This window comes from Streptomyces sp. Y20 (genome assembly GCF_043195475.1).
Taxonomy (GTDB): Bacteria; Actinomycetota; Actinomycetes; order Streptomycetales; family Streptomycetaceae; genus Streptomyces.
This window is the reverse complement of record NZ_JBIDDP010000016.1, coordinates 112,944-208,473: the sequence shown is the minus strand read 5'-3', so window position 1 is coordinate 208,473 and position 95,530 is coordinate 112,944. Positions and strand designations below refer to the sequence as shown.

The following is a 95,530-nucleotide window of genomic DNA, read 5'->3' as shown; positions in this document are numbered from 1 at the left end:
ACTGCCCCTCTCGCCAGCGTCTCCAGACCTCATCCTGTTGAGCTGGCGAAAACCCGTAGTCACGCACCTGTGCCTCCACGATCACATGATCATCCGTGGGTGGTGCGTTGATCACTTGAGGGTGCCATCGTTTGCGAACACCATTCAGCCGGGCGAGGAGGCCGGAGACCGGCGGAACACGGTGGGGCGCGAAAGTTCGTGGGCGCCGGTCAAGTCCCCAGTGCGGCAGACCCGGCGGGCGGCACGCTGGTCGACATGGCGACACCGGCTGACGGCCTCGCGACGCTGGGGGACCGACCTGACCGGCAGTCAGCGCCGAAAGCCGACCACCCCAGCGTGCTGAACGGCAGCGATCGGCCGGGGATGAGTTCTGCTCTCCGTTTCGGCTTCGGCTGTGTCTCCGCTGACCCTCTACGTACATGCCCGGCCGGGCCGCCCCGGGACGCGGGGCCCCTGAGTGCCCTCGCTCAGCCAGCGTTGAACGCCTCGGCGACGGTCAGCGTGTCCTCGTACAGGTGCATGCGAACGATCCGGCTGCCCTCGACCGCCAGGTGCATGGCCACCGGTGTGGTGAACTCCTTGCCATTGGCCGCGACGGTGTGCGTGAAGACCGCCAGCAGCACCACGTCACCACCGTCGACGATGACGCGCTCCAGCACGACCTTGCTCCTGCCGTGCGCGAAGTGCGGCCACATCGTGGTGAAGTACGGCGCGACCTCCTCCCGGCGGGTACGGCGCCCGGTCCAGGGCAGCGCGTCACTGCCGGGGACGTGCCAGTCGATCTCCTCGGCGAACAGTTCCTGGATGCCGTCGGGGTCCTGCCTGCCGAGGCGCTCCAGGAACTTCTCGGCCACGGTCCGCGAGGTCTGAGTATCTGTTGCCATCGTCCTTGTCCTTTGTCTCTTCGTCTGCTTGAGGTGTCGGTCGGGCCTCAGCCCTGGAACAGGAAGTACTGGCCGCTCAGCGGCCCGCCGAGCCGCATGCGCGCCCCGCCTTCACGCAGCGCGCCAAGGTCGACCGGCGCGAACCCGAATGCGGCTCTTCATGACTCACTCCCTGCTGTGTCGTTGTGTCGAAACCGTTGCCCTGGCGACGGTCGCAAGTACGCGGCTCAGACGCCCTGGAGCGTCGGATGCGTCCCGCGTCGCCGATTTGGCGCCTAGAGCTGTGTGGCGCCGCCGTCGACGAGCAGTTCCGCGCCGGTGGTGAAACTGCTTTGGTCGCCGGCCAGGTAGAGGGCGGTGGCGGCGACCTCGTCGGGGTGGCCTGCGCGGCCGAGCGGGGTCGGTGGGGCGGGCTCGGCCGCGGTGGGCCGATCGCCGTGCGGGAAGGCGGCGAGAAGCTCGTCCAGGCCCGGGGTCTCGACGGGGCCGGGGGTGAGGGTGTTGACGCGGATTCCGCGGCCGACCAGTTCCGCGGCCCAGGTGCGGGCGAGGCTGCGGATCGCGGCCTTGGTCGCGGCGTAGATGCCCAGGCCCGGGGCGGCCCGCAGGGCCGAGCTGGAGGAGAGCAGCATCACCGAGGCGCCGGCCGTCAGCAGCGGCAGCGCCTTTTGGACGGTGAAGACCGTGCCCTTGATATTGATCGAGGTAGTGCGGTCGTACTCCTCCTCGGTGATCGCGCCGAGCGGGCCGTAGTCCCCGACCCCGGCGTTGGCCACCACAATGTCCAGGCGGCCGCTGCGGTTCGCGATCTCGGCGAAGAGCCGGTCGAGGTCGCCGAGGTCCGAGGCATCGCCCTGGATGGCGATGCCTCGGGCGCCGACCTGCGCGACGGCGGCGTCCAGCGCGGCCTTGCGGCGCCCGGTCAGGTAGACGGTGGCGCCCTCGGCGGCGAAACGGCGGGCGATCGCCAGGCCGATGCCGCTGGAGGCGCCGGTGACGAGGGCGGTCTTGTCGTCCAGTTGTCCCATGAGACTCTGCAATTCCTTAATGTAACTATTTTAGTTACATCGATGTGTGCGGAATGCAATCCCCCTCGATCAGGGGAAATCGACGGTTCGAGGTCAGGCGGCGTTCAAGACGTCCCGCAGCACGTCCTCCAGCGTGGTCTTGGCCAGCTCCCTGCGCAGGGCGGCCTCCACATCGTCGTACACGGCGGTCATTGCCGGCCCGATGCCGTGGCCCACGACGCACTCGGGGTCCGGTGTCGCGCGATGCAGGGCGAAGACCGGTCCCGGTTCGATCGCCTGGTAAACGTCGAGCAGGGTGATCGCCGTCAGGTCCCGCGCGAGCATCCAGCCCGCCCCCGCCCCCCGCCGTGAATCGGCCAGGCCTGCCTTGCGCAGCTCGCCCAGCAGGCGGCGGATCACCACCGGGTTGGTGTTGACGCTCGTCGCGATCTGCTCGGAGGTGGCGACCTCGTGGCCACGCCGCTGATACAGCCCGATCCATGTCAGGGCGTGCGCCGCGATGGTCAGTCTGCTGTTGGCACTCACGTCGGACTCCACCTCCCTCGCCCCTCGGTTCTAGTCGTAACGATAGTTGTTACAACTGTATGAGGCAAGTCCTGCGGGGCTGGCTAGACCGGCCTCGTCAAGGAGCACGCCACCCGCGACACACAATCGCCGACTTCTTCTCCGTAAGCCGGGCCACCGTCAATCGAGTCCTGGAACGCACCCAGGGCCACCACCCGAACAGAAGCCGAACGGCGGTAGGGCCCCGCCAACCTACGGGCGGGTCAGGTGTCCCCTGTCTGAGTTAGTAGGACTCCAGGGCCGACTTCTCCTGATCATGCCGCCTGGCCGTAGCCGTCCGGGGCGGGCGAGCACGTCAACACCGAAGGCCAGCACACCAGTGCCCGCCTCCCGAAAGGGAGGCGGGCACCTTGTGAAATCCCCGGACCCGCGTGCCGGTCTCCCAGCACGCTGCTCGCCCCAAGGGTGGCACCGCCGAGGACGGCCCCGCTACCGCTTTGCCGTCATGGGCTGCCCAACGTCGTCGGCCGCGCGGCGCGGGCCGGGCATGGTGGCGAACAGCGGGAGTTCCAGCCGGGAGTCCATGTCGAGGCGGAAGGTGCCATACGGGTTGATGTTCGACCAGAACAAGGCGGTCAGCCCGCGCCGGTCCTCGTCGGTGAGCTTCTTCGCCCAGGCCGGTTCGGCGAGGACCTGCTGAAGCAGCAAGGTGTTGACGTGCACAAGCGCGGACTGGAGCAGATGCAGGGCGAGCATCGACGTCTCGGCATGCTCCTTGTCCGGGCCGGTCAGGGCGCCGTCCTTGCCGTAGTGCAGCACGGTGTTCGCCGAGTTCCAGTTCTCCACGACCTGGAGCCCGCCGTGGATCTCCCGGCGCAGGCCGGGGCTGGCCAGATAGTCGCAGGCGAAGATCGTACGGACCGCACGCCCGAGCTCTTCGAGCGCGGCGTAGGTGGGGTGCTTCGGTCCGCCGCGGGTGAAGCGCGCAGCACCTGCTCCGCCTCCGCAGTCCCCAGCCGCAGCGCGGTGGCGTACTTGACCATCTGGTCGTACTGCTGGGCGATCAGGTCCCACTTGATGGCCCGGGTCGTCAGCGAGCCGCCGAGCGCTGGCCAGCCGGGCGGGGTGTCGTCCGGCCGGTACAGGCGGATGCTCCCGATGTTCTTCAGCCGGGGCAGCAGGCGGAAGTTGAGCAGCTCGGTGAAGGCGAACCCGACCACGGAGGCGCCGTGCGTGTCGACGTAGTTCGACTCGATCTCGGCGTCCGTGCAGTGCCGCAAAAGTCCCTCGATCATCGCCGCGACCTCGGACGATGAACAGGACTTCATCTGGGAGTAGATGCAGACGTTCTTCTTCTCGACATGCCAGTACACCATTACGCCGTTGCCGCCGTAGCGGGCGTGGTACTCGGTCATGAAGTTGCTGGACCAGGACCCGAACTTCTTCGAGTCCGACGCACACGCGGTGCCGCGCCCCCACCAGTCGGTATCCCGGGCGGCGAAGGTGGAGTTCACCAGCTTCCGCACGGCCGCCCGCAGGTTGTCGACGGTGACGAAGTGCCGACGCACGTGCCGCAGCGCCGCCTCGCTCTCGCCGTGCTCGCCGGTCGCCACGATGGCACGGATCCCCATGTTCGTGCCCAGCGCGAACAAGGCGCGCAACAGGCGGCGCTGGAGGACGGCCCGGTCGATGCGCTCGTACGCGGCGACCGAGGCGAACTCGTCGGTGAAGCCGGTGAGGAAGTCGGCGTTCTTCAGCACGTCCAGCAGATCGAGCACGCCCCAGCGGCGTACGACCTCCTCCTTCAGCGCCGTCAGGCCGGTGGGCTCGTCCAGCTTCTCCAGCTTCGGAACCTTGATCCACGGCTCCCCGTGCCGGGTGGTGACCTTCACCCCGCCCGCCGAGCCGTCCGCGAGCGCCCCGGACAGCCGGTCGAGGGCCTCGGTCATCCGCCGCTTCAGGTCGGTGATGAACGCCGCGGGGTCCGTGGGCTGGCGGATCGCCGCGTAGTGCACGGTGCGGGTGGCCTCGAAGTCGCCGGGCAGGTCGTCCTCCGGGTCGCCCCACCGCCTCCCGCCCTCGATGTAGATCTCGCGGCGGCGGATCGCGTCCCGCAGCGCCACCAGGACGCACAGCTCGTACGGGATCCGCTCGACCTTGCCCTTGTCGTCCACGACAGCCTCGCGCCAATCCTTGCGCACAACGCCGTCCATCGGCACCACGTCGCCGGCGTCGTAGAAGCGCGTCTTGCCGTCGACGCCGGCGTACTTCTCCAGCAGCGCGAACGCGTCCATCACCGGCCGGTAGGCGGTGTTGTTGCACCTGAAGTCCAGCGTCCGCAACAGCGGCGGCAGCATCTGCCGGTAGTAGTTGCTGTACGAGGAGCGCAGCGTGGTGCGGACCTTGGCCTCGAAGACCTTCTGGTTCGCCTTCGCCTCGGCGACCAGGTCGCGCAGCGTCTTCTCCCCGACCACCGGATACAGGGCCGTGCGCACGATCTCGTCCGGCTTACCGATCGCCGCGTCCGCGAGCTTGAAGAGGATGCCCTCCTTGCCGCGGACCTTCTTCAGCTCGGCGGTGAGCTGCCTCTCCACCCGCCGCTCGGCACGGGCGTTGATCTTCTGCACCAGGGCGATCAGCAGGTCCCCCAGGGCATCGGTGATCTCCGCCTGCCGGGACGAACACAGCGCCGCGAGCAGGGTGATCCGTACGTCCTCGGCGGTGTCCCGGAAGTCCGAGGGGTACATCTTGATCGCCCGCGCCCGCCACGCGGCCAGCAGCTTCTCCGAGCAGTCCGCGAACAGCCCCTCGGGCAAACCGAGTCTGCGCACGTCGTTCAGCTTGGTGATCTCCGTCAGCAGCGAGTCCAGGCCGACCGCGCCCGGGTCGCGCTTGAGCGTGGCCAGCAGGGCGGCGCCGTCCTCGTTGCCGTCGGCCACCAGCGCCAGCAGCCGGGCCACCCCGACGTCGCCCAGGCGCTCGATGGTCCGTGCGCAGAACGTCTTCTCCGCCCGGGTCTGGGCCGCGGTGACAATGCGGTGCGCCCGGGCGGCTCGATCGTCCTGGCCCGGCACTCCACCAGCAGGGCCTCGCGCAGCCGGTCCTCCACCAGCTCGACCGGGCACACCTCCACGGCCAGCCACGCGATCAGCTTCTCCTCGTCGGCCCGGGTGGCGGGCCGGAACTTCAGCGCCTCGCGGATCTGCTTGCGGTGGTTTTTCGCCGACCGGCTGGTCAGGTCGTACTTCGCGAACTCGGCCGCCGGCACCTTCACCAGCCCGGCGACGTACTCCGTCGCGGCCTGCGGAACCTCCTCCAGCAGATCCGGGAACCGGCCCTCCAGCTCGAAGAACTTCAGCAGCAGACTGAAGCCCAGCCGCGTCGCCCCGGTCTTGTTCGCCACCAGGTCCCAGTCGCCGTCCACCAGCGTCCAGCTCGCCAACAGCTCTTCGGGCGACCACTCTTGCCGCACACCCGCCCCTTCCCTCGCCTGCCCCGGGCTTCATCCGGACGGCCCAACGAGGCCCCCAAGAGCGAGGAAACGGGTCATCTGACTATCCGAACGCTACCCGCCGGTTACTTTGCCCCTGGGGACAGAGCTGGGAGTCCGGGGCCGGCACTGCCGCAGCAAATGCGTACACCTCGCCCCGGCGGCCGGATTGCCCCGCCGCAGGTCGCGGTGATCACGGTAGGGGGCCTGCCGCAGTAAATCCGGTATTTACTGCGGAACCATCCTGCCGGACCACCGGCGAGCGGAAGTCCGATCAGCCGACCTCAAGGTGGAACGATTGCCGCCGATCTCGGCTGCGCCGACGGCCCTCGCACTGACCGTAGACCCGAGCATTACGCAGTCCTGCACGCCACCTGGCCGGAGCTACACGAGAACAGACCCGGTTCGACGACGTCCAGGGCAGCATCACGCCCAGCGCGTTCCCGGCTCCTGTACTCACACGGGTACGGGAGGCGATTCCTCACGAGTGGCGTACGCGCGGATGAACGCATGGACTCCGTCGACCATGGTCTGGCGGACCTTTTCCGGGTCGGCGGTGGCGGGTACCGGTTGACGTTCGTAGGCCAGCAGGACGGTCAGAGCGCTGAAGTGGTCGGCGGCCAGGCGTGGGTTGTCCGTGTCCAGGAGCCCGACGTCGACGAAATGGGCGATGCGCTCCGTCAGGTCCTGCGACGCCGCGTCCGTCGCGACATCGTCCTTGGTCGTCGGCGTCTGTAGGCGCTGTTGGGCGACGAGGGCGAAGGCGGCGGCGTAGTCGGCGGAGCCGACGATCGACGTGCCGAGGTCGATCGCCAACGCCGTGAGTGCCTGCTCCAGTTGCGGCACCGTCGTGATCTGCGTGTCTGCGGGAAGATGTTCGTCGAGCGCCCGGCGGGTCGTGGCCAGCATCGACTCGGACGCGGCGGAGAGGATGGCCAGGAACAGCCGCCGTTTGTCGCCGAAGTAGTCGTACACGGTGCGCTTCGACACCTCGGCCCGGGCCGCGATGGCATCCATGCTGACGCGGTCCACTCCTTGGCGCACGAATAGGTCCCGTGCGGCGGCGAGAATCGCCGTCCGTTTCTCCAGGGCCCCCTCGCGCACCGTCTTCTCCGTACCAACAGCGCTCATCCGTACCTCCGAAAGGCCACTCTACACCGTGCAGTTTACTACTACACTGCACGGTGTAGTGTGCTCGTTATGACTTCAACAGTTACGGCCGCACGGGCCGCGACGCCCGTGCCCGATCGCCGGCTGAACCTGATCAGCCTCGTCCTGGCCCTCGGAGTGTTCATCACGCTCCTGGACACGACGATCGTCAACATCGCTCTCGACCATCTGCGCACGGTGTTCGACGCCTCGGTCGCCCAGACGCAATGGGTTGCGACGGGCTACCTGCTGGCCTTCGTGTCGGTGATCCCGGTGAGCGGGTGGCTCTCCGAACGGTTCGGGGCGCGCAACGCCTGGATGCTCGCCGTGGGCGTCTTCCTCGTCGGCTCGCTCCTCTGCGGCCTCGCGGGATCCCTGCCCGAACTCATCACCTTCCGGGTGCTCCAGGGAATCGGCGGCGGCATGGTGATGCCGATCACGCTCTCCATCGTCACGCGGGCAGCCGGCCCGGACCGCATCCACAAGGCCACAGCCGCGGTCGCGCTTCCCGGCCTGCTCGGCCCCATCCTCGGATCCGTGCTCGGCGGCGCCATCGTGCAGTCGCTGAGCTGGCACTGGATGTTCCTCGTGAACGTGCCGGTCTGCCTCGCCGCGCTCGTACTCGGCCGGTCCCTGCTGCCCGCCACCGCCGGAGCGCGCGGCCACCGACTCGATGTTTCCGGCCTTCTCCTGCTCACACCCGGCGTCGTCGCGGTCGCCTACGGCATCGATGAGGTATCCGGAAAGGACGGCTTCGCGGCTGCTGGTGCCTGGCTCCCTCTCGTCATCGGTGCCGTACTGCTCACGGCCTTCACCCTCCACTCGCTGCGCGCCCGTCGTCCTGCCCTCATCGACGTGCGCATGTTCGCGCGGCGCAGCTTCGGCCTGAGCAGCGTCATCACCTTCGCGGGCGGATTCTCGACCTACGCCCTGTCGTTCCTGCTTCCCCTCTTCTACCAGCAGGTCCGCGGCGAGACGGTGCTGCATACGGGCCTGCTGCTCATCACGCAGGGACTCGGCACGATGTTCTTCGTCGTGGCCCTGCGTGACCTTGCGGCACGGCTCGACAGCCGCTTCGTCATCGCCGACGGCATGGCAATCACCATGATCGGGATCGTGCCGTTCGCTCTCGCGGACGCACACGGCGGAACCGCACTGCTGCTGACCGGGCAGTTCGCCCAAGGGCTCGGCTTCGCCGCCACCACGTTCCCGGTCATGACACTCGCCCTGGCCAACCTGAGTCACGACGAGACTCCCCGGGCCAGCGCGGCGTTCAGCGTCGTACAGCGCGTGGGTGCGCCCTTCGGCGTCGCGGTCATCGCCGTGATCCTGCAGAACCGGCTCGACGACGCAACCACCGCGGCAGACGGACTCGCAGCGTTCTCCGGAACGTTCTGGTGGATCTTCGGCCTCAGCGCCGTCCCGCTCGTCCTGGCCTTCCTCGTTCCGTCGCAGAGGCGCACCGGTGCCGCACCGGAGCCCGCTGAGCCCACAAGGCCCACGAAGCCGGCAGAGCCCACCGCCCCGGCCCAGTAGACGGAGGCGGCTGGCCCGAAACGCGCTGGCCGCGTCCCCCGCCAGTGCACGACCCACCGTCGGTCAGGTCCGCAGGCCCCACCCTGGAAGAGGAATCGTCCGTGCCCCAAGCGCCCGCCCTCATCGGCAGTCTCGTCGCGTCCGCTCTCGGGCGCCGAGCCCACGTGCTTCACCTTCGCGAGCCCGCCCCCGGCTTCCTCGAACTGGAAATGCACGCCGTGCCGCCGCCCGGCGGCTGGCACCCCGGTCACGAGATCCAGTTCCGCGTCGCCCCCACCCTGGGCCGCCGTTACACGGTGCGGACGGTGAACGGCGAGGATCCCGAGCACATCTGCATCCTCGCGGCCACCGACGCCGCTGGTCCTGGCACCGCGTGCATCCGCGGCCTGCGCGCCGGCAAACGGCTGACGGTGCTGGCCGGCCGGCACCGACCGCCACGTGAGAGCGGAACCCGCCGCCTCTACCTCGGCGACGGCTGCGCCCTCGGCGCCCTCGATGCCTACGCCCAGAGCGGCGAAACACCGATCGTGGCCGTCGAGGTGCCGGCGGACGCCGTCGAAATCTTCGCCGGCCGCTGGCCCCGCTACCACTTCCTGCCCGCAGCTCAAACGCCAGGGGAAGCACTGCAGTCCTGGCTCGAACGAGGCATCGGCAAGGGCGAGTTGAAGGATCTCGACGGTGCTCTGCTGCTGGGCCACGCCCAGTCCATCCAGCGCCAGCGGCGTGTGCTCATCGACAGCCAGGTCCTGGAGCGCCGCGCCATCACCACAAGGCCGTACTGGGCCGACGGCAGGGAGGGGCTGTAGTGCGAGCGGACACCGAGAACTTTCCAGCACCTCACGGAATGTCCCTAGCCCGGTACGTGCGGAGCAACACTCCACGAGGCCCGCCCGCCAGCGGCGTAGCGGAGATCGACTGCGCACCTTCGGGGCGCCGCTCCGCACAGTGGCCCACCACGCCCCGAGAAAAGAAACCCCACATTCGATATCTGGCTGCCCGGCACATCAACGCGGCGCGGCCAGGAAGGATCGACCATGACCGAGACACACAACCACAACCGCAACCGCTCCGTTCTCGTCTCCGGCGCCAGTATCGCCGGCCCCGCGATCGCCTACTGGCTCCACCGCTACGGCTTCGACGTCACCATCGTGGAGAAGGCGGGCACTGTGCGCGGCGGCGGCTACCCCATCGACATCCGCGGCACCGCGGTCGAGGCGGTGCGGCGCATGGGCCTCCTGCCCCAGTTGCAGAAGGTCCACGTCAACACTCAGCGCATCACCTTCCTGAAGGCCGGAGGCGGCACCGTCGCCGCGCTGCGCCCCGAAAGCATGGCCATCGGCGCCGACGGCGACCTCGAAGTACGACGCGGCGACCTGACCGAGATTCTCTACGACGCCGTCCGTGACTCCGTCGAATTCATGTTCAACGACTCCATTGCCGCCCTCGACGACCGCCCCGACGGCATCGAGGTGACCTTCCGCAGTGGTGCCCGCCGCACGTTCGACGTCGTCATCGGGGCCGACGGACTCCACTCCAACACCCGTCGGCTGATCCTCGGCCCCGAGGAGCGCTTCCACCACTACCTCGGTGCCTGCTTCGCGGGCTTCACCCTGCCCAACCACCTCGGGCTCTCCTCCGAGGGACTGCTGTGGAACACCCCTGGCCGGTCCGCCGCCCTCTACGCCGTCGGCTCCCGCCAGGACGTGTTCGGGCTGCTCACCTTCAGGCGCTCCGACCCCCCCTTCGACGCCTTCCGCAACCCCGACGCTCAGCGCGAACTGCTCGCCTCCACCTTCCCGGACGACAGCTGGGAGATTCCGCGGGTGGTCGCCGAGATGCGCACCGCCGAGGACCTGTTCTTCGATATCGTCAGCCAGATTCGGATGCCACGCTGGTCCGTAAACCGGGTCGCGCTGGTCGGCGATGCCGCCTATGCGCCGTCCTTCCTCACGGGGCAGGGCACCAGCCTCGCCCTTGTCGGCGCCTACGTGCTGGCCGGTGAACTGGCCGCGGATGCCGACCACGCCAAGGCGTTCGACGCCTATGAGGAAGTGATGAGGCCGTTTGTGACCCTTAACCAGGCGCTTGCCAACGAGGGCGACACGGAGCTCTTCCCCGCCACCGAGCAGGCCCTCCAGCAGCGCAACGCCGCCCTGCGCGCTCTTTCCGCCCTCCCCACCGAACGGCCGCACGCCGAGTACAGCGCTCTCGCCCTTCCCTCCTACGGCTGACGGCTTCCGGTTCACCTTCTTCACCTCCCGGGGCCGGGCGAGGCTTTCGGCGATGAGTTCCTGCCCAGGCCGGCGGGCGGGGCGGCGCCCGCCTCCGCCCGCCGGCGATGCGGTCGGGGCCGCGCACCCGGCCCAGGCCACTCGGCTGTGGCCTCGTCCGGTTCATTCAGTGTCCACAGTGGATCGCGCGGCCCGGTCAGCCGGGGCCCTGGGCCCCGGTAGGGAAGCCGCGGCGAGGTTGAGACGGGCGCCCATGTCGAGGTTCACCTCACCGTAGGGCCGGACGTGGGACCAGAAGAGCGGGGTCAGGCCGCGCCGGTCGGCGGACGTCAGCAGGTCCGCCCACTCCGGTTCGACGAGGATGTCCTGGAGCATCAGGGTGTTCACGTAGACCAGGGCCGATTGCAGAATCCGCAGGCACAGCACGAACATCTCCTGCTCGTCGCGCCGGTTCGAGGAGATCTCCCCGCCCTTGCCGTAGGCGATCACGGAGTTCGCGCCGTTGGAGGACTCCATCACGTTCAGGCCCTCCTCGATCTCCCGCTGGAGGTCCCGAAGCCGCAGGTAGCGGGCCACGAAAATGGTCTTCTGGGCGCGGCCGACCTCCAGCATCGCCGCGTAGGTGGGGTGGGAGGCGTTGCGGGTGAAGCGGCGCAGGATCGCCTCCGTGGACGCGGTCCGAGTCCGGATCGCGGTCGCGTACTTGATCATCTGGTCGTACTGCTGGGCGATGAGTTCCCAGCGGATCGGACGGGTCAGCGCCGGGGGCAGCTGCGGGTAGGCGTCCGGCTCGCCGGCCACCGGCCGGTACAGCTTCACCTTGTTGATCCGCTTGATCCTGGGCAGCAGGTCGAAGTTCAGTAGCCGCGTGACGCCGAACCCGATTTCCGACTGGCCGTGTGAGTCCGTGTAGTTGGCCTCGACGTCCATGGTGGTGCCGTGCCGCATCGCGCCCTCGATCATCGCGGCGACCTCGGAAGCGGTGCAGTTGATCAGCTGGGAGTGGATGGCCAGCGACTTCTTCTCCACATGCCAGTAGATGAGCACCCCACGGCCGCCGTAGCGCGAGTGCCACTCGGTGAACAGGTTCTGGTCGTAGGCGCGCACATGGGTGGAGTCGGAGGCGACCGCCGTTGATCCCTGGCCCCACAGCTCGGCGCTGCGGGCGGCGAAGGTGGCGTTCGCGATCTGGACGGCGATGGCGCGGGCGGCCTCCGCCGACAGATACCGGCGCCGCACGTACCGCAGCTCGTCCTCGGTGTGCCCGTGGCCGCCGGACGCCACGGCCTTGATTCCGGTGTTCGTCCCGTACGCGTAGATGACCAGCAGCAGGCGTTCGGCCAGCACCTCCGCCGAGAGGCTGCCGCCGCCGGAGACGGAGGTGACCGCGTCCAGGCAGCCCGTACGCAACACGGCTTCCTTGAGCATGTCGACGAGCGGCACGATGCCCCAGCGCCTGTGTACCTCGCCCTTGATCCTGCGCAGGTTGCGCGGCTCGGGCTGGGCCTCGGCCGCCGTGAGCCGGATCGCCCCGGACTTCGGCTCGGCGATGTCCAGCCAGGACAGCTTCGGCATTCCGTCGTTGAGCAGGGTCAGTTCGGCCGTCATCTGCTCGCGCAGCTCGTCGACGAACACTGCGGCGTCCAGCGGCTTGCGCAGCTCCCGGTAGTTCTCCGCCCGCCTCGCCTCGAAGTCGCGGGGCAGGTCCTCGTCCGGGTTGCGCCACTTGTCGGCGCCGACCACCCAGATCTCCTTGCACTTGAGCTGATCGCGCAGGGCCTGGAAGGCGGCAACCTCGTAGACCATGCGCACCACCCGGCGCCGGCCGCGCTTGTCGGTGCGGTGCACGACCTCCGCCCAGTCCCCACCCATCGCCTTGTGCACCGGCATCGTCTCGCCCAGCGGGTAGTACGTCGTGTTCCCCGCGTTTGCGTAGCGCGCCACCAGCGCCAAGGCCTCGATCACGGGCCGATGGGCATGGTTGGAGGAGCGGAACTCCAGCACGTCCAGCAGCTTGATCAGCCCGCGCCGGTAATGGTTGGTGTACGACGCCTTCAGCGTGGTCTGCACCGTGCGCCGGTAGACCGGCCCGCGGGTCTTGAACTCGTGCACCAGCTCCCGCAGCGTCGCCTCACCTCCGGACACCGCCGGGAACACGACCTGGCGGACTGTCCCCTCCGGGGTGCCGAGCGACGCCTCGGCGAGTCTGAAGAGGATGTTCTCCTTGCCCGATACCTTCTTGAACGCGTTGATGAGCTGCTCGGTGACCTTCTTCTCCGCCCGCGCCCCGATCCGGTGCACCGTGGAGATCAGCAGCTCCACCAGCGTGTCGGTGATCTCCCGCTCCCGCTCGTGCAGCAGCGCGGCCAGCAAGGTCACCCGCAGCGCCACCGGGTGCGTCCGCAGGTGGGAAGGCGACTCCACCGCGGCCCGCGCCCGCCAGCCGGCCACGACCTGCGCGACATCGAAGAAGAGATCCGGCGGCAGGCCGATCGCCCGCACCGCCAGGAGCTTGTCGATCTCGGTGAGCATCGTCTCCAGGCTCACGTTGCCCGGCGCTTCCTTGACCTTCCCCAGGACCGGCGGGGCGTCCTCGCCCTCCGTGCCGGCATTGCCAGGCTCCGCGTCGTCGTCCTGGTCGGCGCCACCGGCCACCAGAGCCACGATCCGCTCCACGCTCTCCTCGGTCAGCTGCGAGAAGATCAGGGCCGTCAGCGACTCCTCGGCCGCCCGCAGAGCGGCCCCCACGATCCGGTCGCACCGGCCCGGCGTGGGCGGCTCGATGCTCTCGGTGCGACAACGCGCCAGCAGTTCCACCTGGACCTGCTCGGGCCTGCGTTCCTTGTGCGCGACATGCTCGGCCAGATAAGCCGTCAGCTTCTCCGCATCCGCGACGCTGCACTCGCGAAAACCGAGGTGCTCCCGGATCTGCGCGCGGTGGTACTCGACCGTGCGGCCCGTCCAGTCGTAGGACTCCAGCTCCGAGGCGGGAACCTGTACCTGGCGGGCGACGAACTCCACGGCCTCACCTGGCAGCTCTGCCCGGTTCCGGGGAAACCGGCCGTACTGCGTATAGAACTTCAGCAGCACGGCGAAGCCCAGTCGCGTCGCACCACGCTTGCCGGACACAAGCGTCTGCTCGTCCTTGAACAGCGTCCAGTGCTCGACCAGCTCATCCAGGTCCAACGGAATACGGGCCACCATCGAAATCGTCCTCGCAGAGCTTCACTCACCGCAGCCGTACGGGCCCGGACTCACCCACACGGGTGACGCCCTCGGAAGATCATCACCGTTTGCGGCTGGTGACAGTGTTCTTACCGGCACCCCAACCTGGAGGACTCGGCCGGGGGCGTCCTGAAGGACCCGCGTGCGCACGCCGAGTGGCTGGCCGAGGTGTGCGCCGCGGCCGGCGACGAGCTGTTCGTCAACGCTCGCGTCGACACCTTCGTCCGCGGGGTCACCGGCCCCGGACGGGCCATCGAACGGGCGGCGTTGCACGTCGCCGCGGGCGCCGACTGCGTGTATCCGATCGGCGCCCCGGTGGACGTCCTGCCGCTGCTGCGGTTCGGCATCCAGGGCCCGATCAACGTGTTCGGCCGGCCACGGAGGGGCCCGTCCCCTCCGGACTCGGCGAACGGGGCGCCGCCCGCGTCGCGTTCGGGCCGGGGCTGCGGCGGCTTGCGACGGCGGCCCTGAAGGAGATCGCCACCGACCTGGCGCCCCGCGGGACCGGGAGCTGACCCGGGCGGTTCAGCGGGGCTCCGGCCGGACGGCCGACCAGGCCCGCACCAGGTCGCGTACGGTCGCGCGCAGCCAGGCGTGGGCCGGGTCGGCCTCGTGGCGGGGGTGCCAGGCCAGGCCCAGGCGCAACGGGGGCAGGGGCAGCGGGATCTCGAAGGGGACCAGGCCGAGGGTGTCGGCCAGCGGCAGGCCCCAGGAGTGGACCAGGCCCACGAGGTCGGTCTCCCGGATGACGAACAGCGAGGCCGGGAGGGTGCCGACGGTGCCGGTCACCCGGCGGCGCAGCCCCAGCTCGGCGAGCGCGGCGTCGACGGGGCCGTGCAGCCGGCCGCGCCGGGAGACGATCAGGTGATCGGCCGCCGCGAACCGCTCGGCCGTCATCTCGCCCTGCAGCAGCGGATGTCCGGACCGCGCCATCCCGAGCATCCGGTCCTCGTGCAGGATCTCCACGTGCAGCTCGGGCGCGGTGGAGTCGACCACGCCGACCTCCAGATCGGCGGTGCCGTCGCGCAGGAACGGCGCGTCCACGTGGCTCTCGCTCAGGAAGCGCAGCCGGATGCCGGGCGCCTCCTCGGCCGCGCGGGCGAAGAGCACCGCCCCGTGCGCGGCGGGCACGGCGTCGTGGCACAGGACCGTGAACGTCCGGCTGACGGTGCGCAGATCGGCGTCCGCGGCCGGCGCGAACAGCGCCCGCGCCCGCTCCACGACCGCGCTCACCTCGGCGCGCACCGCGAGGGCGCGGGGGGTCGGCACCATGCGCCGCCCGGCCCGCACCAGCACCGGATCGCCGAGCGCGCGGCGGATCCGGCCGAGCGTGCGGCTCATGGCCGGCTCGGACAGGTGCAGCCGGCGGGCGGCGCCCTGCACGCTCTGCTCCTCCAGCAGCACGTCCAGGGCGAGCAGCAGGTTGAGGTCGATCCCGGTGGATTGCGTCATGTGCATGTATCTCCTGCAAAGGTTGCACTGGAGTGCAGACCAGTGCTGCGCCTACGGTGACAGGGCATCCCACCCCTCGTCCAGCTCCCGGGAGGAGCCGTGCCCGCGCACGCCCTGAAACGCTCGACCCTGCTCACCCTGTGCGCCTGCGTGCTCGTCGCGCAGAGCATGGTGGCCGCCATCAACCTCCTCATCCCGCAACTGGGTTCGTCGTCCTTGCACCCCTCGCACACCGAGGTCCTGTGGACCGTCGACGCCTACGTCATCGTCTTCGCCGGCCTGCTCGTCCCGGCGGGCGCGCTCGGCGACCGGTACGGCCGCAAGGGCGCCCTGCTCGCCGGGCTGGCCCTGTTCGCCGCGGGCGCCGCGACCAGCGCGCTCGCCCCCGCCCCGGCCCTGCTGATCGCGGGCCGGGGCCTGTCCGGCGCGGGGGCGGCCCTGATCACCCCGGCGACGATGTCGATCCTGGTCCGGCTGGCCGGCCCCGAGCGCCGTGCGCAGGCGATGGCGTCCTGGACGCTGGCCCTGGGCGTGGGCGGCCTCGCGGGCAACCTGGGTGGCGGCCTGGTCGGCCAGTTCCTGTCCTGGCGGGCCCTGTTCTGGGCGATGGTGCCGCTGGCGGCCGTGCTCGCCCTCGCCGTAGCGGTGACGACCCCGCGCACCGCCCGCTCCGCGCAGGGCAGCCCGGACCCGGTCGGCACCCTGCTGCTGACGGCCGGCCTGGTCGCCGTGCTGTTCGGCATCATCGAGGGCCCGGGCCACGGCTGGACCTCGGCGCGCATCCTGACGGCGTTCACCGCGGGCGCCCTGCTGCTGGCGGCCTTCACGCTGCACGCCCTGCGCTCGCCCGCCCCCCTCTTCGACCCGCGGGTGTTCCGCTCCCGCGGCCTGCGCACGGCGACGCTGGGTCTCGCCACGGGATTCTTCGGCCTGTTCGCGCTGTTCTTCGTCAACTCCCAGTATCTGCAGGAGGTGAAGGGCTTCCCGCCGGCCGTGACGGGCCTGGCGATCGTGCCGCTGATCGTCGGCATGGCCCTGGTGCCCCGGTTCGCGGCCCGCTGGGCGGCGCACCCACGTCCGGTGGTCGGCACGGGTCTCGCTCTGATCGGCCTGGGCCTGCTGGCGGCCTCCACGGCCGACGCGCACACGCCGTACCCGCTGTACGCATGCTGGCTGCTGGTCCTGTCGGCCGGCACGGGTCTGGCCATGCCGGCGCTGACGCTGGGCGTGGTGGTGTCCCTGCCGGACCACCAGACCGGGCTCGGCTCCGGCCTCGGCACCTCGGCCCGGGAGGTCGGCGCCGCCCTCGGGGTCGCCGTCGCCGGCACCGCGCTCGCGGGCCACGCCGACTTCGCGTCCGGGATGGGCCCGGCGCTGCGTGCGGTGGGCACGGTGGTGCTGGTGGCGACGGCGGCGGTGGTGGCCGGCTACCGCGGCACGGGCCGCGTGGCCCCGGTGGCGTCCGGCACGGCTCCCGCGAAGGAGCCGGTGGCCTGAAACGCGACGAGTCCCGCCCCGCGCGATGCGGGACGGGACTCGTTCGTCGGAGCGCCGGGCAGGCCTTGCACCTGCATCTCCCCGCAGGAAGCGGGGCGTCTTTCCTTGGACCACCAACGCACAGTCGGCTTCCGGGAGTTCCGGCGGCCAGTGTGTGATCAACTATAGCGCGTCCCCGGGCTGACGATCACACACCGGCCGGGTACGGGCTGTCGGCCGTACCCGGTGATCCCCGGCGGGCCGACGTGGCTCAGATGAGGTCGAGGGAGAGGACCGCCTCGCGCTCCTTGACGGAGGCGTCGATCCGGGCGCGGGAGAACTCGTTGATCTCCAGGCCCTGGACGATCTCGTCAACGGCGAGCGGAAGTACCTGTGGCGGGCCGTCGACCAGAAGGGCAACGTGCTCGACATCCTGGTCCGGAACCGGCGGGACACCGCTGTCGCCAAGCGCTTCTTCCGTTAACTGCTCAAGAGGACTCGCTCGGTGCCGCAGGTGGTGGTCACCGACTAGCTCCGTTCCTACGGCGCGGCCCACGGCGAGGCCATGCCTTCCGTCGAGCACCGCTCGCACAAGGACCTGAACACCCGGGCGGAGAAGAGTCATCAGCCCACCCGGCAGTGTGAACGCGCGATGAAAGGCTTCCGCAGCGTGGGCGGGCACAGCGATTCCTGTCCGGGTTCAGCGGCATCTCACCCCACTTCCGACCCCGCCGCCACCTGATGGCCGCCGCCCACCACCGCGCCGAAATGACCATTCCCTTTGCAATCCGGCATCAGGCCGCCGGCGCCGCCGGCCAACCCGCCGGAGCCGGAGCACGGAGCCAGAACCCGTCACACCATTCCCCGACGCGCCGTCAGGTGCGATGTTCCGGGTTCGTGTCAGTGGAGTGGTCGGCAGTGGCTGGCGGCTGCTTCTTGTCGTCTTTTCGCTGGTCATGGAGGGGCGGGCGGCTGTGTGCTACCGACATGGTTGAGGCACGGACAAGACGTCTCACTGTCACGGCGCGGTATGTCCCATGGTGGGTCACTGACACGAGGCCGAGATATCGCAGCCGCCCTGTCCCACCTGGCCATCCACGCCGTCGCGACCCGCTGGCGCTACCCCCAGCCGGACCGGTTCTCCCGCGCCTTCCGGACGGCGCTGGTGATGTCGTCGAGCGAGTACCGGGTGGCCATGCAGACGGCTCCGGCGCCGGGTGAGGCGGCGGGTGCCGGATGAGTGCCGCATCGGTGCTCCATGAGCGCCACGTTCAGAGCTGGGGCCGGGCGGCACCGAACCGGGTGTCCTCGCCCAGCGCGGTCTCCTGGGCGAACGCGGCGTACGAACTCGGGTTGACCAGGGCGTCTGCGGTCGGGATGGTGCTGTAGCGGGGCATGGTGACGCCGTTGATCACGGCCGGGCCCTGCTGCACTCCGGCGACCACCTCGCCCGACCACTCCGGTACGTCGACGCCGGCGTCGAAGCGGAAGTGGCTCGCCTCGTGGATCAGCGCCGCCGCCCGGCCGTTCGGCCCGTGGAAGGTCGAGAACTCGTTCCCGATCTCGGTCAGTGTGCCCGGCGTGGTCGTTGCCGCGAACCCCAGGTCCGCCGTCCACTTGAACTGGTCCGGAAGTGCGGTGAGCCGTTCGCGGATTTGCCCGAGCCGATCGCGGACCGTGTTGACCACGGTCGTGTCCGGGGACCTGGTCATGAAGTGATGCGCGAACGCCGTCAGGGTGGCGGGATCGAGCGGTGTCGCGGCGGCCGCCGTTTCGGCCCCGCCGATCCAGCCCAGCGCGAGCTCGATGGCGGGTCCGGCGTCGAGCAGCGGAAAGAGGCCGTTCCACTGCCCGACGACGTCAGCCGGATCGGTGACGGTGTTGTCGACGACCTCGCCGTTGAAGTCGTAACGGCAGTAGACCGGCGCATTCACGACCAAGCCACCGCTCGAGGTCCGTCGGCCGTCCCGGTTCACCATGGTGGTGACGGTCCGGAACAAGTACGCCTTGGCGCCGAAGGCCCGCAGGCCGGTGATCTCGCCGTCCAGGTCGTGGGTGAAGTCGCCGCTGGTGTGCCAGTTCGGGCCGATCGGCTTCGGGTAGCCGGCCGAGGCGGCGTTGGCCGGCCAGTCAAAGCGCATGTAGTCCGGGCCGCGGAAGAAGTAGGCGAAGCCGCTCTTCGCGCCACCGCCGGGGAAGACGGCGTCGAGCGTGGTCCAGTCGGACGGCAGGAACCAGTTGTCCGCCGTCGAGGCGGGGTCGCCGTCCGGCTGCAGCCCGGCCAGCTTGATCCGCTGGTAGTTGCCGCCCTGGAAGACGTACTCGAAGTCACTGAAGGCCTGTTGGCCGAGCAGCGCGCCGTCCAGATCACGGTCGAACGGCGCGGGGAAGAGCGGCTGGGTCGGCGCACCCGCGGTGACCACGTGGTCCGCCGCCCAGTCATAACCCACCGACCAGCCGCCGGCGAAGACGACGCTCAGGCTCGGGTCGGTGTCCGGCGTGGGCAGCGCGCCGGCGATGCGAACGGTGGAGGACATAGCGATCCGCCTGGGGGAGAGGGCAGGGTGGGGGCCGGGACGTCGTCCAGGGTCAGGTGCGGCACGGCGGCTCCCTTTCCACGCTAGACCCCTGGGTGCGGGCCCGCACCCGATCGCCGTCGGCCGCGCTCACCGGCAACTCGACGGGGCATCAACGTGGTTGGAGAGGCCGCAGGCGGGCCCGGACGCCGTCGGGCGTGCGCCGGTACCGGGACCCCACGGGCACCAACGGAGCCGATGCCACCTCGCGAGAAGGTCCCACCGCGGTCGCGGGGCACCTCTTCGGGCTCTTCACGGTCGTCCGGGAGCCGGCACCTGCCCTACGGTCTCAACGGCGCCTGTCGCCCCCCCCCCATCCTGGCGGCCGACGAGGTCCCGGGCGAGACCTCGCCGCTGATCGGGGACGCGTACCCGGCCGCCCTCGCCGATGCGGCGACGGAGCTGTCCGGCCTGGTCGTCGAGGAGGGGTGACGGCGGTCAGGGCCGGGTGTCGTCGCGTCGACGGCTGTCGCTCCCCAGTGGCGGGCGTCCGCCACCGGAGTGAGCATGGAAGAGAGCGTGGAAGAGAGGTGAAGGTGCCTTCGTCGCACCTCACCGCACGCACGACTTCTTCTTCACCTTCACGTGAGCCCGGGTGAGGCGTTCCTCATGTCATTCCGTACCCGCCGTCCTGTGTCCCTCAGGCTGGGGGAGGAGCTGCGCAACCATCCCGGTGAGGAGGGAGAACACCACGACGACCACGGCGGCGACCGCGGCGACGGCGGAGGGTTCGGGGGTGGCTTCGGGGGCGGCAGGTTCGGTGGGGATGGTGGCGGCCCGGGCGGCGGGTTCGGTCCGCCGCACGGCCCGCACCCTGGCCCCCCGCACGGTCCTGGTCCGCACCCTGGTCCTGGTCCGCATCCCGGCCCCGGTCCTGGTCCCCACCCTGGGGGTGGGCCCCCGGAACCCCCGCCGCCGCACGAGGTGGACGTCGCGGAGGGGCCGTTCCGGGTGGTGCGGCCGACGGACATGCTTGTCGTCGACATCGCACTGATGGGCCTGCACTTCGACGGCACCCGCCACCGTCTCGTGCGAGCCCCCGACGCACTGAACGCCTTCATCCTCGTCGGTCTGCCGCCGCAGCATGTGGTGGAAGAGGTCCCCGACGATCTGAGCAAGGTCACTGCTCCCATGCAGGCAGTCACCGCCGGCTCCACCCGGCTGGCCTTCTCGGTGCCGGCCGACATCAAGGAGCTGGAGCTGTCGCTGGACGGGTTGCTCGACTGGGAGCGCCTGGTGCCGCTCAGGGTGCCCGATGGCCAACAAATCCCGGACACGCCGGGGACGACGGTCTTCCAGGGCATCCCCAGAAGCGTCATCGAGTTCCCCACCCGGCTGTTGATCAGCTACGACGAGCCCGTGGACTGGTTGGGCGGACCGCGACCCCAACAAGTCGACGGCCGCACCGCGTTGTGGCATGTCCGGCTGCACCCTGCATCGGACGGCGCCGGGCTCGGTGCGTCTGACGGCAGCGTGAAGTTGCGGGCCTTCGCGATGGTCACGAACGGCGGGACGCTGCCACCCGGTGCTCCGTACGTAGCGCCTGTCCTGCAGGACCTCGTGACCCTCACCAGTCGCATCCCGTTGCCAGGAATAGGTGGGCCGCTCGAAGTCCACAGTGATCCCCTGCGCGCGGAGCAGTTCCTCATCACCCCCATGGGCACCTCGGCCCATCTGCACGGTGCCTGGACTCCGTTGTCGGATCCTGCCCTCGCCCGCTACGAGGAGGTCGATCGGCGTGCCCCGGCTCTGGTGGCCTACGACCACATCACAGGGCTGGGGCGCGACCAGTACGTCCGCATCGTCCGACACGGCCACTTGTCCACGGGCCATGAGGCCCTGCACATGCAGGAGTACAAGCGACTCTTCATCGCGCGTCCGGACGACGGAATCGTCGCCTACCTACAGCGTGAGGACCACATCATCGTCAAGCAGCCGGAGATGACGTACGGAGCAGCCAACGGCTTCCAGCACGAGGGACGCGAGATGCCGTTCCAGGTGCTGCGCATCACCGACCGCGTCACTCCGCTGATCATTCCGCCCAAGCCTGCTCCTGACCCCCCACTGCCCCCCGAACAGGACGAGCCGGAGCTCGCGGCCTTCTGGGTGCGTCTCAAAGAATCCGGAAAGGACCATGAATTCACCCTGATCGGTACGGATTCAGAGGCCCGCAAGGTGAGCTTCACCATGCCGATGGTGTTCGTTCCCGACGGACTGAGGGATGAACAGCAGCAGTTGAAGGACCTTTACGATCCGGAGAAGGAAAACACACGGGCCGAGCCCGACAAGATGGAGCGGCGCCAGAAGCGGGAGCTGCATGGCCAGGTGATGGCGATGGCGCAGCCCCCACACCGTGCTCCCGGCAGCACCAGTCACGCGGTCGGCTCCCTGACCTTCCGGCTCGGGCCGAACGGCGCGCCGGTAGTGGGCCAACCCTGTGTTGCGGCCGCTGAGGTCCGCGTCCCCGCCGTGGAGCAGTTCACCCCGAACGCCGGCGACCTCAAGGTCGAGTTCAACGACACGTATCTGCGGCAGAGCATGGACGGGCATCCGGCGGGGGCGTACCTGGATCTGACGGACTCGCTCAAGCTCGTCTTCGGCGCGGAGCAGGCGGGCGGACTCTCCAGCCCCAATGCCGTGGTGAAGACGATCACCAGCCAGGCGGGCGTCATCCCCGATGTCTTCAAGCCCCCCGCCACCGGAGCGGTGATTGATGCGAAGGACATCAAAAAAGCTTTCGGCGGGGCACAGCTGCTCGGCATCGACCTCAGTAGTTACCTGAAGGGCCTTGTCAAGGACCAACTCGGCGCACTGCGGCAGCTGAGCGACGAGCAGATCGAGAACATACTCACGGATCCGAACGGTCTGCTGCCCGCGCCCGTGCTGCGTGTGCGCGACTTGGCCGACGGACAGGGCAAGGAACTGCGGTACGTGTGGAAGCCGCCGTTGGCCCCGCCCCCGGCCGCCCTGATCGACGTGTCCAAGGCGTCGCTGATCCTGGACGCCCGGACCGTCCGTTCGATGGACGCCGTCGACAAGTCAACGGTGCAGGGCAGCCTGAGCCACTTCGCGCTGGACTTCCTGGGCATGGCCCGAGTGGAGTTCGAGGGGCTGAACTTCAAGACCGGCCCGGGTCAGAAGCCCGACGTGACGGCCTCCGGTGTGGAGCTGAAATTCCGGGGTGCCATGGAGTTCGTCAACACCCTCCGCAGCGCCCTGCCCGCTGATGTCTTCGGCGCCGGCGCGTTCATCGACGTCCAGCCCACCGGCATTCGTGCCGGATACACACTCGCCCTTCCCACCCTCTCCCTCGGCGTCTTCAACCTGGCCAATCTCTCCCTGTCGGCCGAGCTCGCAATCCCCTTCGATGGCAAGCCGGTCTCTTTCCGCTTCTCGGTCTGCGAGCAGAAGCATCCCTTCAACCTCACGGTCTCCCTGTTCGGCGGAGGCGGCTACTTCTCCTTGCTGGTCGACGCCAGTGGCGTGCAGGAGGTCGAGGGCGCCATCGAGTTCGGCGGCGCCGCGGCGCTGGACCTCGGGGTCGCGAGCGGCGGGGTCTCCATCATGGCGGGCATCCGCTTCATGCTCGCCAAGGTCGACGGCAAGGACGACGTCAAACTGACCGGCTACCTGCGGTGCAACGGCTTCCTGACGGTGCTGGGCATCGTCACAGTGTCCGTCGAATTCTATCTGGAGCTCACGTACGAGAAGAAGGGCAAGCAGTCGACGGTCCGTGGCAGGGGCACCCTCACGGTCAGCGTACGGATCGCCTTCTTCAGCAAGTCCGTTTCGCTCGAACTGGAGCGGACCTTCGCCGGCGCGCCGGTCGACCCGACCTTCGCGCAGTGCTTCTCGAAGGAGCATGACTGGCCGAAGTACTGCGCGGCGTTCGCCGCGTGAGCGAGCCGCGTGGAGACCACCATGGACTTCGAACAGCAGATCAGCTGGACCGTTCTCCCCGCCGGGCTGACGGCCGACGGTACGCAGGTCAAGGTGTCGGTGTTCATCGCGCCGCGGCTGCTGGGGCCCGCCCCGCCCGGGCCCCCCGACCCGACGAAACGCCTCACGCTGGACCCGCACTTCCCCGATTTCCTCCGCTGGCCGGAAAAGATCGCACTCGCCACTTTTGATTTCGCCGCCGGCGAGGGCACCGTCGAGCCCTCCACATCCACCGAGGCGGACGAGGAACCCGACGCCACGCCCGCACCCTCGACGCCCTTCGTCACCGGGCTGAAGCCGCAGGGCCCGCTGCCCGACGTGCACTTGTGGCAGGCCCTCTTCGGTGCCGGAACGCCGCTCGATCCCTACACCTTCGAAAGGCATACGGACCGGATCTGCCAGACCTACTCCACCAAGGAGGTCGGCACCTTCATCAAGGGCAAATACGCCGAAGCGGCCATGACCTCACCCGAGGCACCACCCCCCACCAGAGACCTGGTGATGCCACCGAGCGACGGCCCTACGGACGGCGGGGCAACCAACGGCAGCTCCACCGGGAGCGGTTCAACGGATGGCGGTGCTCCGAGCGACGGGTCCGGGAGCGCCGCGGGTCCCGGCGCCGTGGGCCCCGGGGACGTGCCCACGGCGGTCCGCGACATCACCGCGGACGAGGATCCACCGATGCCTTCGGAGCTCCAGCGCCTGCACAGCTTCCACACGATCGCCATGCCGCCGCGGCCACCCACCCTCGCCGGCGAAGAACCGCCGCCACCACCGCGACCCGCGAAGCACGACCCCGACTTCCACCAGATGCTCACCTGGCTCGGCGATCACCCCACCCTGCTGCGGCACCTCGGACTCGTTCTGGACTTCCGCCTTCCGGCCGACCTGCTCCCCGTCTCGTCAGGGCAGCTGTTCCTGAAGGTCATCCCCCACTGGAAGTCCGGACTGGGAGAGAAGGCGTCGCACGACGTGTCGCCTCGCACGCGATACGTCTTCCTTCCGGACCACCGCGCCTTCGCCCCCCGGGCCGGGGTACCGACCGACGGCCCGCTGACGCCACCCGCCCGCGGCCTGGTGGAACTGAAGGGGAACTTCACTCTCGAACCGGCCGACATCGACGCCGCCGCAGGCAAAATGGTCGGGCCCGCCGAGGGCGCCACCGGGCTCGCCACGGTGCGGACCCATGGGATCGCGCTGGTCCGGCACGAGCGCATGGAAAGCCTCCGGCAGGAGTTCGCCCGGGCAGCCGAGCACGACGCGGCGTTCACCCGGGTGGTCGAGCAGCAGAAGGCGCAAGGTGCGACACCCGACCCGCAGAATCCGGGGGCTGTCCCCCACACCTCGGCCGACCAAGCGGCCGCCCCCGAACTCTTCGCCGAGAACCTGGTGCGCGGCCACCGGCTGGACATCTGGGACAAGACCCGGGGGCAGTGGTTCTCGCTGCACGAGCGCGAGGTGGAATACCGGAAGCCGCGCGGCGGCCCGCTCCTGCTCACGGCCTCCGACGAGGGCTTCTTCCAGGCCCACCTGCTGAGACCGCCCCCTGAGGCGATGCACCCCGACCACCTCTATGTGCCCGAGCAACTGGTCACCTGGGACGGCTGGTCACTGTCCGCGCCCCGGCCGGGCCTGGTACTGGACACCGATGCGGGCTCGCTCGACGAGGACCGCCACCCCAACGAGCCGGTGCCACTCGACAACGAGGCGCAGACGAAACTGCCGTTGGAAATCACGCCGAATGTGCGAGCCGGCACGCTGCCCAGGCTGCGGTTCGGCAACGAGTACCGGGTACGCATGCGCACCGTCGACCTGGCGGGCAACGGGCTCGACAAGTCGGAGGCCGACGCTCTGGTCGACCTGGCGGACAACGGAACGGACGGGGACGGGGCGGCCGCCGAAAGGCTGGAGGACCGGAAGGCCCTGTTGCTCCCCGACGACGCGGGGCTGCTGACCTTCCAGAGGTTCGAGCCCGTTCTGGCGCCCACCGTGGTGGCCAGGTTCCCGTTCGGGGAAGGCGCCTCGGACTTCCGGCTGGTGATCCGCAGCAGCCCGGGATCCGGCCCGCCGCCGGCCACTTCGGGGACGACGCCGGTGGTCACCGTCCACCGGGCCAATGTCCAGCCCGGCATGACCAATGACGAGGTACGCATCGTCCAGCAGGCCCTCATCGACCAGGGACATCCCCTCCCGGCCGGCCCGACCGGATTCTTCGGCGACCAGACCAGGGCCGCCTACGCCGCCGAGCAACGCGCCCAGGGCTTCACGGGCAGCGACGCCGACGGCACACCCGGCTGTACGACTCTCATCGCACTCGGCCGCAAGAGCGGCTTCGCCGTCGTGGACTGCGGCAGCGACGGCACCAGCACCGGCACGGGAACCGGTACTGCGGCCGGCACCGGAGGCGGTATGACGGCGGAGCAGTACGCCGCGGACTTCAACCGGTCGTCACCGGTCACGTCGGGAGCCCACGACCCCTACCGGGGAACCGACGAACGCCATGTGGTGGCACCGAAGGCGTCGCTGCGCTGCATCGAGTGGCACGGGCTGCTGGACGAGGCCATCGGATCCACGGACGCGAACGTACAGAACGCGGTCTACGACCTGGCCGTTCGGGAGAGCGGCTCGCTGAGCGACCCGTCCCAGCCGGACGTCGAAGTGAAGACGATCAAGTCGCCGGCGGCGGACCCCGAGCATCCGGCGAACACCGTGCTGCACACGGGCCAGCAGGTCGAACTCCCTTACCTCCCCGATCCGTTGTCCACGGGCGCCGTCTTCCTGGACCTGCCGGGCATGCCCGATGGGCAGCCCTTCCCGGTCCCCTGGGACGGCGACGTCTGGCATCGCCCGCGCTCCCTCAGGCTGCGGCTGGCCGAGGGCACCGCGCCGCCGCGCTTCGACGAGGCGTCCCGGGTACTGACCGTCTCGCTGCCGAAGGGCGCCGTGGCGACCGTCCGGGTGTGTTCCAGAATCGACTTCGACGAGCACATCATGGGCGTGGCCGGCTGGTGCCGGAAGCAGCAGGAACCGGCACCGGGGCTCGCGGGGGAGGATGAGGGGGAAGGTGCGGCGAGGAGGGCGGCGGCAGCGCGGCGCACCGACGACGTGCTGACACTGGCCGCCGCCAGTCGGCACTGGATGTTCACCCCCTGGCAGGAACTGACATTGGTCCACGCGGTGCAACAACCCCTGAAAACACCGGTGTTGAGCCTCGTGCAGCCAGTGCCGCCGACGGCCCTGCGTCCCCTCGGAGCGACCGCGGAACACCTCTCCGGGGCCATCGCACTGGACGAGGCCAGTACGGACCGGGTCGACCTGGTAGCCGAGTGGACCGAGGTGCGGGACGCCGGCCGCGAGGGCCGCGACACCCGCGAGATGACCGCCCCGGTCTTCGACCTGTTGACGGCGTGGGCGGCGAGCCAGACGGGCGACCCGGGCGCCGAACCCGCCCTCCTCCGGGCCGACGTCCTGACCTTCAATACCGAGGCGGCGGAGAAGAAGGCGAAGGCTGACGCCGCGGATGCGGTGGCGGACCCGAACAAGCACCCCGGCCCACCCCACCCCGGTAAGCACGAGTTCGGCGACACCAAACACCGGGCGGTGCGCTACCACCCGATGGCCAGCAGCAAGTTCGCCGACTACTTCCCGGCGGAGTTCGCCGCGCCGGGCAAGAACGTGCTGACCGTGGCGGGGCGGCCGCAGGAACACTCCGTACCGAGCAGTGAACGCCCCACGGCGCCGCGACTGCAGTACTGCGTGCCCACCCTCACCCTGGAGGAGGTCCAAGGACCGCCCGGCGTCATCGTCCACCGTCGGCACGGTCGCGGGATCCGGGTCTACCTGGACCGCCCCTGGTACTCCTCCGGAGACGGCGAACTGCTCGGCGTGGTTCTCGGCGAACCGCCGGGAGGCGACCCCACGTCCGTACGGGATGCCTGGGTCACCCTGATGGGTCGCGACCCCATCCACCGTTCCGCACCGGTTGTGTCCCCGACCCCGGAGATGTTCACCAACGCGGTGCAGCCGACCCCGAAGCCGCTCCCTCTCGATTCCCCCTCGATCGACCTCCCCGTACTGGTCGTCGGCTTCGCCCCACAGTTCGAGAAGGCCGTTGCGAAGCCCGGCGACGACCCGGACAAGGCCGGCCGCTGGTTCTGTGACCTGGATCTGGACACCGGGGACGCGTGCCTTCCCTTCGTGCGGCTCGCCCTCGTCCGCTACCAGCCGGAATCCGTTCCCGGCGCCGAGATCTCCAAGACCGTCCTCGCCGACCTGGTGCGCACCCTGCCCGACCGCGAGTTGCGGGTCACGCTCGGCGACCCGTTGACGGTCAGCGTCAGCGGACCTTCCTGGGACCCCACCGGCTCCCTGTCGCCACGCATCACCGCCACGCTGCAACGCCGCAACCGTCTGGTCGACGACGACGACCTCGGCTGGGTGACCCTCGACGACACCACCACCCAACTCACCTCGGTGGACGCGGAGTCCTCCCACACGCCCTTCTACACGGGCCAGATCCCGCTACCGCCCGAACGGCGTGGGCCGCTGCGGGTGCTGGTCCTCGAAACCGAGGGCATCCGCCCCGACGTCCCCATGTCGCTCACGACGCCTGGGCCGGTGATCTACTGCGATACCGCCGAACTCCCGCCGAGGCCGGGCGGCCCGGGTGGCGACCACGACCACGACCGCGGCGACGGTCACGATCACGGTGGGCCGGGTGACCACGATCACGGTGGGCCGGGTGACCACGGTGGCGGATTCGGCGGGTTCCGTCACGACTGACCCGCGGTGGTCTCGCCTGGTGAGGGCGAGGAGCTGGGGGCACCTGCCGACAGGAGCCGGGGCCGTCCTGAGCCCGCCCAGCGTCCGGTGAGGAAGGTCAGGGCGAAGACCGTGGTCAGCGGGGTGGCAAGGGCGGTGACCGAGGACGACGTCGCGTGGGTGGACGAGCATGTGGGACACGGCAACTTCCGGACCTGGGCGAAGCTCACCTCGCACCTGACCGCCGAGACCTAAGGCGAGAGCCGGGCGGTGGTGGACCGCCGGATGCTGGAGCGGGCCTGCGCACGGCTCATGGGGCCGCTGCGACCGGCGCGGCCGGGCCGGGAGAGGGCGCTTCCCGCTCCGGCATGCACGGGCAGGACAGGGGTGTGCGGGGAGGCCTGACTTCTTCCTCTCTTTCGGCGCTGCGCGGTCCGGCCGTGCGCAGGCTGCGCGGCCGGCCCGGAACCGCCCCGTTCCTCGAGGGGTTCCTGGACGACTGGCTCGATCCGCTCGCGGCCGCCGAGGTGGCCGCGGGGGAGGACCCCGCCGTGGCCCGCGTCCGCGCCAGGCTGGGCGTCGCCACCGTGCGCGGTCTTTTGCTGGACCTGCTGGCCACGGGTGACCGTGCCGGTGTCGACGCGGCGATGGAGGAGTTCCTCCGGCTGTACTACGGCGCGGAGTGAGACGGCCACCGCCCGAAGAGGGCGGTGAGCAGGAGGCCGAGCCGACCCGCCGCCCACCGCCGCGGGTCCGGCAGCACGGGCCGGGCCCGGCACCGCGGATCGGCCCGCCTGGCAGCACGTCGCCGCGGGCTCCCGCCGGCCGGCCGAGGACGAGCTCCTCCCCGGGCGCACGCAGGCGCGCTCCCGCGGGGCGGGGCTCGGGACCGGCGGCGCCCGGCGGTTGGCCACTATGCGCGAACCCGTCGCCGCGACCCCGGCGGCCGCGGGGTGTCGCGGTGACGGGCCACGACGGTACGGCGACGGCCCTTCGCGATCACCGCTTCGTGGTTCAAGATAGTCGGATGGTGACACTCGACACCCCCCGTCTGATCCTGCGTCGCTGGCGCGAGGAGGACGTGGCGCCCATGGCCGCCGTCAACGCCGACCCCGCGGTCATGCGGTGGATCCGTGACGGCAGCGTCCGGGACGAACAGGAGACCCGCCGGGGCATCCGGGCGTGGGAGAGCGAGTGGGAGGCACAGGGCTTCGGCCTGTTCGCCGTGGAGATCCGGTCCACCGGTGAACTGGCCGGGTTCACCGGCCTCTCGGTGCCCCACTACCTGCCGCAGGTACTGCCGGCGGTCGAGGTCGGCTGGCGGCTGGGACGCTCCCACTGGGGCCGGGGCCTGGCCACCGAGGCCGCCGTGGCCGCCGTACGGTTCGCGTTCGAGGAACGACGGCTGGAGCGGATCCTCAGTATCGCTCAAGTGGGCAACGACGCCTCCGAGCGGATCATGACCAAACTGGGGATGCGCCCGGTACGGGAGACCGTCCACCCGGCCTTCGGCCGGCGGGTACGGGTGTACGGGTTGACGTCGGCGCAGTACGTCCGGGACCGGGGCGTGGCCTTCATGAGCACCCCGCACCGCTGCGAAAGGCACTGAGGGCGACACCGGACGACACCGCCTCGTCGGAGTGCCCGCTGCATGGATCACGTCCCCGGCACTGTCTGCTTCCTCCCTGCGGCGGTGGCCTCGGTCGCGCGTGCGGGCACGGCGCTTCCTCCCGCCGCCCCACGGCACGCTCTCCCGCACGGCGAGCCGGAGCCCCGGGTGATCAGCGGCAGTCGGGGCACGTTCGTCGACCGGTTCACCGGCAGGCGGACGCGGCCGAGCCTCGCACGCGCCGGGACTTCTCCGAACTCACCGCCGCCCACGAGCTGGACATCGTGGAAGTCAGCCCGGAAGCACGCGCCCGCCACGGAACCGACCCGCTCGACGTGTTCACCCGGTGGCGGCCACTGCTGTCGGAGCCGGCCCGGGTGCACTGCGCAGGGTGCCGGGGCCGGCCGACGACTCACCTCACGCTCGGGAGGCACGGTCGTCGAACACGGCCGGCAACGTCGTACGGCGGTCCGCCAGCACGGGCTTGAGGGCGCACAGCATGACGACGGCGGTCAGGGCGAAGGCCCAGGGGTAACCGGTGCCGGCCGCGAGCCAGCCGAACGCGACGGCTCCGGCACCCATCCCCGCGTCGTAGGCACAGTTCCACAGCGCGCTGACGGTGCCGTACCCGGCGGCGGGAACCCGCGCGTACATCAGGGTCGACGTGGCGTTCTGCGTGATTCCGAAGCCGAGCCCGAACAGGGCGGCCGAGACGATGACGGCCGCCGGACTGCCCGTCAGCGCCATCAGCGGTGTGCCGGCGGCCGACAGCAGCAGACCGGGGAGCAGCAGGGCGTCGGCACCGCGCCGGTCCGCGTACCGTCCGGCGAGCCAGCAGGCCAGTGTGGCCGCCGCGGGCTGGACGAACAGGGCCACCGCGAGCAGGCCCCTGTCCCGCGCGGGCACGGCGAGCGGCAAAAAGGTGACGACGACACCGGCGGCGACCGCCGTGACCGTGAACACCACTGCCGGACGCAGCAGTTCGGGCCGGCGCAACCCCTCCACCATCCCGACGGGCCGCCCCGACGTACGCAGACGCTCCGGCAGGCCGGGCACCGACGGGAGGGCGGCGAGCGCGGCCACGGCGGCGGCCGTGAACACCACGCCCGGCCCCGCGTGCGCGGCCAGCCATACGCCCAGCGGCAGCGCCGCCAGCGAGGGCACACCCCCGACGACGCCGACCAGCGCCAGCCCCTCACCCCGCCGTTCGGCCGGGATGAGCGACGCCGTCAGCGCGCCGCCCGCCACCACGGTGAACGCGAAACCCAAACCCCGCAGCAGGCAGACGGCGACGACGCACCACAGGTTCCGCGAGAACGCCAGCGCCAACGCCGGCGCACCCAGCAGCCCCAGGCCGACCGCCAGGACCACCCGGTAGCCGTAGCGGTTGACCAGCGCGGCAGTGGCCAGCTCACCCACCACCGTGGCCAGCATCAACGCGCCGGTGGCCAGGCCCGCCCGCCCACCGCCCCCGCCGCCGCTCGCGGCGTAACCGGGGACGACGGACAGCAGGAGGTAGAAGCTGGTCGAGGCGCCCAGCACGGACACGAAGCGCAGCAGCAGCGGGCGGGTCACCAGCGGTGGACGGGACGCGGAACCTGGAGCGGCCGGATCGAAGGTATCGGTCATGGCAGGACGCTAAGATCGCCGACCGGCCCCCGGTAAGCTCCAGTTCCATGCCCCTGGAGTGGTCCAGTTCCTCGCCCGACCTGCTGCTCGCGGTCGACCGGACCGCCGGCCGCCCCCTGCGCACCCAGCTGGAACAGGCCCTGCGGGACGCCATCCGCACCGGCCGCGTGACGGTCGGCGAACGGCTGCCGTCGTCCCGGGAACTCGCCCGCACCCTCGGCCTGTCCCGCGGCCTGGTGCAGGAGTGCTACGCCCAGCTCCTCGCCGAGGGCTACCTGGTGACCCGCCCCGGCTCGGCCACCCGGGTGGCCGCCGGTACCACCGCGACGTCCGTGCCCGCCCCGCCCCGGACCACCGCCGCCCGTCCGGTCGCGGACTTCCGGTGCGGCGTGCCGGACCTGCGCTCCTTCCCGGTCCAGGACTGGGTGAGGGCCGTGCGGGAGGCAGGGGCGACGATGCCCACCGAGGAATTCGACTACGGCGACCCGCGCGGCACCACCGCCTTGCGCGAGGTCCTGGCGGGCTACGTGCGCAGGGTGCGCGCTGCCGCGGCCGACCCCGAGCACATCGTCATCTGCAACGGCTACGCCCAGGGCCTCGGCCTCGCCCTGCGCACCCTCGCGGACGCCGGTGTGCGCACCGTGGCGTTCGAGGACCCCGGCTCACCCGCGACCGTCACCGCGGCCGCCGGCGCGGCGGGTCTGCGGGCGGTCCCCGTGCCGGTCGACGAACACGGCATCGATGTCCGTGCGCTGGCCGCCACCGACGCCCGAGCCGTGCTGGTCACCCCCGCCCACCAGTGGCCGACCGGCGTCGCGCTCGCCCCGGAACGCCGTCTCGCGCTGATCGAATGGGCCCGGCACCGCGACGCCTTCGTCCTCGAGGACGACTACGACGCCGAGTTCCGCTACGACCGTGAACCCGTCGGTCTGCTCCAGGGCCTCGAACCGCACCGGGTCATCGCGCCGGGCACCGTCAGCAAGTCCCTCGCCCCCGCGTTGCGCATCGGATGGATGGTCTGCCCGCCCGGGCTGGTCGAACCGCTGGCCGAGCACAAGCACCGCAGTGACCGCGGCGCGCCGGGACTGGATCAGCACGCCCTGGCCGGGTTCATCCGGTCCGGGCGCTTCGACCGCCACCTGCGCCGCATGCGCGCCACCTACGCGGCCCGCCGCACCGCCCTGCTCGCGGCACTCGCCGAACACGCCCCCGAGCTGCCGGTCACCGGCCTCGCGGCAGGCTTCCACGCGGTCGCCCACCTGCCCGCGGGCGCCGACGAACGCCACGTCGTCACCGCCGCCCGCGCCCGCGCGGTGGGCCTGTACGGAATGAGCGCCATGCGCGCCTCGCACGCCGCCACGCCCGCGCAACTCGTCCTGGGCTTCGGCGACGTCACCGAGCGGGACATCACCGCGGGCATCGCGGCCATCGGTGATCTGCTTCGCGGGGAGGCGCGTCCCTCCGCCTGAGCGCACCTGCCCGTCCGGGCGGGTCCGAGGGCGGACGGACGGCGAACCAGCTCAGGCGCCGCCGACCCTGACCAAGGCGGGCGACACGACACGCGCCTGGTCTGTCCCACCTGAGCACCACGCAGATCGCGCGGTTCCAGGCGCACCCCGACTCCCACCCGCCCCGCCCCCGCCGATCGCGGCTGGGCAGGCATCAGGGGGGAAGTGTGACCCATTCCATAGCCGGGGAATCGTGGCGCGCGTCGGTATGGTCGTCCGCGCAGGCTGATCAGTCACACTTACCGGCAGGAACGGGAACGAAATGAAGATTCTGGTGACCGGTGCGTCCGGCGGTGTCGGACGCGAACTGGCAGGGCAACTCGCCGCCCGAGGACACCAGGTACGCGCCATGAGCCGCCGTCCGCTGAGCGGTGCCGGCGCGGGTGTGGAGTCGTTCGTCGGTGACCCCACCGACGAATCGGCGTTCAGGGAAGCGCTGTCGGACGTCGACGGAGTCTTCGTCAACTCCGTCTTCCTGGACGACGTGGAGACCGCCGGCCGGATAGCGCGGACCCTCTCCGAGAAGGCGACCCCCCGCATCGCGCTGCTGTCGTCGCTCTGCACGTTCACACGGGACGACCTCGTGTACGCCAACCATCTCCGCGGCATCGTCGAGGAGTTCCGCTCCCTCAACCCGCGCACCGTCAGCGTGCACCCCGGACAGTTCACCACCAATGTCCTGGGCTGGCAGGACATGCTCAACAGCGGGAAGGTCGTGCACCCGTTCGGTGACGTGCGGATCCCGGTGATCGACCCCTACGACATCGCGGCCGTCGCCACGGTCGGGTTGACGGAGGACGGACACCAGGGGAAGAGCTTCGCCATCACCGGTGTCGACTCCCTCGGCCCCAGGGACAAAGTCGCCGTCATCGCTGAGGCCACCGGTCGTTCCATCGAGTTCGTGGAATGCTCCGAGGCCGAGGCCCGGGAACGGATGAGCGCCTTCATGGCGCCGGACCTGCTGGACTACTACATGGCCATGAACGGATATCCGAAGCCCGCCGAGGTGGAGACGCTGCCCACGGTGGAGAACCTCACCGGGGAGCGGCCGCGCTCTTTCCGGCAGTGGCTCACGAACAACCTCGCGGCCTTCCTGTGACGTCCGGCGTCCGCCTCACACCCGGTCCGTGAGCCGGCCACCACGAGTGGCTGGCCGCCCTTCGGGCGATGTCCTCACCTCGGGTGCGGCCCCGGGCAGACGACGCACCGCGCCGCACTCCGGGCGCCCGGCGGCCACGTCGTGGGCCGCGACCTGTTGGGATCGACGGTCCTCCCGATCGGCGGGGGCGCGCGCCCCGGCCGGCATGGGGGGGCGAGGCCGCCCTCCTCACAGATCCGCCGGGCGACCTCGCGCAGCTTGACGTTGCTCTCCTGGGAGTAGCTGCCCAGCACGCCGAACGCCTCCTCCGCGGTGAGGTGGTGGCCGGCCATGAGGATGCCCATGGCGTCGCCGATCTGGTGGCGGGTGGCGATGGCCTGTTCCATCTGCGCGTACGTGCGGGCGCCGGAGAAGGCGACCGCGGCGTGGGAGGCGAGCACCACCCCCGCGGCTTCACTGATCTCGGGCGCGCATCCGCACTCGGCCGGGGACACGGAAGAAGTCGTCACCCCGGTCGGCGGTGCCGCTCCGTCCCCGTCAGCCCCGCTCACGGCGACCACGTCCGGACGGCAGCCCCTTCCACAGTGCGCGGGCCGCGGTGTGGTCCGCGCTCGCCGCCTCCCCGTGCCGGTCCAGACAGTCGTAGGCGTCTTCGCCGACGGGGATCCGCAACGGCAGGGGGCCCTCGGTGGCGACCAGGTCGAGGACCACGTCAGCGAAGTCTTCCGGCCGGCCGGCATCGGGGGAGTCGGCCAGGCCCCGGGTGCCCTGGAGCATCTCGCGGTTCGTGCCGTCGTAGGCGGGGACGCGGCGGCGTGCCTCGGTCAATGAGCTGCCGTACCGGGTGGCGAACATACCTGGTTCCAGCACGGTGACGCGGACGTGGTGCGCGGCGGCCTCCATGGCCAGGGTCTGGCTCATGCCTTCGAGGGCGTGTTTGCCGGCGGTGTACGCCGCGAGGCCCGGGAAGGCCGTCCTGCCCACGACCGAGGAGACGTTGACGATGTGGCCGTGCCCCTGGGCCCGCATCAGGGGCAGGACGAGGCGGATCAGCCGCCAGGGGCCGACGAGGAGGGTCTCCAGCTGGTCGCGCACCTCGGCGTCGGACACCTCCTCGACGGCGCCGAACAGTCCGGCGGCAGCGTTGTTCACGAGGACGTCGATGCCGCCCAGTCGGTCGACCGCGGTTCCCACGGCCTCCTCGCAGGACGCGGCGTCCCGCAGTTCGAGGGGGACTGGGATGAGGTGATCGGGCCGGACGGCCACCAGTTCCGCCAGGTCGGCGGTACGGCGGGCGGTGACCGCCACCCGATGGCCGGCCTGCGCCGCAGCCGTGGCCAGCGCGCGTCCGAGGCCGGAGGAGCATCCTGTGACGAGCCAGCGTCTCCCCATCGTCCCCCCCGTGGTGATGTCGTTCCGTCAAGACGGCGTTGCCCGCGGTGACGCCCGCGACAACCGGCCGGCCGCTGCGGGAGCAGTTCATGGTGGCGGGATCTCGGCCACGCGGCCATCCCGTGCGCAGGGGCACGCGGCGGCGCGTCGGCGCAACGTCCGGGCGCACGAACAGTTCGATCTCGGCCACGGGGTGCGGAACCTGCCAGGTCGCGGACGCACGGCGGACCACTCCGTGGCCCGTCACGTGCCCGCCGCCGGTCCGGAGCCGCCGCGCAGGTCCGGGCGGCGTGGCCCCTGCACCAGGGTCCGCACGTGCTGGGCATTGAGCAGCCGTGGCAGCCGGTGCGCTGCGGCTCCCGGCGAGGGGAGTGCGACCTGCGGGGGCCTGAGCGCATCGCCCGCTCGTCGGGACGGCGGGGCCTACCGTGACCTGGCGCCCTCCGGAGCGGCAGGCCTGCCCGGGCTCCCTGCTGCGTGCCGCTGTGCCGCCGCGTCGGGCCCCCGTCTGCCGGGGCGCCCCCTCTGACACCACCGTCCCAGGTGGCCGGCGGGGACCTCGCCGCCCGGCACCGGCTCCTCGTCGGCGCGAGAGCCGCCTGCTCCGCCGGGGGAGAGAAGCGACGCTGTCACGGGGCACCTTCACCGCGCGGTCGAAGGCCGCCGTTTCACCGATCCGGCCGCAGGGGGCGGCGGCGTGGTCCTGCTTGCCGATCGAGGCGCCCTCGATCGGGAGGAAGACTCTGCTTCGCGCGCGCCGCCTTCTGCTTGCCCTCCGGCAGCTGCATCGCCTTCGCGGCGCAGCCGACGAGGCTCCGGGTGCCGGCCGGACGGTTCGGGCGGGAGGTGACGCACCGCTGCGGGACCGTGGCGCCCACAGCCGCCGTCCCGCCGGTCCACTCGGCGGGCACGTCGCCCGACGCGAAGCGGGCCGAGGACCGGCCGGCCCGGCTTGGCCGCCTTCACCACGTGTCGTCGGAACGTGATCACCCTGCTACCGCGGCACAAGGTCAGTCGGGCCGATGGGCGCGGCGACGGCGCTGGACGAGGAGCACGCCGGCTCCCATCGCCACCGCCCCGGCAGCTACGCCGGCGGCTGGCAGCGTCGAGGAGCCGGTCTCCGCGAGGTCGCCACCGCTCGTCGTCCCGCCGGTGACCGTGGAGGACGATCCGCCGCCCGAGCCGTTGGTCGTGGTGCCCGTCGAACCGTTCGAGCCGTTGGTCGATCCGCCCGTCGAGCCGTTCGAACCGCCTGTCGATCCGTCCGTGCCGCTGGTCGAGCCGCCCACTGTCCCGTCGGAGCCACCCGACACGTCCGAGCCGCCTGCCGAGCCGGAGGAGCCATCGCCCGCGACGTCCAGGGTGATGTCGGCCTGGTCGTTGGCCTTGTCGGGATCGAACGGCCGGGCTTCGGTGGTCAGGGCTATGGACCCCTTGGCGCCGAGCACCCGCTTGTCGATGCGCAGGTCGAAGGTGTAGGTCTCCCCGCTGCCTTCGTAGAGCGACCGCATGCCGCAGACGTACGCTCCATGCTCGGGTCGGCAGAAGGTGCCGCGCTTGACGACCGACGTTCCGGTGGGAGGAATGATCACCACGTGGACGGCCTTGTCCCCTTCCCTGGGCCATACCCAGGCGGGGCCGGCGTTGGTGAACTTCACCTTCATCGTGACCGTGTCTCCGACGCTCCCTTTGAGTGCGGCACCCGTGACCTGGTAGTCGGCCGTGTTCACGGTGGTGACGGGCACGTCGACGATGCGCGCCGACCCTGTGCCGCCGGCTTCCGCCTCGACGAGCCGCACAGGCGGTGCGGTTCCGGCCACCGGGTCGCTGCCGTTGTCATCTGCTCCCGGATCGGTACTCTCGACACGCAGGCGCAGTTCTTCGTTGAGCGCCCGGTCAAGAGCCGTGACGCGTAGGGGCCTGTCGGTCGTGTAGGCGGCGCCGGCTTTCACCGCCTGGTCGAACGCGCACACCGCAGTCCACCGCTCGGGCATCTCATCGTAGGGCCGCACGTGCTGCAGCTGGCAGTTGGAGGGCACCTGGGCGAAGTCGAGCCCTCGGGTGACGGAATAGGCGACCCACACCTTCTCGGCTGTCACCGTGCCCTTGTTCGTCACGGTGGCCGCAACGTCGAAGCCGTCTCCCGGTCTCAGCCCGCTGACGGGCGAGATGCCCCCGACGACCAGTTCGGGGGTGTTCTCTTCGCCGTAGGCCGCAGGTGTGGTGGCCAGCGCCATAAGACCTGCTGTGCCGAGGGCGGCGACAGAGGTCCGCAGGGCGCGACGGGCTGGTGAGGGGGTCGGCACGGCGAAATCCTTTGCTGGGGGCACGAGTGGACGGACGGTGTCCCAGGGGACAGTCCCCGCTCGCTAGACTCCTGCCGATCGCGAACGGTTGCCCATCGGCACGAAGAAGGCGGCCGCCGCGCTCGACGAGGACCAGGAGCCCGAGGCCGACGCCCCCTTGGCGGACCGTGGCGGGCCAGGACCCGGTGGACGGTGGAGGCGGGCAGGCCCAGGATCGGTCCGATGCGGGCCGGTCCGAGCCTGCGCTCCTGCCGCAGGCGGCAGATGCGGACCGCCACCGCTGCCGCCGTGCGGTGCGGCGTCCTGTGGGGGCCGGCTGGACCGGTCGTGCAGGCCGGCCCAGCCCTCCGCTCACCAGCGGCGCAGCCACTTGTGGGCCGTGGCCAGGGAGATGCCCGTCTCGGCGGCGACACGCGCGACGGGGCGGCCGGAACGGACACGCGCGGCCGGCAGCCGCCTGACGTGAACGGTCAGCCGGGCCTTACGGTGGGCCACGAAGACCTCCGTGCGGTGCGGTCCTGGACAGCTCCACCACACCGGAGGTCTTCGCCATGGCCAAGCCCCACGGCTTTCGACAACGCGCGTGACCAATACAGCCAAACCCCATGTCGATCGTCGTCACCGCAGGGTAGCGAAGGGACGCCATCCGATTGACTACCGTCGCAGCCGTCAACGAGTGGCTGTGACCGGCGCAATCGCTCCACGGCTAATCGGGGGGTGACTCGTCGGCGAGCTGGTTGCTGCGGTCGATCTCCGGCATGTGCGTCTCGGCCCAGACCCGTAGGGCGGAAAGCGGTCCTTCGAGGGACAGGCCGAGCTCGGTGAGCCGGTAATGGACGGCGGGCGGCGCGGTGGGTTCCACGCGGCGCGCGACCAGACCATCGCGGACCAGGCTGTGCAGGGTGACGGACAGCATCTTCTGCGAAATGCCCGGGATACGGCGCCGCAGTTCCGCGAAGCGGAGCTCACCCGGAGCCTCCTCGGCCAGCACCTTGACCGCCATCGATGTCCACTTGGTGCCGATACGGTCGAGCAATCGGCGGGTCGGGCAGCGCGGATCCAGGAGGTCCCCGCGCTCACCGGGTCGCTGCTCGCGTCCGCCGGGCCTCGACGTGGTCACCTGGGGCTCACCACCTGAAGGGAAAGTGCCGTCTTGGGCAGGCCATGGTAGTTCCCTAAGGTGACCTCGTCACCACATCTCACCCAGCACCTGGAGTCCCTCCATGCCCGAGCTGCGACGTGTCCTCGCCAACGGTGTCGAACTGAACGTCGCACTCTCCGGATCGGGCCCTGCCGTCCTGCTGTTGCACGGCTTCCCGCACACGTGGGAGTTGTGGACGGACGTCATGGCCGATCTGTCCGGCCGCTACCGCGTCATCGCGCCGGACCTGCGCGGGTTCGGCGCGAGCAGTCGGGTCGCCTCCGGGTACGACGCGGGCACCCTGGCCGAGGACGCCGCGGCGCTTCTCACCACGGTCGGCGTGTCCTCGGCCGCGGTGGTGGGCATCGACGCGGGCACCGCGCCGGCCTTCCTCCTCGCCCTGCGCCGCCCTGGTCTCGTCCGGCGCCTGGTCGTCATGGAGTCCCTTCTGGGCAGGCTGCCTGGCGCCGAGGACTTCCTCACCGACGGGCCGCCGTGGTGGTTCGGCTTCCACTCCGCCGCGCCCAGCCTTGCCGAGACCGTGTTGGAAGGCCACGAGGCCGCCTACGTCGACTGGTTCCTGAGCGCCGGCACGCTCGGCGACGGTGTGCGCCCCGCCCTCCGGGACGCGTTCGTCCGCGCGTACACCGGACGCCAGGCGTTGAGCTGCGCGTTCTCGTACTACCGGGCCCTGCCCGAGAGCGCGGTACAGATCGAGCAGGCGGTCACCAAGGCCCGCCTGACGGTGCCGACGATGGCGTTGGGCGCCCGGCCCGTCGGTGCTGCGCTGGAACGCCAACTCCGCCCGGTCACCGACCATCTCACCGGACACGTCATCGAAGACTGCGGCCACATCATCCCGCTGCACCGGCCGCACGCCCTGCTCACGCTGCTGCATCCGTTCCTGGCCGGTGAGGACGCGCAAGCAGCGTGACCGGGACGGGGCTGACATTCGATCCACGCCCTGGTTGTGTCGGCCCGCAGGGTCGTTCACCCGGCTGGTCGGTGGCTCGCCGCCGAGTGCGGTGTGGCAGCGGTGGTGGTTGTAGGTGTGCAGGAAGTCCGCCAGGGCGGCGGTGCGTTCCTGGCGCAGGGCCGCAGACAGGCCCAGAAGTCCGCGCAGATGGTGGCCTTCTCGTCCCGATGGACCTCGCTGTAGGCCCGGCGGCTGTGGTCGTCGACCGCGGGATGGAGGCAGTCGAAGCCGGTGTGCGGCGGCGGTCGCGGCAGGCGGCACGGCCGTGGACGCGCCGGCCTCCGCCGCCGGGGATACGGCCGAGTTCCTTGACGTCCACGTGGACCGGCTCGCCCGGCCGCTCGTGTTCGTAGTGGCTGATGGCACAGCCGGTGGGCCCCCATTCAGAATGACGGTCAGGTCTACGTGGTCGCGCAGGCCGCTCCGTTGAGGCTGAAGGCCGCCGGGGCGGAGGTGTCACCGGTGTGGGTGGCCTGGAAGCCGAGGGTGGTCGAGGCGCCGGGGGCCAGGGTGGCGTTGTAATCGGCGTTCCGCGCGGTGACGGTGCCGCTGGAGGGTGAGAACCGGGCGTTCCAGCCGGAGGTGATGGTCTGCCCGGCCGGGAGGGCGAACGTCAGCGCCCAGCCGTCGACCGGCGCGGTGCCGGTGTTGGTCACGGTGACCGCGGCCGTCAGCCCGGTGTTCCAGGTGCTGGTCGTGTAGGTCACCCGGCAGGCGCCGGCCGGTGTGGTGGGCGGGCCGGTCGGCGGGTCGGTGGGCGGCTGGGTGGTCGCGGAGTCCAGTCCGAAGAAGGAGATGGCGCGGGCGGCCATGCCCGTGAGCGGCAGGGCGTGTCCGACGCCCTGGAGGCTGATGGCCTCGACCGGTGCCTGGGTGCCGGTGCCGCCGTAGCGGGTGCGGGTCCAGGTGGACTGCGGGTGGTCGGTGAACGCGGGCGTCTGGCTCACGCCTAGGACGTCGGTCCACTGCTTGATCTCTTCGCCGAAGTTCGGGTAGCGCAGCGTGGTGTCCTCGGTGCCGTGCCACAGCTGCATCCGGGGCCGGGGCCCGGTGTACCCCGGGTAGGCGCCGCGGGCCAGGTCGCCCCACTGCCGCGGCGTCTTCGTCACGCTTCCGTTGGCGCACGCGGTGTTCCAGCCGGAACCGTCGGTCGTGGCGAAGCAGCCGAAGGGTACGCCCATGAAGGCCGCTCCGGCCTTGAACACGTCGGGGTAGTCGCCGAGCAGGACGTTGGTCATCATCGCGCCCGACGAGGCGCCGGCTACGTAGACGCGGTCCGGGTCGGCGCCGTAGTGCTGCTCGGCGTAGGTGACCATCGACATGATGCCGACCGGGTCGCTGCCGCCGCCGCGCTTGAGCGCCTGCGGCGAGGACACGTCGAAGCAGCCGCCGCTGCGGGTCACGGACGGGTAGACCACGAGGAAGCCGTACCGGTCGGCCAGCGAGGCGAATTCGGTGCCGGAGTAGAAGGCCGGACCGGAGCCGGTGCAGTAGTGCACGGCCACCAGGACCGCGGGACGGGCCGGCGCGCTGTCCGGGCGGTAGACGTACATGCGCAGGTTGCTCGGGTTGGCACCGAACCCGGTGACCTCCGTCAGGGAGGCCGCGTGGGCGACCGGTGCGGACAGGGTGAGCGCGGCCAGCAGCGACACCAAGCCGGCGAGCAGGACGGTCAGCAGGGGCCGTAGCCTCGGCCTTCTTCGGATCATGTCAGCCACCTTCGCCTTGAGGTTTTCGAAACATTCGGCCACCTTTCGGAGCGCGCTGCGTCACGTTAAGGGTGCCGACGGGTCGCGTCAACCACTCCCGGTTGCGCCCAATCGCCGCGAACCGTTGCGCAGAATCAAATTCCGGCCGACTGCTCGAAGTGATGCGTGCACCGTTGACCGCTGCTCCCCTGGTTCGTAATCTGCGCGTCGCATTCGGGAACTGAAGCGAAAGTTTCGGAGAAATGGAGCTGGCATGCTCATGTCTAAATCACTACACAGGCGGGCGGCTGGGGTGCTCACGTCCGTGCTGCTCGCCGCGACGACGGCCACGGCCCTGTCGCACAGTGCCGCCGCCGCCGACGGCACCCTCGGTTCGGCCGCGGCCGCGAAGGGCCGCTACTTCGGCACCGCCGTGGCGGCCGGCCACCTCGGCGAGTCCGCCTACGCCGGCACGCTCGACCGAGAGTTCAACGCGGTGACGCCGGAGAACGAGATGAAGTGGGACGCCACCGAGCCCACCCGGAACACCTTCACCTTCGGTGCCGCCGACCAGATCGTCAGCCACGCGCAGAGCAAGGGCATGAAGGTCCGCGGGCACACCCTGGTCTGGCACTCCCAGCTCCCGGGCTGGGTCGGAAACCTGGGCGCCGCCGACCTCCGCACGGCGATGAACAACCACATCACCCAGGTCATGCAGCACTACAAGGGCAGGATCTACGCCTGGGACGTGGTCAACGAGGCCTTCCAGGACGGCTCCAGCGGCGCCCGCCGCAGCTCGCCCTTCCAGGACAAGCTGGGCAACGGCTACATCGAGGAGGCGTTCCGAACCGCCCGGTCCGTCGATCCCGACGCCAAGCTCTGCTACAACGACTACAACACCGACGGCGTCAACGCGAAGAGCAACGCCGTCTACAACATGGTCAAGGACTTCAAGTCGCGAGGCGTGCCGATCGACTGCGTGGGCTTCCAATCCCACTTCAACAGCGCCTCCCCGGTCCCCTCCGACTACCAGGCCAACCTCCAGCGCTTCGCCGACCTCGGCGTCGACGTGCAGATCACCGAGCTGGACATCGAGGGCTCCGGCACCGCGCAGGCCGACAACTATGCCAACGTCGTCAAAGCCTGCCTCGCCGTCACCCGCTGCACCGGCATGACCGTCTGGGGCATCACCGACAAGTACTCCTGGCGCAGCAGCGGCACCCCGCTGCTCTTCGACTCCAACTACAGCAAGAAACCCGCGTACGACGCCGTCCTGAGCACGCTCGGCGGTACCGGGGGCAACGACGGCGGTGACCCCAGTGCGGCGTGCACCATCACCTACGCTCGGACCGCCGACTGGAACGACGGCTACAACGGCCAGGTCACGGTGACGGCCGGCTCCGCACCGATCACGAGCTGGACAGTGACCCTGACCTTCCCCTCCGGGCAGCAGGTGTCCGCGCTCTGGAACGGCAGCCCGACCTGGAACGGCAGCACCGCGACGGTCCACTCGACCTACAACGGCAGCCTCGCGGCGGGCGCTTCGACCGATTTCGGCTTCACCGTCATGAAGAACGGCAACTCGGCCGCTCCGGCACTCGGGACCTGCACGGCGTCCTGACCATCGGACCCCGTCCGACCGACCGCCGGGCCCCCGGGGCCCCCCGGGGCCCCGGGCGCCCGGCCAGGACGCGGGCCAACGGGCGGCCGGTCAGGGGGCGGCCACCCGCGGGGAACGCGTTGATCCGGTCGCCTTCCACCGCGGCTCGGCTGCTGCGGGGGAACATGGCCTGCTCGTACTCGGTCAGCGCGGCCTCGACGTCACCGGGGTGCACAGGTGATGACGCCGGATGGCGCTGAGAACGTCCGCCTGCCATATGCGGCGGGCAGGGTGAGCGGTGGTCGCAGGGCAGGGCATGGGGCTGGTGCTGGCTGGGGTGGACGGCTTGGACGCCGGTGCCACCGGAGGCCTTGGGGGTCAGGCCGGCAGCCGACGCCGTTGGAGGACAAAGCGTGCACCGGCCGCTCGATCACCGGCGGGCCGTGGTCCACGCCGGCGACCGCGCGCCAAGGCGCGACCCGAGGTGCGATCTCGTCCGCCCTGGACATCATCATGCTGCGCAGTAGCTCCACGCCTTGCGATCACTGTGACGTACGAGGGCCCCGGCAGGCCGAGGTCCAGGGGCCCTCGTCTGTCCCGCTACAAGCCGCCCGCAGTCACCAAACCGAGGCGACCGGCGACTCCACATCGCCGTAATAGCCGTATCGGCCGTTGATGGTGGCCCAGAAACCGACCCGCACCACGTACGCGCCGCCGCCAGGGTTGTAGTTCTGACCGTTGTCGCTGATCCAGATGGCGTCGTTGGTGCCGGGCCCGTACCACCCCATGCAGCCGTAGTCGTGCACATAGGACCAGCCACCAAAACCGTCCGACTTCCACAACTGTGCGCACGGGAAGACTGCCGGGTGATCCGGGCCGCTGCCACGGTCGAGCGTGACAGCGATGCGGGCGTAGAAGCCACTCCCGTTGTTGCCCCACTGGTCCTCGATGCAGGAGTCGAGGTGGATACCGTGGCCCTCGTCGGCGAAGCTGCCGGCTCTGTCCGAGCGGCAGCCCCAGTTACTGGTCGCCGCCGAAGAGTTGCTCGTGCCTGCCACGACGCCGCCCAGCGCCAATGCCCCCACCACGGCGGCGCGTGCTATCCGACTGATCTTCGTCACAGGATCCCCCTTTTTCCCCGGAATAGGCCGCCTCGTGACAGCCGGTGGCAATCTTCCATGGCCGTCATCTTTGCTACAAGGGCGCGTTTTGGCCCAACTTCTCAGAGGCCGTTCTCTTTCCGAACCTCGTGTGACGTCCTTGCTGGTCAGGCTTGAAGCAGTTGTCGCCGCGGGAGTCTCGGCTTGTTGCCGGTCGAGAAGTCGTGGGGGTGGCGGATGCCGTCGATGCGGGCGGTTCTGGAAGCACGGCAGAAGGCCGCAGCCGCGCAGGTGAGGCAACTCGAAGACGAGCTGGAACGGGTGCGGGCGGCTCTGGCGGACGCGGAAGAAGTGCAGTGACGCCGGATGGTCGGCCTGGAGCAGTGGCGCAGAGGTCGGCCCTGGAGCCTGCCACTGGAGGACAGAGTCTTGCTGGTGGCCGCGTACTGGCGAACGAACCTCACCCTGCGGCAACTCGCCCCGTTGCTCGAGGTCTCCAAGTCCGCCGCGGACCGGATCATCGCCCACCTCGGCCCACCGCTCGCCCTGCAGCCTCGCAAGCGATTCCTGAAGGACACCGTGCTGATCGTCGACGGCACCCTGGTCCCCACCCGTGACCACACGATCGCCGAGCAGTCGAAGAACTACAGGTACTCCACCAACCACCAGGTCATCATGGACGCCGACACCCGCCTGGTCGTCGCCGTCGGCCGGCCGGTCCCGGGGAACCGCAACGACTGAGGGGCATGGGAGCTATCCGGAGCGAATGACGCCATCGGCCGGACCACCGTGATCGCTGACGGCGGCTACCGAGGCACTGGCCTGATCATCCCTCACCGGCGAGAACCCGGCCAGGCCGAACTCCCGACCTGGAAAGAGGAACGTAACGCCTCGCACCGCAAGGTCAGGGCCCGTGTCGAGCACGCCTTCGCCTGGATGAAGAGCCGGAAGATCCTCCGCGACTGCCGATTGAAAGGCGACGGCGTCCACCACGCCATGCTCGGCATCGCCCGCCTCCACAACCTCGCCCTCGCTGGCTAAGTCAGAGCAGGCAAGTCAGTTGGCACGACCGTGATCAAGTACGGGACAGCGCTTAGCTGGACGATGCAAGTGCGGAAATGATGGAACGCCAAACGGGATGGACGTTTCGCTTAGGTAGTGGTGAGTCACGCACATAGGTGAAAACACACCCGAAGGGCGCGCTTGATCGCGGAGCGGCTGGACGCGTTGATCCTCGCCCGGCACCCACACGGGCGTGACCCCGACAGCGAGCGGGAGTTCTGTCGTTTACTGCATGCACATCCACCAGCCGCATCTTCCAGTCGCAGGCAGTAGGACGGTAGGCGATCGGACGCTCCCGCAGCCCGTGTCACTCGGACGGCCCCAAGAGGCTTCAGCTGCCGAGGGGCGAAGCGTCGCGGTGGAAAACGAAGAGGTAGACACCCATGATGACCAGCGCGATGAGCAGGCCGGGAATGCGGACGAGTTGCTTGCCCAGGCCCCTGATCACAGCACGTAATACCACCGGCATCATCGCGGCGTAGCTGGCGATATACACGTACCATGCCGCCGACTCCCCGGTGTCGGTTCGCACAAGGAAGGCGATGCTTCCGGCCAGCAGGGCGATGACGACAGGAGCTGCCCACCAGACATTGTCGCGCCGCTCTGCCTTCGTCGTGCTCTGCATACTCATGTCCCCTCGCATCAGCGCGTATTGCAACGGCCCCCACTGCGGCTTCCCAGTGGGGGCTGTCAGATCATCGCATCGTTCGGCCTACACGTGGTGGTACACCCAGGTAACGACGGACCAGATCGTCTCGGCCGAGGCGTAGAACCCGCTCGCCTTCAGTGCCCACTTGATGGGGCGGTACCACTTCATGTTGTCGATCTCGTGGCGGATGTACCGAACGCCCTTGGTCTTACCGAGCTGGTAGGCCTTCTTCGCGTTCTTGGCGAGCCACTGCCAAGCCGGCTTCGACTTCTTGATGAGGGAGATGAACTTACCGACGTTGATGCCCTTCGCCACCACAGGCGAGCGATCGTCCGCGCCGCTGGTGGCGCCACCGTTGCTGGTCAGACTCTGGGCGATCGCACGGGCCTCGGCGTGGCTGTCGGCCGTGATCACCTGGGTGGCAGCGGTGGTACGGCTGACCGCCTCATGCTGGGTGGCGGCTTAGACGCCCGTGCTGGCGAGGTCGATAGTGGTAGTGGCGACGACAGGAGCTGCGGTCAGACGCAGTCTGGTGTTCAGTTAGAGGTCGTTTTCTCCCGGTGTTTCAGCCCGGAATCTGCTGTCTGTCCCGCGGTGTCGGGTCACGCCAGGAGATGGTGTTCTCGCTGGTGAGGCGGCGGGCCATGAGGTCGGTCATGGCGATGTGGATCACGGCTTCGGAGCGGGCGGAAGGGTCTCGTAGTCGCGGGCGAGGCGGCGGTGGAGCATGAGCCAGCCGTAGGTCCGCTCGACCGCCCACCGTTTCGGTATGGGGGCGAACCCCCTGGTTCCGGGGATGCGGGTGGTGACTTCCATGTCGATGCCGAGGGTTGCCGCGTATTCGACGAGGTGCTGGCGGTAGCCGCCGTCGACCCAGACCTTGCGGATGCCAGGGTGGTCGGTGGCGACCCGGTCCAGCAGCTGGGTGCCGGCCACGGAGTCCTGCACGCTGGCCGCTGTGACCAGCACCGCCAGCAGGAGTCCGATCGTGTCGGTGACGATGTCCCGCTTCCTGCCTACGGTCTTCTTGCCTGCGTAGATGCCCTGGCTGCAGGCGTGAACGCTGGTCGAGGTCTTGACGCTCTGGGCGTCGATCACGCAAGCCGACGGCTCGGCGTCCCGTCCTCCCTTCTGCCGCAACAGCTGCCTGAGCAGGCCGTTGAGCTGGACGAACACGCCTTCCTTCTGCCACTTCGTGAAGTAGCCGTAGACGGTGTTCCAGTGCGGAAAAGTCGTGCGGGAGATAGCGCCACTGGACCCCGGTTCGGTCCACATACAAGATCGCGTCCATGATGTCGCGCAGGTCATGCTGGGGCGGCCGGCCGAAGTCCAGGGCCCTGCCGCGGCGCTCGAAGGGCCAGGCAGAGAGCACCGGCTCGACCAACTCACAGCGGGCATCGGACAGATCACTCGGGTACGGGCGTCGCGTCGGCATGCTTCCGGCGTAGCGCCGCTGACCCAGTGCGCCCAGGCGCACAGCAGTGACGACGGAAGCACATAGCCACGAAAACCGGGCATAGCTGGGATGAGACAGGAACAAGCAGCACCCGCCCCACCCGTCACCCCAGCCGACGTGTCGGCCTGGTCGGCCCAGCGCGCGGCGCATGCGGCCGACGTCACCATCTACGGCGCCAAATAGCCGTGTCTAGAGGGACGTTCGGGTTCATGTGGGCCAGATGGTAAACACCCCGCCATTTTTCCCTGTGAGCCCTTTGGTGACTGTTGTGGGCACGCCAAGATTCCTCTCTGTGTCGGGACACCCTCAGATGCCCGGCGCAGGGAGGAGGGGGCATGTTGCCCCAACGGCATCAGCGGCGGTTCATCACCTGCACCGTCGTGGCCGCCGCGTTCGGGCTGGTCAGTACCCAGTCGTTCGCTGCATCGACGGACACCAGACCCCGGCCGTGGAACGCGCGCCACCAGGCCGCCATCGGCCGCCAGCACATCAAGACGGTGCACGCCGGCCACGGCATGTCCGCCTTCGTCGCGACCGAGGGCGACGACGGTGGCGCCGACGAGGCGGAGAACTCCGCTGAGGCGACTGCCCAGTTCACCGAGGCGCGCACCGCCCCTGGTGTGGTCGCGCCCGGCGCCTACGGGGCGGCCTGGCAGCAGCTGCAGTCGATGAAGCACACCAGCGGCAGCTGGGACCACGTCACCAAGAAGGCGTACAACTCGGACGATCCCCGTTACCGCGATGTGAACTCCAACTCCAGCGGCGGCGCGGGCAAGGTGACCGGAAGGATCACCGGCATCGCCGCCGACGCTCAGGGCGATGTGTACGCGGGCGGCGCCAACGGCGGCGTCTTCCGGTCCACGACCGGCGGCGGGCACTGGAAGCCGATCGCCGACAAGCTGCCCTCCCTGTCAACGGGCACCCTCGCCCTCGACGGCAAGAAACGGCTCTGGTACGCCACCGGCGAGTCCAACACCGGGGCAACGTCCTTCGTGGGCACGGGCGTCTACGTCCTCGAAGACCCGCGCCACGGGCAGTTCCAGCCCGGCGACCGGGTGGGCGGCGCCGAACTGGAATCCACCGTCATCCACGCCCTGCGCTTCGCCGGCACCAAGGTCTGGGCGGCGACCAGCACCGGCGTATGGTCCCACTCCACAACGACCCTCTCCGGGCCATGGAAGCACGAGTTCGCCCCCAACCCGGACTATCTGCCGGGCGGTCCGAAGGCGGACGACCCGAGCGCGCCGTACAAGAACATCGCCAACGACATCGCCGTCGACCCCAAGGACCCGAACAAGGTTCTTCTCGCGGTCGGCTGGCGCGGCGGCGACACCTACAACGGGCTGTACGCCAAGCAGGACGACGACAGCTGGAAGCCGGTCAGCGGCCTCGGTGACCTGCCCACCGGCAGCGACGACGTCGGCAACATGACGTTCGCCGCCGCGGCAGACGGCTCGCGCCTGTACGCCATCGACCAGTCGCCGGCGCAAACGGCCGCCAACCCGGACAGCGGCCTCAAGGGCGTCTACGTGTCGAAGAACGGTTCACCGTTCGGACCGTGGACCCTGATAGCGGACTACACCAAGCTGAAAGCATCCGGATCGGCTCTGCAGGGCGCGGGATACCAGCCCGGCATCCAGTCCTGGTACAACCAGTTCCTCCAGGTCGACCCGGCCAACGCCGACCACCTCTACCTCGGCCTGGAGGAGGTGTTCGAGACCAAGAACGGCGGCCAGAGCTGGACCGTGCCGGGCCCGTATTGGAACTTCCCCTTCCCTTGCTGGAGCATCGACCCGTCCCAGCAGACCGGCGACTGCTCGCCCACCACGCACTCCGACCAGCACGCGGTCGCCATCGGCAGCTCCAAGGGCAGGACGTGGGCCTACGTCGGCAACGACGGGGGCATCTACCGCCGCCCGCTCAACGGAGCGGTCGACTCCGGCGGCCACGCCAAGGACTGGCAGTCCCTGAGCGACGGCACCCTCGACACCTTGCAGTACTACTCCGTGGGCGTCGGCAAGGACCTCACCAACGGTGGGGTCTCGGTGACCGGCGGCCTGCAGGACAACGGCCAGTCGATCCTGCGCGGCCACGACAAGGTCATGGGCTCCAACTTCGGCGGTGACGGCGGCGACACCATCACTGACCCCGCCAACGGCTGCAACATCGCCGAGGAGTACGTCTACCTCGACATGTGGGTCACTCAGAACTGCGGTGTCAACGACGGTTCATGGTCGACGGACCCGTCCAAGGCCACCGAGTACGAGGTCGCCCCGCCGGACAAGGACCTCGGCGGCGCAGGGGCCCGCTTCATCGCCCCGATCACCGCCGACGCCAAGGACACCAACACCTGGGTCGCGGGCGGCCGGCACGTGTGGGTGCAGACCAAGGGTTTCGCGATCCGCTCCGGGAAGGAGTGGGCGAACGCCTACGACCTCGGCGACGGCCACGTGGCCACCGCCGTGGCGTCCTCGGGCGGCACGGTGTACGTCGGCTGGTGCGGGCCCTGCAACAACCAGGGCTTCACCCGGGGCATCGCGGTCGGCAACGCCGACGGCACCGGCTGGCACCAGCTCAACCTCCCTGTCGACGGCACCATCCCCAATCGCTACATATCCGGTTTCGAGATCGACCCGGCCAACGCCCAGCACGTGTACGTGGCCGTCAACGGCTTCTCCCGCCGGTTCACCGAAGGCCCCGGCGCGGGAGTCGGGCACATCTTCGAATCGAAGAACGGCGGCACGAGCTGGACGGACATCTCGGCGAACCTGCCCGACGTCCCCGCCGACACGGTCAAGCTCCTCCCCAACGGGGGCCTGGCCCTCGGGACCGACCTGGCCACCTTCTACCGACCGGCCGGCGCCACGAAGTGGAGGGTCCTCGGCCACAGCCTGCCCACCACGGCCGTGATGCAGCTGCGCCTGGGCCCCGACGGCAAGCTGTACGCCGCCACCCATGGACGCGGCCTGTGGTCCTTCGGCGTACGGCGCCTCAAGGGCCGTAACGACTGACCAGGACGGATTTCCGTCACACGGCGGCCGGCGCGCACCCCTTCAGCGGGTAGCGGGCCGGCCGCCGCGCGTTTGGTTCACTGCACCGGATACGCCGCCACGCTCAGCCGGAGCGTGAAGATGGCCGCACCCTGCGGGCCCCAGGTGATGGTCACCGCGCCGGTGCGCGCGGCACGGACGGTGACGCGGGTGACGCCCTTGCTGTCGGTGGCGGTCGAGGTCACCTGCGCCAGCATCGGATTGCTGCTGCGCGGCTGCGGCCAGGAGCCCTCGGCGCGCCGCTCCAGGACCACGGTCACGGTTGTGCCGGACCGGACGCACAGGCTCCGGACGGAGGCACCCCCCGGGCTGTGGGTGGCGGTGGCGGATCCGGCGGCGCAGCCTCGTGAGGCGGAAGCCGTCCCGGGACGTGTCGGGGTCCCTGCCGGTCGCGACGACCCAATCGTGGCCGCTGCTGTAGCCGAGGGCGTTGCAGCCGGTGAGGTCGGCAGTCCCGGTGTACTGGAGGCAGTCTCCGAGGGCGTTGCGGTGAGCGGATCAGCCGCGGGACGCGGCGGTGCGGAGTGCGCCTGCGAATCACCTCCGCTGCCGTCGGCTCCGCAGGCGGTCAAAAGGCAGGAAACGGCAACCAGAACGGCCCCGAGGCAAGACCAGGGCAGCCCGCGCCCTGGGATGCGTCCACAATCTTCCACCGCCGTCACTGCCCCCTTACGACATCGCACGCCACTGTGACGTCCCAGGCTGCGGGCCGGTTCCGACTCCAGCCTGACATGGTTGGGACGTGATCACGTGGGGTGCGTTCCGGCAACCGCCGGAGCGCACCCCACGTGGGAGCCGAGGCGGGGTCGGTGCGGAGCTTGCTGGGGATCCGCCAGTTCTTGAGATGGGCGAAGCCGTGCTCGACCGGCGCACGTCCGATCGCGAGGACGCGGTTGGCTTCCTTCTCGCCCAGGGTGAGCTTGTGGGTGCGGCTGGCGGTGTAGCCGGTGACGATGACGGGGTCGTGGAAGCCGAGGTCGCCCAACGCTCCGAGGCCGGCGGCGCTCAGGTGGGCCAGGATGTGGTCGTGGCGGGCGGCGGTGTTGTCGTGGGTAGCGCCCGGGCGCCGCCGCGCCCCGTCGCCGTCAGTGTGGCGGCGACGCCAGGCGGGGAAGGTCGGTGGGGGACAGGTCGGGGCGGGCGCGGTGCCAGCGGGCGGGGTGCCGCCACCGGCGGAGGTGTCCCGGGCGACGTCGACGCCGACTTCCACCACCAGCTCCGGTTCCACCAACGTGACATCCAGCTGCTCCCGACTGCCCCACCCGCCGGAGAACGACCAGCCCGACCACGGATGCCCGCGCCGCCCCGCAGCGAGCTGGCCGGCCACCGCGTCACCTGCCACCCGGGCGAGCGTCCGTCGTTGCAGTGGCTGGCATCAATCCGAGCTGGTTGGTGGGGCGAAGAGGTAGCGGTCCATCATGAGTGCCGCCTCGGCAAGAGTCTCCGTGTCTCCCAGGGGATCGTCGCGGAAGGCGAGGTCGAGCAGGGTGCTTGCGACCTCGACAGCGAGCCGGCCACGTCGGCGTGATGCGTCAGTGTCCGGCATCGCATAGCCGCGGACGAGGGCCCGGTGCACCCGGTCGGCGATCTCCCGATCGGTCTGCTGGGTGTCGGCTCGCAGTGACGCGATGCGCGGTCCGTGGTACCAGATCCGACGGTACCCGGGCTCTTTGCGGAAGCGGTCGGCGTATGCGGTGATCAGCTTTTCCAACAGGTCCTGCGAGCGTTCAGGGAGCGGCTCGGCCGTGACGCGTTCGGCGATCTGCACATCCAGCTGAAGCCAACCGCGCACCAGCGAGGCCACGATCGCCTCCTTGTCGGCGAAGTACCGGTACAGCACGCCGACCGACACTCCGGCCTCGGCCGCGATCAGCTTGGTGCCCAGATCGTCGTAGGAGGTCGTCTCCAGCAGAGAAGCTGTCACCTCGAGGATGCGGGCGACCTTCTCTCGACTGCGTTGCTGCTGCGGCTCATGCATCTCGGCCATAGAGCTCCTTGACACTCCTCCAAAACCTGAACCAGAGTCTAGTTCATGTTTTTACCCAGAGGCCTCAAGCACACGAAGCTCGGGCCGGATTTCCAGCGTGTCTGGGCCTCGGTGACCGTCTCCAGCCTCGGCGACGGGATGCGCTTCGTCGCCTTGCCGCTGCTCGCGGCTCAGCTCACCTCCGATCCCCGCCAGGTCGCGTTCGTCTATGTGGCCGAACAACTGCCCCTGCTGCTGTTCGGCCTCCTCTCGGGCGCCATAGCGGACCGCTTCGACCGTCGCCGCATCCTTTGGGTCGTCGACGCTGTCCGAGCCGTGACCGTCGGGGCGCTCGCCGGCGCGATAACAGCCGACGCGATGACAGTGCCTCTGCTGGCCGGCATCGGTTTCCTTCTCGGGCTTGGACAGACCCTCTACAACGGAGCCTGGTCAGGCATCGTGCCGACGCTGGTTGCCTCCCCGGAACTGACGCGTGCCAACGCCCGTCTGCAGTCCGGGTCCCTCATCACCGACACGCTCCTCGGTACCCCGCTGGGCGCGTTGCTCTTCGGCGTCTGCGCCACGCTTCCCTTCGCCGTCGATGCGGTGTCGTTCGCCGCTGCTGCCGTACTGGCCCTGACGCTGAGCGGCGACTTTCGTCCACGGCCGCGAACCACACCAAACCCTTGGAGGAGGTTGCTCGACGACACGACTCAGGGGGTGCGCTGGCTCTGGCAGCAGCCGTTGCTCCGTCGCCTCTGCCTGACGTCTGGGATCACCAACTTCGTAGATGGGGGTCTCATCGCCATTCTGGTGCTCTACGCCCGGCAGACCCTGGGCCTGACCAATCTCGGATTCGCCCTGCTGGTCGCCTCCTTCGCGATCGGAGGCGTAGCGGGGGCGATGGCGACCCCTCGTCTGAGCGCCCGCTACCGACCCCCTCGAGTTCTGCGGCTGACTGCTGCGATCACTGCAGGCACCGCAGTGGCTGCCGGCGCGGCCCCCTCGGGCCTCGTCGCCGGCGCGTGCATCGCTGCGTACGGAGCGGCGAACCTGGCATGGAATGTGACCGCAGTGTCCCTCCGCCAGGCACTCGTCCCTGCACACCTACTGGGACGCGTCGGCATGGCCTACCAGATGGTCATCGGCGGCGGAATCACGCTCGGCGCTGTTCTCGCGGGTCTTGAAGCCGACTCCTTCGGGCTTCGCGCCCCCTTCTACATCGGGGGCGCTCTCCTACTCGCCGCAAGCTTGATCAGCATGCGCCCCGCCAGCAACGACACTCCAAGATCAAGGGTTCATACAGTCCGACGACGCACTGGCGATACACAAGCGACTGAGCCGGAGCGCGACCGATGAGCCGTATCGGGAGAGGTGTGCACCCTTGTTGGCCCAGTGCAGCGCAACGGGCCATCCATGCGGATACCACCAGGGGCGACTACGTACGTGAGCACCAGCCCTCGGTGATGGCCTCCCGCCCGGCGGGAAGGACCTCGGTTCGGGCTCAATTGCAGGTCAGCGCCGGGGTTTCATGAGCCGGTGATCAGCAAAGCGGAGGTTCGCCCGGAGACGGGTGGCGCTATCTCTTCCGTGGCGTGATGGTCGGCGACGGCCGCCGCTCCGCGGGCAGGCCGCTGCGCGCCGCCCAGGACGAAGCCGGTGTCCCGCCTGGCGTCTGGAAGGGCCGGGGCTTGGCAGCGGTCGGCCTCACGGCCGGCGATGTGGTGACCGAGCGGCAGGCGGCACTGCTCCTGGGGGAAGGCCGGCACCCGGATGCCGACCGGATCGAGCGCGAGGGCTTGGAGGCGGGCGACGATCCGGCGGCGGCGCGGCGGGCGACCGTGCTGCAGGCCCATCGAGCCCAACCGCTCGCCGAAGACCGAGAAGGCCAAGGAGCGGACGCCCTGGCTGACCATGGACCTGGTGTACCGGGCGCCGTCGACGGCACGCATCGCGTGCCCGCTCGGGGATGACGAGACCCGCGTCGTGCTGGAGCTGTGCCAGGACATCGCCAGCTACAAGACGCTGGCGTGGTTTGAGGATTCGGTCGTGGAGATCCGCTGGAGGAGCGGCGGCAAGATCCGCAAGCCGACCAGGGATGGGCTGATCGTCGCGGTGTTCCGGCACTACGAGTCGAGAGCTGACGAGTCGAAGCCGCTGCTCCACGATCACGCGGTGGTGTCGATCCGTGCCCGGCGGCCGGACGACAAGGGGACGTGGGGCAACCTGTCGGCGGACTCGCTGATGGCCCACATCGTCGCGGCCGACACCCTCTACATCCCCTACTTCATGGAGGTGGCGTCCGCTCGGCTCGGGTGGGCGTGGGAGCCACGCGAGGTGACGCCCGGCCGCCGACCTGTCATGGAGATCGCGGGCATCGACCAGCGGCTCATCGGCTGGCAGTCGACCCGCCGCCAGCAGATCGAGGACGCGCTGCCCGTCCTCACGGCCAAGTACGAGGAACGCCAGGGGCACGCGCCGGGGGAGCGGGCCGCCTACGCACTGGCCTGCCGGGCCGCCGACCAGAAGCGGCCGCCCAAGCGCACGGAGCTGCTGTCGCCGACCGAACTGCGCAAGCGATGGTGCACCTCGGCGCTCCGGGCCTACGGCGCCGACGTCATCGACCGACTGGCGGAGCGGGCGCGGGCGGCGGCCGCAGCGGTGTGGGCGTGGGTGCGGCCGGTGGTCGACATAGCGCTGGCGGCCGTCGACGTCGTCGCCGTGGTGTACGTGATGCGCGGAGCGTTCAAGCGCCACCACCTGCTCGCCGAAGCCCGCCGCTACCTCGCCTACGACCTGCGCGGCCGGCCCCACCAGGCGGGCATGGACGAACAGATCGTGCAGACGGTCGTCGACGACTACACCCGCCCGGCGAGCCGGCGGATGATGACCGCCGACCTGCGCGCCCTGTACCCGCGCGACACCGAGGACCAGGCCAAGCCGCGCCCATTGACCCGGAAGCGGTCTGCGCCCCGGTACGAGCGGGCCCGCCTCGCCGCCGGCGCCCTGGCCGCCCGGGTCCGCGCAGCGCGGCGTGCGGAGCGCCTGGGCTCCCGTCCCCGGCCGCGCACCGTCGCGGTGCCCGCCGCCTCGAGGTCGCGCCCGCGGCCGTTCCACTGCGACCGGAAGGCCGTCCAAGTCCTGTAGCAGGAGATCGCCGTCGACACGGTGGAGCAGACCCGCGCCGGCTGGCTGGAGGCGGACCTCAACCGTCCGGCGCGGACGGCCGCCAGACGCTCGAGGCCGCCGCCGTGCTCCATGTGGACGATCACGTATTTCCCCGCCCGGTTGATCACGTAATTCCCCGCCTCGTCGATGGCCAGGTAGCCGTTCTGAGGGGGCGCCGCTGACTGGTCAGTCAGTGATCTCTGACAGACTCCGCGGCATGGGATTGTTCAAGCAGGCCAAAGAGGCGGAGAGTGCTGGTCAGGCAGCAGAGCGGGCTGACCTGAGCGTGCTTCTCCTGCAGGGCGAAGACATGATCGAAGAACTGGGTCGTGCGCACATGTCCTGGGGCCTGGGGTCGGCGGACCGCTGGGATCTCGACCAGCAGACGGGCATGATCACCTGGACCTTCCCTGACAAGACAGCCACGGCGCCGGCACAGATTCTCGGCAGCTTCAGCCCGGGCTCGGGCTCCTGGCTGTGGGCCTGGGCCAACCAGAGCATCCTGCCCGCCATGAGCCGGGACGCGCGCACCTTCCGGGACTGGGCAGGGGCCAACGGGCATCCCGCTCTCGCCCAGCCGAAGATCGAGGCCGATGAGAAGGCCGCTGCAACGCTCGTGGCCTTGGCAGTTCGGATCACCGAGGCGACCGGCTATTACCGGGGCCCGGGAGGCAACTCCGCCGTCATCATCACGTTCGGTCCGGTCACCCTGACCGCAGCGGACGGCACTGTCTCCGACTTCAACATCAGCGTCAGCTACTGAACTTGATTGGGTGATGTCGGAGCCGTTCGCCTGAGGGTGGGAGGGCCGTTCCGGTAGCCCTGGACTGTGAGATGCGCGCAGGGGGGCGGGCTGACCGACGCCGGGAGGGCCGCCCGGGAGCGGATTCGGCTGCAGGCCGTGGAACGCTTCGAGGGCGGGCAGAAGAATCGGGAGATCGCTGCCGCGCTGCGGGGCAGCGAGCGGTCCGTGGAGCGGTGGCGTCGCCAGTGGCGCGAGCGTGGGAAGGCTGGCGTCCTGTCGAAGGGATCCCCGGGCCGACCGAGGCTCAGTGGTACGCAGATCGCCCGGTTGGAGAGGGAGTTGGAGCGCGGACCGCTGATCCACGGCTGGGTGGGCCAGCGGTGGACCCTGGCTCGGATTAAGACACTGATCGGTCGCCTGTTCCACGTCTCGTACACGGTCGAGGGCACATGGCTGCTGCTCAAGCGGCATGGCTGGTCGTGGCAGCAGCCTGCCCGGAGGGCCATCGAGCGTGACGACACCTCGGTCGACGTCTGGAAGAAGGAGACATGGCCGCGGGTGAGAGCATCGCGGCGGAGCGGGGGGCCTGGATCGTCTTTGAGGACGAGGCCGGGCAGTCGATGACTCCGCCGCGTGCCAAGACCTGGGGCCGCCGGGGCTGCACGCCGGTGGTGCGGGTGCGCGGCCGCGGTTCCGGGCGAGTGTCGATGGTGGGCATGACCTGCTACAAGCCTGGTGAGCGGTCCCGGCTGTTCTATGCGGTCCGGGAGTACACCGGGCGCAAGGACCAGCCGAAGGGCTTCGGCTGGCGCGATTTCCGTGATCTGATCGTCCGGGCCCGCATCCAGTTGGGTGGCCCGATCGTGCTGATCTGGGACAACGTCCGACTGCATCTGGCGAAGCCGCTGCGCGAGTTCATCGACGCGAACGCCGAGTGGCTTACCGTCGTTCAGCTGCCCACCTACGCGCCCGACCTCAACCCAACCGAGGGCGTGTGGTCCTTGGTCAAGCGCGACATCGGCAACCTTGCCGCCGCCAGCCTTGGTCAAGTCACCCGCGCGGTCAAGCATCGACTCAAGAAGCTCCAGTACCGGCCAGACGTGATCGACGGCTGTCTTGCCGGCACCGGCTTGGCCCCTGGGCACGTGACTCTCCAGGGCTGGGCCTGACTGTTTCGCTCGTCCGGCGATAGGAGACGATGCAGCCCACGCCAGCGCACGAAAGCGAGTAACTCAATGACGGAACCTGCTCCGATGGATCTGATCCACCTCGCCGATCCGGATGGGAACCGCTGTATCGTGCGCGTCACAGGACGGTCCCAGCCGGGCGTGCTGACCGGCCACGACATTCTGCACGCGGACGTGCTCGTCTCCGCGAGTTTCGTCGATGCCCGGCTCGACCTTTACCTCTTCCAGCATGACCTGGACTCCTGGGAGCAGGAGCTTTCCAACCTGGGACCAGGCCAGACGGTCAGCATCGGCGGAGACCGCGGCCTGAGCCTCGACATCCACGTGCACGAAGACGGCTGGCTGTCGATCCAGGTCAGCGACCCGGACCGCCTTACGACAGCCCTGGGAACCCGACCCCAGGAAGACTGGATCGCCGAGCATCGCGGGCGCCTGGAACAGGTCCGACTGACCTGGCCCCGCGAAGTCATCGAGACGGCACCAGGAGCTTACGAGTGGAGCCCCGATCGCAAGCGGTGACCACCTGATCCCAGCAACCGACATCACGGCTTCAAGTTCAGTAGCGCCAACGAGCTGGGCCGCAGCCCGGCGCCTGGGCCTGAGTGCCCACGCGCCGAGCGGAAGAATCCTGAGGTCACCTGGCCTTCGCGGTCGCCGTTCCGTTCTTCTCGGTGGGGTTCCTGGGCCGCTTGTTCGGTCGGTAGCTGGGGCCGTTCATGATGACCTGGTGGCTGGTGTTGATCAGCCGATCCAGGAGCGACTCGGCGACGACGGGGTTGGGGAACAGGGGATGCCAGTCGCTGGGTGCCCGGTTGCTGGTGATGATCAGGGATCGTCCCTGCCGCTCGCTGACCAGTTCGTAGAGGTCGTCGGCCTGGATGGCGGTCATCTGGCGCATGGCGAAGTCGTCGAGGATCAGGACGTCGGGGCGGATCAGCTCGCGCATGCGTTTGTCCCAGGTGCGGTCCGCGTGGCCGCCGGCGCAGAGGTAGCCACTCAAACCACTCGAACAGGGAGAACACCGATCCGCGTCGGCGCCTCCAGGCCCCGACCCGCAGTCAGCGTCCCCCTGGGGAATCGTGATCGCAGGGGTGGGGAATTGCGTGACGCTGAAACCACACGGAGCGGGGAATTGCCTGATCGCTGACACTCCAGGACGGCATCCGGGAACGCGCCGTCGCCCACGGTCCCCGACCGCAGCCCGCCCCGGCGACGGCCCCGCCGCCGCACACCCAGCAGCCCGACACTCAGCACACGCCGGGCCGGACCACAGGCCGGACCACAGGAGGAGCCGCGTGAGCACCCCCGGAAGAAACCCAGCCTTGATGACGCCCTCGCCCGCGCCCACGCGGCCCGCGCGAAGATGGCCGCCGCGCTCGACGAGGACCAGGAGTCCGAGTCCGATGATCCCCTGGGGTGGCAGCCGATCTGGAAGCGACCCCGGAAGTCGAACTCGAAGGCGGCGAAGAAGCAGGAAGCGACCCCGGAAGCCGAACTCGAAGGCGGCGAAGAAGCAGGAACTGCGCAAGCAACGGCGGCGACTCCAGGACGCCGGACGGCGCCGCCTCACCGCCGCGCAGTCTCGCCGACCCCGGTCCCGGCAGAACCGAATCGGCAATGCGGCCGCGCGCCGCGACGCCCGCGCCTTGTCCCGGGTGCGGCACTCCAACGCCTGGCTGTGGTGACGACGCCGGGCATCGTCCGCCGAGTGGAGCCCACGATGTTTGCCGAACTGGTCGCTCTCGCCACGATGCAGGCCATACTCGGCATCCTCGTTCTCGTCTCCGCAGGCACCCCTTGGACCACACCACCAGGAGGAACCAGTGCCATACCCGCACCTGCTCACCCCCGGGGAGAAGCTCGCCGACGCGAAGCAGCAGCTGAGCCTCCCGCATATCGTCGTGATCTGCGGCTCCACCCGCTTCATGACCGAGATGAACGAGGCCGATCTGCGGGAGACCAAAGCCGGAAAGATTGTCGTCAAACCGGGCTGTGACATGAAGTCGCCGCACGAACTTTCGTCCGATCCTGTCCAAGCCGAGGCGCTGAAGGCTCGACTCGACGATCTGCACCGGGCGAAGATCCGGCTCGCTGATGAGGTGCTCGTAGTCGGCGACTGCATCGGAGACAGCACCCGAGCCGAAATCGCCTACGCCCGGTCGCTGGGCAAGCCCGTGCGGTTCACGCACCCCGAAGTCGACCCTGACGCCTGACCGCCCGCTGCCACCTCGACAACCAGGGCCGGCAGCCCGCCGCCTGACCGTCTCGCGGTGGCTTCGGCCGCCGCCCCCCACCCCCCTGCAGGCATCCCGGTCGACACCGCGGCCATGGCCCGCGTGGACCAGGCGCTGCGCGCCGTCCTGGACCTGTAGCCCGCAGGCCGGCGCAGCGGCCGGTGACGGGTGGCTCGTCCGGACGGGCGAGCATGAACAGGTCCAGCCAGCGGCAGGAGAGGGATTCGTGCCCGGGCCGGATACGCCTCGGGCCCCGAGGGGTCCGATGGCTTCCCAACGGCCGTGGACGCGGCCACCTCTGCGCACGCTCCCCGTGGGAGATACATGACGCTCCAACCGCCGAACAGGGGGCAAAGATTGATTGTCGACGCGCGCAAACGGCGGGATGCCGCCCCCGTGCGCGTCCGTCAATGGCGGGCCTGGATCTTCAGGTCGCCGCGGGTCTGTACGCGGATGTGGTCACTGGCGAGCATGGCGTGGGGGAAGCCGAGATCGATCGCGCTGACCTCGTCCAGGCGCGCCATCTGGGACGGGGCGAGGTCGACCTCGAGGGCTCCCAGGTTCTCCTGCAGCTGTCCGACAGTTCGCGCCCCGATGATGGGCGCAGTCACCACTGGGTTGTGCAGGGACCAGGCCAGTCCGACCTGTGCAGGGGTCCGGCCCAGTTCCTCCGCGAGTTCCTTGACGACGTCCACGATGGCCAGGTTGCGCTCGGTCACTCCGCCCAGGGCCAGGTTGAAGCTCTTGCGGGCGCTCTCAATCTGGTCGGACGCCGGTGCGGTCAAGTCCTGGCGGCTGTACTTGCCGGTGAGGACCCCACCCGCCAAGGGGGACCACAGCACGGTTCCCAGTCCCAGCTCCTGGGCCATCGGCAGAAGGTCACGCTCCCCGGTGCGTTCCACCAGGTTGTACTCCAGCTGTAGCGCCGTCAGTGGCGACCAGCCGCGCAGGTCAGCGATCGTCTGCATGCGTGAGATCTGCCAGGCCGGGGTGTTGGAGATGGCGATGTAGAGGATCTTGCCTTGGCGCACCAGGTCGTCCAGGCCACGCAGGATCTCCTCCACGGGAGTGGTGGAGTCCCATACGTGCAGGTAGAGCAGATCGATGTAGTCGGTGTTCAGCTGCCGCAGGCTGGTTTCGACCGCGCCGAACAGACTCTTCCGGCTGGCGCCGCCGGAGTTGGGGTCATCGGGCCGACGCAGCGTCGTGTACTTGGTCGCAAGGACCAGACTGTCACGTCGGTTACGGGCGAACTCGCCGAGCATGCGCTCCGAGGTGCCGTTGGTGTAGGTGACCGCGGTGTCGATGAAATTCCCACCCCGCTCGACGTAGAGGTCGAACAGCTTCCGCGCCTCGTCCTGCTCCGCGCCCCAGCCCCAGTCGTTGCCGAAGGTGGCCGCGCCGAGCGCGAGTGGTGAGACCCGCAGGCCGGAACGTCCCAGCTGCCGGTAGGTGTCGAGCGTGAGCGCCATCGTGTTCTCCTGTGAGGTGTGGTTCCTGGCGTGTGTTGCGTGCGGACCGGTCGAGGGCCCGTGGATGCTCATCAGGCGCCGAGCCCGTAGCCGCCGGCCACGGTGACGTCCTGGCCGGTGATGTAGCCGGCGGCGTCCGAGGCGAGGAAGGCGACGACTTCCGTGGCCTCCTGGCTGGACCCGAAGCGCTCGAAGGCGATCTTCGCGCGCATCGCGTCCCGGCCGCCCTGGGGGACTCCCCGCTTGTCGAACAGCGGGGTGTCGGTGACCCCGGGGCTTACCGCGTTGACGCGAATCCTGCGCGGAACCGGTTCGAGCGCGAGTGAGGGCACCATCGCCAGCAGTGCGCCGCGCGTCGCCGCCCCCACCGTGGCGCCAGGGCTGCCGGACGGGAACCGATGCCCCCGGTCAGCACGATCGAGCCGTCGTTCATGGGGGGAAGGGCCTTTTGGAGGGTGAAGTACTGGCCCTTGAAGTTGAGGTCGGCGTGCTCGTCGAACGATTCCTCCGTCACATCGGCAACCGGTGCCGGACGGGATATCCCGGCGTTGAGGAAGAGCAGGTCCAGTGACCCCAACTGTGCCGACACCGCTGACATCAGCGTCGGTGTCAGAGAGCACGCGCGCATCGGATCGGACGACGAGCACGGCGTCGGGAAGCTCGGACCGTGCCCGTGCGAGGGAATCAGCATTCTGTCCGGTGACCGCGACCTGGTCGCCGCGGGAGTGCAGCAGGTCGGCCGTAACGCTGCCGATCCCGGTCGCCCCCGATGATGAGCGCTGTAGGCATGGCAAACCTTTCGCCGCTGAAGCAGTGGACGAGACCATCCATAAGCGGGGACCTCCCTGTTTATCTCACCGTACACTGCCCGGGGACCTCCCCGTTTGTCTCGCCGTACACTGTCCGGGGACCTCCCCGTTTGTCTCGCCGTACACTGACCGGGGACATCCCCGATTCGTTCCCGAGCCTCACTGACTCTCACGATTCGCGAAGGTAATGACACCTCCACGCAGCACCCTGCGCGCCGACGCGCAGCGCAACCGCGAGCAGCTGATCGCCACGGCCGCCGAAGCCTTCGCATCCGGACGCGCGATCTCGCTGGACGCGATCGCCAAGCGCGCTGGAGTGGGGAACGCCACCCTGTACCGGCACTTCCCCACCCGAGAGGACTTGGTCGAAGAGGTCTACCGGGGCCAGATCCGCCCCTTGCGCGAGGACGCGCGCACTCTGCTGGCTACCGAGCCGCCCGCACAGGCCCTCCACGCGTGGATGCTCCGATTCGCCGACTGGGTCGGCGAACGACGCGGCATCTGCGAGGCCCTGGTCGCCATGAGCGCTTCCGGCCGCTTCGGTACCGGACCGGTCTGTGACGAGGTCCAGCAGGTCCTGGCGATGGTGCTCGAGGCCGGCGTCACAGCAGGAGAACTGCGCAGCGACATCGACCCGACCGACGTAGGCAGCATCCTCGCCGGTTTGCTCTCCGTGGCCGGCGCACCCGAGCAGCGCCCCCAACTGAACCGCATGCTGGACGTCGTCGTCGACGGACTTAGGCCCCGCTAAGCGATACGTCAGCGGTTCGGAAAGGCGTCGGCCTATGCCGGACGACATGGCTGCCGCCGCGGCGGTCGTGCTGCCTCAGCTTGTTCCGTTCACCGCGGCGCACGCAATGGATGAGCTGGACTGGAAAAACGTGGACCGGCCGGTGGCCCACGCTGCCGCGATCGCCTGGCACGCGGCGAAGGCCGGGGAGCCGCTGACCGTCCTGTCGCTGGAACCCGAGCTGTACGCGGGTACCGGAATCACTCCGCTGAACGCCACTTGACCTGCGTCTTCTCCGACGAAGGGACCGATTCTCGCGGAAGACGCCTTCTTTGCCCATCACGTCGGGACCTGAAGCGCGTGATCGTCAGTTTCCGGTGTCGAGTCGGATGTGATCGATGTCGTTGTCCAAGAAGGCGGTCAGGTCCTGGGCTTCGGTGTAAACGGCTTCCTGTTCCAGGGCGGTGAGGGGGCGCAGGGAGCTGATGTGGAGTTGGTGGTCGCGCATGGCCCAGGTGGCGGTGACGCGTCCGTCAACAAGGACGGTGCGGTGGCCTGCGACGGACAGACCGAGGTGGGGGGCGTCGATGATGCGGCTACGGTCGTGGTAACCGAGGATGGCGTTGTCGAAGGCCGGGAGGAACCGCACGGGGGCAGGGGTTTCGGGGTGGGGGCGGGGTGCGTCGGGCAGGTCGAGCAGTTCGCGGCCGCGTTCGTCACGGAAGACGACGAGTTCTTCGCGGGCGGCTTTGATGGCGGCGGGAAGGCCGGCGAGGCCGCACCAGGCACGTAGGTCCGTGCTGGCGGCGGGCCCGTACGCGGCGAGGTAGCGGTGCAGTAGTTGCTGTCCGACGAGATCACTGCCATCGGCGGGCAGGGGGTCGATGTCCCGTCCCAGCCAGGTGCTCAACGGCAGGTTGCGTACGCCGGCGCTCCGGTGCCACAGGCCGCGGGGCGGGAGTTGGGCCATGGGGATGAGGGCTGCGATGAGCAGCTCGCCCAGGACACGACGTGGTGGGCCGGGCCAGCGGTCTTCGAGAGCTTGTACGAGCTCGGTCATGGTGCGGGGCTGCTGGTCGGCCATGACCGCGCGGCCGGCTGCGGCGACCTCGTCCACGTCGATGCCGGCCAGTTCACGCCGGTAGGTCCCCAGCACTCGCTGGCGCAGCATTGTGTCGTGGCGGGCTCGCCAGGCGAGCGCGTCGTCGGCGGTGACGAGGTGGACGGTGCGCCGCATCAGGTGGGTGCGCACCATCGCGCGACCGGTCAGCGCATCGTCCAGTTGCTCGGGCTTGAAACCGGACAGGCGGGACCACAGCCCGGTGAAGGGTTCCTGAGGATCCTGTGCCTGCAGGCCGCACAGATGGGCCACTGCCTCCGATGCGGATGTGTCGCTGCGCTTGAGCAGGTGCTGGCGGGCGAGGGTGGCGCGATTGAGGGCGCGGGCGTCAAGGACGGTCACGGCATCCTCACGCGGCGGCTCGCCCGTGGGACGGGCGTCGGCGCAGGTCCGTGTGAGTGAGGGAGGGAGGGAGGTGTATAGGAGACGTCCAGCGGGCCGATGTCGGTTTCTTGCGGTAGCGGCCAGTGAGCAGGCCCATGGCCAGCGGGCTCCACACCAGAACGCCCAAGCCGTAGCGGTGGCAGGCGGGCAGGATCTCCCGCTCTATGGCGCGGTTGAGAATGGAGTAGGGGGGGCTGCTCGGTGCGCAGGCGGTGCAGCCCACGCCGCTGGGACACCCATTGGGCCTCGACGATCTCCGAGGCCGGGAGGTTGGAGGAGCCGATCGCCCGGACCTTGCCGGCCCGCACGAGGTCGGTGAGCGCGGAGAGGGTCTCCTCGATGTCGGTGTGCGGGTCGGGGTGGTGGATCTGGTAGAGGTCGATGTATTCGGTTTGCAGCCGCTTCAGTGAGCCCTCGACCGCCTGGACGACCCAGCGCCGGGAGCTGCCGCAGCGGTTGGGCTCCTGGCCCATCGGTCCGTTGAACTGGGTCGCCAGCACAACCTCGTCGCGGCGTCCCTTGAGGGCCTTTCCGGCGATCTCCTCGGTCTCGCTGTAGCCGTAGACGTCGGCGGTGTCGAGGAAATCGATGCCCGCGTCCAGCGCCCGGTGGACCATGCGCACGCAGCCGTCGTGATCCGGATTGCCCATCGTGCCGAACACCATGGTGCCCAGGCAGTAGGCACTGACTTCGATGCCGGTCCGTCCCAGCTTCCGCATCCTCACGGTGGCCCGTTCCCTTCCGCTGCTGCACGTGTTCGATGCCTGCACCGTCCGGGTCCCCGTGGGGGTGGCCCGGACGGCGCAGGCGTGTCAGGTGGGTCGCTCGGTTCAGCCGTTGTACGGAGCGGTGACGTCCAGGACCCAGGTGACGCCGAAGCGGTCGGTGAGCATGCCGTACAGCGGCGCCCACTGCGCGGGCTCCAGCGGGCTCACGATGGTCGAGCCCTCGGCGAGCTTGTCCCACTGGGCCCTGATCTCCTCGGCGTCGTCTCCACGCACGGAGACGAAGAACGAATTGTCACCCCGGTTCCAGGGCAGCTTGGAGGGCACGTCGTAGGCCATGACGTGGAAGCCGTTGTCGCCGACCACTTCGCCCCACATCACCCAGTCCGCCTCGCTCTCGTTCTGCACGGCGCCCGCGTCCTTGTAGGTGACTGCGACGGTGCGTCCACCGAAGACGGACTGGTAGAAGTCAAGCGCCTCACGTGCGGTGCCCCGGAAGTTCAGGTGAGTGGTGGTCGTGACGGACATGGCCTGCTCCTTGCCTCAGTGACTGATGGGCGCCGTCGGTTGTTGATGCCGAGCGGCGGCTGCCGTGACCAGGAGCGATGCCTCCCGAACGGCTCGTTGGCCACGATGGCAGAGGTAGAGGACAGGATGTGTCCGGTACTCCAAGGATTATGGGTGTCATGCATAAGACGTCCGCCCGGCTGCTCGCGCTGCTCTCGCTCCTTCAAACGCCCCGTGACTGGTCCGGCGATGATCTCGCCGAGCGTCTAGGCATCACGTCGCGCACGCTGCGCCGTGACATCGACCGCCTGCGCCAACTCGACTACCCGATCAAGACCCTCAAAGGACCGGCCGGCGGGTACCGCCTCGAGGCCGGCACGCACCTGCCGCCCATGCTGTTCGACGACAACCAGGCCGTCGCCCTGGCCGTCGCGCTGCAGACCGCGGCCGCCGGCACCACCGTCGCCGAAGACGCCACCCGCGCTCTGGCCACCCTCCGCCAGGTCATGCCACCCCGCCTGCGCCACCGCATCGACCTGCTGCACATCACCGCCGTCCAACCGCCCGCGGCGGCCGGCGACACCCGCCAGATCGACGCTCAGGTCCTGATGGACCTGAGCCGCGCCATCCACGCCCGCGAGGAACTGCGCTTCGACTACGCCCCGGGGCCAAGCACCTCGGCCGATGACGTCCGCCGCGTACAACCCCACCACCTGGTCACCTGGCGTCATCAGTGGTACCTCGTGGCCTGGGACCTCCACCGCGAGGACTGGCGCACCTTCCGCGTCGACCGCATCCGCCCCCGCACACCCACTGGCCCGCGCTTCACCCCTCGTGACCTCCCCGGCGGCAGCGTCTCCACCTTCATCACCAGCCGATTCCGCGGCAACGACGGCACCACCACTGACTGGCCCTGCCGAGGCGAAGTCATCCTCCGCCTCCCGGCCGCCGATGTCGCGCCCTTCGCCCAGGACGGAATCGTCGAGGAACTCGGCTCCCGTCACTGCCGGCTCATCCTCGGCTCCTGGTCATGGACCGGACTCGCCGCCGCCATCGGCCGCTTCGACACCGATATCGAAGTCATCGGCCCACCCCGACTGGCCACCGCATTCGGGGACCTCGCCTCCCGCTACGCCCACGCCGCCCGCACCACAAGACCAAAGACCAGCCCGGCGCGGTGAGAACAGAACTCACCACGCCGCTCAAGCCCTCCGAACCTCCGGGGCCGACCCAACGACCGCCCTCGACCGATGGCCGCACACGGTAGAGGGCAGGGGCGCGGCCTGAGCCCTCGGCAGTTCAGTGAGCGGGCGAGTGCAGTCCCGTCAGAAGCAGACCCAGCAAGGTGCGGATCGCATCGGACCGTCGATCGGCCTGTGAGGGGCGCAGCGAGGAGATCGCCATCAGGCCTACGCGGACGTCTGTGACGGAGGTCCCTCGCCGCAGGACCCGCAGCCCGCCAGGCCGCCACATCCCCGGCAAGGGCCGCGCTGCTGAGTAAGTGCAGCGGGAGCTTACAAAGCTTGTAACTGCCTCCTCCCATGCCTTTGCACCTCTTTACCCCGATTTCGGGTCGATGCGCCCGTTCGGGTGCTCGTCAGAGTGCGAATGGTCGTTGGGGGGCGGCGACGGCGACCTGTGGACGGTTGGCCGTCTGGTGCGGCAGCAGACCTGCCCCAGGCACGCCCGAGCGACAGCCGCGGGGGCCGCCCGGCGGTACGGCTTCCGAGGTCGCCGCGCCTGCGGGCGGGATGACGCAACGCCTGGACCGGATGGGCGCGCAGGCGCCTGCACGGGCCCGGGTGCGGCGGTAAACCTCAAACCCCGTACGACGCACCGCTGTCAACTTCTCAGGCTCATCGGTGCTGGCCGCTATCCCACGCGATCACCTAGTCAGGTGTTGAGGCTGTAGTGCCGTCAGTTCACCTCGGGTCCGAACCGGCGCTTGTACGCCGACGGAGTGATGCCCGTCTCGCGACGCATCAGCGTGCGCAGGTTGGTAGCGGTGCCCAGACCGCTCCGCCGTGCGACTACCTCGAAACGTGATTCGCCTCGCTCGATCAGTCGGCAGGCCAAGGCGAGCCGTTCTCCTGTGAGCCACATCAACGGGGTCGTTCCCAGCTGTGCCCGGAAGCGGCGGTGCAGCGTGGCCGGGCTGACCGCCGCCCGCGCCGCGAGGTCTGAGATCGTGAGTGGTGAGTCGAGCCGTTCCTGCGCCCAGGCCAGGACGGGTGCCAGGGACTCGTCGGGGAGGTCGGGTAGGGGACGCTCGACGAACTGCCGCTGGCCGCCGTCGCGGTGCGCCGCGAAGACCAGCCGTCGGCTCACGGAGTTGGCAACCTCGGCGCCGTGGTCGCGGCGGACCACGTGCAGGCCGAGGTCGAGTGCGGCCGCGCTTCCTGCGGCGGTGAGGATGTCACCGTCGTCCACGAACAGCACGTCTGATTCGAGGTGGACGGCAGGGAAGCGGAGGCGGAAGGCATCAGCCCACTGCCAGTGGGCTGTGGCCCGGCGCCCGTCTAGGACTCCGGCCTCGGCCAGGGTGAAGGCGCCGCTGCAGAAGCCGATCATGCGTGCGCCGCGCGCGTGTGCCCGTCGGATGGTGTCGAGCACGGCGGGTCGGCGGGGCACCTCGACGTCGGGGCGGTTGGGGACGATCAAGGTGTCTGCTGCATCGGCTGCCTCCAAGCCGGCGACTGCTGTGAGGGTGAAGAATCTGTCTCGCATCGGGGTGGAGGGCTCGGGGGAGCAGAGCTGGAAGTCGTAGAGATCGCGGCCGATCTCCGGCCTGCGCAGACCGAAGATCTCGGTCGCGCAGCCGAGCTCGAACGGGTTCGAGTTCTCGTCCACGATCACGACCACCCGATGTACGCCTGCCGCGTGAGCTTGGTGCGAGGATTCTTTCGCCATGTGCAATTCCTAGCACTCACGCTGCCCATGCGAAGCTGCGGAGGATGAGGCCATGAGCAACCAGCCGATCTCTCTTAGCCAGGCCCTGGCCTCCTTCGATGCACTATGGAGTCCGCGCATCGTCACGCGCGTCAACGACTACGACGTCCGGGTCGCCAAGGTCGAGGGCGAACACATCTGGCACGTCCACGACGACACGGACGAGTTCTTCTTGGTGCTCGACGGGGACCTGCACATCTCCTTGCGCGAGCCCGAGGGTGAGCGCACGGTCCTGCTGCGGCAGGGGGCGGTCTTCACCGTCCCCGCAGGTACGGAGCACAAGCCGTACGCGCCGTCCGGAGCCGCGATCCTCATGTTCGAGCCGACCGGGACGCCGACCGTGGGCGACCGCCACGACGAGATCCCCTCTCACGTGGACGCAACGACCGGACACATCCTCGACGCGTGAGCAGACAGGCAGAAGTCGGGACCACCAACGGGTGACCTTGCCGCAACCCAGGCATGAACGCGGGGACTCCTGACCAGCTCGGGATTGTCAGCCCCTCCAGCAACCCCACGACGGACGCCACCCGACACCTCCACCGACGAGACAACCCGAAGGCCCCGAGCCTTCCTCGCTGATCCCGCATCATGCCTGAACTGCGGAAACGCGCACATCAAGTTCGGTACGACAACGGTTTCTAAGTGGTTCGCGGTTTGCGGAGGCCGTGGTCAGTGACCGCCGCTCGGGGGCTGGCAGCCGGTGCCGTCCGGGTAGCCGCCGAAGGCCTTCGCCTCGATGGAGTCACCGCTCATCGTGCCCTCCACACACCAGGGGGAGGATCCGATGTCGACAAGGAAGCCGACCCCGGTGGACCCATCCTGGTATGCCTGTATCTTCCCGGCGGAATAGCCGAGGCTGGTGAGTGTGTCGCGGACGTCCTGCGGGGCGAAGTCACCGCGCCGACGCAGCGGTTCGAGTGCCCTCGTGACACGTGCGACGGCGGTGAGCCCGTCGCAGCGGCTCTGACCGTGGAGCGGGAGGGGAACTCGAAAGCCGTGGTTCTCGGCGTAGTGGTCGGTTGGCGGCGCGGTCGGGCTGGGGGTCGTGGCGTCCGTGGGTGCCACCGGCTTTGGGCTTTCGCCAGGGCAGGGGAAGTCCGTTGGCGTACCCGGTGTCGATATGCCGGTCGGCGTCGGATGCGAACGCCGGTACGCGTCGGCGGTACTTCCTGCCCGCTGCGTTCCGCACCCCGCCGCCAGCAGGACCACCACTGCCAACGGCAGCATCCCGAGCCGGGCTCTCGAGAACAAGCCGGCACTGATCAGACGGAAGGCAATGGCCTTCAGGCGCTCCACCGTGCGTTTGTCAGCCTCCCGCTGATCCAGTCCCACCTCAGCCGCCCGCTTCAGCGCGTGCTCGTCCATGACCTTCTCCCCTGATCAGTCAGCCCCTGCAGAATGCCAGAACGACGGCTGCCCACAGGGCCTGGCCCATCTGCTCGGTGTCCTCCACCTCGAGCGCTTCGGCCCCTCGTGCCCGCGCATGGACGGCACCCCGCGCGAAGCCGCAACCACACCGCGGGTGGGGAGCCGGCCGTCCAGGGCCCGGCGCAGCGTGCACGCGGAGACGGGCGGTCCACCGCTACCTGTGGGAGCGGGGCGCGGTGCTGTTAGCGCCCGCCACCCAGACGTCCTCGCAGCTCAACGCCGTGAACGCCCTCGGATCCGCAGCGAGAAAGGCATCCGCTGGGGCAGCAGGCCACTCCGAGTCGCAGCCTGACCAGCCCGGCGAAACCATGCGGTCACAGCACTAGCTTCGGCTACGCATCATCGACATCAGCAGCCCGTGGGTCTCGTCGTCGGCGGCGACCACAAGCCCACGACCTGCCTCATCGATCGGGGCACCGTCGATCCCGGTGACAACGCAGCCAGCAGCCCGGCACAAAGCGATGCCGGCCGCGAAGTGCACGCTCCTGGAGAGGTCACCGCCATCGGTGACATACGCGGCGCGCTTGCCTGCAGCGACCCAGGCCAGCGCCAGGGTCGTGGACACGACCCGAGGCCGGAAACGTTCGGCGAACACAGGGTGGGCCAGCAGATCCACGGCCCGGAATCCGGGTGCACTCGGGAACGGCGGATCCAGGTTGACGTCCACCAATCGGGTAGCGGGCGAAGGCGCCAGTAGCGCGTCGTCGGCCCCGTCATGCCGCACCCAGGCGGTCTCCCCGTCGGTGAAGAAGACCTCGCCGCTGAACGGGTCGGCCACCGCCGCCGCCCCATCACGCAGGGCCACGTTGACGGCCACCAGCATGTTGCCAACGGCGTAGTTCAGCGTGCCACACAGGGGATCCACCAACCACTGGCGCACAGCGCCGACGGCGCCCTGCTGCCCGCCTTCCTCGCCGAGCACCGCGTCATAGGGGCGCGCGGCACAGATGACGTCAAGGATCACCGCACTCGTGATCGTCGTGGCGCTGCCGGCCGCCGCCGGCGCGGGCAAGCTCGCCCGCATGGACGGCGCCACCTACCCCGCCGCTCTCACCCGCGCCGCCGTCACCTTCGCCGCGGTCATCACCCTCACCGCCACCGTGACCAGCGTCTACGCCACCCTCCTGGCCTGACCGTGCTCGACTACGTGCCTGACAGTCGCGGATCTACGCCGGCCTTCCTCGGCGGTTCGGGAGCACTCGGCAACGGCTGCCGCCGCCTGCGCACGCCACGCAACGTCCGCGCGGCCTCCGGCCGCCTCGCAGGTTGAGCCGACCGTGCGGCGCAGGGCGTCGGAGGCGACGGCCCGGACGGCTGCATTCGCATCGGTCAACAGCGGGGCCAGGGCTGCACGGCGGGGCTGCAGGTCATCGGGAAGATCGGTTGTCAGGCCCGGTAGGACGACGGTGGCAAGCAGAGCGTCCCTGCTGGCGGTGTCTACTCCCGCCGACATCGAAGGTGAGACGGTCTCCGCCCACAGCGGGGTCTGCCAGGAGTGCTGGACGGCAGTTGCGGCTCGCTGCCGCTGGAGTGGTGATCCGGAAGCCCACTGCCGTACAACGTCCCTGCCCATGCCTGCGTTCCCGCACCAAGCGCTAACAGGACCCGTGCGGCGGCCCGTTCCACGCTGTCGCTGACCTCGACCGCGGCACGGGCCTGGTCCATCTGCTTGAGGAAGGCGCTGACCACCTGCTCCCGTTCGAGCCGGGTCCACAGTTCGAGCGCGCCCTCGGGGTCTTTTCGGTCGTGCAGCCGGGATGCTGCCTCCAGGAGCGTGGCCGCAATCTGGAAGCCGAGGTGCGCCCGGGCGGGGTGCCCCGCCCGCTAAAACGGGTATCTGTCGGCTGTTCGGGCACACGAGACGTCATGCACGGACTACATGCGCGTCCCATCAGCAGCAGTCTCACCGCCAAGGTCTCCACAGCCGCGACACCGCCGCACGGTCACGACGGCGCCAAACACTCACGCCGAGGCCGACGCACCGGCCGCCTGCGCCGCCGCGTCCTCGCCTACCGGGCAATCGATTTCCTGTCCACGCACATCCCGGACGACCCCGGCCCGGGCGACGAATGCCTGCTCCTCGTGCACACCCGCCAGGTCGTCGGCCAGGTCCGGTACCGGATCTGCACCGACTGCGCCCAGGGTGTCATCACCGCCGTCGTCATCGACGAGCGCTTCCACAGCACCGGCCTGGGCACCCGTGCGCTGTCACACCTACGGTCCCGCCACCCGGGACTGACCTGGCGCAGCACGCTGAGCAAGCGCACCACCCGTGATCTCCTGCGCCGGATGCGCATTCTCACAACCACTTCTGCCACGCCCTGCCCCCACGTTCATCAGACACTCTCTGCCCCGGCCGGCCCGATACTCGCCAGCGGCTGACCTCAATGCTCAGCGGCCACAGCGCACCTGTCGGCGCAGCAGGTCATGCATGCTCTGTCGTCGTCGCGCCACTTGGTGAACCGGTACATCGCCGCGCCGCGCGGGGGAGCCGGCATGGGCGAGGGGTGGCAGGGCATCCGAGGTGAAGGGGGTGGGCTGACCGCGCTTGCGGTGCCGCTCGTCGACGTCAAGAACCTCTTAGGGGTGAGAAGGTGAAGGGTTTCCGCAGCTTCATTCTGCGTGGCAACGTGGTCGACCTGGCCGTCGGGATCGTCATCGGGGCGGCGTTCACCGCCGTGGTGAACGGCTTCGTCAGCGCCTTCCTGACCCCACTCGTCGGGCTGGCCACCGGCGCCACGGGCGACATGAGCCGCAAGACCTTCACCGTAGGCGCCACCAAGTTCCCCTACGGCGCCTTCGTCAACGCGGCGATCAGCTTCTTCCTCCTCGCCAGCGCCCTGTACTTCCTGGTCGTGCTCCCGATCAACAAGCTCCACGAACGCCTCGCCCCGCACCAAGACGTCCAGGCCCCCAAACGGGACTGCCCCGAATGCCTCAGCCCCGTACCCGCCCAGGCCCGACGCTGCGCCTCCTGCACCGTCTCCCTGCCCGCCGTACCGGCTCAGGCCGGAGAGACAACCCAGCGCGCCGGGTGACCCGACCTCCATGGCCCGGCCCGGGCTGCCGGGGACGTCCGTGGTGACGGGAGTCACCGACGGCGTCCGATGCCGAACCGGCTGCTCGGCTTCACGGCCGGCACCGAGCCCGACGACCACGGCCTGGGCCGGTCACGGGGAGGCTTCATCACCAAGATCTACCTGGCCTGCGAACAAGGCCAACGGCCGTTTTGCAGATCGTCCCGACCGGCCCGCGGCGGCCGTCCGTCGTCTGAACATCGCGGGCACGGTCCCGGCACCGGCGACAGGCGGGGCCCCGCTGCGCGGTCGACGGCATGGAGGGTGCGTTACCGCGCACGGGCGGTCCGCCGTTCACCCACAGAGCGGCGTCGCGACGTCGCCCGCCGGCTTCTCCAAGAGGCGGAGCAGGAAGAGGACGGGATGGGGATGTCCTCGTACGGGGTAGGCGAGCGGGACGACGCGGGGCAGTCCGGCGCGCCGCTCGAGGGAGGATGAACGTATGCAATTCGACGACGATGCTGCTCTGGACACGTCCGAGGTCGCGGACGGGCGGGGAGGTGCGCTGGGCGGGATCCCGGGCGGCGGCAAGACCATCGGCGGGGGACTGGTCGGGCTCGTGGTGCTGGTCGCTTCCGTGCTCTTGGGTGTCGACCCCGGCATGTTCGGCTCGGGCGGCAGCGACACGTCCTCGTCGGGCAAGTCAGCCGCGGACCTCGCGGCGGACTGCCGGACCGGTGCCGACGCCAACCGCAAGGAGGAGTGCCGGATCGTCGCCGTGGTCGACAGCGTGCAGGCATTCTGGAAGCAGACGCAGACAGCCACCGGCAAGCCCTACCAGCAGGCCCCGACGTTCCTGTTCACCGGCAGTGTGAACACCGGCTGCGGGAACGCGACTTCCGACGTCGGCCCCTTCTACTGCTCAGCCGATGACAAGGTCTATCTCGATCTCGGCTTCTTCAACGACCTGGGCAGCAAGTTCGGCGCCAAGGGCGGCCCGTTCGCCGAGGCTTACGTCATCGCGCACGAGTACGGCCACCACTTCCAGGATCTCAGCGGAACGATCTCCCGCGGCAGCGGTAAGGGCCGGAACGGCGGTTCGGTGAAGCTCGAGTTGCAGGCGGACTGCTACGCCGGAGTGTGGGCCCACCACGCCACCACCACCCCCGACCCCAAGAGCGGTAAGCCACTGGTCACCGACTTGACGAAGGACGACATCAACCGCGGGCTGGACGCGGCCGCCGCCGTCGGAGACGACCGTATCCAGCAGCGCTACCAGGGCAAGGTCACACCCGACACCTGGACCCACGGCTCCGCGAGCCAGCGCCAGCAATGGTTCTCCACCGGCTACCGCTCCGGCCGCGTCGCCGACTGCAACACGTTCAGCTGACCACGCTGACAACCACGGCACCACGCCTGGGGTGGTTAGCGACCGACACCAAGTGGGAGTGCTGCCTCGACAGGCTGACCGCTTCCAGGACCGTGCCGTCGCCGCCCAGCTGGAGCAGGAGGAGCGGACAGAGCAGGAGCGCACCGCGCAGTACCTGCTGGCGGCGCGGCTGGAGCAGCTGCGCGAGCGGGCGGCGGCCCGGACCGAGGCGGCCGTGCCCGCGCCGTGGACGGACCGGTTGCCCGAGCTCGTCGCCCGCCCGCTGGATGGCGAGGCGGCCGGGGCGGTGATCGCGTGAGCAGCGTGCTGAGGGGGGACCTCGCGCGCGCCGGGCCCTGTCCGCGGCCCGGGAAGCGGCAAGGAAGAACGGGGGCGCCTGGAAGGACAAGACGAAGCGGCGCACCGGCGCGGTCGTACACCGCGACGGCCGCGAACCGCTCGGGCTCGGCAGCGCGATCAGCATGATGATGACCGAGCGCGGCATGGCCACCCCGGCGGCAGGCGGCAGCGTCCCGGCTGCCGCCGACCCGACTACACCCGGCCGTACCCGCCGCGCCGGTGCAGCGACGGATCCCGCCGGACGGCTACCGCCGCGCCATCGAGGCGCACCGCCAGGCTGTCCGGCCGTCGACGGTGGACCCGCCATCCCGGAAGCGCTGGAGCGGCAGACCGCCGCGATGCGGGAGCTGAGCGGCCGCGCGTTCCCCGAGCCGGACGTCGTCCCGGACGATGCGCCGGCGTGCTGGTGGCAGCGGTTGTGCATCAGCCTCGTTCGCTTGTTGATTGCTGGTCATGTGCTGTGGACGCGGGTTGGTCCGCTGTCACGAGGCGACCAAGTGGCTGCCGCTCTCTGGCCAGCATGCGGTTGACCGGCTGCCGTGAGAGTGGCTGCTCACATCCGGGATTGGGCTTTTGTTGCCACGCTGGACGGCCCTCGCGGAAGGGGCCCGTCACATCGGGAGGGAGAACAGACGCACCGGCTTCGAAGGCCAGCGTGCGTTGTCGCGCAGGGGCGTCACCATGGTCCGCAGTGGCATGGTCACCAGGCGGTTTTCGGGTTGTTCGACAAGCACCTCCTTGTCGAGGGGGTGCCATCCGAGGCGCTGGTACAGCGGCACGAGGGGAAGTCGGCAGAACAGGAGTGCGTGCTGAGGACCCATGGTGCGAGCGTGGTCAAGTGCCGCTGTGACCACGCGCCGGGCCAACCCCTGGCCCTGCATGTCGGGTGCGACGGCCACTCCACCGACTCCTACCACCTCTGTCTGGACATCGCCGATCGCAACAGGCAGCCGGAGGAGGCCGGCATGTGCCACAAGCCGGTCGCCGTGTCTGATACCGAAGTGCTCTCTTTTGGGCAGCCAGGTCAAACCGGCCTCGGCAACACCGAAGGGATCATCGCTGTCACCGAGGATCTCGTCCTGGTCCGTCTTCGTGTACTGAGGAAGCCGCACTGCAGCCGGTGCTACAGAGGATTGGTTGTCAGACATCCCCACATGATGATCTCTCATTCAAGGTCGGGCTGTGGCGGGGTGGTGCGCTCAAGGGACGTCGTCATAGGTTCCTCCCGGGTTGGCTGAGGCGGGTGGGTTCGGTGACTGGGGGTGCGGTGGCTGTCGGGGCGGGCCTCACTGGGCTGCCGGGCCGGAGGTGAAGAACGCGACCATCTGCTCCAGGCCCCGCTCGCCGAACATCGTGTCCAGGTTGGCGTTGGACTCGGCGGCGGACGCCTCGCTGCGCGGGAAGAGGGCCTGCTCGTACGCGGCCAGAGCGGCTTCGGTGTCGCCGGGATGTGCGGCGATGGCCAGGGCGAGTTCGGCGCCGTCGAACATGGCGAGGTTGGCGCCCTCCCCGGCGAAGGGGGACATCAGGTGGGCGGCGTCACCGAGCAGCGTCACGCCCGCGACACGGTCCCAGCGGTGCCCCACCGCCAGGGCGTGGATACGGCGCGGGGTGATCGTCTCCGCGTCGGCGACCAGGCTGCGCAGGCCCGCGTCCCAGCCTTCGAAGTGGGCGAGGACGGCGGCCTTGGCGGCAGCGTGGTCGGTGAAGTCGACTGTGTCCAGCCAGCCCTCGTCGACCTTGAGTGCCGTGTAGACGTGGAGAGTGCCGTCGCTCTCCCGGTGCGCGAGGACACCGCGTTCGTTCCCCAGGGCGATGAGGAACCCGCCGCCGATGACCGCGGCGCTGCGCGGGTGGCGGGTGTCGGCGTCGAACAGGTCGGTCTCGACGAAGGAGATGCCGGTGTAGGCGGGCTTGGCGTGCGAGACCAGCGGCCGGATCCGGGACCATGCGCCGTCCGCGCCGATCAGGAGATCGGTGGTGAGGGCCGAGCCGTCGGCGAACGTCACCTCGTGGCGCCCGTCGCCCAGCGCGCGGGCCCCGGTGACCTTGCGGCCCCAGTGGACCGTGCCGTCGGGCAGGGAGTTGAGCAGCAGGTCCCGCAGGTCACCGCGGTCCACCTCCGGCCGGCCGCCGGTGCCGTCGTCCTCCTCGGCCACGTGCACGGTGCCGTCGGGGCCGAGCAGGCGCATGGCCTGACCACCCGCGTGGACGATCTTGAGGAAGTCGTCATGGAGGCCGGCGGCGTGCAGGGCCTTCTGCCCGTTGTTCTCGTGGATGTCGAGCATCCCGCCCTGGGTACGGGCCGCCGCCGACGCCTCCAGCTCGAAGATCGCCGACTCGATGCCGTTGACGTGCAGGACACGGGCGGCGGTCAGGCCCCCAAGGCCTGCGCCGATGATCACGATCGGGAAATGGCTGGTGCTCATGGGGTCTCCGAAATCAGTAGGGGAACACCTCGGTGCGCCGAGTCGTCACCGCCGATGCCGCAAGGCTCCTTGCAGGGGCGGCTGCGTGGCGAGGAGGCAAGGGATGCCTCGTTCACCCCGCCACCGTAACGAACATGTTCGTTGCGAACAAGTTCGTATCGCGGCAGGCGGGGGGACTGCCGCCCCCGGCCGCGTCCGTCGCCAGGGCGGTCCACCTGCCCGGGGATCAGGCCGCTGTGCCCGGGGCAGGTGTGTGCATGATGCCGTTGACGAGGACGTCGAAGCTCCAGCGGATCCTGTCCGACACCGAGCCGCCGATCAGGGCGGGCATGTGCGCGGTGATCGCCGGATGCGTCGTGGCGTCCACGGCGTGCAGTTCACGCACCGTGGCGTTCCAGTCGTCCTCGGAGGAGGGATCGTGCTCGCGCGTCGAGTGCTCGGCGGCGGTGGCTGTCGCGTCCTGGAGCAGTTTGTCCGCCCCCCAGGCGACCTGCACGCGGCCGGCCCCGCTCTGCGACAGGAGAGCGAGGATGCGTTCCACCAGGCGCAGGTAGTTCTCGCCGCTCGGGCGGGCGACCAGCGCGGCCCTCGCGAGCTGCGGGTGCTCGAACAGCACCTGGGTGTACGACGTCATGACGGCACGGAGCTGCTCGCGCCAGTCCTCACCGCCGTCCCGCCCGGTCAGATCGACCTCGCCGAGCAGGGAGTCCAGAACGGCCGCGTGCAGCTCGGCGGTGTTGGCGATGTAGACATACAGTGACGCCGGGCCGGTATCCAGCTCCTGCGCCAGGCGGCGCATCGTGACCTTGCCCAGCCCCTCCGCCCGCATGATCCGCACGGCGGTGTCCACAATCCAGCGCCGGGACAGGGCGGGCTTCGCCGGACGCTCCCGACGGCTGATCGGCTCTCTTCTCGCACTCATAACCCGATCGTAACGAACGTGTTCGCAGGGTGGGATCGCCCGGTTCGCTCCCGACCTCCACGGGCGGCGGTTCTCACGAATGACCAGTTGCGAGAGTTCTGCGAGAGACAGGGAGCCGATCACGTTTCCGCAGGTCCCCGTTCTCAGAACACCTCTCGAAACTCCGGTGTTCTGTGAGACAGCGCTGACGGACTGCCAGAGCGGACCTGACGCCCGATCAAGCCGGAATCGCGGTAGAACGGAACGACTGCCCGAACTGGGAAGCCCCGGGTAGGAGTCCGTACCGCACCCGCGGCGGGAAGACCGCGACGAATTACCACACTCCGCGCTCCATCCTCGTCCCCGCGCTCCGCGAGAGCTGGAGGTCCTCGTCCACGAATACCGGGAGCCCGCCCGGCCGTGGAAGCCGGGCCCGCCCGTAGAGGCCGCTCCGGCAGAGCCGGCCGCGAAGCCGATCCGGATCGGGTACGCCCGCTGCTCGACCGCGCAGCAAGAACTCCAGAGCCAGCTCGACGCGCTCGCCCGCGCCAAGTGCAAGAGAGTCTTCTCCGAGAAGATCAGCACGCGGGTGAAGACCGGGCCGAAGCCGGAGGAGGCGCTGTAGCTGGCGTTCGACATCCGGGAGGCCGCCCCGGCACAGGAGGTGATCCTCACCGTCCACGAGCTCAAGCGCCTGGCCCGCAGCGCCGCCGAGCCGATGGCCCTCTCCGCCCAGCTCCAGGGCGCCGGCGTCCAGCTCGAACTCCTCACCGGCCCGCTCACCGGGATCTACGACCCCCACGGCATGGGTGCCATGTTCTTCGCCGTCCTGGCCGCCGCCGCACAGATCGAGCGCGACTACATCCGCGAGAAGACCCTGGAGGGCCAGGTCACGGCCGCCGCGAGGGGCGACCACGGCGGATGGCCCAAGGTGATCGACGACGACTCCCTCCTCTTCGCCCGCGCGTTCAAGGACAAGGGCGTGCCCGTCCCCCAGATCGCCAAGAAGCTGACCATCAAGACCGGCAAGAACGTCGGCAAGAACGTCGGCAAGAACGTCGGCAAGAACCCCTCGGTCCCCTCGCTGTACCGCGCGCTCGCCGGAGCCGAGCAGGCCGAGGCACCGGCCGTGCCGGAGATCATCACTCCGCGCCGGCCGGCGAGGGTGGACCTCGCCGGCCCCACCAGCGGCACCGACTCCGAGCTGATGGAACGCCTCCAGAAGCAAGCCCTCGGCGCCCCCGGCGACGTGCTGGACACGCTCGTTGAACAGACCGAGGACCAGACGGACGACGTCGTGGCGGCGCTGCTGGCGCAGGCCCGACGCGAACGAGAAGGGGAGGACGTGTGATCCCGGCGCCACACCGCACGAAGGGCCCCGGCGACTGCCGTCTTCACCCGCTGGCGTCCCCACCGCTGACCGACCGCAGGAAAGCGGAGGACCCCGGCGAACACTTTGCGCCGGTGGTCCTCCGCTTTCAAGATCAATCTTGCCGAGAACCGCTGTACCGATGTTCCCCAAGGGCGGTTCCCGGCCGTACCGCGCGTTCCGGTCCGCCGCCCGGCCTGCCCCGCGCCGTCCTGGTCCGCCGGGCCTTGTACCGCCGCGCTGCCGGGTCGGTCTGGTCCCGCGACTTCGCGCTCGCCACCCGCCCTGTGCCGCCGACCGCCCGTCACTCCGGACCGCCAGCGCGGGCCCCGGCCCCGCCCCGCCCCGCTCCGCCGCCCGGTGCCTCGTGCCGCTCGTCCGCCGCCGGACCTGCGCCGTCCCGGTCCGCCGCCCGGACCGCGCCGTCGCACCCGGCTCGCCACCAGTCCTGCTTCGGCCTGTGCCTGTGCCTGTGCCTGCGGCTGCGCCGCCGCATCGCCGCGCCCTGAGCCGCCGCATCCCCCGCACCGCCGCCCGGCCCCGCAGTCCCACCTCGTCCGCGCTGCCCGGTCCACCGCCTGGCGGAGCGGCAGCGGCACCTTTCCGGGCGGGGCGGGGCGGGGTCAGGGGCCGGGTGGACCTGGACGCGGTCAGGGTGTCGGGCCCGTGCCGGGGGTGTCCGGGCCCGCGGGGCCCAGGGTGCCGTGGCTGGTGCGGCGGGGTTCCAGCGGCGGCGCCAGGACCGAGCCGTGGGTACGGCACTCGGGGCGCCGGCAGTCCGGGGCGGGGCGGCGCACCGTCGTGAAGGCGAGCACCGCGCCGACCACCAGCACGCCCGCGCAGAGCGGCATCGCCCGCCGGAACGCGGCGTCGAAGGCGTCCGCCGAGCGGTACGCCTCCGAGCCCATCCCGGTGAGCACGGGCAGCGCGGCCACGGCGATGAGACCGGCGGCGCGGGCCGCCGCGTTGTTGATGCCGCTCGCCAGCCCGGCCCGCCCGGTGTCCACCGAGGCCAGCACGGTCGCGGTCAGCGGCGCGACCAGGGTGACCATGCCGAGGCCCATCACCACCAGCGCGGGCAGCACGTCCGCGACGTACGAGGCGTCCTTGCCGACCCGCAGCATCAGCAGCATGGCGGTCGCGCACAGCAGGGGGCCGACCGTGAGCGGGATGCGCGGCCCGATCCGCTGGGCGAGTTCGCCGGAGCGGGCGGAGAACAGCAGCATCAGGGCCGTGGTCGGCAGCAGGGCCGTACCGGCTTCGAGCGCGGAGTAGCCCGCCACCACCTGGAGCTGGAGCGCGGTCAGGAAGAAGAAGCCGCCGAAAGCCGCGTAGACGCACAGCGTCACCAGGTTCACGTTCGTGAACTGGCGCGACGCGAAAATGTCCGGCGGCATCATCGGATCGGACCGCTGCCGCTCGACCCGCACGAAGGCCAGGCCCGCCGCCACACCCGCGACCGCCGTCACCGGCACGAGCACGGAGCCGCTCCGAGCCCCGATCAGGGCGTACGTCACCAGCGCGAGGGCCGCCGCGCCGAGGATGGCCCCGAGGACGTCGAAGCGGCGGCGCGGCGCGGCCCCCCCGCTGTCGGCGATACCCGCGTCGAACGTGCCGGAGGACTCCGGGACGTGCCGGAGGGCGACGGGCACGCAGACCAGCGCGGCGGGGATGTTCAGCAGGAAGACCCAGCGCCAGCCCGGCCCGTCCACCAGCCAGCCGCCGAGGAACGGTCCGACGGCGGCCCCGACGCCCCCGAAACCCGACCACAGGCCGACGGCCCGGGCCCGGTCGGCGGGGTGGAAAGAGGCCTGGATGATCGCCAGCGAACCGGGGGTGAGCAGCGCCCCGCCGACGCCCTGGAGCACGCGGGCCGCGATGAGGATGCCGACGTTCGGCGCGAGCCCGCACATCAGCGACGCGGTGGCGAACCAGACCACGCCGACGACGAAGATCCTCCGGCGTCCGAAGCGGTCGCCGAGCGAGCCGCCGAGCAGGATCAGCCCGGCCAGCGAGAGCATGTAGCCGTTGACGGTCCACTGGAGCGCGGCGAGGCTCGCGTCGAGGTCACGGCCGATGGTCGGCAGGGCGACGTTGACGACCGTCGAGTCCAGCAGGGCCATGCTGGACCCGAGGACGGTCGTCAGCAGAACCCACTTCCCCGCTGGGGAGGCGATCCGTAGGTTAGGTCCGACAGCGGCGCGGGGTCCGTCGTCCGATGCGTCCCGCTCGGGCACAGCCATACCTCGGAGCATACGGCGCTGCAAGCGCGACTTCTGCCCCCCGAGTGGGTCGCCACCGAGCGCCTGGACACCTCCGGGACCCGAAAACACGGGTACTTGGACCCGTATGTTCCGCCAGTTGAGAGGCCGTCTGGCCCACCCCGAGCCTGCGGATGTCGCCATCCCGCCACAGGCTTGACGGAACAGGTCGGCCGGAATCGCGTATGGCGGAGGATGAACACGGCATAGGTACCCCCCGGATGCCCGAAGACGAGACCCGCGAACCGACGTCCTTCGAGCGCCGGGTCCCGCCGCTTTGCTGTCAGGATTGCTGATCGGTTGGGCCGCCTGAGCGAGCCGACGGCCCGTCGGTCTCTCCGGCGGGCCGTTTCGGATGCGGCGGCGCCCCGCGTGGGGACGGCAGCACAGCCACAAGCCGGGACCCGACCGTGGATCCGCGCCATGACGCAACCTCGACGACCCCGCGTGACCTGGTTTTCACGCGCTGTCCCGCGGTTGCACCGATGCGCTGCCGAGAGACGATGGGAGGGGGCGGGCCAGCCGCATGTACCGCTACGTCTGAGGCAGGAGGCGCACCATGCCCGCTTCTCGATCCGTCGCAACCCCAGTCCTGGAACCCTCTGCCCGGGAGCTGACGGCGGCAACGTCGCCACATCCGCGCATCTACGAGGTCCCGCCGGAGAACGGCCGCGAGATCCTCGATGGTCTCCAGGAAGGGAAGGGAGTGGCCAAGCCGGCGGTGGAAGAGGACTGGGTGACCATCGACGCCGGGCAGTACGGCAACGTCCGCACGCGTATCATCCGCCCTCGGGGAACGATGAAAACCCTCCCGGTGGTCCTGTACATCCACGGCGCCGGATGGGTGTTCGGCGACGAGAAGACGCACGACCGGCTGATCCGCGAACTGGCGGTCGGAGCAAACGCCGCGGTCGTCTTTCCCGTCTACGACAGGGCCCCCGAGGCGAAGTACCCGACTCAGATCGAGCAGAACTACGCGGTCGGAAAGTGGATCCTCCAAAACGGCGGGGAACAGAACCTCGATGCCTCACGGATAGCGGTCTGCGGCGATTCGGTGGGCGGCAACATGTCGACGGTCTTCGCGCTGATGGCCAAGGAACGCGGAGATGTGCAACTGGCTGCCCAAGTGCTGCTGTACCCCGTCACCGACGCGGACTTCGACACTCCGTCCTACCAGCAGTTCGCCGACGGCTACTACCTCACTCGCGACGGGATGAAGTGGTTCTGGGACGCCTACACCTCGGACCCCAAGCAGCGCACCGAAATCTATGCCTCGCCGCTGCGGGCCGACATCGAGCAGCTCCGTGGCCTTCCCCCCGCACTGGTCATCACCGACGAAGCCGACGTACTGCGTGACGAAGGCGAGGCCTACGCGGCCAAGCTCCGCGAGGCAGGAGTGGACGTCACCGCGGTCCGAGTGCTGGGAATGGTCCACGACTTCCTGATGCTCGACAGCCTCCGCGACTCCAAGGCAACCACGGTCGCGCGCACACTCGCCATCGAGGCACTGCAACAAGCACTGCACCCCTGAAGCGTGTCCGTACCGCGGACGAGGGCCTCCTGCGGCCAGCGGTAGAGGTCGCGAATCCCCGCCGAAGCCCTGGTGCCCGACGGGGAAGCCGGCTCATGGCCCACGTCAACGGGGCCTAGGGCGGATCGTGGCGACCCTCTCAGAGCAGCGCCGCCTCACGCGCGAGGCCGCGGGCAGGGGCCTCCAGCCGGACCAATTGCGCACGGTCCAGGCCCGCGTCGAGCTGCCGGTGAGCGAGGGCGGCCAAATCCGCCGGCGCTTGCGGCGGTCCGGCCGGGGGTGATTCTCCCCGCGCACCGACTGACCGGCCAGCCCAAAGTCAGACGTGCTGTGACGTCCAGTGTGACAGGCAGCAATGCTCAGTGATGGTTGGCAAGCGCGGGGCCCTTCGCCACGGTCCCCTGAGTTCGAATCACTCGTGGTCACCAAGGCGTGTTGTCACCGAGGTCCATGGCGCACTGTCTTCTTGGCTGCGGGTTGACGCAGAACATTCGATCGTGGGGGTGTTGTGGCCGGACGAATACTGACGCGGGGCCGTCCCATGGGCCTGGCTGCTTTTCTCCCGGTGCGTTTGACGGTGGTGTTCCTGGGCGTTGAGGTCGGCGCCGGCATCCTTCTGCACGTCACGCAGACATCTGGCTGACGTTGCTCGTGTATCCGGCGCTCTATCTCCTGGCCTTCTTTCTCCTCGCGCTGATGGTGCCGGGCATGGAAGAGCCCAAGGGCTGGGCGTCGTGGCGGTGATCGTGGCGCCCATCGGTGCTCTGATCGTGATGCACCTGACCATTTCGGGCCTGGACCAGCGGGCGCTGCACGCCGACGGCCGGGTGGATCGGGCGACGGTGACCAAGGTGTATTGGGTCGACCAGGGTGCCGATGCGCCGACTCACGTCGCACAGCTGGCCGATCCGTCGGTACAGCCCCTGGCGGAGTGTCCGGGGACGGGCTGAAGGCTGGCCAGACCATCACCGTCACCGTGGATCCCCAGGGGAAGATCCCGGTGCTGCTGGGCACCCCTTCGACGGGTTCGGGGCAGTTTCGGGTGGCCGGGCATCACAGCTGGCGTCAGATCCCCCTGCTGGCGTTGATGGCCTACCAGGCGTCGCCTACCGGCTGGCCACGAAGACGACAGACAAGCCGAAGCGAACGCGGAAATCCAACGACGTTCCGCGACGTGGGTGTGGATGCGGCTGGTGATCTCTTGGCCGCGGTGGTCGGGGTGGACGGCGACGAGGTTGCTGACCAGTTCGACGAGGGTGCGCCGGACGCGGGCGAGGCAGCCCGCGCCTACCTGCACCGCCTGTCCTCATCGGCCCGGCCGGGGAAACAGAGGCTGCTCGACGATGCTGCCGTTGGCGCGAGCGGCAGGAAGCCGAGAGGTACGAAGGCGATGGGCGCACAGACGGCGTTCATTCCTCACCGCTCATCGGTGGACCAGCGCCGACGTCAGCACAGAGCACGCTGGGTGGCGCGTGATGCCGACAAGCGTGCTTCTACTCTGCCCTGTCGGGGACAGCTCCCAGGGCGTAGAAGGAGACGATGCCGCGCCACGGCGATGGGCCACCCAGCGTTTGGTCAAGGCGCTCTTGCGACGGGTCGAGCGAGCGTCGAGCCGCGTTGACGAACTTCAGGTGTGCCTCCTCCAGCGCGCTGTGAATCGGCCGAAGCTGCTCAAGGTCGGTGGGCTGGCGACCGTGGCGACCGTGGAACAGGAGGGTGAAATCCTCCACGACATCGCAGAGCTCCAAAGTCGCGCCGGCGGCCTCACGGGTTGCGACCAGGCTCAACGACTGCACTCCGGCGTTGAACGGCCCCCAGATGGCAGGGGCAGGCTGGCGCTCCTCAAGGAACGCTTCGCGCAGCTCAGCTTCCACGGCGCCGAACGCCTGCAGAAACCTCTCGTAGGCGACAGTCTGTGTCCCTTGCAGCCACTGCCGATTCTGGCCGCGTCGCCCGACGATCCCGCCAGCGATAACGCCTACGACGGTGGCGGCAACGCCACCTGCGGTGGATATCAGGAGGTCCCATGGGACAGCCAATTGAGTTCCCCTCATGGTGGAAGATCCGGTCGAGCGAGCGCCGTGCTCACAGTAGAGCCTCATGGCCGCGCCGCGCCGCGCCGCGCACGCCGAGCCGCGCTCCACGTTCAGCCTCGTGCCTGCCACACAGCCGGCCATCGTTACCGGATAATCGCGATAATGTGCCCGCTGCCGCTGCCGCTGCCGCTGCCGCTGCCGCTGCCGCTGCCTGCCCGATAGCCCTGACCACTTCCCAGCGCCACCGGCTCAAGAAGATGGCCTACGGCCACAAGACCCCGCATCAGGACCGGCAGCGGGCCACAATCGTGCTGCTCGCGGCCCGGGGTCGCCCGAACGCGAGGATCGCCGTCACGACGGGCACGCACGTTGACACGGTGCGCACCTGGCGTGCCCGGTTCGCCGAAGGCGGCCTGCCCGCGCTGGCCGACCGCAAGCGTTCAGGTCGCCCGCGGCGCTTCACCCCGGTGCAGGTCGCCGAGGTCAAGGCGCTGGCCTGCCAACTGCCCGCCGAGACCGGCACCCCGCTGTCTCGTTGGTCGTGTCCGGAACTGGCGCGCGAGGTCGTGGCCCGCGCCATCGTCGGCTCGATCTCGGCCTCCACCGTGCGGCGCTGGCTCAAGGACGACGTGCTCAAGCCCTGGCAGTACCGGTCCTGGATCTTCATCCGAGACCCGGACTTCCAACCCAAGGCCGCCCGCATCATGGACCTGTACGCCCGCGTCTTTGACGGCGTCCCGCTGGACGAGGACGACTACGTGATCTCCAGCGATGAGAAGACGTCCGTGCAAGCCCGCTGCCGCTGCCATCCCACTCTGGCCCCGGGCCAGGCCCGTGCAATGCGGGTCAACCACGAATACCGGCGTGGTGGCGCACTGGCCTACCTGGCCGCCACAACGCCACGGCACAGCCGTTCCAGTGGAAGTTCACCACTTCCGACCTGGACGATCTGCTGGCCAGGCTCGACCGGCACACCGCCGATCACTCAAAAGAATCCTCCATCGCTCTCGCGGCGTGATCAACCCCCGAAGGACTTCTGGAGCCGACCACTAAGATCCTCGCCACACGGCCGTCCTGCTGGTCGCCCCCTACAACGACCCGCTCTCGGAGGGCGGCCAGGTCTGGCCCCACCAACGCCCAAGCCATCGTCATTTCAGCCGGATCCGCGCCGGTGGCGGGCCCTGCGGGTCACTACAGGTGGCCGGCTTCATGAGCCTGCTCGACGTGACGATCGTGGCGGTAGCACTGCCCCCGTCCAGCGTGACCTGCACGCTTCCCCCGCGCAGGTGCAGTGGGTGGTGTCCGGGTACGCCCCCCACCTTCGCCCTGGCCCTCGTCACCGCCGGCCGGCTGGGCGACGCCCTGGACCGGCGGCGCATTCCTGCTGGCTCTGAGCGGTTTCGATATCTGCAGCGCGGCCTGCGGAGCGGCTCCCGACATCACGCTGCTGGTGGTGGCCCGCCTCGCCCAGGGTATGGCGGCCGGGTTCATGGCACTCCAGAACTACTCCGCACTGATTCACGCGAGTACCCGACGGGCACGCCGGAGGTACGCCAAATGCACGCGATCAGTACACGAAACGTACGGGTAGAGGCGCGGTGATGTCTTCGTCCACCTGCGCCAACAAGAACGAGGCGTCACACCCGACCGCGACACCGTCGGCATGTGCTGGGGCCCAGTCCTCGCCGTCCTCAACGACCTCGAGACCAGTCGCTAACGATCCGGCTGCATGGTGTGCACCTTCTTGCGTCGAGCGACGGCAGGCGAATCCGGCTACCTTTCGGGTCGATCATGATCATGATAGACCCCGGGTTTCTTCCCGGAGGCCTTACACCGGGGGTGGCGTCACCAGCTTCGTGGTGCGGGGGTCGATGTCGGCTGCGTAGCTCAAAGTTGGTAGGTCGTGGCTGGTTAGGCCGTTCATCTCGACGGCGACACGGCTGAGGCGGTGAGCGGCATGGACGGACTGGCCGTCGGAGATGGCGGCGTAGAACCGAGCGGCGTAGGTGATGGCGTCGACGTCACCGATGGAGGCAGGCATTGCGATGACGAAGGGGACGGCGGCGACGAGTTGGGTGATTTGAACTTCGGAGAGGGAGGAGTTGAGCAGCACGATCAGCGGCTTGTCGTCGACGGCCGCGATGGCCCGTGCTAGGGCATCGGCGCTGGCGATGACGTGCCCGTGAAAAACGTCGCCCTGCTCGTTGGTGCTATGGCTAGAGAGGTGCACGACGTGCGGGCGGAACCGGCTGAGCGCGTCCAGCAACATGTCGGTGGTCGGAGCCGGGTGGGCTTCGAGCTCGATGAGGTCGTGGTGCGTGGCACTTTGCACGGCCGCACGGATCCTCTGGTGTTCCCGCGCGATACGCAGGTCGCCGTCAGAGGTGGCGCCCAGTAGCAACACTCGTAGTTTTTCCGGAATTGGAGCCCGAAGCTTCTTCGGCGCGCTGCGTACCTCTCCCTTGGTTGTCGACAGACGACTCTGCGTCCCGGCCGGACCGGCAGCGGCACGACGCTCGGCCTGCTCCGCCTTGGCGAGCTTTGCGGCCAGGTCCGCCGCATCCCTGGCGTACCTGTCTACCTTCGCACTCCAGATACCTGCCTCGCGAGCGGCTCTGTTCGCTTCGGCGTCGTGCCGCTGCGCGCTGCGCAGCCTGGCCGTCTGGCTGGTGACACTCGTCGTTCTGGCTGCGGCCGACCGCTCTCTTGTCGCCTTTGCTCGTCGGTCGTTTTCCCTTGCCCGGAATTCGCTGACCTTCTTCTTCGCATCGGCGTGGGCCCGCTGTGTCATGTCCAGGCGATCCCGGTAGGAGCTGACCTTTGGAGGGGTGCTCTTGCGTGCAGAACTGGCCGTGAGCGCTCTTCCCAGTTCCGCGGTGGATCCCTCGTAAAGCCAGTCGGCTTCGGGATCGGGTCGAGCACTCGGCTTGAGCGGCACAAACCGGTCCTCCAAAGCCGGATCCAGCATCTCCGCCATCAGGGCGCGCAGGGTGTTGGACACGGCGAGGTGCACGGGTGAGTCGGCGAAGAGCTCGGCCTGGTGCACCTGCTCCCTGAAGAACGTGTTGCTGGCGAGCCGGACGGCCTGCGACACGGCTTCACCGATAAGACCCCGGCGCGTGTCCAGCACCTCTCCAAAGGAGGCCCCCACCTCGATCGTCACATCGTGTTGCGCGACGACGGCGGTCTGCAGTTCGGCCAACACGCGGCCCATGTCCTGCATGGGCGTCGGGCCGTCGAGCTTCACCAGCAGATCTACTCTCCGATCAGCCGCCACCGGTTCCTCGGCGACTGCACCGTCGATACCTGCGCGGCGCATGATCGCGGTCAGGGAATCCCTGATGCCCTGCGCCAACTCCAGTTCCAGGTGGGGAGCGTCTGTGCCGCTCCTACCGCTGACAATGTGCACTTCGATGGCGAGGCACACGGCATTTGATGCGGTCGAGGAATCGTCGGGCGGCCCGCTTCCTATGTCCTCCAGCTTGTACGGCGTCGTCATGTGTGTCGCCAGTGTCCGGCGGAAGCCCTGGTCTTGGAGGAGGAGCGCAGCAGGCAACGCCATGAGCTGGGGACGCTGGGGGTGCCGGCGGGTGACCATTCCCGCGAAGAAGCCGTCGCAGGACACGAGTGCACCCGGCGACGTCGCCAACGCGCCTGCTGTGAAGGGCTCTGTGCCTTCGATGATGAGCCTCACGTCAGTAGGCCGTGCCTGCCCGCTCAGCTCAGTTGGTTCGCCCGACCGTCCGAAGCCGGCGACGCGCACGGGGGACATGAGCCCTTGGGGCAGGCGCCCCCACTCCAGTCGGAGCGGCAGAAGTCGCTCCCAGTCGTCGCTGTCGAGGATGTTCTCGTCCGTGAGCACCAGGGCGGCGTCCACCCCCTGCCCCTTCCACACGGTTCGGAAGGTGATCTCCGTGCCGTCCGGGCCCACGATTCGCGACCGCGACCCCGCGGCATCCGCCATGTGGGCGCACGTCAGCACGAGACGGGGGGTCAGCATGATGCCAGCTTCATTGCCTGTGGCTGTGCTGTTCACCCCTCTCACCATGACGACACGCGGGGACTGATCGAAGGCCCCTGGCTGGTCCATGGCCGGGGGGCCGGACGGCGGGTCGGTGTCCGTAGACAGATCCGCGACCGGCGCCGTCAGATGCTCTGCGGGCGGCTGTTCCTCGCCTACCCGGCTGCCGTCTTCCGGGTCGGTGGCGCTGCCGTGAACCTGCTCTCTGAGGCTGTCGGTGACGAGAAGCTTGGCCTTCTCGTCAAAGGTGATCGTGAAGCCGGAGCCGAGCCGGGGGGCGCCGTGCTCAAGATGGTCGAGCAGCTGCCTGGCCGTCAGATCCGTCATGGCCCGGAACTGGTCGCCGAGGCGAACCTCCTTGCGGTGCTGACCGATGAAGTCGAGCACGGTGAGTACGCGCTTGCCCGGGAAGCGTAGAAGGCCGACACTCAGTTGCCGCAGGAACCGAGTCGTACTGGACGGTGGCCGCAGCAGGAGCAGGGTGTCCACCTCGGGAATGTGGATGCCTTCGCTGAGCGCGTCGACACCGAAGACGACCTGCAAGTCGCCGCTCCTGAGAGAGGAAAGCGTCTCCTGGCGCGTTGCCAGGCGGTCCCTCGCTGTGAGAGTAGCGGCATGGTAGCCGGCGTCACGGAAGCGCCGAGTCATGAATTCGGCGTGTGCCACGGACTCGCAGAAGCCCACGGCCCGCATGGCCCTCACGTCGGGAACCGTGTCCCGGACAGTGCGGATGACCAGCCCCGCTCGCGCGTCGTTAGCGGTCAGCAGGTCGTTCAGCGAAGCTGGGTCGTACCGTCCCCCTTTCCAGTCCAGCCCTTGAAGGTCGGTGCCGTCTGCAAAGCCGAAGTAGTGGACGGGAGACAGCAGATCACTTGCCAGAGCGTCCGGAAGACGCATCTCCGCAGCGATACGACCTTCGAAGAACACCTCGTGGAGGCCGGGGCCGTTCGCCCGTTCGGGAGCCGCCGTGAGGACGAGCAACTCCTTCGGCGCGAGGCGCTCCAGGATGTTGGCGAACATCCGCGTTCCTATGGCGTGGGAGTCGTCGATGATGATCACATCGAAGTGATCAGGTGGCAGCTGGTCCATGACTCGGTTGAGGGACTGCCACGTGGCGAACACGTGATGCCCCCGCTCGAGGGTCTCCGCCCCGTGCAGGAACTCTCCGAACCGCGGGTTTGCGAGGACGGTTCGGTAGGCCCGGCGCGCTTGGTCCACTGCTGCCACCGAGCCTGCCACGAAGAGCAGACTCAGGTCTTGCTGGTGCTGCTCGCGCAGGTGCTGGTAGTCGAAGGCGGCCATGGCGGTCTTGCCGGTGCCGGGGGGAGCGACGAGGAGATTACGGTGCCGGTCGTGGAGTTCGCGCTCGGCGTTCAGAAGGTCAAGCATGTCGCGCTGGTGGGGATACAACCTGACCGCCCCGCCGAACGGGGGCCCGTTGGGGGCGACTTCCGTGTCCGGTGCAGGCTTGGGGGGATCGTCCGGCACCGCAGGCGCGGGGGTCTGCTGGGCCTCGTCCTTCTCGTCATCGCCGAACCGGGCCGTGAGGCCGGCCGGGGCGTCGGGACCGGAGTACGGCTCGGTGGGCTCGACCCCCAAAAGGCGCGCCGTTGCCGCAGCCGCTTGGGCGACCGGCCGCAGTCCGGTGGGCAGCATCTCCTGGCTTGTGGGTGAGTGAAGCGCGGCGACGATTCCGTGCGGGGCCTGAGGGTGAGCCTTGAGATGGTCGGTGAGGGCGAAGTGGGCGTCCCACGCCTGGTCGCGGCTCAGCAGCCCGCGCAGGTGCTCCGCCGCAGCCGGGTGGAACCGGTAGACGATGTCTGCGTTCTCGTGCCGTGTCGCCGTGAGCAGTCCGGCGGTGAGGAATTCCGCGGTGTCGGCCAGGGCAGCGTCCGGGATGAGGCGCTCACGGAGGACGTCGAGAACGGGAAGGGTGAACACATCGAGTGATGAGGCGGCGATCGCCAGCCGGACGGCGGGGGAGTGCAGGCTGTCCGTGAAGGCTTGGGCCGCGGCGGTGACGTGTGCGTCGGTGGCCGGCGCATCGGGCTCGGCGGCGCTCTGCCGTCGACTGCGGTGTCTGGGGGGCATGCGTCCGGAGGCCGGGACGAGGACGGCTTCACAGCCGCTGAGGTCGGTGCGCATCACGGTGCGTGTCCAGGCGAGGATGTGCTGGGCGTCCATCTGCAGCACGGGCAGCGCCTGCCAGGGCTGAGTTCCCGGGGCGTCGTCGCGGAAGAGGCGGGGGCGGCGATAGGCGAGAAGCCGTCCGGGGGATGCCGGGACCGAGGCGGTTGCGGTGGTCCGGGGCAGGTCGAGACCGGAGCGTTGCCACAGGCGTTTGGGAAGAGGGTTGATCAGGGCCACGGGTGCCGTCCGGCCCCAGGTGTGGAGTGTCTTCCACAGGTTGTTTTGGCGCCAGGCGGGAGCCGCGCAGTCGGAGATGACGAGGAGGAGTCGGTGGGCGGGCTGGCTGTGGCGGGGATCGGACGGGTCCATGGGCAGGGGCTGGCCGTTGTGGTCGTGCAGGACGGGCTCGGCCTGTGGTGGATGTTCGAGGTGCCACACGCGGATGCTGCGGAAGGCGGACAGGGTGCGCAGCATCTGCGTGAGAGCGAGTGACGTCTCGTTCCAGACGGCCATTGAGGTGCCGCGGTCCACGACCAGGACGGCCTCCAGCCAGGGCTCTGGGGCCGGTGCGAGTTGGGGGACGAGGACACCGGTTCGGGTGTAGTGCTCGACGGTGGCGTCCAGGTCGAGGCGCTGGTGAACCCGGGACGGTCGGAAGCGGCGCAGCGGGCGCAGGGCCCGGCCGATGTCGAGAGCGTTCGGCAGAGCCGGGGCGCGGCCGATGCTCACAGAGCTTCCGGGGACCAGGTGACTGCTGCTGTCGTCCTTCAGCCAGACCGAGGCAGCCCCTGCAGCGCCTGCATCTGCACCGTGTTCAGGGGCCGGGTCATCGCAGGGGTCGTCGGTGTCCGCGTCGCACTGTAGGGGCGCATCGGCGGATGGCTCTTCGGCGGCCGGGGGTGGATCGGCGGTCAGGTCCTCCATCTCTGTGGCGCCGGATCTGGCGGCGGCGAGAACAAGAGCGTCGAGGGCCTCCCGGATGTCCCCCTGCGCGCCGGCATGGATGTCGTCCAGGCCGGCACGGGACAGGGCGGCCAGCAGCTGTGCGGCCCGGTTCTCAGCCACGCCCGAGGCCTCGGAAGAGCAGCTCCTGCAGCCGTGTCCGCTGCTCCTCGTCCTGGATGCGGTCGCCGCGCAGCAGGTGGACGGCGCTGAGTAGCTGGTCGACGGCAAGGTTCTCGCCGCGGTTCAGGCGGTCTACGAAAGCGGTCACCAGGGTGTGGGTGGTGTCTTCCTCGATCTTCTCCAGGTGGGCCTCGACGATGCCGGTGAGGGTCGCGACTGTGAGCGCGGGCATGTCGAAGCGCACACAGCGCCGCAGGAACGGGGCGGGGAAGTCGCGTTCGCCGTTGCTGGTGAGGACGATGACCGGGAACTGTGCGCACTCCACCAGGCCGTTTTCGACGTCATGGCGGATACCGGAATCGGCGGTGCGGACGGTGACGTGGCTCCTCGAATGCCGGGCCAGTTCGGGAATCTCAAAACGTCCGCGTTCCAGAACGTCGAGGAGGTCGCTCGGTAGGTCCAGATCGCTCTTGTCGATCTCGTCGATCAGCAGGGCGCGGGGGAGGTGTCGACCGGGCAGCAGGGCTGTGCCCAGAGGGCCGAGTTGGACGAAGTCCCCGATGTCATCGCGTGCGGCACGGCTGGCGCGGCGCGCGGCCCGTCCGTGCTTGGACATGGCGGGACGGTCGACGGCGCGGAGGTTGTAGGCGTGGATACGGCCCAGGGCGTCGTAGCGGTAGAGCGCGTCGGCGAGGGTGCTGCGGGAGGTGATGTGCCAGCGCAGCACGCTCCCGAGCCCGAGTTCGGCGGCGATCTGCTCAATGACGGAGGACTTCCCGGAGCCGGCCGGCCCGGTCAGCAGCAGAGGCCGGCGCAGATGGAGCGCGGCGTTGACCGCGTCGACCAGTTCGGGATCCGCGCGGTACGTGCTCGCCGGGGACGGTGACCGTACTGCGTCAGCCGTACCTGCCGTGCCCGTCGGCGCACGCCACGGAGGCGGGGGAGGAAGCCTCTGAGGCTGCTCAGGAATGCTTCCCGTACCCGTGTAGTACGGCGTCCAGTTCATGCCTGCTCCTTCGGCGTCACGTCTTGCGGGGCGACGACCGCCCGGCCGGCGCGCCGCTGGCAGAAGTCCTGCCAGTGCGCGTCGTGCCATGTCGTACGGATATCAGCCAGATGACCGGGAACACCGTCCAGCCGCTCCTGGAAGGCGCGCAGGAGTTTCTCCGGCAGCGAGTCCCAATGTTCCGCGACCGCATCCTGCAGCGCCCCTGCGTCGCTGACGCTCCCCTGCCGGGGCCAGATCAAGGCCGGGGTGTGGAGGATCGTCCGTCGATCTGGATCTGGCTGCCGCCCTGGCCCTCGCGCGGCAGGAGACCTGGGCCGCCGCGCACAGCCAGTACGCGGCCCAGCCCACCCCTGACCGTCCCGATGGTGCGATCATCGCCACCACCGCCCCGCACCGGTGGGCCGGCGACCTGGTCCGCGTGCTGGACCTCACGCCCTGAATCCAGCGACAACCGCCCCACAGCCCGGGCTGCCGGCCAGTGCCGCCGGGGTGCGCGCAGGTGATGCGCTGTGGCAGGGCCGCGAGACTTGACCCGCGTCCGTGCGCGTTCCCGCCTTGGTGACCGATGAGCGACGGCCGCGGCTGCTGCTCCGCGCGCCGTCGCCCGGGCGGCCTCCTCCCTGGCGCGCATACTTGGCACTGTCGGAGACTGGCCGTCGTTGCCGGTCGTCGGTCCTGTCCTCTTACGAGGGCCGGGTGCGGGCCGCACTTCAGCTGCTCCGCATCGCTGCCTTGGGCGGCCCCGACCTCCTCACCGTGCTGGGGGGAGGATTCCTTCCGCCGTGTCCGTCCCGGTCTGCGCCCAGATCCGCAGCGAGGTGACGAAGACGCGCCGGCGGGCCTCCAGGGCGAGAGTGTCCGAGCACGGCTCACCCACCTCCGGGCCGGGCTGCGCGGTGACTGGGACGACGATCCGCGTCGCGGTGTCGACGAGCAGCTCGGGCATCCGCGGTTCGGTACCGGCGAACTCGCAGGCGGTTTCGATGTCGTCGGCGTTGACGGCACGGAGGTAGTCGAAGGCGCGGATGGGCCGCTCGCCGTGGGCGCTGGTCTGGTCATGGGAGCTTGCGCCGCTTCGATCGCAGGCCGTGCTGTTGGCTTTCCGGCCACAGGGTGTCTATCAGCCGTCCGAATCGCACGATGATCTGCTGTACGGCGTCCTCGGCCTGGTGCCGGTTGGTGACCCCCGTGGCCAGGTTCCCGGTCGCAGGACGCCGCGGTCGGCCACGCCTGTGCCGGCGACCGGGCGTCGAGCCGTTGGCTGGGCTGGTGCTTTCAGCCGGTGGGGGTGCCGACCTGGTCGCGTTCGAGTGCGGAGCGCAGCTGGCGGAGGGCCTTGGCGGCGGCGGCCGTCGTGGACTGGTCGAGGGCTCCTTCGACCAGCTCGCTCAGGTCTGCGGCGAAAGTGGTCTCGGCGGCATCGAGGAGCTGTGAGCCGTCGTCCGTCAGCGCCAGAAGCGAGGACCTGCGGTCCGCCGGGTTGGTCTGGCGGACGATCCATCCCTGCTTCTCCAGGCGGTCGGCACTCTTGCTGGTCGCGCCGACGCCGATGGCGAATTCCGCGGCGAGGTCGGCCACCCGGGACCCCGGGTGCTCGCGCAGGAATCGCAGGAACTCGAACTGGGACGTCACGATCCCGTGCCGCTCGCGCAGGCGGTCGTTCAGCGCGTTGTACAGGCGTGTCTCGCACCGGACGAGATCCGCGAAGAAGCTCTGAAGGTCGGCGACGCCGGCTGATTTATATGCCACGGCATATAGTGTAGAGGAAGCCATTCCACAGGAGGAAGCAGATGAGCAAGGAACAGCTCGCCAAGGTCGACGCGATGCTCCGCCAGCCCCGACCCGAGGGCCAGCGCTCCGTCGAGGAGCTGCGCGCCGGGTTCAGGGCACTCATGGACACGATGATCGTGCCGGACGGCGTCCGCACCACTTCGACCACGCTCGGCAGCCGACGCGCCCTGCACGTCACACCGGACAACGGCGCCCGCCCGGGCACGATCCTGTACTTCCACGGTGGCGGTTTCGTCTTCGGCTCCCCCGAGACCGCGCTGTCGCTGACCGCGCAGCTCGTCTCGAGGACAGGGTTCGA

Annotated in this window: 71 protein-coding genes and 18 pseudogenes (1 of these 89 running past the window's edge); 43 read left to right on the top strand and 46 right to left on the bottom strand. The window is 69.6% G+C overall.

What is annotated here, in order from left to right; genetic code table 11:
- Window positions 1–467: 467 nt before the first annotated feature.
- The 6 genes and pseudogenes from ACGFT1_RS31490 to ACGFT1_RS31465 all read right to left on the bottom strand — a co-directional run bounded on the left by ACGFT1_RS31490 (window position 468) and on the right by ACGFT1_RS31465 (window position 7,037).
- On the bottom strand, window positions 468–884 hold the full coding sequence (locus tag ACGFT1_RS31490) for a nuclear transport factor 2 family protein (RefSeq protein WP_373912377.1): 417 nt from the start codon (window positions 882–884) through the stop codon (window positions 468–470).
- A 275-nt stretch (window positions 885–1,159) separates the two neighbouring features.
- Complete coding sequence (locus tag ACGFT1_RS31485; RefSeq protein ID WP_373912376.1) at window positions 1,160–1,912, bottom strand: SDR family NAD(P)-dependent oxidoreductase; 753 nt, start codon at window positions 1,910–1,912, stop codon at window positions 1,160–1,162.
- 93 nt (window positions 1,913–2,005) lie between these two features.
- Window positions 2,006–2,437: an Rrf2 family transcriptional regulator gene (locus ACGFT1_RS31480; RefSeq protein ID WP_373912375.1), complete on the bottom strand. Its 432-nt coding sequence runs from the start codon at window positions 2,435–2,437 to the stop codon at window positions 2,006–2,008.
- A gap of 468 nt (window positions 2,438–2,905) precedes the next feature.
- Window positions 2,906–5,490 (bottom strand): annotated as a pseudogene (locus ACGFT1_RS31475) (Tn3 family transposase).
- Window positions 5,491–5,507: 17 nt separating this feature from the next.
- Window positions 5,508–5,840: pseudogene (locus ACGFT1_RS31470) on the bottom strand (DUF4158 domain-containing protein); the annotation flags it as partial.
- 522 nt (window positions 5,841–6,362) lie between these two features.
- Window positions 6,363–7,037 (bottom strand): TetR/AcrR family transcriptional regulator, encoded by a 675-nt coding sequence (locus ACGFT1_RS31465; RefSeq protein WP_373912374.1) that lies wholly within the window; start codon window positions 7,035–7,037, stop codon window positions 6,363–6,365.
- A gap of 69 nt (window positions 7,038–7,106) precedes the next feature.
- On the opposite strand from ACGFT1_RS31465, the gene ACGFT1_RS31460 reads away from it, so the two are divergent.
- The 3 genes from ACGFT1_RS31460 (at window position 7,107) to ACGFT1_RS31450 (ending at window position 10,822) form a co-directional block, all read left to right on the top strand.
- Window positions 7,107–8,591: an MDR family MFS transporter gene (locus ACGFT1_RS31460; RefSeq protein WP_373912373.1), complete on the top strand. Its 1,485-nt coding sequence runs from the start codon at window positions 7,107–7,109 to the stop codon at window positions 8,589–8,591.
- A 101-nt stretch (window positions 8,592–8,692) separates the two neighbouring features.
- A complete protein-coding gene (locus tag ACGFT1_RS31455) occupies window positions 8,693–9,397 on the top strand; it encodes a hypothetical protein (protein WP_373912372.1) in 705 nt (234 codons plus the stop codon).
- A 228-nt stretch (window positions 9,398–9,625) separates the two neighbouring features.
- On the top strand, window positions 9,626–10,822 hold the full coding sequence (locus ACGFT1_RS31450) for an FAD-dependent monooxygenase (protein ID WP_373912371.1): 1,197 nt from the start codon (window positions 9,626–9,628) through the stop codon (window positions 10,820–10,822).
- A 162-nt stretch (window positions 10,823–10,984) separates the two neighbouring features.
- On the opposite strand, the gene ACGFT1_RS31445 is transcribed toward ACGFT1_RS31450, so the two are convergent.
- A complete protein-coding gene (locus ACGFT1_RS31445) occupies window positions 10,985–14,026 on the bottom strand; it encodes a Tn3 family transposase (RefSeq protein ID WP_373912370.1) in 3,042 nt (1,013 codons plus the stop codon).
- Window positions 14,027–14,149: 123 nt separating this feature from the next.
- Here ACGFT1_RS31445 and ACGFT1_RS31440 point away from each other — a divergent pair.
- Window positions 14,150–14,562: pseudogene (locus ACGFT1_RS31440) on the top strand (isocitrate lyase/phosphoenolpyruvate mutase family protein); the annotation flags it as partial.
- Between the two features lie 10 nt (window positions 14,563–14,572).
- Here ACGFT1_RS31440 and ACGFT1_RS31435 read toward each other — a convergent pair.
- On the bottom strand, window positions 14,573–15,505 hold the full coding sequence (locus ACGFT1_RS31435) for a LysR family transcriptional regulator (RefSeq protein ID WP_373912369.1): 933 nt from the start codon (window positions 15,503–15,505) through the stop codon (window positions 14,573–14,575).
- Window positions 15,506–15,598: 93 nt separating this feature from the next.
- Between ACGFT1_RS31435 and ACGFT1_RS31430 the strand changes: the two genes are divergently transcribed.
- Complete coding sequence (locus ACGFT1_RS31430) at window positions 15,599–16,996, top strand: MFS transporter (protein ID WP_373912368.1); 1,398 nt, start codon at window positions 15,599–15,601, stop codon at window positions 16,994–16,996.
- 250 nt (window positions 16,997–17,246) lie between these two features.
- Here ACGFT1_RS31430 and ACGFT1_RS31425 read toward each other — a convergent pair.
- Window positions 17,247–17,351 (bottom strand): annotated as a pseudogene (locus tag ACGFT1_RS31425) (malate dehydrogenase); the annotation flags it as partial.
- Between ACGFT1_RS31425 and ACGFT1_RS31420 the strand changes: the two are divergent.
- Window positions 17,346–17,806 (top strand): annotated as a pseudogene (locus ACGFT1_RS31420) (transposase); the annotation flags it as partial. The pseudogenes ACGFT1_RS31425 and ACGFT1_RS31420 sit on opposite strands and share 6 nt — an antisense overlap.
- A gap of 199 nt (window positions 17,807–18,005) precedes the next feature.
- Entirely contained in the window at window positions 18,006–18,215 is a 210-nt protein-coding gene (locus ACGFT1_RS31415; protein ID WP_373912367.1) for a hypothetical protein, read from the top strand.
- A gap of 31 nt (window positions 18,216–18,246) precedes the next feature.
- On the opposite strand, the gene ACGFT1_RS31410 is transcribed toward ACGFT1_RS31415, so the two are convergent.
- Together ACGFT1_RS31410 and ACGFT1_RS31405 are read right to left on the bottom strand one after the other, a co-directional pair.
- The gene (locus ACGFT1_RS31410; RefSeq protein ID WP_373912366.1) at window positions 18,247–19,512 is read right to left on the bottom strand and encodes a hemopexin repeat-containing protein; all 1,266 of its coding nucleotides are present in this window, start codon (window positions 19,510–19,512) and stop codon (window positions 18,247–18,249) included.
- A gap of 651 nt (window positions 19,513–20,163) precedes the next feature.
- Window positions 20,164–20,355 (bottom strand): hypothetical protein, encoded by a 192-nt coding sequence (locus ACGFT1_RS31405; RefSeq protein ID WP_373912365.1) that lies wholly within the window; start codon window positions 20,353–20,355, stop codon window positions 20,164–20,166.
- Window positions 20,356–20,520: 165 nt separating this feature from the next.
- On the opposite strand from ACGFT1_RS31405, the gene ACGFT1_RS31400 reads away from it, so the two are divergent.
- The 4 genes from ACGFT1_RS31400 to ACGFT1_RS31385 all read left to right on the top strand — a co-directional run bounded on the left by ACGFT1_RS31400 (window position 20,521) and on the right by ACGFT1_RS31385 (window position 29,860).
- The gene (locus ACGFT1_RS31400) at window positions 20,521–23,451 is read left to right on the top strand and encodes a hypothetical protein (RefSeq protein WP_373912364.1); all 2,931 of its coding nucleotides are present in this window, start codon (window positions 20,521–20,523) and stop codon (window positions 23,449–23,451) included.
- A 21-nt stretch (window positions 23,452–23,472) separates the two neighbouring features.
- Window positions 23,473–28,272, top strand: a complete 4,800-nt coding sequence (locus ACGFT1_RS31395) for a hypothetical protein (protein WP_373912363.1) — start codon at window positions 23,473–23,475, stop codon at window positions 28,270–28,272.
- Window positions 28,273–28,691: 419 nt separating this feature from the next.
- Window positions 28,692–28,937, top strand: coding sequence for a hypothetical protein (locus ACGFT1_RS31390; protein WP_373912362.1), 246 nt, complete (start codon window positions 28,692–28,694; stop codon window positions 28,935–28,937).
- Between the two features lie 341 nt (window positions 28,938–29,278).
- On the top strand, window positions 29,279–29,860 hold the full coding sequence (locus ACGFT1_RS31385) for a GNAT family N-acetyltransferase (protein WP_373912361.1): 582 nt from the start codon (window positions 29,279–29,281) through the stop codon (window positions 29,858–29,860).
- 417 nt (window positions 29,861–30,277) lie between these two features.
- Here ACGFT1_RS31385 and ACGFT1_RS31380 read toward each other — a convergent pair whose 3' ends face one another.
- Entirely contained in the window at window positions 30,278–31,489 is a 1,212-nt protein-coding gene (locus ACGFT1_RS31380; RefSeq protein WP_373912360.1) for an MFS transporter, read from the bottom strand.
- A 47-nt stretch (window positions 31,490–31,536) separates the two neighbouring features.
- On the opposite strand from ACGFT1_RS31380, the gene ACGFT1_RS31375 reads away from it, so the two are divergent.
- Together ACGFT1_RS31375 and ACGFT1_RS31370 are read left to right on the top strand one after the other, a co-directional pair.
- Complete coding sequence (locus tag ACGFT1_RS31375) at window positions 31,537–32,958, top strand: PLP-dependent aminotransferase family protein (protein ID WP_373912359.1); 1,422 nt, start codon at window positions 31,537–31,539, stop codon at window positions 32,956–32,958.
- 301 nt (window positions 32,959–33,259) lie between these two features.
- Window positions 33,260–34,096, top strand: coding sequence for an SDR family oxidoreductase (locus ACGFT1_RS31370; protein WP_373912358.1), 837 nt, complete (start codon window positions 33,260–33,262; stop codon window positions 34,094–34,096).
- A 212-nt stretch (window positions 34,097–34,308) separates the two neighbouring features.
- On the opposite strand, the pseudogene ACGFT1_RS31365 reads toward ACGFT1_RS31370, so the two are convergent.
- The 5 genes and pseudogenes from ACGFT1_RS31365 to ACGFT1_RS31345 form a co-directional block, all read right to left on the bottom strand.
- Window positions 34,309–34,572 (bottom strand): annotated as a pseudogene (locus ACGFT1_RS31365) (ANTAR domain-containing protein); the annotation flags it as partial.
- 61 nt (window positions 34,573–34,633) lie between these two features.
- Window positions 34,634–35,488 carry an SDR family oxidoreductase gene (locus ACGFT1_RS31360; protein ID WP_373912357.1) on the bottom strand — a complete coding sequence of 285 codons (855 nt, stop codon included), beginning with the start codon at window positions 35,486–35,488 and terminating at the stop codon, window positions 34,634–34,636.
- 1,010 nt (window positions 35,489–36,498) lie between these two features.
- Complete coding sequence (locus ACGFT1_RS31355; RefSeq protein WP_373912356.1) at window positions 36,499–37,725, bottom strand: hypothetical protein; 1,227 nt, start codon at window positions 37,723–37,725, stop codon at window positions 36,499–36,501.
- Between the two features lie 182 nt (window positions 37,726–37,907).
- Window positions 37,908–38,289, bottom strand: a pseudogene (locus tag ACGFT1_RS31350) (leucine zipper domain-containing protein); the annotation flags it as partial.
- 211 nt (window positions 38,290–38,500) lie between these two features.
- Window positions 38,501–38,914, bottom strand: a complete 414-nt coding sequence (locus ACGFT1_RS31345; protein WP_373912355.1) for a winged helix-turn-helix transcriptional regulator — start codon at window positions 38,912–38,914, stop codon at window positions 38,501–38,503.
- A gap of 103 nt (window positions 38,915–39,017) precedes the next feature.
- Here ACGFT1_RS31345 and ACGFT1_RS31340 point away from each other — a divergent pair, with 103 nt between their 5' ends.
- Window positions 39,018–39,869 carry an alpha/beta fold hydrolase gene (locus ACGFT1_RS31340; protein WP_373912354.1) on the top strand — a complete coding sequence of 284 codons (852 nt, stop codon included), beginning with the start codon at window positions 39,018–39,020 and terminating at the stop codon, window positions 39,867–39,869.
- A gap of 170 nt (window positions 39,870–40,039) precedes the next feature.
- On the opposite strand, the pseudogene ACGFT1_RS31335 reads toward ACGFT1_RS31340, so the two are convergent.
- A pseudogene (locus tag ACGFT1_RS31335) lies at window positions 40,040–40,263 on the bottom strand (IS481 family transposase); the annotation flags it as partial.
- A 49-nt stretch (window positions 40,264–40,312) separates the two neighbouring features.
- Window positions 40,313–41,620 (bottom strand): PHB depolymerase family esterase, encoded by a 1,308-nt coding sequence (locus ACGFT1_RS31330; RefSeq protein WP_373912353.1) that lies wholly within the window; start codon window positions 41,618–41,620, stop codon window positions 40,313–40,315.
- A gap of 253 nt (window positions 41,621–41,873) precedes the next feature.
- Between ACGFT1_RS31330 and ACGFT1_RS31325 the strand changes: the two genes are divergently transcribed.
- Window positions 41,874–43,220, top strand: a complete 1,347-nt coding sequence (locus ACGFT1_RS31325) for an endo-1,4-beta-xylanase (RefSeq protein ID WP_373912352.1) — start codon at window positions 41,874–41,876, stop codon at window positions 43,218–43,220.
- A gap of 596 nt (window positions 43,221–43,816) precedes the next feature.
- Here ACGFT1_RS31325 and ACGFT1_RS31320 read toward each other — a convergent pair.
- Complete coding sequence (locus ACGFT1_RS31320; RefSeq protein WP_373912351.1) at window positions 43,817–44,320, bottom strand: hypothetical protein; 504 nt, start codon at window positions 44,318–44,320, stop codon at window positions 43,817–43,819.
- 186 nt (window positions 44,321–44,506) lie between these two features.
- Here ACGFT1_RS31320 and ACGFT1_RS31315 point away from each other — a divergent pair, with 186 nt between their 5' ends.
- Window positions 44,507–44,659: a hypothetical protein gene (locus tag ACGFT1_RS31315; protein ID WP_373912350.1), complete on the top strand. Its 153-nt coding sequence runs from the start codon at window positions 44,507–44,509 to the stop codon at window positions 44,657–44,659.
- Window positions 44,660–44,686: 27 nt separating this feature from the next.
- Window positions 44,687–45,340, top strand: a pseudogene (locus ACGFT1_RS31310) (transposase); the annotation flags it as partial.
- A 352-nt stretch (window positions 45,341–45,692) separates the two neighbouring features.
- Here ACGFT1_RS31310 and ACGFT1_RS31305 read toward each other — a convergent pair.
- The 3 genes and pseudogenes from ACGFT1_RS31305 to ACGFT1_RS31295 form a co-directional block, all read right to left on the bottom strand.
- A complete protein-coding gene (locus ACGFT1_RS31305; RefSeq protein WP_373912349.1) occupies window positions 45,693–45,992 on the bottom strand; it encodes a hypothetical protein in 300 nt (99 codons plus the stop codon).
- 81 nt (window positions 45,993–46,073) lie between these two features.
- A complete protein-coding gene (locus tag ACGFT1_RS31300; protein ID WP_393734350.1) occupies window positions 46,074–46,424 on the bottom strand; it encodes a hypothetical protein in 351 nt (116 codons plus the stop codon).
- A 151-nt stretch (window positions 46,425–46,575) separates the two neighbouring features.
- Window positions 46,576–47,445: pseudogene (locus ACGFT1_RS31295) on the bottom strand (IS5 family transposase).
- A 356-nt stretch (window positions 47,446–47,801) separates the two neighbouring features.
- Between ACGFT1_RS31295 and ACGFT1_RS31290 the strand changes: the two are divergent.
- Entirely contained in the window at window positions 47,802–50,477 is a 2,676-nt protein-coding gene (locus ACGFT1_RS31290; RefSeq protein ID WP_373912347.1) for a glycosyl hydrolase, read from the top strand.
- Between the two features lie 77 nt (window positions 50,478–50,554).
- Here ACGFT1_RS31290 and ACGFT1_RS31285 read toward each other — a convergent pair whose 3' ends face one another.
- The 3 genes from ACGFT1_RS31285 to ACGFT1_RS31275 form a co-directional block, all read right to left on the bottom strand.
- On the bottom strand, window positions 50,555–50,776 hold the full coding sequence (locus ACGFT1_RS31285) for a hypothetical protein (protein ID WP_373912346.1): 222 nt from the start codon (window positions 50,774–50,776) through the stop codon (window positions 50,555–50,557).
- 398 nt (window positions 50,777–51,174) lie between these two features.
- A complete protein-coding gene (locus tag ACGFT1_RS31280; RefSeq protein ID WP_373912345.1) occupies window positions 51,175–51,858 on the bottom strand; it encodes a transposase family protein in 684 nt (227 codons plus the stop codon).
- A 33-nt stretch (window positions 51,859–51,891) separates the two neighbouring features.
- Entirely contained in the window at window positions 51,892–52,503 is a 612-nt protein-coding gene (locus ACGFT1_RS31275) for a TetR/AcrR family transcriptional regulator (protein ID WP_373912344.1), read from the bottom strand.
- A 45-nt stretch (window positions 52,504–52,548) separates the two neighbouring features.
- Between ACGFT1_RS31275 and ACGFT1_RS31270 the strand changes: the two genes are divergently transcribed.
- The 6 genes and pseudogenes from ACGFT1_RS31270 to ACGFT1_RS31245 all read left to right on the top strand — a co-directional run bounded on the left by ACGFT1_RS31270 (window position 52,549) and on the right by ACGFT1_RS31245 (window position 58,101).
- Window positions 52,549–53,841, top strand: a complete 1,293-nt coding sequence (locus ACGFT1_RS31270) for an MFS transporter (RefSeq protein WP_373912343.1) — start codon at window positions 52,549–52,551, stop codon at window positions 53,839–53,841.
- Window positions 53,842–54,080: 239 nt separating this feature from the next.
- A pseudogene (mobF, locus tag ACGFT1_RS31265) lies at window positions 54,081–55,626 on the top strand (MobF family relaxase); the annotation flags it as partial.
- Window positions 55,627–55,867: 241 nt separating this feature from the next.
- Complete coding sequence (locus ACGFT1_RS31260; RefSeq protein WP_373912342.1) at window positions 55,868–56,413, top strand: DUF6882 domain-containing protein; 546 nt, start codon at window positions 55,868–55,870, stop codon at window positions 56,411–56,413.
- Window positions 56,414–56,479: 66 nt separating this feature from the next.
- Complete coding sequence (locus ACGFT1_RS31255; RefSeq protein ID WP_373912341.1) at window positions 56,480–57,019, top strand: winged helix-turn-helix domain-containing protein; 540 nt, start codon at window positions 56,480–56,482, stop codon at window positions 57,017–57,019.
- Window positions 56,944–57,564 (top strand): transposase, encoded by a 621-nt coding sequence (locus tag ACGFT1_RS31250; RefSeq protein ID WP_373912340.1) that lies wholly within the window; start codon window positions 56,944–56,946, stop codon window positions 57,562–57,564. The genes ACGFT1_RS31255 and ACGFT1_RS31250 overlap by 76 nt, the downstream gene beginning before the upstream one ends.
- 84 nt (window positions 57,565–57,648) lie before the next feature.
- Entirely contained in the window at window positions 57,649–58,101 is a 453-nt protein-coding gene (locus ACGFT1_RS31245; RefSeq protein ID WP_373912339.1) for a DUF5959 family protein, read from the top strand.
- Between the two features lie 115 nt (window positions 58,102–58,216).
- Here ACGFT1_RS31245 and ACGFT1_RS31240 read toward each other — a convergent pair whose 3' ends face one another.
- Window positions 58,217–58,732 (bottom strand): ATP-binding protein, encoded by a 516-nt coding sequence (locus ACGFT1_RS31240; RefSeq protein WP_373912338.1) that lies wholly within the window; start codon window positions 58,730–58,732, stop codon window positions 58,217–58,219.
- Window positions 58,733–58,945: 213 nt separating this feature from the next.
- On the opposite strand from ACGFT1_RS31240, the pseudogene ACGFT1_RS31235 reads away from it, so the two are divergent.
- Together ACGFT1_RS31235 and ACGFT1_RS31230 are read left to right on the top strand one after the other, a co-directional pair.
- A pseudogene (locus tag ACGFT1_RS31235) lies at window positions 58,946–59,267 on the top strand (hypothetical protein).
- Window positions 59,268–59,405: 138 nt separating this feature from the next.
- On the top strand, window positions 59,406–59,795 hold the full coding sequence (locus ACGFT1_RS31230) for a hypothetical protein (RefSeq protein ID WP_373912337.1): 390 nt from the start codon (window positions 59,406–59,408) through the stop codon (window positions 59,793–59,795).
- Between the two features lie 428 nt (window positions 59,796–60,223).
- Here the strand turns inward: ACGFT1_RS31230 and ACGFT1_RS31225 are convergent, their stop codons facing one another.
- The 3 genes from ACGFT1_RS31225 to ACGFT1_RS31215 all read right to left on the bottom strand — a co-directional run bounded on the left by ACGFT1_RS31225 (window position 60,224) and on the right by ACGFT1_RS31215 (window position 61,886).
- Window positions 60,224–61,288, bottom strand: a complete 1,065-nt coding sequence (locus ACGFT1_RS31225) for an aldo/keto reductase (protein WP_373912336.1) — start codon at window positions 61,286–61,288, stop codon at window positions 60,224–60,226.
- Window positions 61,289–61,359: 71 nt separating this feature from the next.
- Entirely contained in the window at window positions 61,360–61,623 is a 264-nt protein-coding gene (locus tag ACGFT1_RS31220) for an SDR family NAD(P)-dependent oxidoreductase (RefSeq protein ID WP_373912335.1), read from the bottom strand.
- On the bottom strand, window positions 61,566–61,886 hold the full coding sequence (locus ACGFT1_RS31215) for an SDR family NAD(P)-dependent oxidoreductase (protein ID WP_373912381.1): 321 nt from the start codon (window positions 61,884–61,886) through the stop codon (window positions 61,566–61,568). Before ACGFT1_RS31215 ends, ACGFT1_RS31220 begins: the two co-directional genes overlap by 58 nt.
- Before the next feature lie 398 nt (window positions 61,887–62,284).
- On the opposite strand from ACGFT1_RS31215, the gene ACGFT1_RS31210 reads away from it, so the two are divergent.
- Window positions 62,285–62,848 (top strand): TetR/AcrR family transcriptional regulator, encoded by a 564-nt coding sequence (locus ACGFT1_RS31210; protein ID WP_373912334.1) that lies wholly within the window; start codon window positions 62,285–62,287, stop codon window positions 62,846–62,848.
- A 34-nt stretch (window positions 62,849–62,882) separates the two neighbouring features.
- A complete protein-coding gene (locus ACGFT1_RS31205; protein ID WP_373912333.1) occupies window positions 62,883–63,110 on the top strand; it encodes a hypothetical protein in 228 nt (75 codons plus the stop codon).
- An 84-nt stretch (window positions 63,111–63,194) separates the two neighbouring features.
- Here ACGFT1_RS31205 and ACGFT1_RS31200 read toward each other — a convergent pair whose 3' ends face one another.
- The 3 genes and pseudogenes from ACGFT1_RS31200 to ACGFT1_RS31190 all read right to left on the bottom strand — a co-directional run bounded on the left by ACGFT1_RS31200 (window position 63,195) and on the right by ACGFT1_RS31190 (window position 65,584).
- A complete protein-coding gene (locus tag ACGFT1_RS31200) occupies window positions 63,195–64,289 on the bottom strand; it encodes a winged helix DNA-binding domain-containing protein (protein WP_373912332.1) in 1,095 nt (364 codons plus the stop codon).
- Window positions 64,290–64,398: 109 nt separating this feature from the next.
- A pseudogene (locus ACGFT1_RS31195) lies at window positions 64,399–65,056 on the bottom strand (aldo/keto reductase); the annotation flags it as partial.
- Window positions 65,057–65,161: 105 nt separating this feature from the next.
- Window positions 65,162–65,584, bottom strand: a complete 423-nt coding sequence (locus ACGFT1_RS31190; protein ID WP_373912331.1) for a VOC family protein — start codon at window positions 65,582–65,584, stop codon at window positions 65,162–65,164.
- 158 nt (window positions 65,585–65,742) lie between these two features.
- Here ACGFT1_RS31190 and ACGFT1_RS31185 point away from each other — a divergent pair, with 158 nt between their 5' ends.
- Entirely contained in the window at window positions 65,743–66,744 is a 1,002-nt protein-coding gene (locus tag ACGFT1_RS31185; protein ID WP_373912330.1) for a helix-turn-helix transcriptional regulator, read from the top strand.
- A gap of 736 nt (window positions 66,745–67,480) precedes the next feature.
- Here ACGFT1_RS31185 and ACGFT1_RS31180 read toward each other — a convergent pair.
- A complete protein-coding gene (locus ACGFT1_RS31180) occupies window positions 67,481–68,473 on the bottom strand; it encodes a GlxA family transcriptional regulator (protein WP_373912329.1) in 993 nt (330 codons plus the stop codon).
- Between the two features lie 52 nt (window positions 68,474–68,525).
- Between ACGFT1_RS31180 and ACGFT1_RS31175 the strand changes: the two genes are divergently transcribed.
- Window positions 68,526–68,921 (top strand): cupin domain-containing protein, encoded by a 396-nt coding sequence (locus tag ACGFT1_RS31175; protein WP_373912328.1) that lies wholly within the window; start codon window positions 68,526–68,528, stop codon window positions 68,919–68,921.
- A 263-nt stretch (window positions 68,922–69,184) separates the two neighbouring features.
- Here ACGFT1_RS31175 and ACGFT1_RS31170 read toward each other — a convergent pair whose 3' ends face one another.
- Complete coding sequence (locus ACGFT1_RS31170) at window positions 69,185–69,880, bottom strand: hypothetical protein (RefSeq protein WP_373912327.1); 696 nt, start codon at window positions 69,878–69,880, stop codon at window positions 69,185–69,187.
- Between the two features lie 247 nt (window positions 69,881–70,127).
- Between ACGFT1_RS31170 and ACGFT1_RS31165 the strand changes: the two are divergent.
- Window positions 70,128–70,235, top strand: a pseudogene (locus tag ACGFT1_RS31165) (IS630 family transposase); the annotation flags it as partial.
- Window positions 70,236–70,265: 30 nt separating this feature from the next.
- Here ACGFT1_RS31165 and ACGFT1_RS31160 read toward each other — a convergent pair.
- Window positions 70,266–70,907, bottom strand: coding sequence for an inositol monophosphatase family protein (locus tag ACGFT1_RS31160; RefSeq protein ID WP_373912326.1), 642 nt, complete (start codon window positions 70,905–70,907; stop codon window positions 70,266–70,268).
- Between the two features lie 7 nt (window positions 70,908–70,914).
- On the opposite strand from ACGFT1_RS31160, the gene ACGFT1_RS31155 reads away from it, so the two are divergent.
- The 5 genes from ACGFT1_RS31155 to ACGFT1_RS31135 all read left to right on the top strand — a co-directional run bounded on the left by ACGFT1_RS31155 (window position 70,915) and on the right by ACGFT1_RS31135 (window position 74,648).
- On the top strand, window positions 70,915–71,076 hold the full coding sequence (locus ACGFT1_RS31155; RefSeq protein WP_373912325.1) for a hypothetical protein: 162 nt from the start codon (window positions 70,915–70,917) through the stop codon (window positions 71,074–71,076).
- Window positions 71,077–71,809: 733 nt separating this feature from the next.
- The gene (locus ACGFT1_RS31150) at window positions 71,810–72,325 is read left to right on the top strand and encodes a hypothetical protein (RefSeq protein ID WP_373912324.1); all 516 of its coding nucleotides are present in this window, start codon (window positions 71,810–71,812) and stop codon (window positions 72,323–72,325) included.
- A gap of 212 nt (window positions 72,326–72,537) precedes the next feature.
- Window positions 72,538–72,981: a large conductance mechanosensitive channel protein MscL gene (gene mscL / locus ACGFT1_RS31145; RefSeq protein WP_373912323.1), complete on the top strand. Its 444-nt coding sequence runs from the start codon at window positions 72,538–72,540 to the stop codon at window positions 72,979–72,981.
- A 481-nt stretch (window positions 72,982–73,462) separates the two neighbouring features.
- A complete protein-coding gene (locus tag ACGFT1_RS31140; protein WP_373912322.1) occupies window positions 73,463–74,350 on the top strand; it encodes a neutral zinc metallopeptidase in 888 nt (295 codons plus the stop codon).
- 58 nt (window positions 74,351–74,408) lie between these two features.
- Window positions 74,409–74,648 (top strand): hypothetical protein, encoded by a 240-nt coding sequence (locus ACGFT1_RS31135; RefSeq protein ID WP_373912321.1) that lies wholly within the window; start codon window positions 74,409–74,411, stop codon window positions 74,646–74,648.
- A gap of 652 nt (window positions 74,649–75,300) precedes the next feature.
- On the opposite strand, the gene ACGFT1_RS31130 is transcribed toward ACGFT1_RS31135, so the two are convergent.
- The 3 genes from ACGFT1_RS31130 to ACGFT1_RS31120 all read right to left on the bottom strand — a co-directional run bounded on the left by ACGFT1_RS31130 (window position 75,301) and on the right by ACGFT1_RS31120 (window position 78,040).
- Window positions 75,301–75,837, bottom strand: coding sequence for a GNAT family N-acetyltransferase (locus ACGFT1_RS31130; RefSeq protein WP_373912320.1), 537 nt, complete (start codon window positions 75,835–75,837; stop codon window positions 75,301–75,303).
- Window positions 75,838–75,975: 138 nt separating this feature from the next.
- Window positions 75,976–77,118 carry an FAD-dependent oxidoreductase gene (locus ACGFT1_RS31125; RefSeq protein WP_373912319.1) on the bottom strand — a complete coding sequence of 381 codons (1,143 nt, stop codon included), beginning with the start codon at window positions 77,116–77,118 and terminating at the stop codon, window positions 75,976–75,978.
- Window positions 77,119–77,344: 226 nt separating this feature from the next.
- The gene (locus ACGFT1_RS31120) at window positions 77,345–78,040 is read right to left on the bottom strand and encodes a TetR/AcrR family transcriptional regulator (RefSeq protein WP_373912318.1); all 696 of its coding nucleotides are present in this window, start codon (window positions 78,038–78,040) and stop codon (window positions 77,345–77,347) included.
- Window positions 78,041–78,398: 358 nt separating this feature from the next.
- Here ACGFT1_RS31120 and ACGFT1_RS31115 point away from each other — a divergent pair.
- Window positions 78,399–79,370: pseudogene (locus ACGFT1_RS31115) on the top strand (recombinase family protein).
- A gap of 668 nt (window positions 79,371–80,038) precedes the next feature.
- On the opposite strand, the gene ACGFT1_RS31110 reads toward ACGFT1_RS31115, so the two are convergent.
- On the bottom strand, window positions 80,039–81,631 hold the full coding sequence (locus tag ACGFT1_RS31110; protein ID WP_373912317.1) for an MFS transporter: 1,593 nt from the start codon (window positions 81,629–81,631) through the stop codon (window positions 80,039–80,041).
- 577 nt (window positions 81,632–82,208) lie between these two features.
- Here ACGFT1_RS31110 and ACGFT1_RS31105 point away from each other — a divergent pair.
- Together ACGFT1_RS31105 and ACGFT1_RS31100 are read left to right on the top strand one after the other, a co-directional pair.
- Window positions 82,209–83,180 (top strand): alpha/beta hydrolase, encoded by a 972-nt coding sequence (locus ACGFT1_RS31105; RefSeq protein ID WP_373912316.1) that lies wholly within the window; start codon window positions 82,209–82,211, stop codon window positions 83,178–83,180.
- Between the two features lie 734 nt (window positions 83,181–83,914).
- Window positions 83,915–84,130 carry a hypothetical protein gene (locus ACGFT1_RS31100; protein ID WP_373912315.1) on the top strand — a complete coding sequence of 72 codons (216 nt, stop codon included), beginning with the start codon at window positions 83,915–83,917 and terminating at the stop codon, window positions 84,128–84,130.
- Between the two features lie 543 nt (window positions 84,131–84,673).
- Here ACGFT1_RS31100 and ACGFT1_RS31095 read toward each other — a convergent pair.
- Window positions 84,674–85,357, bottom strand: a complete 684-nt coding sequence (locus ACGFT1_RS31095; RefSeq protein ID WP_373912314.1) for a hypothetical protein — start codon at window positions 85,355–85,357, stop codon at window positions 84,674–84,676.
- 116 nt (window positions 85,358–85,473) lie between these two features.
- Between ACGFT1_RS31095 and ACGFT1_RS31090 the strand changes: the two are divergent.
- Window positions 85,474–86,070 (top strand): annotated as a pseudogene (locus tag ACGFT1_RS31090) (helix-turn-helix domain-containing protein); the annotation flags it as partial.
- Window positions 86,071–86,337: 267 nt separating this feature from the next.
- A pseudogene (locus ACGFT1_RS31085) lies at window positions 86,338–86,762 on the top strand (MFS transporter); the annotation flags it as partial.
- A gap of 282 nt (window positions 86,763–87,044) precedes the next feature.
- Here ACGFT1_RS31085 and ACGFT1_RS31080 read toward each other — a convergent pair.
- The 3 genes from ACGFT1_RS31080 to ACGFT1_RS31070 are packed head-to-tail and all read right to left on the bottom strand — an operon-like array spanning window position 87,045 to window position 93,680.
- On the bottom strand, window positions 87,045–92,432 hold the full coding sequence (locus ACGFT1_RS31080) for an SAV_2336 N-terminal domain-related protein (RefSeq protein ID WP_373912313.1): 5,388 nt from the start codon (window positions 92,430–92,432) through the stop codon (window positions 87,045–87,047).
- The gene (locus ACGFT1_RS31075; RefSeq protein WP_373912312.1) at window positions 92,425–93,438 is read right to left on the bottom strand and encodes an AAA family ATPase; all 1,014 of its coding nucleotides are present in this window, start codon (window positions 93,436–93,438) and stop codon (window positions 92,425–92,427) included. The genes ACGFT1_RS31080 and ACGFT1_RS31075 overlap by 8 nt, the downstream gene beginning before the upstream one ends.
- A complete protein-coding gene (locus ACGFT1_RS31070; protein WP_373912311.1) occupies window positions 93,435–93,680 on the bottom strand; it encodes a hypothetical protein in 246 nt (81 codons plus the stop codon). Before ACGFT1_RS31070 ends, ACGFT1_RS31075 begins: the two co-directional genes overlap by 4 nt.
- A gap of 20 nt (window positions 93,681–93,700) precedes the next feature.
- Here ACGFT1_RS31070 and ACGFT1_RS31065 point away from each other — a divergent pair.
- Window positions 93,701–93,880 (top strand): annotated as a pseudogene (locus ACGFT1_RS31065) (hypothetical protein); the annotation flags it as partial.
- A gap of 312 nt (window positions 93,881–94,192) precedes the next feature.
- Here ACGFT1_RS31065 and ACGFT1_RS31060 read toward each other — a convergent pair.
- Together ACGFT1_RS31060 and ACGFT1_RS31055 are read right to left on the bottom strand one after the other, a co-directional pair.
- A complete protein-coding gene (locus ACGFT1_RS31060) occupies window positions 94,193–94,387 on the bottom strand; it encodes a hypothetical protein (protein WP_373912310.1) in 195 nt (64 codons plus the stop codon).
- 329 nt (window positions 94,388–94,716) lie between these two features.
- Window positions 94,717–95,190 carry a MarR family winged helix-turn-helix transcriptional regulator gene (locus ACGFT1_RS31055; protein WP_373912309.1) on the bottom strand — a complete coding sequence of 158 codons (474 nt, stop codon included), beginning with the start codon at window positions 95,188–95,190 and terminating at the stop codon, window positions 94,717–94,719.
- Between the two features lie 41 nt (window positions 95,191–95,231).
- Here ACGFT1_RS31055 and ACGFT1_RS31050 point away from each other — a divergent pair, with 41 nt between their 5' ends.
- A protein-coding gene (locus ACGFT1_RS31050) for an alpha/beta hydrolase (protein ID WP_373912308.1) crosses the window boundary here: on the top strand, window positions 95,232–95,530 show its 5' portion. The gene runs 604 nt beyond the window's last position; the window shows 299 of its 903 coding nt (coding positions 1–299); the start codon lies at window positions 95,232–95,234; its stop codon lies off the right edge, out of view.

Bases quoted from the DNA above. Each gene is read 5' to 3' on its own strand.
- ACGFT1_RS31490 (WP_373912377.1), bottom strand. From the start codon at position 884: ATGGCAACAGATACTCAGACCTCGCGGACCGTGGCCGAGAAGTTCCTG.
- ACGFT1_RS31485 (WP_373912376.1), bottom strand. From the start codon at position 1,912: ATGGGACAACTGGACGACAAGACCGCCCTCGTCACCGGCGCCTCCAGC.
- ACGFT1_RS31465 (WP_373912374.1), bottom strand. From the start codon at position 7,037: ATGAGCGCTGTTGGTACGGAGAAGACGGTGCGCGAGGGGGCCCTGGAG.
- ACGFT1_RS31460 (WP_373912373.1), top strand. From the start codon at position 7,107: ATGACTTCAACAGTTACGGCCGCACGGGCCGCGACGCCCGTGCCCGAT.
- ACGFT1_RS31450 (WP_373912371.1), top strand. From the start codon at position 9,626: ATGACCGAGACACACAACCACAACCGCAACCGCTCCGTTCTCGTCTCC.
- ACGFT1_RS31445 (WP_373912370.1), bottom strand. From the start codon at position 14,026: ATGGTGGCCCGTATTCCGTTGGACCTGGATGAGCTGGTCGAGCACTGG.
- ACGFT1_RS31435 (WP_373912369.1), bottom strand. From the start codon at position 15,505: ATGCACATGACGCAATCCACCGGGATCGACCTCAACCTGCTGCTCGCC.
- ACGFT1_RS31415 (WP_373912367.1), top strand. From the start codon at position 18,006: ATGTCCCATGGTGGGTCACTGACACGAGGCCGAGATATCGCAGCCGCC.
- ACGFT1_RS31410 (WP_373912366.1), bottom strand. From the start codon at position 19,512: ATGTCCTCCACCGTTCGCATCGCCGGCGCGCTGCCCACGCCGGACACC.
- ACGFT1_RS31400 (WP_373912364.1), top strand. From the start codon at position 20,521: ATGCTTGTCGTCGACATCGCACTGATGGGCCTGCACTTCGACGGCACC.
- ACGFT1_RS31395 (WP_373912363.1), top strand. From the start codon at position 23,473: ATGGACTTCGAACAGCAGATCAGCTGGACCGTTCTCCCCGCCGGGCTG.
- ACGFT1_RS31385 (WP_373912361.1), top strand. From the start codon at position 29,279: ATGGTGACACTCGACACCCCCCGTCTGATCCTGCGTCGCTGGCGCGAG.
- ACGFT1_RS31380 (WP_373912360.1), bottom strand. From the start codon at position 31,489: ATGACCGATACCTTCGATCCGGCCGCTCCAGGTTCCGCGTCCCGTCCA.
- ACGFT1_RS31375 (WP_373912359.1), top strand. From the start codon at position 31,537: ATGCCCCTGGAGTGGTCCAGTTCCTCGCCCGACCTGCTGCTCGCGGTC.
- ACGFT1_RS31370 (WP_373912358.1), top strand. From the start codon at position 33,260: ATGAAGATTCTGGTGACCGGTGCGTCCGGCGGTGTCGGACGCGAACTG.
- ACGFT1_RS31360 (WP_373912357.1), bottom strand. From the start codon at position 35,488: ATGGGGAGACGCTGGCTCGTCACAGGATGCTCCTCCGGCCTCGGACGC.
- ACGFT1_RS31355 (WP_373912356.1), bottom strand. From the start codon at position 37,725: ATGGCGCTGGCCACCACACCTGCGGCCTACGGCGAAGAGAACACCCCC.
- ACGFT1_RS31340 (WP_373912354.1), top strand. From the start codon at position 39,018: ATGCCCGAGCTGCGACGTGTCCTCGCCAACGGTGTCGAACTGAACGTC.
- ACGFT1_RS31330 (WP_373912353.1), bottom strand. From the start codon at position 41,620: ATGATCCGAAGAAGGCCGAGGCTACGGCCCCTGCTGACCGTCCTGCTC.
- ACGFT1_RS31325 (WP_373912352.1), top strand. From the start codon at position 41,874: ATGCTCATGTCTAAATCACTACACAGGCGGGCGGCTGGGGTGCTCACG.
- ACGFT1_RS31305 (WP_373912349.1), bottom strand. From the start codon at position 45,992: ATGAGTATGCAGAGCACGACGAAGGCAGAGCGGCGCGACAATGTCTGG.
- ACGFT1_RS31290 (WP_373912347.1), top strand. From the start codon at position 47,802: ATGTTGCCCCAACGGCATCAGCGGCGGTTCATCACCTGCACCGTCGTG.
- ACGFT1_RS31275 (WP_373912344.1), bottom strand. From the start codon at position 52,503: ATGGCCGAGATGCATGAGCCGCAGCAGCAACGCAGTCGAGAGAAGGTC.
- ACGFT1_RS31270 (WP_373912343.1), top strand. From the start codon at position 52,549: ATGTTTTTACCCAGAGGCCTCAAGCACACGAAGCTCGGGCCGGATTTC.
- ACGFT1_RS31260 (WP_373912342.1), top strand. From the start codon at position 55,868: ATGGGATTGTTCAAGCAGGCCAAAGAGGCGGAGAGTGCTGGTCAGGCA.
- ACGFT1_RS31250 (WP_373912340.1), top strand. From the start codon at position 56,944: ATGGCCGCGGGTGAGAGCATCGCGGCGGAGCGGGGGGCCTGGATCGTC.
- ACGFT1_RS31245 (WP_373912339.1), top strand. From the start codon at position 57,649: ATGGATCTGATCCACCTCGCCGATCCGGATGGGAACCGCTGTATCGTG.
- ACGFT1_RS31225 (WP_373912336.1), bottom strand. From the start codon at position 61,288: ATGGCGCTCACGCTCGACACCTACCGGCAGCTGGGACGTTCCGGCCTG.
- ACGFT1_RS31220 (WP_373912335.1), bottom strand. From the start codon at position 61,623: ATGGTGCCCTCACTCGCGCTCGAACCGGTTCCGCGCAGGATTCGCGTC.
- ACGFT1_RS31215 (WP_373912381.1), bottom strand. From the start codon at position 61,886: ATGTCAGCGGTGTCGGCACAGTTGGGGTCACTGGACCTGCTCTTCCTC.
- ACGFT1_RS31210 (WP_373912334.1), top strand. From the start codon at position 62,285: ATGACACCTCCACGCAGCACCCTGCGCGCCGACGCGCAGCGCAACCGC.
- ACGFT1_RS31205 (WP_373912333.1), top strand. From the start codon at position 62,883: ATGCCGGACGACATGGCTGCCGCCGCGGCGGTCGTGCTGCCTCAGCTT.
- ACGFT1_RS31190 (WP_373912331.1), bottom strand. From the start codon at position 65,584: ATGTCCGTCACGACCACCACTCACCTGAACTTCCGGGGCACCGCACGT.
- ACGFT1_RS31185 (WP_373912330.1), top strand. From the start codon at position 65,743: ATGCATAAGACGTCCGCCCGGCTGCTCGCGCTGCTCTCGCTCCTTCAA.
- ACGFT1_RS31180 (WP_373912329.1), bottom strand. From the start codon at position 68,473: ATGGCGAAAGAATCCTCGCACCAAGCTCACGCGGCAGGCGTACATCGG.
- ACGFT1_RS31175 (WP_373912328.1), top strand. From the start codon at position 68,526: ATGAGCAACCAGCCGATCTCTCTTAGCCAGGCCCTGGCCTCCTTCGAT.
- ACGFT1_RS31170 (WP_373912327.1), bottom strand. From the start codon at position 69,880: ATGGACGAGCACGCGCTGAAGCGGGCGGCTGAGGTGGGACTGGATCAG.
- ACGFT1_RS31150 (WP_373912324.1), top strand. From the start codon at position 71,810: ATGCACGGACTACATGCGCGTCCCATCAGCAGCAGTCTCACCGCCAAG.
- ACGFT1_RS31140 (WP_373912322.1), top strand. From the start codon at position 73,463: ATGCAATTCGACGACGATGCTGCTCTGGACACGTCCGAGGTCGCGGAC.
- ACGFT1_RS31130 (WP_373912320.1), bottom strand. From the start codon at position 75,837: ATGTCTGACAACCAATCCTCTGTAGCACCGGCTGCAGTGCGGCTTCCT.
- ACGFT1_RS31125 (WP_373912319.1), bottom strand. From the start codon at position 77,118: ATGAGCACCAGCCATTTCCCGATCGTGATCATCGGCGCAGGCCTTGGG.
- ACGFT1_RS31120 (WP_373912318.1), bottom strand. From the start codon at position 78,040: ATGAGTGCGAGAAGAGAGCCGATCAGCCGTCGGGAGCGTCCGGCGAAG.
- ACGFT1_RS31110 (WP_373912317.1), bottom strand. From the start codon at position 81,631: ATGGCTGTGCCCGAGCGGGACGCATCGGACGACGGACCCCGCGCCGCT.
- ACGFT1_RS31105 (WP_373912316.1), top strand. From the start codon at position 82,209: ATGCCCGCTTCTCGATCCGTCGCAACCCCAGTCCTGGAACCCTCTGCC.
- ACGFT1_RS31095 (WP_373912314.1), bottom strand. From the start codon at position 85,357: ATGGCCGGCTGTGTGGCAGGCACGAGGCTGAACGTGGAGCGCGGCTCG.
- ACGFT1_RS31075 (WP_373912312.1), bottom strand. From the start codon at position 93,438: ATGAACTGGACGCCGTACTACACGGGTACGGGAAGCATTCCTGAGCAG.
- ACGFT1_RS31060 (WP_373912310.1), bottom strand. From the start codon at position 94,387: ATGCCCGAGCTGCTCGTCGACACCGCGACGCGGATCGTCGTCCCAGTC.